The organism is Methylobacterium sp. Leaf91, from assembly GCF_001422815.1.
Classification (GTDB): domain Bacteria; phylum Pseudomonadota; class Alphaproteobacteria; order Rhizobiales; family Beijerinckiaceae; genus Methylobacterium.
This window is the reverse complement of record NZ_LMMP01000034.1, coordinates 1-114,993: the sequence shown is the minus strand read 5'-3', so window position 1 is coordinate 114,993 and position 114,993 is coordinate 1. Positions and strand designations below refer to the sequence as shown.

Here is a 114,993-nt window from a genome sequence, read left to right as displayed (position 1 = left end):
GGTGCCGAGGATCGGCACGCCGGCCGCTTCGAGCGCGCGGGCGAGCTTCAGCGGGGTCTGGCCGCCGAACTGGACGATGACGCCGTGCAGCGTGCCGGCCTGCCGCTCGGTCTCGATGATCTCGAGCACGTCCTCCTGCGTCAGCGGCTCGAAATAGAGCCGGTCGGAGGTGTCGTAGTCGGTGGAGACCGTCTCCGGGTTGCAGTTGACCATGATGGTCTCATAGCCGGCCTCGGTGAGCGCGAAGCAGGCGTGACAACAGCAATAGTCGAACTCGATGCCCTGGCCGATACGGTTGGGCCCGCCGCCGAGGATGATGACCTTCTTGGCGTCGGTGGGCTGCGCCTCGTCGACCACGGCGCCGGCGAAGGGCGCCACGTAGGTGGAATACATGTAGGCGGTGGGCGCCTTGAACTCGGCCGCGCAGGTGTCGATGCGCTTGAAGACCGGGCGGACGCCCAGCGCCCGGCGGGCGGCTCGGACGCTGTCCTCGTCGGTCTTGGCGAGCACCGCGAGGCGGGCATCCGAGAAGCCCGCCGCCTTGAGCTGGCGCAGCGCGCCGGGCGTGGTGGGGATGCCGTGGGCCTTGACCCGGTTCTCCAAGTCGATGATCGCCTGGAGTTGCTCCAGGAACCACGGATCGATCTTGCACGAGGCGTGGACCTCCTCGTGGCTGACGCCGAGGCGGAGCGCCTGACCCACCTTGAGGAGACGGTCCGGGGTCGGCGTGCCCAGGGCCGCCTTGATGGCGTTGTGGTCGTCGCCCTTGCCGAGCCCCTCGATCTCGATCTCGTCGAGGCCGGTGAGGCCGGTCTCCAGGGAGCGCAGCGCCTTCTGCAGCGATTCGGCAAAGCAGCGGCCGATGGCCATGGCCTCGCCCACCGACTTCATCGCCGTGGTCAGCGTCGGCTCGGCGCCGGGGAACTTCTCGAAGGCGAAGCGCGGGATCTTGGTGACGACGTAGTCGATGGTCGGCTCGAACGAGGCCGGGGTCGCGCCGCCGGTGATGTCGTTGGCGATCTCGTCGAGGGTGTATCCCACCGCGAGCTTGGCCGCGACCTTGGCGATGGGGAAGCCCGTCGCCTTGGAGGCGAGCGCGGACGAGCGCGACACGCGCGGGTTCATCTCGATGACGATCATCCGGCCGGTGGCCGGGTCGATGGCGAACTGCACGTTCGAGCCGCCGGTCTCCACGCCGATCTCGCGCAGCACCGCGAGCGACGCGTCGCGCATCACCTGATACTCTTTGTCCGTGAGCGTCAGGGCCGGGGCCACGGTGATGGAATCGCCGGTATGGACGCCCATCGGATCGATGTTCTCGATGGAGCAGACGATGATGCAGTTGTCGTTCTTATCGCGAACGACCTCCATCTCGTATTCCTTCCAGCCGAGGACGCTCTCCTCGATCAGGACCTCGTTGGTCGGCGAAGCGTCGATGCCGCGCTCGACGATGTCCAGGAATTCTTCCCGGTTGTAGGCGATGCCGCCGCCGGTGCCGCCCATGGTGAAGGAGGGGCGGATGATGGCCGGCAGGCCGACTTCGGCCAGCGCGATCAGCGCCTGTCCGATGGCATGCTCGCCGTAGCGCTTGCGCCGGTCGGACTCGCCTGCGTGCCACTTCTTCTCGAATGCGGCGAGGGCGGCCGGGCGAGTGGCCTCGTCGGTGGAGGTCTCGATCCGGGCGATCTCGGCGAGGTACTTTTCGCGATCCACCTTCTTGGCGGCGGATGCGTTGGCGACGGCCGATTTCGGCGTTTCCAGGCCGATCTTGGTCATCGCGTCGCGAAACAACTGCCGATCCTCGGCCTTGTCGATGGCCTCGGCCGTTGCGCCGATCATCTGGACGTCGAATTTTTCGAGTATGCCCAGCTTCTTGAGCGAGAGGGCGCAGTTCAAGGCCGTCTGGCCGCCCATGGTCGGCAGCAGGGCGAAGCCGCCGGGAAGGACGTGACGCTCCTTCTCGATGATCTTGGCAACGATCTCCGGCGTGATTGGCTCGACATAGGTCGCATCCGCCATGTCCGGGTCGGTCATGATGGTCGCCGGGTTCGAATTGACCAGCACGATCCGGTAACCCTCCTCGCGGAGGGCCTTGCAGGCCTGCGTCCCGGAATAGTCGAACTCGCAGGCCTGCCCGATCACGATCGGACCGGCACCGATGATGAGGATCGTGGAGAGGTCGGTGCGTTTCGGCATCGGGCGCCTTGGCTTGCGGACGCGCGCATCCGTCAAGCGCGGCGCCACAATCTGGAGCGGGCCGGATATGGACGCGAGCGGCGTGAATGATCGTTAGGGGTCGCGTCTACACGCGGCGGGAGGGTTTTGGAAGAGCGTTGAGAGGCTTGGCGACGATTGTGCCCGCCTCGGATGACCGCTCGTTCGCCGCCAAGAATAATCAAACTATAATAAATATAAATCTAAGAAGATGCAAAATATTGCGCCCTAGACGGAGCTGTGTAATTGAGACGATCGGCGCGTTGTCGATCTCGAACAAGACTAATTCGAGGATAAGAATGATAAAGCTAGGAACGCTCATGGGCACGCTGGCCCTGTGCATCGCCTCCGGCCCAGCCGCTTTCGCCGCCGAGATCGCCGTGAAGACCCTCAACAGCGGGCCGGGTGGTCTAATGGTCTTCGACCCTGCCTTCGTGAAGTTGGCGCCGGGCGACAGCATCAAGTTCGTCCCCCAGGACAAGGGGCACAATGCCGAACTGATCAAGGGCATGGCGCCCGAGGGAGCGGAAACCTTCAAGACCGTCCTGGGCAAAGAAGAGGTCGTCAAGTTCGACAAGCCCGGGGTCTACGGCATCAAGTGCTCGCCGCATTACCTCATGGGCATGATCGCCGTGGTGGTGGTCGGCGACAAGCCGGAGAACCTCGAAGCGGCGAAGGCGGTGACGCACAACAAGCTCGCCGCCAAGCGGTTCGTGCCCCTGCTCGCCCAGGTTCAGTGACGTAAGAAGAGGAGGCGGCGCCAAGCCGCCTCCGACTACCCGCGCGGTACGATCAGAGGCCGATATAGAGGGCGGCCACCGCGCGATCGATGGAAAGATAGAACACGCCGAAGGCCACGGCGGCGGCGGCGGCGAATTCCAGGGCGACGTTGGGCAGGGTCTGCGAGCGGCGCAGGATCTCGCGGCCGAAGAACAGGCTGAGCCAGGCAATCGTGAGGACGACGGGCAGGACGAACAGGAAGGACCAGGTGCTCTCGATGGTCTGGGTGCCGCCGGCCGGGTCGATGAGCGCGCGGATGTTGCGGACCCAGGGGGCGTAGCAGGCCGAATACAGGGCGGTCATCCAGGCGAGAGCGACGGCCACGCCGAGATGGAACGTGAAGACCCGATGCAGGCGCGAGAAATCATCGCGCGCGTCGTCGAACGTCATGTGGAAAACCCCGTGCTCAAGGCAGTAGGACGATCGTCGCGGCGGTGTCACCGTGCCGATCGTCGTTGGCTTCGGGGAGTGCCGGTCAAAGCCGGGTTTTTTGTGACAACGAGGGAACCATTTCGCGAATGCCCCGGCGGCGATCCGCCGGAACTCAATGGATGGGTGCGAAAGCGCCTGACGCGGCGAACGAAACGGCCCTACGCGGCGCCCGTGGGAGCCGTCTCGGCCTTGCCACTGCGCATCAGCGCCACGAACCGCTCGAACAGGTAGTGGCTGTCGCGTGGGCCCGGCGAGGCTTCCGGGTGGTGCTGAACCGAGAAGGCCGGGCGGTCGGTGAGGGTGAGTCCGCAATTCGAGCCGTCGAACAGCGAGATATGCGTCTCCACCGCCGTCTCGGGCAGGCTGGCCGGATCGACGGCGAAGCCGTGGTTCATGGAGACGATCTCGACCTTCCCCGTGGTCTTGTCCTTCACCGGGTGGTTGGCCCCGTGATGGCCCTGAGCCATCTTCACGGTGCGTCCGCCGAGCGCGAGGCCCATGAGCTGGTGTCCCAGGCAGATGCCGAAGGTCGGCACCTTCTCGTCCAGAAGCTCGCGGATCACCGGGACCGCGTATTCGCCGGTGGCGGCCGGATCGCCTGGACCGTTCGAGAGGAAGACACCGTCGGGCTTCATCGCCATGATCGCGGCGGCGGAGGTGGTGGCAGGCACGACGGTGACGTCGCAGCCGGCCTCGGCGAGCAGGCGCAGGATGTTGCGCTTCACCCCGTAATCGATGGCGACGACCTTGAGGCCCTCGCCGATCTGGCGGCTGCCGTAGCCGCTCTTCACCGCCCAGGTCGTCTGCGACCAATCGGAAGTCTCGCGGCTCGTGACCGGCGGAACGAGGTCGAGACCCTCCATCGGGGCGAGGGCGGCGGCGCGCGCCTTCAGTGCCTCGCGGTCGAACCGCCCCTCCGGATCGTTGGCGATGACGGCGTTGGGCATGCCGTGGTCGCGGATGAGGGCTGTGAGCGCCCGCGTGTCGATCCCGGTGATGCCGACGATGCCGCGCGCCTTCAGCCAGGCGTCGAGATGGCTCGACGAGCGCCAGCTCGACGGGTTGGTGACGGCCGAGGCGATGACCGCGCCGCGGACGCCGGAGGCGGGGGCCGCGTCGAGGCTCTCCAGGTCTTCGTCGTTGGTGCCGGTATTGCCGATATGCGGAAAGGTGAAGGTGACGATCTGGCCGGCATAAGAGGGGTCGGTGAGGATTTCCTGGTAGCCGGTCATTGCGGTGTTGAAACAGACCTCGCCATCGGCGGCCCCGGTCTGACCGATGCCGAATCCTTCGAGGACGGTGCCGTCGGCCAGCACGAGGAGGGCTGTCGCGACGGGCTCGGCCCACGGTGCGGGCGTGGAGGATGATTGCGCTGGGGCGCCTTCGTCTTGCAGCATCGTCGCGATCTCGCTTATGTCCGGCCGACCCATCGACGCCGGTACGACGGCGCGTGCGGGTGACGCATTGTGCGGCGCTCATAACGAGCGGGCCGTGATGGGGTCAATGTGGCCTCGGCGTTCGACCGGCTCAACCACTTCGATTCGCAGAATCTCGCAATTCGCACACCATTCCCGTTATCGGGACTACTTTCAGGAGACAACCATGCTGCGCGCCCGCCTTACCAGCGACATGAAAGAGGCCATGAAGGCCGGCGACAAGGCCAAGCTCGCCACTGTGCGGATGATTCAAGCCGCTTTGAAGGACAAAGACATCGAGGCCCGCGGTCTCGGCAAAGAGCCAGCCACAGAGGAAGAAATTCTCGCACTACTGCAGAAAATGATCAAACAGCGGAACGAATCCGCTGGCGTCTATGATCAGGGTGGCCGCCCCGAACTCGCCGAGAATGAGCGGGCCGAGGCTGCGATCATCGCGGGTTATCTGCCCCAACAGATGGATGAGGCCGAGACGAGAGCTGCGATCGAGGCGGCTGTCGCGGAAACCGGTGCGGCTGGTCCTAAGGACATGGGCAAGGTCATTGCCGTGTTGAAAGGAAATTTCGCGGGCCGGATGGATTTCGGCAAGGCTAGCGGTCTGGTGAAGGACGTGCTGAACGCCAAATCCTGACTGATGGGGTTTCTGGGGGGAGCGCGCGTCGAAGCGTTCGGGACTCTTTAAACGCACTGGGCTAGAATGAACCTCTGCAAAGGTTCGGTGCCCCAGTGCGTTACCCGCCCCACATCCTCGAAGAGATCAGAGCGCGGCTTCCCGCCTCCGACGTGGTCGGGCGGCGGGTTAGGCTGAAGAAGGCGGGCCGCGAGTGGCGCGGCCTATCGCCCTTCAACTCGGAGAAGACGCCGTCCTTCTATGTGAACGACCAGAAGCAGTTCTACCACTGTTTTTCGAGCGGTAAGCACGGCGACGTCTTCACGTTCCTGATGGAGACCGAGGGCCTCAGCTTTCCCGAGGCGGTGGAGCGCCTGGCCGGGGAGGCGGGGGTGACCCTGCCCGCGCCCAGCGCCGACACGCGGGAGATGGAAACCAAGCGCACCGGCGCTTTCGAGGTCATGGAACTGGCGGCCGCCTATTACGAGGACCAGCTCAAGGGCCGCCTCGGTACCGGCGCCCGCGCCTATCTCGACCGGCGCGAACTCGGCCCCGAGATCCGCTCGCGTTTCCGGCTCGGCTACGCCACGTCGGAGCGCTACGGCCTGCGCGATCATCTGGCCGCGAAGGACGTGGACAAGGAGCTGATGGCCGAACTGGGCCTGCTCGTCAGCGGCGACGACATCGCCGTCCCCTTCGACAAGTTCCGCGACCGGGTGATGTTTCCCATCACCGACAGCCGGGGCCGGGTCATCGCCTTCGGGGGCCGGGCGATGCAGGCCGACGCCAAGGCGAAGTACATGAATTCGCCGGAGACCCCGCTCTTCCACAAGGGGCAGGTGCTCTACAACCTGCACGGCGCCCGCAAGGCGGCCCATGATCGCGGGACGATCATCGCGGTGGAAGGCTATGTCGACGTTATCGCCATGACCATGGCCGGACACCCGAACGCTGTCGCCGGCCTCGGCACGGCCTTAACGGAGGAACAGCTGGCGCTGCTCTGGCGCCATGCCGACGAGCCGATCCTGTGTTTCGACGGTGACGGCGCCGGCCAGCGCGCGGCGTTCAAGGCACTCGATGTGGCCCTGCCGGGATTGACGCCTGGAAAGTCGCTGCGCTTCGCGCTTCTGCCGGAGGGGCAGGACCCCGATGACCTGCTCCGCTCGGCCGGCGCTTCGGCCATCGATCGCGTTCTCGAAGGCGCCCGCCCCCTTGTCGACGTTCTATGGTCGCGCGCTACGGAATCCACGCCAGCGGATACGCCCGAACGCAAGGCTGGTCTCGCCAAAGGGCTTCGCGAGATGGTCGCTTCGATCCGCGACGAGACAGTGAGACGGTTCTATAAGGATGAGATAGAGGGGCGCCTTCGTGGCCTCTCACCCGCTAGTAGCGGTGGCCAGCGTCGGACCGGTTATGAGCCCCGGAACGGTGGTGTATCGACGTTTCAGCGCAAACCGCGACCTGGTGATCCGCCGCCATCACCGCGAATCACTACGAAGTTCAACCCGCTCTTTGCTGGATCGACTAATTCCGGCGGGACGGCAATGTTTCGCGATCGTGAGGCTATGATCGTCTCGAGCTTGCTGGCTCACCCGGAATTATTGGGGATAGAAGCCGAGGATCTGGCAGCGCTGGAACTCGACGATCCCGACGCACAGGCGCTACGGTCCCTGCTGCTGGACCAGGCCGCGGACGCCGATCAGCCGGATGTGGAGGTGCTGGAAACTCGTTTGCGCAGGGCTGGGCTCGGCGAGGCAGCGATACGGCTCGCCTCCCATGTCCGGCCTGGTGACCGCTGGACGCTCGATCCACATGCAGACCGGATGCGGCTGGAAGACGCATTGCGTCAGGCCGTGATCTTGCACCGGAAGTCTGGCGCGCTAAATAGCGAGCTTCGCTCTGCCGAGCGCGCACTGGTCGAGGATGAATCCGAGGCCAACTTCGCTTGGCTTTGCGACGTCAAGGAACGTATGGCCGTAGTCGCAGGGGCAGAGGCAGACGCCGACGTGCCAGAATCAGACGATACGGCGGCCGCGTAACCACGACGAAACAGGATTTAGGGTGCCGCTTGCGGCGCATGGTTAACAATCGGTCAAGCGTCGTGCTTGTACACCGAAATATGAGATATCGACGCGGTCGCCTCGTGCGCGCCGCACATCACAGAATGGTGGCGTGGACGACGCGGAGTGAGCCGAACGCTCCCGCTCAACGCGACCAGGGCAACAATAGGCGGAACATGGCGACGAAGGCAACGGAACGGGACGATGCGGATGCTGCTCCTGAGCAACAGACCGACGGACCGCTCCTCGATCTGACCGATGCCTCGGTAAAGCGGATGGTGAAGCTCGCTAAGAAGCGCGGCTACATCACCTATGAGGAGATCAACGAGGTGCTGCCTGAGGGGCAGTCCGATCCGGATCAACTCGAGGACGTGCTGTCACAGCTGTCCGAGATGGGCATCAACGTCGTCGAGGCCGAAGAGACCGAGGATGCTGGGGGCGACAAGCCCGCCAACGGTGAAGCGTCCGACGACGATGACGCCGCCGAAGGCACGGAAGTCGCCGAGATCGCCCCGACTAAGCCGCTCGCCGTTCGCGAGACGACGGCGAAGGAACCAACTGATCGTACCGACGATCCGGTTCGCATGTACCTGCGCGAGATGGGCTCGGTGGAGCTACTCTCCCGTGAGGGCGAAATCGCCATTGCGAAGCGCATCGAGGCCGGCCGCGAGGCGATGATCGCGGGCCTCTGCGAGAGTCCGCTTACCTTCCAGGCCATCATCATCTGGCGCGATGAGCTCGTCGACGGACGCGTGCTGCTGCGCGACATCATCGACCTAGAGGCGACCTATGCCGGGCCGGACGCGAAGAACGCTCCTCAGCTCACCGAGGGCGAGGATGCGGACGAGGCCGAGGCCGAGGCGCCGATCCCCTCTGAGGGCGGCGACGACGAAGACGACATGGAGAACAACGTTTCGCTCGCGGCGATGGAAGCTGAGATCAAGCCGCGCGTTCTCGAGACGTTCGACAACATCGCCAACAACTATAAGAAGCTGCGCAAGCTCCAGAACGAGCATGCCGATCTCAAGGCGGGTGGCGGAACGCAGACCTCCGCTCAGAGTCAAAAGCAGTCCGACCTCAAGGATACCGTCGTCGCCGACGTGAAGTCGCTGTCACTCAACTCGAACCGCATCGAAGCGCTGGTCGAGCAGCTTTACGACATCAACAAGCGCCTCATCAGCCATGAGGGTCGCCTCATGCGCTATGCCGAGAGCCATGGCGTCGCCCGCGACGAGTTTCTGCGCCACTACCAGGGCTGGGAGCTCGATCCGAATTGGATGGAGCGTGTCGGCAAGCTCGGCGGCAAGGGCTGGAAGAACCTTGTCGAGAAGGGCGCCAAGCAGGTTGCCGATCTGCGTGAGCAGATCCTGACGCTCGCGTCGGAGACCGGCTTGGAGATCGGCGAATACCGCAAGATCGTCAACATGGTTCAGAAGGGCGAGCGCGAAGCCCGTCAGGCCAAGAAGGAGATGATCGAGGCCAACCTCCGTCTCGTGATTTCCATCGCCAAGAAATACACCAACCGCGGCCTGCAGTTCCTGGACCTGATCCAGGAGGGCAATATCGGCCTGATGAAGGCCGTCGATAAGTTCGAGTATCGCCGCGGCTACAAGTTCTCGACCTATGCCACGTGGTGGATCAGGCAGGCGATCACTCGCTCGATCGCCGATCAGGCGCGCACCATCCGCATTCCGGTGCACATGATCGAGACGATCAACAAGATTGTCCGGACCTCGCGCCAGATGCTGCACGAGATCGGCCGCGAACCGACTCCCGAGGAGCTGGCCGAGAAGCTTGCCATGCCTTTGGAGAAAGTCCGGAAAGTCCTGAAGATCGCCAAGGAGCCGATCTCCCTCGAAACGCCTATCGGCGACGAGGAGGATTCGCATCTCGGCGATTTCATCGAGGACAAGAACGTCGTTCTGCCGATCGATGCGGCGATCCAGTCGAACCTGCGCGAGACCACCACTCGCGTGCTGGCCTCGCTGACGCCGCGCGAGGAGCGTGTGCTGCGCATGCGCTTCGGCATCGGTATGAATACCGACCACACCCTCGAAGAGGTCGGTCAGCAATTCTCTGTCACGCGTGAGCGTATCCGTCAGATCGAAGCCAAGGCGCTGCGGAAGCTGAAGCACCCGAGCCGCTCCAGGAAGTTGCGAAGCTTCTTGGACAACTGAGGTCGGATCGTTCCGCGTTTCAGGCGACGATCATCTTTCAGAATCTAGAATGGCGCATCCCTCGGTGCGCCATTCTCGTTCAGGGCCTATGACCCGTAAATAAGGGACGCGACGGCTCGTCGGCCTTGGCCACCTACGCGTCAATAGCTTGCCGCACGCGATGGGTCGAAGCCGCGCTTGCGCGAATAGATACTTTCTGCATCCGGCATGATGGCTCCTGCCATAGGATTTACGGGATTGGTGGCCCTGGGCTTTTGCCGAGATGCGTCCGTTCCACAGCCATTGCACAAGGACGCGATAGCCCGTTCACCGCGCCGGGCGATCCGTTCATTGAAGGTTGCCTGGCGCCGGCTGCTGGTTTCGTTCGATTCGGAGAAGCTCGATGTTGTCCGAGCATGAGCCTCGTCGCCTGCTGCAGCCTGCGCGCGGGATGGCGTGTTCGCGGCCGGAAGCGATACAGGCTCGGCCTTTGCCACCCCGGTACACGTCATGGCGATCACGAGGGCGACAACGCGATGTGCGAAAGGCATGGGCTGATCCGATGGTAGAGATAGAAAATCGGCGTCACGATCGGCCGGTGATGGCCAATTCCATATTACCGTGGCACCAATAGGACGACATTTTCGTGGGAACTCGTGACGAACTTGACGGCACCTGTTGTCGCCCCGCCCACCCCGACCCACTTTGGCATCATGCTCGATCTTAGTCCGCCCCATCCTCCGCCGACTGCCGATGCAGACGGGTCGGAGGCGAATGACGTACCGTTCGGGTCGCTGCAGGAGAGTGTCGCCCTCAGGGATTGGCTTTTGAGCGAGGGGGCTCGTCTGCCGCAGGCGGATGATCTTCTGGCCGGGATGTCTGAGCGGTTGATCGCTCTCGGTGTCCCTGTCGATCGCGCATCGACCGCCATCGACACGTTGCACTCCGAGTATTCAGGCGTGGGTCGTTTTTGGACGCGCGAGACTGGCTCGACGGTCCGCTTGTTCCCGCACGGCGATGCATCCGACCGTGCCTATCGAGATAGTCCGTTCTTCACCGTCCACGAGACCGGTGAATGGCTCATCGTCGACCTGAATGACACGAAGGATCTACGGTACTCGATCATTCCCGAACTCAAGGCCGAAGGTTACACTCACTATATCGTTGCGCCGTTGTTCTTTACCAATGGCACGCGTAACGGCATCACCTTCGCAACTCGCGCGGTCGGCGGCTTTCGAGACGAAGACATCGCGATCCTCCGTTTCGTCATGCCCACGCTGGCGGCAGTGATGGAGATGCGGATCGTCAACAAGACGCTGGATCAGGTTCTACGAATTTATGTCGGTGACGAGCCTCACCGAGCTATTCTCTCCGGTGATATCCGCCGGGGGCAAGTCAAGCGTATTCGATCTGCGATTTTTTTTGCAGATATGCGTGACTACACCCAGATTTCGGCAAATATGACACCAGAGGAGGCTGTGGACCTCCTCAATATCTTCTTCGATTGCCTTGTGCCGGCCGTCGAGCGCGAAGGTGGCGAAGTGTTGAAATACCTCGGCGATGGGCTGCTGGCGATCTTCCGCGAACGCGGCGACGACCTTGGCGGAGCCGCTAAAGGCGCACTCATCGCAGCGCGAACGGCCCTAGCCGCACTCGACGAGGCAAATGCCATTGGTCGGTTCGCTCAACCCGTCGTTGCGGGTATCGCTCTCCACCATGGCGAGGCGGCCTATGGAAATGTCGGATCGGGCGCCCGGCTCGACTTCACCGTCATCGGCCGCGATGTGAACCTTGCAAGCCGCCTCGCGCGCCTGAACAAGACGCTTGGAGAGCCGCTTCTCATGTCGAAACCGTTCGTCGATTTCCTCTGGGATGAGTCGGAAGCTCTCGGCGAACACGACCTCGATGGATTCGCCGAACCAATGGGCGTCTATCGGCCAGGGAGAACACCTGTGCCCGTCTGACACGGGTTCTTGTATCCCGAGGCGCCCCTGGGGATTGACCGAGGCGCGATCGTTACCCACATCATGGGCGTTCCAGGGAGATCCCCGTCAAGGGGCTGAGAAACCGATGAGCTTGGGCCATGAGCCCGGGCGGCGCGGAAATCCTTTGAACCTGAACCGGCTCATACCGGCGTAGGGATTGGACCGCGGGTTTCTCTCGAAGGGAGCTCGGCACGCTTCGGATCGGAGCTGAAGGACACCAATCTTTGCGAAGCATCGCGGAGGTTCCTTTTGGACGTCTCAGCTAATCCGACCATCGGTTCCCGTAGAGCGACGGGTATCGTCATTGATAGCAACGCTTTGCCAACCCGAAGCGATGTCGTCGTTGTGGGCGCAGGATTGATCGGTCTCTCTTGTGCGTGGCGTCTGGCTCAAGCCGGGCTAAGCGTCACGGTCATCGAGCGCGACACCGTCGGCGTCGGCGCGAGCCTCGCCGCAACGGGGATGCTGGCACCGGCTGCGGAGCATGAGCCGGGTTCGGATCCTCTACTGCGTCTGGCGCTTGAAAGCTTGGCACGCTGGCCGGGCTTTCGCGACGAACTCCAGGCCGCCTCGGGTATTAGCATCGACTACCGGGAGGAGGGGACTCTCGTCGTAGCCATCGGTCGCGATGAGGTCGACCGCCTTCGATTTCGGCACGACCTGCAGATCCGGTCTGGACTTTCCGCCCGCTGGTTGCCGGGGTCGGAGGTTCGTGCTTTGGAGCCTACCCTACGCCCCTCCGTGACGGCTGGTCTGTTCTGCCCTGACGACCATCAGGTCGATCCACGTCTCGTGATGGCCGGGCTCACCCGCGCCAATCAGGCTGCCGGTGTCACAATCGTCGAGCAATGCGCAGTGGAGGCGCTCGATTGGGTAGGCGACCGGGTCTGCGGTGCTGCCACGTCTCGCGGGCATATCTCGGCGGCGACCCTGATCCTTGCAACCGGTGCCTGGAGCGGCGACGACAGCCTTCTTCCCGATGAACTTGCTTTGCCGGTGAGACCCTTGCGGGGTCAATCTCTGGCGCTGAAGACTACAACACGGACCGGCAATCTCTCGCACATGGTCTGGACCGAGCAGGTCCATATGGCCCCGAAGGCAGATGGCCATCTTATCATAGGCGCTACGGTCGAGGATTGCGGCTTCGTCCCCGGCGTCACCGCCGGTGGTCTTTATGCGTTGTTGGAGGGAGCGCGTCGGGTTCTACCCGGCATTGAGGAGATGGAGGTCGAGGCGGTCTGGAGTGGTTTTCGGCCAACCTCCGACGACGATGCGCCGATCATCGATACTCTGGCTCCTGGCCTCGTGGTCGCCACCGGGCATCACCGCAACGGATATCTTCTCGCTCCAGCCACGGCCGATTGCGTGGCCGAGCTCGTTACCACCGGCGCGTTGCCCGATATCGCAAGCAGTTTCGGTCTCGCTCGATTCCACCGATCTGTGCAGCGCGAGAGGAGGGCCTTCGCATGAAGATCAGCATCAACGGACAGCCTCGCGAGATCGAGGCCGGAGATGTGTCGGCGCTCTTCCGGCTCGAGGCGGAGCAGACCGGAATTGAGAGCCCGCAGGGCATTGCCATCGCGGTGAACGGCACGGTCGTTCGCCGGCGGGATTGGGAGACGACCGCCATCACGGAAGGCGACAAGGTCGAGATCGTGCGTGCCATGCAGGGCGGATAGCCGGAGGACAATCATCATGAACGGACGTACGATCGAAACTGCTGCGGACGATGCATTGGTCATCGCCGGCGTGGCCTTGAGCTCCCGCCTTTTAATCGGCACTGCTGGTTATCCAACGCAGAGCATCATGGTCGATGCGGTCGAAGCATCCGGTGCAGAGGTCGTCACCGCCTCGATTCGCCGCGTCTCGCTGCAAGGCCATGGTTCGGATACTGTGCGGCGCCTGAAGGGCTATCGTTTCCTGCCCAATACTGCTGGCTGCGAGACTGCTCGCGATGCGATCATGACCGCCGATCTCGCCCGTGAAGCCCTCGATACGAACTGGATAAAGGTCGAAGTCATCGGTGACCGGGAAACGCTTTACCCGGACGTGTCCGAATTGCTGGCCGCTTGTCGCCATCTCGTCGATGATGGGTTCGTCGTCCTGCCCTATTGCAATGACGACCCCGTCGTATGTCAGCGGCTTGCTGATATCGGCTGCGCGGCGGTGATGCCGATGGGCTCCCTGATCGGGTCTGGTATGGGGGTCGCCAACCCCGCTAATCTCGAGTTGATCTGTCGGCGGGCCAGTGTGCCGGTCATTGTCGATGCCGGAATCGGCACCGCTTCCGATGCTGTGGTCGCCATGGAGCTCGGCGCGGCGGGCTGTCTTCTCAATACCGCTGTGGCCAAAGCGGACGATCCGGTTCGCATGGCTCGCGCCATGCGTCATGCCGTCGAGGCCGGTCGCCTCGCCCATCTTGCTGGGCGAATCCCTAAGCGAGGCCGCGCAGATCCGTCGAGCCCGCAACTCGGTCTCGTGGGCTCGTGACGCCGAAACCATCCGGTCTACTCGTCGTAACGGACCGGACGGGGAGTGACATCCCGTTGGTTGAAAGGGTCGAGGCGGCCCTCACCGGCGGTGTCCGCTGGATCTGGTTCAGGGACCGCGATCTCGACGCGGCCTCTCGCCAATCCCTTGCCGAAGACCTGATCATTCCGGTGCGTAGGATGGGTGCCGCTTTCATTGTGGGGGGAGACGTGGCGCTCGCCTGTGCGATCGGAGCAGACGGTGTCCATCTCAGTGGTGGCGCTAAGCGAGAGGATATCCTTTCGGCAAAGCAACAACTTCCATCCGTATGCCTGGTTGGCATCTCGGCCCATTCTCCAGCCGAGATCGACAGGGCCGCTGAACTGGGCGTGGACTACGCGACCCTTAGCCCAATTTTCGCGACGCAAAGCAAGCCGGGATACGGGCCCGCACTCGGGCCGGCTGCGCTCCAATCTGCTCGTAGGCGTGAGATACCAGTCCTTGCCCTAGGGGGAATCAGCCCGCTGAATACCCGCGCCTGCCGCAATGCCGGCTTTGCCGGAATTGCGATCATGGGCGGGGTCATGAGGGCCAAGGATCCGGAGGGGGCGGTACGTGCCTATCGCGAAGCCTGGGAGGCTCCGGGCTAGCGCGGGGCAGGCCCGTAGGGAGGACGTGGGATAGCCCGGTGCGCCGCGCGCAGAGCGGCCGACCACCGCTCCCGTAAATCGTGGAAATATGACTCTCCTGCCTCGATCCGATGGCTCACCTCAAGGTCGAGGGCATCGCGTCGGCACACGGCGATATCGATCGGCAAACCCACACCCAGATTCGAACGCATCGTCGAATCCATGGAAACGAGGCCCACCTTCAGGGCGTCATAGAGGTCCGTCTCGAACTTCACGGCCCGATCGAGGATGGGCTTGCCGTATTTATGCTCACCAATCTGAAGGAACGGTGCGTCGGTGCTGCACTCGATGAAGTTTCCGGCCGAGTAGATGAGAAACAGGCGCATCGGCTCATTGCCGATCTGACCGCCGAACAGCAGCGAGATGGAGAATCGCAGGTTCGCTGCCTCGAACCCGGCCTTCTCGATGGCACGCACACGGCGGATCGCCTTGCCGATGAGCTGGGCCGCCTGAAACATCGTCGTGGTTTCGGTGATCTTCAGTGTAGGTTCGCCGTCATCGCCAGAGACGCCCTCGGCCAACATGCTGAGAACCGACTGCGTCACAGATAGATTGCCTGCCGAGGCCAGCATCATCACCCGTTCGCCCGGCACGTTGAAATGATGCAGCTTGCGATAGGTCGAGATGTCGTCGAGTCCCGCATTCGTGCGGGTATCGGCAACCATCACGAGTCCTTCCTCGACGAGGAGCCCGACGCAATAGGTCATGATACCGATACCCCCGATGGCCCGAGAATCTCGAGCCATGCCTCACGATGCGACAGATTAAACCTGGACGGCGGCTTGGACCTGTTCGACGCGAAGCTTTACTTCGAGCGTTTCAGTCCCGCCACCCATCCGGCTGCCTCTGATCGGGGCCGCACCCAAATAATCCAGCCCGATGGCGACACGGATATGCGCCTCGGTCGTAGCGATACCATTTGCAGGGTCGAAACCTACCCATCCAAGGCCGGGCACCAGGGCTTCCGCCCAAGCATGCCCCGCTCCCTGGTCCTCCCCGCCTTCGGCGTGGAAGAAATAGCCCGAGACGTAGCGGGCGGGAATCTCGAGATGTCGCGCGGCCGCGATGAAAATATGGGCGAGATCCTGGCAGACGCCCTTTCCGGCGGCGAAGGATTGCGCAGCGGTGGTGCTGGCGCTGGCCGGACCCGGCTCGAAAGCGACCGTGTCGAAGACAGCGGCAAGGAGACGGTGGAGGCAGGGGAGCACTGAGGAATCCCCTTCGTCGACCACGCTTTTAGCAAAAGCCTGAAGCTCGGTATTGGCCACCGCTAAATCGGAATCGCGCAGGTAGAAAACGTCTGGAAGGCGTTCCACCGTGCCGCGGACGATCCCATGCATCTCGTTGGTGTCGACTTCGCCGGTCACCCGGATGGTCAGGGCATCCGCAGGCTCGTCCGCCGTGAACCAGTGCGTGACATTACCGAAGCCGTCCTCGCGCTCGCTGACCCGCCCATCCACAGACGGCTCGATCCGCCAGCGGCGGACGTATTGCCCGTCATGGTCACGCGGACGAAGACGCAGGAGTTGGATCAGGCCGCGAGCGGGCTGCTCGTAAGTGTAGTTGGTCTCATGGAAAACGCGGATGCGCATGGACGTCTCTTGCAGAGCTCAGGATTCGACGGAACCCTACACCAGATATTGTTCGATGACGGCCGCGCCGAGGCGATTGTTCTCGACGATGAAGGCAGTGACAAACTCGTGTAGCCCCGACCGGAAGACCCGGTCGATATTCTCGCTTTCAAGGCGTGCGAGAGTGTTGCTCGCCAACCGCTGACTAGCCCCACGCCTGCCATAGGCGTCGGCGATAAGATCGAGATGCTCCACCAGCATGCCGTAGCAATTGGTGAGGGAGCGCGGCATCTGCCGGTTGAGGATGAGCAGGTCGGCCACCAGGAGCGGTTTGACGCTTTCACGGTACACCCAATGATAAGCGTTAAAAGCCGAAACCTCACGAAGGATCGTAGTCCATTGGAAATAATCAAGGCTTCCACCGACTTTCTCAGTGGCCGGCAGAAGAATACGGTATTTCACATCAAGGATACGGGCGGTATTATCCGCCCGCTCAATGGCGGTGCCGAGTCTTGTGAACCAATAGGCGTCGTTCCGTAGCATCGTACGATAGGCTGAGCCGTCGAACGCGAGGGACACACCTTTCACCCATTCGAGGAAACGGCTGAACTCATCGCGAGTGAGGTCACGACCTTCGTAGTTGCGCAGTTCGAGCCAGGCACCGTTGATCGCGTCCCACATTTCCGTGGTCAGTGCAGTACGCACGGACCTCGCGTTTTCTCGCGCCGTCTCGATGCAGGAGCGGATCGAAGAAGGGTTGTGCGGTGAGAAAGCCAGGAAGTTGCACACGGTCGCTTCGTTGACGCTGTCATAAAGCGTCTTGAACACTTCCGGGTCTCCCGCCGAAGCCAGTGCCGACGCCCATTCGTTGGTCTCGCCACCGCCGTAGCTCGACGGCAGGGCCGCGAGCCGGTGAGCCGCATCGAGGATGCGAGCCACGAATTCGGCCCGCTCGGCGTAGCGCGAGAGCCAGTAAAGATTGTCGGCGGTCCGGGACAGCATGGGCTTCCGTTAAGGCGATAGACGAGAAAACGATCCACCTCTCGCGCGAGGTGAGTTCGAACGTGATGTCAGGCGTCGAGTACCCAAGTGTCTTTGGTGCCACCGCCCTGGCTCGAATTGACGACGAGCGACCCTTCCTTGAGGGCAACACGTGTCAGACCGCCGGGAACGATCCTGATTTCGTCGGAGCCGCATAACACGAACGGTCGCAGATCGACGTGGCGCGGTGCGACGCCGGATGCAACGAATGTTGGGCACGTTGAGAGAGCAAGGGTCGGCTGGGCGATGAACCCATCCGGTGAGTGGCGGAGCTTGCGCCCGAAATCTTCGATTTCCCGCTTCGTGGCATGCGGACCGACCAGCATGCCGTAGCCCCCCGACCCGTTGACTTCCTTCACGACGAGATCGGCCAGATTATCCATCACGTAGGAGAAGGCCTCCTTTTCGCGGCACCGGTATGTCGGCACGTTGTGAAGGATGGGCTCCTCGCCGGTGAAGAATTTTACGATCTCCGGCATGTAGCTGTAGACCGCCTTGTCGTCCGCGATACCGGTGCCGACCGCGTTGGCAAGGGTTACCGTCCCGCGCTCATAGGCATTCATGAGGCCGGGCACGCCGAGAACCGAATCGGGGCGAAACACCAGGGGGTCGAGGAAATCGTCGTCCAGGCGGCGGTAGATGACATCGACTCGGCGCGGGCCTTCCGTGGTGCGCATGTAGACGACGTCGTCCTTGGTGAAGAGGTCAGATGCCTCCACCAGATCGACGCCAAGCTTGTCGGCCAGGAAAGAGTGTTCGTAGAAAGCCGAATTGTAGCGACCGGGGGTGAGCAATACGACGGAGGGATCTCTGGTCGCCGTCTGCGGGGCCAGGCTGCGTAGGGTCGCGAGCAGGGAATCCGGATAATTCTCCACCGGCGCCACGCGATGGCGCGAAAACAATTCGGGGAAGAGCCGCAGCATCACTTCCCGGTTCTCCAGCATGTAGGAGACGCCGGACGGCGTGCGGGCATTGTCCTCGAGCACGAAGAAGTCGTTCTCGCCGGTACGGACGATATCGATACCGGCGATGTGCACATAGAGATCGTGCGGGACTTTGAAGGCCCGCATCTCCATCCGGTAGTGCGGATTGCGATAGACCAGATCAGCCGGAATGATCCCGGCTTTGATGCATTCCTGCGCGCCATAGATGTCGCTGAGGAAGGCATTGATCGCGGTGACGCGCTGTTTCAGCCCGCGCTCCAGGAAGCTCCATTCCGGCTTGGTGATAACCCGTGGGATGATGTCGAAAGGGATCAGTCGCTCAGTGGATTCGTTTGCACCGTAAACGGCGAAAGTGATGCCGATCCGCCGAAACAACATTTCGGCTTGACTACGACGCGTATTGAAATGCTCGGGCGGAGTCGTGTCGAGCCAGGATTTCAGACTGTCATAGGCTTCTCGTACCGCGGAATCGCCCATTGCGGCGCCGGGTATCCCATTCATCTCGTCGAACGCAGCGAGCGCCATTCGCGCCTCCCCTTTTATCTCGGCATCGTCGCAAGAGGCGCGCCACCGGGTCGATGTGCACGTCACATCAGGCCGACGTTGTCTCCCGATCGCCGTCCGCCAAACGATCCGCCTAATCCTAACGTCAGAGTAGCACGTTCAGATCAGCTTCAACCCTTTCAGACTCGCGTGTCCATCGCGTCCGAGAATGACATGGTCGTGGACGATAATTCCCAGTGGATCGAGGATTCCAACGATCTCCCGCGTCATCTTGATATCCGCCGCCGACGGTGTCGGATCACCGGATGGGTGATTGTGGGCAAGGATGATGGCGGTGGCCGAGAGTTCGAGGGCGCGGCGGGCGACTTCACGTGGATAGACCGGAGTATGGTCGACGGTGCCCCGACCTTGAACTTCGTCGGCGATGAGGTGGTTGCGTTTGTCCAGGAACAGCACGCGGAACTGCTCGCGCGGCGAAAAGGCCATGGTCGCGCGGCAATACTCGAGGAGTGCAGCCCAGGAGGACAGCAAGGGGCGCGCGGCGATGGCACCCCGAGCGAGGCGATGGCCGGCCGCCTCGATCAGCTTGATATCGGCGATCACGCCCTGGCTGACGCCGTCCACCTCCGCGAGGCGGTTCGGCTCTGCGCTCACGACTTCCGCGAAACTGCCGAACCGTCGAATCAAAGCCTTTGCCAGGGGCTTTACGTCCCGCCGCGGGATCGCTCGAAAGAGAACGAGTTCGAGCAGCTCATAGTCGGGCAGAGCATCGGCGCCGGCTTGGGCGAATCGGGCCCTCAACCGGTCGCGATGTCCGAGATAATGCGGTTCCAGCGATCCTGTGGTCTCGCTCGCCGATGCGACGGGGAGGCGCGTCATCGTGTTGCCTCCGGATCGATCGCTTTCAGGCAGATGGATTGATTGGCTGATGCAGGCCTTTGGGTGAGAAGGTGAACACTTCGACCCCGGTTTCCGTCACGGCTACGGTGTGCTCGAACTGAGCCGAGAGCGATCGATCTCGGGTTACGGCTGTCCAGCCGTCCGAGAGAACCTTCACCGCCGGCCTACCGAGATTGATCATCGGTTCGACCGTGAAGAATTGTCCGGGCTGGAAGGCCACGTCGTAGCTCGGCTCGACATAATGCAGGATGGTCGGGGCATCGTGATAGGTGCGACCCAGACCGTGCCCGCAGAAATCTCGCACCACCGAGCAACGCTCCGCTTCGGCATAGGCCTGGATCGCGCGGCCGATATCCGTAGTCGAGCCTCCCGGTTTGATCGCCGCAATGCCACGCATGAGGCATTCGTGGGTGATCTCGCACAGGCGTGCCGCCTTACGCGGCACCTCGCCGACATAGGCCATGCGGCTGCTATCCCCGTGCCATCCGTCGACGATCAAACAGATGTCGAGATTGACGATATCGCCCTCGCGCAAGGGCTTGTCGTTGGGGATCCCATGACAGACGACGTGGTTGATCGATGTGCAGATCGATTTCGGGTAGCCTCGATAGAGTAGCGAGGCCGGGTAAGCGCCGTTATCCATCGCGAATTCGTAGGCCAGGCGGTCGAGCGCCTCCGTGGTCACACCCGGCGCCGTGGCTTCCATCAGCACGTCGAGGGCTTCTGCCGTCAGGCGACCGGCCTTGCGCATGCCCTCGAACCCTTCGGGACCGTGAATCGGCGGCCGAGGCGCGCGGCGTCCGCCTTCGACAACGGCCTGTTCGTTCTGGGTCATGACAAGTGTGGCTTCGTAAAAGCAGCGATGAGAACCATCTATCTACGGCGGCATGCGCTGGAGGCCAACCCTCGACTGTAGGCGGTTTTGCCGGCAGCGACGGCTTTTCCGGTTTCGTGTTCGGTGAAGGCAATCCGCCGCCGGCTTTTTGCTGGGCCTGGGGAATCGTCGGCGCTAGGCTTCACGCCGCCGAGGGGCTAGAGAATGCCTGCGATGGACCAATGTTGCCCGGTCGGGGGTCACCTCGGCGGGCCGGAGGCAGGATCGGGCGATGGCTGACAAGGCGGTGCCGCATTTCCACAACGACCTCGGGGTCGCCCTCATCGAAGTGGGCTCGAAGGAGTTCATGTGCATCGGCGCCAAGCCGCCCTTCGATCATCCGCACGTGTTCCTCGATATGGGTAGCGATGACGAGATCATCTGCCAGTACTGCTCGACGCTTTACCGCTACCGCGCGACCCTCAAAGCTGGGACTGCCGATCCGGCCGCCGCCGTCTGGGATGACCACGGGGCGAAGGCGGCCTGATCGCGTAGCGTTTCGTAGCGACGAGACCCGCAGGTGTCCGACGATTCTCATGGCGTTCGAATCCCTTCAGTCAGGACTGGCCTTTCTGTAGCTATCGTCGGCGCGGGCATTGGAGGCCTGACTGCCGCTCTCGCTCTCGATGCCGCCGGGCATGAAGTGACGCTCGTCGAGCGGAGGACGGGGTTCAGTGAGGTCGGGGCCGGCCTGCAGCTCTCTCCGAATGCGAGCCGCGTTCTCATTGGGTTGGGCCTCGGTGCGGCCCTTCGCAGGGCGGCGAGCGAACCGCCAAGGGTCGTGGTGCGTGCCCTCGGGACGGGCCGCGAGATCGGCGGTGTCGAACTCGGTGCCGATCTGCGCAGTCGCCATGGCGCCCCCTATTATGTCATCCACCGGGCCGATCTGCAGACGCTCCTTCTCGATGCCGTCCGTAGCCGGCCGGGAATCCGGTTGCTTATGGGGCGGGATGTGCGAGGGCTGGCCGAGTCGGCCTCCTCCGTCGAACTGACACTGGAAAGCGGGCAGGGTTCGAAAACCGACACGCTGGCGGTCGATCTCGTGGTTGGCGCCGACGGTGTGCGATCCACGCTGCGGGGCCATTTCGACGGAAAGCCCTTGCGGTCCTGCGGAGAGGCTGCCTGGCGGGCGACGATACCGATCGATTCCGCCCCGCCGGAACTACAGGGCGACGAGACCGGTCTTTGGCTCGGGCGTCGACGGCACGTCGTGCATTACCCGATCCAGGGTGGACGGAGCATCAACATCGTGGCGGTCGTGCCCGAGCGCATCGGCAGCGAGGGTTGGGGGCAGCTCGGCGAGTCTGCGGTCCTGCGAGCGCAGTTTCCGGACGCGACCCCTGTTCTTGCCGAGCTTCTGACTGCACCTGATTCCTGGCTGGTCTGGTCGCTCGTCGACCGGCCGACTGCGCGACCGATGGCGCGGGGGCGGGTGGCCCTGCTAGGCGATGCGGCCCATCCCGTCCTACCGTTCCTGGCTCAGGGCGCAGCGCTCGCCATTGAGGACGCAGCCGTCCTCGCCGTGACGCTGCGAGCCGATGACGTAGCGGGATCGATGGTGGCTTACGCGAAACGACGCGTGCCTCGCACCAAGCGCGTGCAAGCGGCGGCACGCGGCAACGGCCGGACCTATCATGCCGGGGCGCTCCTCGGTTTTGCCCGCAATACCGTGATGCGCCGGCTCGGTCCCACCGGAATGGGCCGCCGCTACGACTGGCTCTACGGCTGGGCGCCTTGATCTCGGAGCCTCGCCTCGTTACCGCTGATCTCGCAATGCGGACGTGGCGAAACCGGTAGACGCACGAGACTTAAAATCTTGCGGCTGAAAGGCTGTGCGGGTTCGAGTCCCGCCGTCCGCACCATCACCCGCTTCGAACCGCGATGGCCTGAAACGTGCTGAGCCGATCCGGTCATTGATCGTACCGCGCGGCGACCGATCTATCGCCTGCGAGGCGAGCCCTCTACGTTCCTGACAGCAGGTGGCTTCGCATCAGCGAGGGAAGGATCTGCCATGACCGAGCTTCACCCGGAAGTCGCAGCCGTCACCGAGCGCGTGGTGACGCGCTCCAAGGCGAGCCGGCGCGCCTATCTCGACCTGATCGCCCGCGAACGCGACGGCGGCGTGCACCGGCCGATGCTCAATTGCGGCAACCTCGCCCATGGCTTCGCGGCCTCCGGCGAGGACAAGCCGGCGATCAAGGCCGGCCGGGGCATGAATATCGGCATCGTCACCGCCTATAACGACATGCTCTCTGCGCATCAGCCCTATGGCCGCTACCCTGAGCAGATGAAGTTGTTCGCCCGCGAGGTCGGGGCAACGGCGCAAGTTGCAGGCGGGGTCCCCGCCATGTGCGACGGCGTCACCCAGGGGCAGCGCGGCATGGAATTGTCGCTGTTCTCACGCGACACCATCGCGCTTTCCACGGCGGTCGGCCTCAGTCACGGCATGTTTGACGGGGCAGCCCTGCTCGGCATCTGCGACAAGATCGTGCCGGGCCTGCTAATCGGCGCCCTGCGCTTCGGGCACCTGCCGCAGATCCTGATCCCGGCCGGGCCGATGCCCTCGGGCCTTGCCAACAAGGAGAAGCAGCGCATCCGCCAGCTCTATGCCGAAGGCAAGGTCGGCCGCGACGAGCTGCTGGAATCGGAATCCGCCTCCTATCATGGGGCGGGAACCTGCACCTTTTACGGCACCGCCAATTCCAACCAGATGATGATGGACGTGATGGGCCTGCATATGCCCGGCGCCTCTTTCATCAATCCCGGCACGAAGCTGCGCCAGGCGGTGACCCGCGCGGCCGTCCACCGGCTCACGGAGATCGGTGCTTCCGGCAACGATTACCGGCCCCTCGGGCGCTGCGTCGACGAGAAAGCCATCGTCAACGCGATCATCGGCCTGTTGGCCACCGGCGGCTCCACCAACCACGCTATCCACCTGCCGGCAATCGCCAGGGCCGCCGGGATCATCGTCGACTGGGAGGATTTCGACCGGCTCTCGGCCGTCGTTCCGCAGGTGGCAAAGGTCTATCCCAACGGCTCCGGGGACGTGAACCACTTCCACGCCGCTGGAGGCATGTCCTACGTCATCGCCAGCCTCATCGACGCGGGCCTGCTTCACGACGACATCCTCACCGTGGCCGGCAGGCGCCTGCGCGACCATGCCCGCGACCCGAAGCTGATCGAGGACGAGCTAGTGTTCGAGGACGCGCCGGCGGCTTCGCATGACGAGAGCATCCTGCGCGGCCCCGCCAACGCCTTCCAGCCGGATGGCGGGATGCGGCTGGTGAAGGGCAATCTCGGCCGTGCCACTTTCAAGACCAGCGCCGTCGACCCTTCGCGCTGGACGGTGGAGGCTCCGGCTCGGGTGTTCGACGATCAGGACGACGTCATGGCCGCCTTCAAGGCGGGTGAACTGGAGCGGGACGTCGTGGTGGTAGTGCGGTTCCAGGGACCGAAAGCCAACGGAATGCCCGAACTCCACAAGCTGACGCCGCAACTCGGTGTCCTTCAGGATCGTGGTTTTCGCGTCGCCCTCGTGACCGACGGGCGCATGTCCGGTGCGTCTGGCAAGGTGCCGGCCGCGATCCATCTGAGCCCGGAGGCCCTCGGAGGCGGCCCACTGGGAAAGCTTCGCGACGGTGACATCGTTCGCCTGAGCGCCGAGGATGGTACGCTTCAAGCGCTCGTCGATCCGTCCGAATGGGAGACGCGGGGAGATGCGACAGCGCCTCCTCCGGCTTTCGGTACCGGGCGGGAGCTTTTTGCCTTCATGCGCCATGGGGCGGATGGCGCCGAGCAGGGCGCCTCCGCGATGCTCGGCGCCGCCGGACTCTAGCCAACGCTGTCCGGTCCGGGGAGGGCGCATTGGCTCTCCGCATGACGCTTCCACGACCGACCGAACACTCCACCCTTCGCCAAGGACGGTTCTCAATGACGACCATCGACGCGCTGATGCGCTCCGTTCCCGTGATTCCTGTCCTCGTGATCGAAGAGGCTGCCCATGCTGAGCCGATCGCCAGGGCCCTCGTCGATGGCGGCCTGACGGCGCTGGAGGTCACCCTGCGGACCCCCGCTGCCCTTGAGGTGATCCGCATCATGGCGCAGGTCGAGGGTGCTGTGGTCGGCGCGGGCACTGTACTCAACGAGCGGGATCTCGATGCGGCAATGAACGCCGGCGCGCAGTTCATCGTCAGCCCCGGTCTCACCGATCCGCTGACGAAAGCCGCGCTAGACCGCGGCATTCCCTTCCTGCCGGGGATTGCCAATGCCGCCGACATCATGCGCGGCCTCGATCACGGGCTCGACCGGTTCAAGTTCTTTCCTGCCGAGGCCGCCGGGGGCGTCAAGGCGCTGAAGGCCCTCACCGGCCCGTTCGGAAAGGTCTGTTTTTGCCCGACGGGTGGAATCACCGAAGCGACGGCACCGGACTGGTTGGCCGTCGGCCAAGTCCTCTGCGTCGGCGGCAGTTGGGTCGTGCCGGCCGGCGAGCCGCAGCCTGAAGCAATCCGTAGGGCAGCAAGGGTCGCGTCAGGCCTACGAAGGAACTGACCCGCCAAGAGGAATACTCTCGGATGCGCAGTCCCGCGGTGTGGCGGCATGGGGTCAGCTACGGCCGCCGCATCCGGGAGGCGTCATTGGACAGGATCTTCACCGCTGCGCCACGACGATTGAGGCAATCATAGCAGCGCTAGAGCGATCGATAGCTTCACTTGAATATCTCGCCGCCAAGCATGGACTGACCTCCAAGATGTCGTGAAGTGGCAAGAGCGTGTCTTATCGGAGGACGCGGCGACGGGGTCGAAGACGCCGCTCTCTTCCGTGCTTGCGACCAACGAAGCGGCGGTCATCGTCACCTTCCACCGGCACAAGCTTTTGTCGCTCGACGATTGTTTCTACGCGCTCCGGGTAGCCGTCTCGCACCTCATCCGATCATCGCTGCATCGGCGTCTGCAGCGACGCGGAATGAGTCGATAACCTGAGGTCGGCGGCTATTCATGCGGCTTCAGGACTGAGCCGATGTCAGGATTGGACCTCCAAAGCGCTTGACGCTCGTGCCGCCGCGTGTGGCCTTCCGCAGAGCCGCTGCGAGCGCAGGGCGAGGGAGAAGATCGATGGCGACGGACACGCAGACGGTCACCGAGATACCGACCGAGAACATCGCTGTCGCAACAGTGCGAACCGTCGAGATGGAGGGCGCGCGGACGCGCACGGAGCACGACCTTCTCGGTTACGGCGAAGTCCCCGCCGACGCCTATTGGGGGATCCATACCAAGCGCGCGGTCGCGAACTTCCCCATCACGGGTGTTCCGGTGGGGCACTTTCCTGAATTCGTAAGAAGCCTCGCTCTTGTGAAGCAGGCCGCTGCGCGCGCCAACCGGCGACTCGGCTACCTGGCCGCCGACAAGGCCGACGCCATCGACCGCGCCTGTATTCTCGTCGCCACTGAGCCGCGCTTTGCCGAATCCTTCGTGGTGGATGCGATTCAGGGCGGCGCTGGCACGTCGACCAACATGAATGCCAACGAGGTGATCGCCAATGTCGCCCTGGAACTGATGGGGCACCCGCTAGGGCATTATGAGGCGCTCCACCCCAATGACGACGTCAACATGGCGCAATCCACCAACGACGCCTATCCGACGGCGCTGAGACTTGCGGTCATTTTCGCCACCCAGCCGCTCATTAAGGCGCTCGACGACCTTGCCTACGCTTTCAAGGGCAAGGCCGTTGAGTTCGCTGATGTCCTCAAGATGGGCCGCACCCAACTCATGGATGCGGTACCGATGACCCTCGGCCAAGAATTCGATGGGTTCCACGCCACCATGAAAGAGGACGTGGCCCGACTGAACGAGATCGTCGGGCTGTTCCGCGAGGTCAATCTCGGTGCCACAGCCATCGGCACCGGAATCAATGCCGATCCTCGTTACGCGTCCCTGGCGGTGGAAGAGCTGTCACGGATTTCCGGGTACCCCATGGTCCTCGCATCGAACCTGATCGAGGCGACATCCGATCTTGGGGCGTTCGTTCTGTTCTCCGGCGTGCTGAAACGTGTGGCGGTGAAGCTCTCTAAAATCTGCAACGATCTGCGCCTGCTTTCCAGCGGCCCGCGCACTGGGTTCGGCGAGATACGGCTGCCGGCCGTCCAGGCCGGTTCCTCGATCATGCCGGGTAAGGTCAACCCGGTGATTCCTGAGGTGGTCAACCAGGTCGCCTTCCTGGTGATTGGCCACGACCTTACCGTGACCCTCTGCGCAGAGGGAGGCCAGCTTCAGCTCAACGCCTTCGAGCCGACGATCGGGTATTGCGTTCTCAGCTCCCTGCGCATGCTCACCGCCGCGGTCGATACCCTCACGAAACGGTGCATCGAAGGGATCGAGGCGGATCGCGAACGCTGCCGCTCCCTCGTCCATGGTTCGATCGGCCTCGTTACCGCCCTTGTGCCGGCCTTGGGGTACGAGGCTTGCTCTAGAGTCGCCCAACGTGCCTTGGCAGAGAATCGCCCCGTCGCCGAGATCGTGTTGGAGGAGGGATTGCTGACGGAGAATCAGCTCGAGCATCTGTTGGAGCTCGAGGCCATGACACGTCCTTCGCGTGTGAGACGGACCAATCAGGGGGCCTGACGGCTAACGCGTCCCGACTGCCCCGTCGTTCCGGTGCCGGCGCTGGAACGGGGCCCTGGCTCTCTTCATGACGGTTCAGTGACGGTGCAGAGCACAAAAACTAAGCAAAGGGTGCGCTGGCGTGAACAAGTAATGCCATTAGCGCAGCGCGATGCATTGCTTTTCTTCTCCGGGGCCAACCTCTGCACAGCATGCGACCTCAGCGATGACATGGTTTGCCGCCTGACAAACGTTGCAACGCCGCCACAGCGGTTCACAACCGCTGTGGCATTCACGATTCCGAGTTGCCCGGCGGGACCCGCTCGCACAGAGTGAAAACGCACTGGGGAAACCCCGGGGCACAGCCGGAACGGGGCGATGAAACGCTCCCCTGGCTAACAAATAAAGGCAAACGAACATCGGTCGACGCCGTGTTGAAGTTGCCTATCCCTCGGGTCTCGAAGCTTTTGGAGATATCAATGAAGCTCTTGAAGAGCTCACTCCTCGGTACCGCCGCAGGTTTTGCGTCGGTCGTTGGAGCGCATGCCGCCGATCTTCCTGTGAAGAAGGCCGTGCCGATCGAATACGTCCGCGTCTGCTCCGCCTACGGCGCCGGCTTCTTCTACATCCCCGGAACGGACACCTGCATCCGTCTCTCGGGCCGTGCCCGCCTCGACATCGGCTACCAGCCGACGGACAGCCGTTCCGGCTCGGGCAATGGTGACACGACCGGCTATATCGGCCTCGCCCGCATCAACGTCGATGCCCGCACCCAGACGGCCTACGGCACCCTGCGCGCCTTCACCCGTATCCAGTTCGCCTCGCGCACCGGCGGCACCGGCGGCCTCCGCTCCGGCACCCAAGAGCGCATCGGCTCCGCCTTCGCTGCAACCGGTCAGGATCAGGCTGGTCGCGCTCAGCAGTTCGTGAACACCGATAAGGCGTTCATTCAGTTCGCCGGCCTCACCGCTGGTCGCGCCTCCTCGTTCTTCGACTTCTACGCTCACGACTTCGAGTTTGCTGGCGCGACCCTGAACTCCGACGTTCAGTCGACCAACCTGCTCGCCTATTCGGCTAAGTTCGGCGAAGGCTTCTCCGCCACGGTCTCGCTCGAAGACCCGACCTTCCGTCGCAACACCGTCTACTCGCAGACCTTCGGGGCGACTGGCGTGACCGGCGCTCCGTCTCCGGTTCTCGTCGGACTCGGCGCAACGAACACGTTCCAGAACTTCGACGTGTCGCAGCGTAACCGGATGCCCGACTTCGTCGGCGTTCTGCGCTACGATGCTGCCTGGGGTTCGGCTCAGATCTCAGCTGCCGTCAAGGAAATCAACGTCCAAAATCCCGTTGGATCTACCTTCGCTGTGGCTTCGGTTCCCGGTCTTGGTGGGACTGCTGTGACCGGACATCCCTCGAGCGAGTACGGCTGGGCTGTCCAGGGTGGCGTGAAGATCAACACCCCGTTCATCGCTCCGGGCGATACGCTGTACCTGCAGGGAGCCTACGGTGAGGGTTCGACCCTCTACACGGGCTACTCGTCCTACAACGGCAGCTACACCGCGATTGCCAGCACCATCAACGGCGCTGCCTTCGATCCCTTCATGTCCGACGCCACGCTGAACCCTCTCACCGGCAAGATCGAAACCTCCACCAGCTTCACGGTGGTTGGCTCGTTCCTGCACTACTGGTCGCCTGAGTGGCGTTCGGCCGTGTTCGGCAGCTACGGCGAGCTCTCCTTCGCCCGTGGCGCTCGCGCCGCCAATGCCGCTGCTTTCCAGACGAATGGTGCCACCACTCAGTTCACTGGCACTCCCGGCACAGTCTCCTTCGACGTGAGCCCGGTTCTCCGTGACACCTACCAGATCGTCGCCGGCGCAAGCCTGATCTGGTCGCCAGTGAAGGACCTCGATATCGGTGTCGAGGGCTTCTACACCAAGGTCGGCGTTCAGAACGGCCGTGTCGTGGATCGCACCCAGTCGAGCGGCACCGTCAACGCTGCGAACATCGCCTCCGGCGCCGTTCGCACCGTGACCGCCGACGACACCTACCAGGTGCGTATGCGCGTCCAGCGCGACTTCTAAGCCTCTGCGATTTTGGGGTTGGCGCTTCGTGCGCCGACCCTGGGAGATGCAAGGAAACGGTTCAAAATGGGCCCGGCTGAAAAGCCGGGCCTTTTTCGTGACTGCCGCACATCGATAATCGGCCTCTTCCTTCTGGATCCGGTGATTTCAAACGCAGGGCATTGTCTCGCCAAAAGCGATCTAGCCCGCCCGCACGGCACGTTGATTGCTATAGTCTTCCTGAGCGGTTGACATCTCCGGTGGTCCCTTATTCACCGATTGCGATGGGCGCGACCGCTGCTACGTTGAGCCTCGAGAGCCGATCATTCGGTCGGCGGAAACCCCTTCGGGAGTTAGCCTTCACATGCATTTTGGTCATCACAGGTCCGTCGCTCTGAAGGCGACGGTCGTCCTAGCATCGGCAATGAGCTTCACGCTCGGCGCAGCCGGCGCCAATGCCCAGGAACTGACCGGCACCCTCAAAAAGATCAAAGAGACCGGTGAAATTACGATCGGCTATCGTGACGCCTCCGTTCCGTTTTCTTACCTCGACGGTGATCAGAAGCCGGTCGGATACGCCTTCGAGATCTGTAAGAAGATCGCCGAAGCGGTGAAGACCAACCTGAAGCTCTCGAAGCTCGAGGTGAGGCTCAATCCCGTCACCTCCGCCACACGCATCCCGCTGATCGCCAACGGCACCGTCGATCTCGAATGCGGTTCGACCACGAACAACGTCGATCGCCAGAAGCAGGTCTCCTTTACGAACACCCACTTCCTCACCGCGACCCGCTACGTCGCGAAGAAGTCTGCCAAACTCGACGCCATCGAGGATCTCAAGGGTAAGACCGTCGTCTCCACCTCGGGCACCACCAATATCCGTCAGATCAACGAGGCCAATACCGCGCGCAACCTCGGCCTGACGATTCTGCCGGCCAAGGATCACGCTGAAGCATTCTTGATGGTCGAGACTGGCCGCGCCGCTGCCTTCGTGATGGACGACGTGTTGCTCGCCTCGCTCGCCGCCAGCTCCAAGGAGCCCGGTACCTACGCCATCTCCAGCGAGGCCTTGTCGAAGCCCGAGCCCTACGGCATCATGCTCCGCAAGGACGACGCGCCGTTCAAGGCCGTGGTCGATGAGGCGACGGCCAAGCTCTACAAGAGCCCCGAGGGCAAGGCCCTCTACGACACTTGGTTCACCAAGCCGATCCCGCCGCGCGGCATCAACCTCAGCTTGCCCATGAGCGAGCCGATGATCAAGGCCTTCGCGTCGCCGAGCGACAGCGCCGACCCGGCCGCTTACTAAGCCGCCGCACGGGAGCAGACGACAGGCGATGAATTACAACTGGAACTGGCGGGTCTTCTTCGACCCGTCGCCGGAAGGCACCGGTACTTATGCCGACATGCTTCTCTCCGGCCTGTCTTGGACGATCGCCACGGCGCTCTGTTCCTGGATCATCGCCTTCTCCCTCGGCTCGCTCATTGGGGTGCTGCGCACCCTTCCGAGCCGGGGGGCTCAGCGGATCGGCACCATGTATGTGGAGCTTTTCCGGAACATTCCCCTGCTGGTTCAGATGTTCCTCTGGTTCTACGTCGTGCCGGAGCTCCTTCCCGGCTCCTGGGGGACTTGGCTGAAACAGCTGCCCAATGCATCGTTCTACACGGCGGTCATCTGTCTCGGCTTCTTCACCGCATCACGAGTCGCTGAGCAGGTCCGTACCGGCATCGAGACCTTGCCCCGTGGCCAGCGGATGGCTGGCACCGCCATCGGTCTCACCACTTGGCAGACCTATCGCTACGTGCTGCTGCCCAATGCCTACCGGGTGATCCTACCCCCGCTGACATCGGAGTTCTTGAACAACCTGAAGAATACGTCGGTGGCGCTCACCATCGGTCTGCTCGAACTGACCGCGCGGGCGCGCTCGATGCAGGAATTCTCTTCGCAGGTCTTCGAATCCTTTACGGCAGCCACGGTGATCTATCTCGGCATCAGCCTGATCGTGGTGACCCTGTCGAGCAAGCTCGAGACACGTATCGCTGTCCCGGGATCGCGCTGATGCCCGCACCATCCGCCTTCCCATCCTTCGCGACCGCCAGACGGGACTAGAGGACCGATGTTTACGGATTTCGACTTCGGGGTCGTCCTCTCATCCTTGCCGTACCTGTTCGGTACGGGAATGGTGTTCACGCTGACGCTCACCGCACTCGCCGCCTCGGGCGGCATCATTCTCGGCACCGTCATAGCGATGATGCGACTTTCCGGGATCGCTGCTCTGGCGATCCCGGCCAAGATCTACGTGAACTTCATGAGGTCGCTGCCGCTCGTGCTGGTGATCTTCTGGTTCTACTTCCTCGTTCCCTATATCGGACAGTGGATGACGGGTGCTTCGCGTCCGATCTCGGTCGGCGCTTTCACCTCAGCGCTCGTAACGTTCACCTTGTTCGAGGCGGCATTCTTTTCGGAGATCATGCGCGCCGGCATCCAGGCAATTCCGAAGGGACAAACATCCGCGGCCCAGGCCATCGGCCTCACCTACGGGCAGACCATGCGGACAGTGATCCTGCCTCAAGCCTTCCGCAACATGCTGCCCTTGCTGCTGACCCAGACCATCGTGCTGTTCCAGGATACGTCCCTCGTCTACGTGATCTCGCTTACCGATTTCCTCGGTGCTGCATCCAAGGTGGCTCAGCGCGATGGGCGTCTCGTGGAAATGTATCTGTTCGCGGCTGCGATCTATCTGGTGATTTGCATCACCGCCTCGACTCTCGTCCGGCGCCTTCAGCGCCGTGTCGCCATCATTCGCTAAGCTTCCGAGGATCCGCCATGTCCGCCATCGATCCCCAGGCTTCGGCAAAGCCGATGATCGCCATCGACAACATCAGCAAATGGTACGGCCCGGTTCAGGTTCTAAACGGGTGCACGACCCAGGTCACCAAGGGCGAAGTCGTCGTGGTCTGCGGTCCTTCAGGCTCCGGCAAATCCACCCTGATCAAGACCGTCAACGCCCTGGAGCCGATTCAGAAAGGGGCCATTACCGTCGATGGTATCGGTGTTCAGGCGAAGGGCACCAACCTTCCCAAGCTTCGTGCGCGCGTCGGCATGGTGTTCCAGCATTTCGAGCTGTTTCCACACCTGTCGATCATCGACAACCTCATGCTCGGCCAGTGCAAAGTCCTCGGACGGTCGAAGGACGATGCACACGATCGCGGCCTCAAGCTCCTCGGTCGTGTTGGTCTCTCGGCGCACTCGCATAAATATCCGGGCCAGCTTTCCGGTGGTCAGCAACAGCGCGTCGCCATCGCCCGCGCCTTGTCGATGAACCCCATCGTCATGCTGTTCGATGAGCCGACCTCGGCTCTCGACCCCGAGATGGTCGGAGAGGTGCTGGATGTGATGATCGAGCTCGCCCGCGAGGGTATGACGATGATGGTCGTCACCCACGAAATGGGCTTCGCTCGGAAAGTCGCCAACCGCGTCGTCTTCATGGATCGTGGGGAGATCGTCGAAGACGCTACGAAGGACGACTTCTTCGACAAGCCTCGCTCGGAGCGGGCTCAGACCTTCCTCTCAAAGATCCTGGCTCACTGACCTGCAGACGAAGGGCGAGGGCCGCATCGACTCTCGTCCCTCTAGGATTACTCAAATGATCTCGCTCACGCATAACCCGGTGTGATTGCAGCACGATGGTTTATTGCTGCTCTGATCGCCTCCAAGCGTGGTAGGCCAACGAACGACCTCACGGCGAGGAAGTAGGTTTCCTCACCGAGGGGCAGATATGCGAGACTGAAGCGTTTCGCGATGGCGCGGGTGCCCATTCCAACGTCCGCTGCACCTGAAGCGATCAAGGCCGCGACGGCCTGATGCGTGAACTCTTCCGTCTGGTAGCCTTGGATGTCCGGCCCGTTGACGCCGGCTTCCACGCATAATCTGTCAAACCATATCCGTGTGCCCGCACCCCGCTGTCTGTTTACAAAGCGGAGACCGGTCGCTGCCAAGTCCACGATGCCGGAGATGGCGAAGGGATTGCCCGCCTCCATCATGAGGCCTTGTTCCCGCCGTAGAACCGGAAGGGCGATCAGGTTCGGATCGGCCAGAACGTCAGCGAAGATCGTGCCCGGCTCTGGGACCGCCGCGCCGAAATGAAACCCCGCACCATCGACCTGACCGTTTTTCAATTGTGCGAGGGCATCCGTGCTCCCAGCAATCGAAACCGTTATGTCGCCCATGGAGTGAAGCGCATCCAGCAACACTGAATCGTGGCTCACTGCCAATGCCAGGGGTGCGGTCGCAAGGCCTGACAGAACGGCGAGGGCGATCTCCAATCGCCTCTCTTCCAGCCCGATGATTTCCTGGCTCGCTCGCGACGCACGACCGAGTGCCTCGAGAAAGACAGTGCCGAAAGATGTCAGAACGGTACCGTGGCCCTTCGTCTTGCTGATGACCGGCTGTCCTAGGATATCCTCCAAGAGGGTGAGACGGCCCCACGCGGAGCGATAGGACACGTGCAGTCGCATCGCTGCGCCTTGAAGCGAGCCTTCCGAGGCGACCGCATCCAAGAGCGCCAGCGTGGGGCCAAACGCGATGCGCCCCTTCGCCACCGAGATGATGCCATCGACAAACAACTCGACCTTCATAGGCACGTCGTTTCCTATTGAACTATACTCCCCGGCGATAGCATGAGGGGTTCGGTCGCCACAGCATCAGAGCCATGCTTCAAACCCTCCAGGAGACGCTCTCGCGGCTCGCAGCCCTTGATCCAGCCGTAATCGCCATCGCCGGTCTTTCGCTCCGCGTGAGCTTCTCGGCGGTCGGTCTTGGCACGTTGCTTGGAGTGCCGCTCGGTGCCCTTGTCGCCGTGTCTCAATTCCCGGGGCGAAGGCTCGTTGTGGGTCTGCTCAACGCAGCCATGGGCCTACCGCCGGTAGTTATCGGCCTTGTCCTGTACCTCATCCTGTCTCGTTCCGGCCCATTCGGCGGTCTCGGTTTGCTCTTCACGCCGAGTGCGATGATCGCGGCACAGACCGTCCTGGTTGTCCCACTGATCGCTGCACTCACGCGCCAAATCGTGGCGGATGCGCAAGATTACCTTGGCGAGCAACTCAGCTCTCTTGGCCTCAATGGAGCACAGCGCGCCGCGATCCTGATCTTCGATACGCGCTTCTCGCTGGTGACAGCGCTTCTTGCCGCTTTCGGCCGTGCCATATCGGAAATTGGCGCCGTCCTCGTCGTCGGTGGGAACATCGACGGGCATACCCGTACCATGACCACGGCGATCTCCCTCGAGACACAGAAGGGAGACCTTCCCCTCGCGCTGGCGCTCGGTGTCGTCCTCATCGCCGTCGTCATCGCCGTCAGTGCCGTTGCCTCGTTGCTCAGGTCCTACGCGATGCGGGCCTATGGATGAGCGCCGCACTTCCTCTTGTGATCGACGGATTGTGCTACCGAGCCGGAAATATGCCGATCCTCAACGGTGTCGATGTGGCGGTGACAGCGCCCGGCATCACGGCGATCATCGGTGCGAACGGTGCGGGAAAGACCGTGCTTTTGCGCCTCATTGATGGGCTGCTTGCGCCCACGAGCGGCACGATCAGCATCGGCGTATCTGCGCATCCTCGACCAAGTACCGCATTCGTCTTCCAGCGGCCCGGTCTCATCAGGGCGAGCGCCGCCGCGAACGTTTCGCTGGCTCTAGCGCCACTCAAGCTAAGCCGGCGCGAGCGACACGACCGTGTGCGGGCGGCACTGCATCACGTCGGACTTGCGGAGAAGGCCGGAGCACCTGCTACGCGGTTGTCGGGGGGTGAGCAGCAGCGGCTCGCCCTCGCGCGAGCTTGGGCAACAGCGCCCGATCTCCTCCTTCTCGATGAGCCCACCGCCAATCTCGATCCGGCCTCCTCTCACGCCATCGAGCATCTCGTCGTGTCGATGGCCGAAGCCGGTACGAAGGTGGTCCTCGTTTCACACAATCTCGGCCAGGTCATGCGTCTCGCCGAAGATGTCGTCGTCCTTGCCGCTGGACTCGCCGTTGAGCACGGGCCTGTCCGCAGCACTCTCTCATCCCCACACTCGCCGCAGGCGCGAGCTTACCTCGCTGGAGAAATGCCATGGACCGCCTTCGCCGCTCTACCCTGAGCCTCGGGCTCCTCATTGCCGTCCTTGGTCTGGCGACAGGCCCAGTTCTGGCCACCCCCCAGGAGACGATCACGGTGGCGTCCACCACGTCCACCGAGCAATCCGGCCTGTTCAAGGATTTGCTGCCGAAGTTCACGCTGGCCAGTGGGATTGCCGTGAAGGTCGTCGCCCTCGGCACCGGACAGGCACTCGATGCCGCCCGACGCGGTGATGCCGACGTCGCCCTCGTCCACGACACCACCGCCGAGGAGAAATTCGTCAGCGAGGGATGGAGTACGAAGCGTTATCCCGTGATGTACAACGATTTCGTCCTCGTCGGCCCGAAGGACGATCCGGCCGGCGCGGCCGGCGCCAGCGTCGTCGAGGCCCTGCGCAAGATCGCCGCCGCCAAGGCACCCTTCGTCTCTCGCGGTGATCGGTCGGGCACCCATACCGCCGAGCTGCGCTACTGGAACGAAACCGGTCTCGATCTCGGCGCGGTACGCGGCGATTGGTACAAGGATGTGGGTCAGGGAATGGGGCCGGCGCTCAATACCGCATCGGCCTCCAATGCCTATCTGCTCACCGACCGGGGCACTTGGCTGTCATTCAAGAATCGTGGTGATCTCAAGATCTTGGTCGAAGGCGATAAGCGTCTTTTCAACCAATATGGCGTGATGCTCGTGAACCCCGAGAAGCATCCACACGTGAAGGCGAAGGCGGGACAGGCCTTCATCGACTGGCTCGTTTCCACCCCGGGGCAGAACGCCATCGCTGCATACCGGATCGGGGGGGAACAACTCTTCTTCCCTAACGCGGGAGCCAGATGAGCCTTGGCTCCTATCAAATGCGCAGTACGATCGGTCGAACCGCCATTGCCCGCCCTTGACACCCCTCTCGGCCGTCGCACTTTCTCCTACTAAGTGTTTCGTCACGTATGCGACGGCTTGGCCTTGGGAGGGCCGTGACATGATGAGTTTCCGTATCGTAGCATTGTCCACCGCAGCGGGGACGGCGATGGCGTCTCTGCTGCCGGTCGTTGCCCTGGCCGAACCGACGGGCAAGCCCGCTAATATCTGCAAGGAACTCACCGCGTTCCTGCATGCGCCCGCTGGGGCGGCAGCATCCGGTCAAGCTACGAGCCAGACTAGCACAGCGGTCACGGCACCCGGCTCCGGATCGCAGAAACCTTCTGGCAGTGAGACACAGAAGGATTCGGGCCTCAGCGGGCCGACCGCCCCGAATGGTCCCGGCGCGGCCGGCCCCCAGGGAGCGACACAGAATGCCGCTGCGCCTTCGGGCGCATCGGCCCCAGCGCCCGCTGCCGCCCCCGCCGCACCACCGCCCAAGGCTGCGAGCACCGAGTTCATCGAGCAGGGCAATACCGCTGCGGCTGCCAATGACATTGCCGGTTGCCAGCGGGTCGCTCGGCAGATTCGCCGCGACGGGGTCGTCATGCCGCCCCCGCTAATGGCTCTCGCTGCCCTCGATCTCAAAATCCTCGAGACAGCGAACTGAGATCACCCCAAACAGAATTTAGGAGCTTTGCGAGATGAGAGGCCCCCTGACAGGGGCCTCTTCTCGTTCGTGATGCATCTCACAGATGGCCGTGGCCGGCGACTGTCCGAGCCGGTGCCGCGATGCGCTTCCAGATGAAGGCCGCGGCGACGACGATGACGGCGCAGATCGCAGCCGCGATCTGATGGGCGTGGGGCACCGAGGCCACGTGTTCGGCAATGTAGGGATCGGTGACGATCATTTCCCCGGCGATCCACCCGAGAAGCGCCGCGCCCGCCCAGATCACCAAGGGGAAGCGCTTCAGCAACGTCGTGATCAGCGATGCGCCCGCGACGATGAGAGGGATCGAGAGCAGAAGACCGAAGACGAATAGCGACACCTCGCCCTTCGCAACGGCTGCGATGGCGACGACGTTGTCCAGGCTCATCACCGCATCGGCGATGGCGATGGTCCGTACCGCTTTCCATAAGGTTTTGCTGTCGCCGACGGCATGTGCCTCGTCATCCTCGCCGAGCGCGAGCTTCACCGCGATCCAAAGGAGAAGCAGCCCGCCACCGATCCGAAGGAACGGTACCGCCAGAAGATGAGTGATGATGACGGCGAAGAGGATGCGAAGCCCAACTGCCGTACCGGCCCCGAGAAGGATCCCGGTGCGCCGCTGCTCCGGGGGAAGGGATCGGCAGGCCATGGCGATGACGACCGCATTGTCGCCGGAAAGGAGTAGGTCGATCCAGACGATCTGCAGCACCGAGACGAGGAAGTGCGAGTCGAGGAAATCCATCGGCGCTTTCGATCAGGTCGGAGGGGCAGGGAGTCGGAACGAGCGGCCCCCCGCTCGAAAGCGGGGAGCATGCGGTCTCGAAGGGCACCCGGCACATCGTACCGAAGCCCGTGCAATGCAAGCTTCAGTCACGCTTACGGGTATGAGGACAGGCGATTCCGCGTCAGTACAGCATCCTGTGCGGATATACCTCGATCGTATCGCCAGGCTCGATTCGGGTAATCTCGCCCGGGAGGCCAGCCAGTGCATCACTGTCGGTGAGTGACGAGAGGATACCGGCCCCATCGCGGGGGAATTTTACCGCTTCGAGCAGTCCATCGGCGGCGCGCTGCAGGCTTACCCGTATGAATTCCAGGCGGCCAGCCTTCTTGCGATAGGCAAAGGTGGAGCGGACGGGAATGCCTAATGGTGGAACGAAATCTTCTCCACCGAGCCGCGCCAGGAGCGGACGTACGACGAAGAGCAGGGTCACGTAGGCGGCGACGGGATTGCCCGGTAATCCCACGAAGGGTGTCCCCTGCACGAGGCCCATAGCCACCGGCCTGCCCGGCTTGATCCCAAGTCGCCAGAAAACGAGGCTGCCGACGGTCTCCACGGCCGGTTTCACGTGATCCTCCTCCCCGGTGGAGACACCGCCGGATGTAAGAAGGAGATCATGGGCGGACGCCGCCTCCGTGAGGCGTGCCGCGAGAAGAGTTCGGTCATCGCGCAGGATGCCGAGGTCGCTCACCTCGGCGCCGAAGCGTTTCAGCAGTGCGACCAGCATCACCCGGTTGGAATCGTGGATGGCCCCCGGCGGCAGGGCGCCCCCCGGCTCGGCCAGTTCATCGCCGGTAGAGAACACCGCCACCTTCAGGCTTTTCCGGACGGTCAGATGCGGGCGGCCTATGGCGGCGGCGAGTCCGATATCCTGCGGGCGGAGTCGACGGCCGGCCGTGATGATTGTGGTGCCTTTTGCGACATCCTCTCCGGCGAGCCGCCGGTTCGATCCGCGCTTCAGACCGGGGGGGAGGACCACCTCGGTGCCCTCGACCGTCACGTCCTCCTGCATGAAGACCGTGTCGGCGCCGTCCGGCATTCTGGCGCCAGTGAAGATGCGGACCGCGCTCGGCCCGCTTCCCATCTCCCGACCGGCTTGGCCGGCGGCGATCCGGCCTTCCACGGGCAGCCGCGTTTCGCCGTTGGGAGCAAGGTCAGTGTGGCGCAACGCGTAGCCGTCAACGGCGGAATTATCGAATGGCGGCAAGTCGATAGCGGCGATAACGTCCTCCGCCGCGATGCGTCCGTCCGCCTCGTGAAGCGGTACGGTCTCGATCCCGGCGACCACCGGAAGCCGCTCGGCGATCAGCGCCAGGGCGTCGTCCACGCTCATGAGCTGCCCACCGAAGGCGAAGCAATCGTCAGTCAGCTGCGCCATGGCCTCCGAGCCTGTTCAGGACGACCTCGATCGGCTCCGCCATGACCGCCACGAGACCGGCGATTCCACCGACATCGTCGAGGTCTATCACCGGAATCCGAGCGTCGGGGAATTCCGCATCCGTCGCAACGGCGACGATGTTCTCGTCTTGCGGGTGAAGCGGCGGACGGCCGTTGGCGTTCCGATGAATCTCGATCTTGAGATGCCCCTCGCGCTTGAATCCTTCCACCAGCACGAGGTCGCAGGGGCTGAGGCGGCGCAGCAGGTCGGCCAAGCCCGCCTCGGCGCCGTCGCGCACTTCGTGCATCTGCACCCACCGGGCCGCCGACGAGATCAGCACTTCGGATGCGCCGGCCTGCCGGTGCCGGTGGGAATCCTTGCCCGGCTGGTCCACGTCGAAGGCGTGGTGCGCGTGCTTGATCGTCGAGACCGTGAAGCCGCGGGCGATCAGTTCGGGAATGAGCTTGGCGAGAAGTGTGGTCTTGCCCGCCCCGCTCCAGCCGGCGAGGCCGATGACCCGCATGGTCCGGTCCGTCATGGCTGGGCCTCCGGCAAGGAAAATCCGAGTTCGGCGAGAAGCGCCCCCGTTTCCCGCTCGGCGAGCAGCGCGAGGAAGGTGGCGAGAGCCGGCTCCTGCGCCCGATCTTCGGCATAGGCGAAATCGTAATGCTCGCTCACCAGCGGCAGGAAGCCGAGGCCATAGGCACTCGCGACGCCCTCGATGGCGACACCCCAATCGGCTCGGCCTTGGGCGACCGCGGCGGCCACGGCGTTGTGCGAACGTGGCTGGTTCCAGTAGCCGGGAGGGCGCGCCCCGTTCAGAAGCCCGTCGATGAGGAGGCGCGTCCCCGAGCCGGTGTTGCGGCTCACCATGATGGCGTCCGGGTCGAGGAGGAGCGCCGCGACGGCACCCGCCGCGTCGCGTTCCGCGAACCGGCTGTCGCCGGGGCGGAACACCAATCCCTGCATCCGCGTCCAGCCCTCGGCGAGGCGCAAGGCTGGGGTCAGGAAGGGCGCATTGTAGCGGCCGGTTGTGGGATCGAAGAGATGCATCGAGGCGATCTCGCACTCGCCCCGCTTCAGGGCGGCAAGCCCCCCGGAGGACCCGACCCAGATAGTGCGGGCCCGGATGCCGCGCTCGGCCAGGCGTCCGACGACGGCATCGAGCCCGACGCAATGGCTGCCGACGATGGTGAGGTCGGGGGCGCGGGTGCCCGCGCCGATCCGCGAGAGGCGCACCGGCTCGCCGGCGTCCAGCCCGGCGCGCGCGGCGGGAATCGCGAAGAAGCCGTCGGCTTGCGAGAAGGCCGTCACCGAGCCGGAACCCTTGGACAGCGGAACGGCGACCGGAGCGTCCCGCCCATGGGCGAGGGAGGCCATCACGAATTCCATGCGCCCGAGTTCTGAGGGGATGCGCCGGGGCAGCACAGCTTCGACGCTCTCGTCCTCGCGCGGGGGAAGCCCGGCCAGCGAGCGGATCAGGGGCACGACGAATTCGTGGAAGGTGAATATCGCCGAGGTCGGGAAGCCGGGCAGGACGACGATGGCCTTGCCTTGAGCCTTGGCGAGGCAGAGGGGCTTGCCGGGCTTGAGCGCGACGCCGTGGACGAGGATACCCGGCTCGCCCAGGCGGGAGAGGATGCGGTGGGACACGTCACCCGCCCCCTTTGACGTACCGCCCGACAGGACGACGACGTCGCACTCCGAAAGCGCCGCGCGGATTGCGCTTTCGAGAGCGGCCTCATCGTCCGCGACGATGCCGAAGGGCAAGGGTTCGCCGCCATTCTCGGTGACCGAAGCGGAGACGATGGCGCCGTTCGAATCGTAAATGCCGGCTGCCGGCAGGGGCTGGCCCGGCGGCGACAACTCGTCGCCGGTGGAGAGCACGGCGACCCTCGGCCGGCGCACCATCTCGACCGCATCGAGGCCGCAGGCGGCCAGCATGCCGATCTCGCGCGCGGTGACGACGGTGCCCTTGCGGAGAACGGTCTCGCCGCGCGCCATGTCCGACCCGGCATAACCAACGAACTGTCCGGGCGCGGCTCCCCGGTCGAGGTCGATCGCCAGGGCTCCTTCGCCGGACGCGATCTCGGTCGCCTCCACCATCACCACCGCGTCGGCGCCGCGTGGAATCATGCCGCCCGTGGCGATGGTCGTCGCCGTGCCGGGCTCCACCGCCAATCGGGGAGCGACGCCGCAGGCGAGGATCTCGTGGTTGAGGCCGAGCCGGGCCGGTTCGGCCTCGCTCGCGCCGAGTGTGTCGGAGGAGCGGAGTGCGAACCCATCGACGAGGGCTCGGTCGAAGGGGGGCACGTCGATGGGCGAGGCAACGTCCCGCGCCAGCGCGCGGCCGAGCGTTGCGGCGAGCGGCACGCTCTCGGATGGCAGCGCCACATGCGGCACCGCCGCGCGAAACCGCGATGCGGCCTCGTCTCGGCTGACCACATGGAGGAACTGCTCCTGACGGGCCGCGCGCGACAGCCTCGCCAGGAAATCCTCGTTCGACTCCGATGCGTCGAGACGCTTCACAGGGGCATAACCTCGATCCACTCGCCCTCGGGATAGCCTTCCCGCTCCGGCGGCACCAGAACCGCGCCCCAGGCGTGGATCAACCGTCGCAGCGGCAGATCCGCTCCGCCGAGAGGCTCTACCCGCTCGTTCTTCAGGCCGATAAAGACGACGTCGCTCATTCCAATGGTCGAGGACATCTTGCGGGCGAGACGCCCCTTGGCCCTGCCGGGGAGGCTCGCTCCGGAGAGCCTCGCCAGTAGGGGACGCCCAAGGGCAAGGAATGTCGCGAGGGCAGCGTCAGGCCTGCCCGGCAGGAGCAGGACCGGGACAGACCCGATCGAGCCGAAACCGGCGCTGTCTCCCGGACGAAGCGCGATGCCATGCGCGCCGAGCCGGCCTCGCCGTGCCAGGGCCTCGGCGCTGTGGTCATTGCGGCCGAAACCGGTGCCGCCGACGACGAACACCGCGTCCGCCCCCGGGATGAGCAGCGCATCGGCGATGGACTCTCTTTCGCGCGAGCATCGGCTCGACGTCACCCGAACGCCCGCCTTCTTCGCGAAAGCCGCGATGGTGGATGCGGAATGGCCCCCGATGTCGAGGATGTGAACATGCGGTACGCGGACCGCGACTGTGTCGATCCCGCTGGCACTGAGAGCGAGAGCACCGAGCGGCGTCAGCCGTTCCCCGAATCGCGCCAGAACGTCTCCCCGAGCGATCTCCTGGCCGGTGCCGACCACGCCTGCGCCCGGTGCCGCATCCGCCACGATGTCCCCGTCGGTGTCGATCGCGTCAGGAGGCAGAATCGTATCGGTGCCAGGCGGCATCGCATCGCCCGCGTCGAGCCAGGGCGGAGGCGAGAGCGGCGTCACCGGCGCATAGGCCGAGGCACCCGTCACAGTGCTGCCGGCCACGGCCCAGCCGTCCCGCAGCGCGCGCGGATGCGTGGGTAAGTCGGCGGGGGCGACGACATCCGCCGCGAGAACGGAGCCGATCGCATCGCCCACCGGCACGGCAATGGCGCTTACCGGCTCGGCGACCAGAAGTTGCGCCAAGGCGTCGTCGAGGGGCATCAAGGCCGAAGTCGCGGACCGGATCGACATGCGCCGTGACGGATGCGGCATTGCGAGCGGGTGAGCAACCCCGCCTGCGGCGCATCAGCCGAGTGGTAGCCGGAAGGGAAGACAGGTTGCGTCGCCGCGTCTAATTCTCAACGTCCTCGATCCCGTAAGAGAGCGACGGCGTGGCGCGGATATCAGGGTTGTCGGTTCGACCTCGGTTCTCTCGACAGACGCTCCGTCGCGTCTGGCCGATCTGCGCGATGCTCCTCGTCCTCTCCGCACCGCTTCCGGGCTCAGCGCAGCTTCGCGGTCATGGTGGTCCGGTGCGGGCGCTGGCGATTGCCCCGGACGGACGCATCGCGATTTCCGGCGGGTTCGACCATTCCGGCATTCTGTGGGCGATCGACCAGGGGACCGCCCTCTCGGTCCTTCGTTTCCACGACGGTGCGGTGAATGCCGTCGCTGCCCTCGATGGCGGCCGCTTCGTCACGGCCAGCGAGGACGGGCGCATCGCCCTCTGGCAGGCCGGACGTCCCGAGCCCGTCGAGATCTTTTCCGACCATGCCGGACCCATCGCGGCCCTCGCCGTCTCGCCGGACGGGTCGAGCCTCGCCTCCGCTTCCTGGGATGGAACCGCGCATATCCGGTCCCTCGCCGGCGGGCCGGTGCGGGTGCTGCGGGGACATGCGGGCAACGTCAACGCCGTCGCCTTCCTACCCGATGGCAGATTGGTCACCGGGGGCTATGACGCCACACTTCGAGTCTGGCCCCTCGCCGAGACCGACGAGCCACCGCGCATCGTTCAACTCCCATCGCCGGTGAACAGCGTGGCCGTGGCCGGGGAGGGCGAGATCGCCGCCGCCGGTGCGGATAGCGTGGTCCGCTTCCTGTCCGCCGACGGCACCATCCGCGCGTCGGTCGACCTCGCCACCAACCCTGTCATCGGTCTCGCTTTGTCTCCAGACGGGCGGTGGGTCGCCGCTGCCACGGTGGCCGGCACCGTGGCCATGATCGACCGTGGTGCGGCCAAGGTGGCGTTCAGCCTCGTAGGGCCGGGACTGCCGGTCTGGTCGCTCGCCTTCCGGCCGGACGGAACCGAATTGCTGACCGGGGGCGGGGACAGGCTGGTCCGTCGATGGAATGCCGGGACGGGCGAGCCCATCGGCTCGCTGTCGATGCCGCGGCCGGTGGATTCGCTGGCGGCCTTCAAGGGCGATCACGGGGCCGAGGTATTTCGCGCCTGCGTCGCCTGCCATACCCTGACGCCGGAGGACGGCACGCGAGCCGGCCCTACCTTGAGCGGCGTGTTCGGTCGGCGTGTCGCCACCGCCGATGGCTATACGTTCTCGCAGGCCCTGAAGGGCCTCGACATCGTCTGGGATGCGCGGACTATCTCGAAACTGTTCGAGATCGGCCCATCCCGCTACACGCCCGGCACCAAGATGCCCGAGCAGACGATCAACAACCCGGACGACCGCGAGGCCCTGGTGCGTTTCCTCGAAAGGGCGACGAAGACGCCGTGATCAAAACGGGAGTGAGACGCATCATGAATCTTCCCGTCTCGGTCGGTTCTTGCCCGGAGCAAGACGGTGCAGCGGGCTATTTGTAAGACACTTTTTGAGTTGTTTCTCCAAGGCTTACCTCTTCCTGAGGTGCCGCGTAGCGGCCTCGAAGGAGCGCTCCAGAACCCACTGAGCGAACTGGTGGGCTCCTTCGAGGCCCGCTGACGCGGGCACCTCAGGATGAGGTCGTCTGTTGGGAAGACTATTTTGGCAGGAGCACCCGCTGGGAAATCCGGCCAAACTGTTTCTCAGGCGCCGCCGCTTCCGCTCGTTTCCCGCGCCCGGAAGTAATCCTCGGAGGTTCTCGGCTTCGACCGCTCCGGCACCGTATGCGGGTCGAAAGCCTCGTTCACGACGACCTCGACGCGGCAGGTGTCGCACATCATCAGGGTACGGATCCTGGCCTCGCCGGCACTGCCTCTGAACATCCAGTGGCGGCCCTGAAGCTTCTCGATGACCCGCTCGATGCTGCTGCGTGTGCCGAAGGGCTTGCCGCAGGAGACACAATCGAACGGCTCTTCCTCCTTGACGATACGGCGCGGCTGGCTCCAGGCGGCGAAATCCACCTGTGGCTTCAAAGAGATGACATCTTCCGGGCAGGTGGCGGCGCAGAGCCCGCATTGCACGCAGAGACTTTCCTCGAATGCCAGCAGCGGCCGGTCCTGGCTGTCACTGAGGGCATGGGTCGGGCAGGTGCCGACACAGGCGAGGCACAAGGTGCAATCCTCAGTGCGGAAGTCGAGACCGCCGAACGGCGAACCGGCTTCCAAGGGGACGACGGCGACAGGGGCCGGGGCGGCGACATGCATCTCGCGGAAGGCGAATTGCAGGACGTTGCGCTTGGGGCCGACCGGCATGAAGGCCGCGGGTACCGGCGCGGGTGTGCCGAGATTTCCGGTCGTCAGCGCGGAGCCCAGCATGTCTGGATCGTCGGTCTCGATGAGCGAGACGACGGGCGTCCCATCGGCCGAACCGTAGCCCAGCGCCCCAGCGAGGGTATCGGCAAGGTGAGCTATCCGGCGCAGGTCCGCGATGTCGTGCTTGGGACGGTTGCGGACGAGGAGGCGGATGCCCACGGCGCCGTAGGCCAGGAGCGCCGCGGCGGCCTCCGGGCCGAGTTGCGTGACCTCGTTGACGGCGACAGGAAGCACGTTGGCCGGCAGGCCGTCGCCGTAGCGGGCCAGCGCCTCGATCAAGGGCTCGCCGTGCTCAGCGTCGTGGAACAGCACCACGCCGTTCCGTCCCCCGGCCTCGTGATAGGCACGCATCAGGGTCCTCAGGCGGCGCATCAGCCCGTCGGCGGCGGGCAGGGCGTAGGCCGCCGCACCGGTGGGGCACACGGAGGCGCAAGTGCCGCAGCCGGCGCAGATATAGGGATCGATGGCGACGTGATCGCCTGCGGGCGCGATGGCGCCGGTCGGGCAGACTTCGAGGCAGCGCGTGCAGCCGGTGATGCGCGAGCGCGAATGCGCGCAGAGATCGGCCTGGAAATCGATGAAGCGCGCCTTCTCGAACTCGCCGACGAGGTGGGAGATCGTGAAGATCGCCCGCTCCACGGCGGCCGGGTCACCGGGATCCGCCCGGACATAGCCGCTGCGCAGGTCATGCGCGGGAAAGAGGGGCGTGCCCCCCGTCAGGTCGAGCACCACGTCGCAGGTGGAGGTGGCGCCGTTGCGCGACGGGCCGAAGGACAGGGATTGACGGGATGAGGGGCTCGGCACCGCGTAATCGTCGATGCGCAGGGAGAACGCCCCGAGATGCCCGCTCGCCGAAACGACACTGCCCTGAAGCACGGGAAACTCGTGCCGGCGCGGCACCGGTACATCGCGCGGGCGGCTCAGCAGAACCGTCACGTCGAGATGGTCGGCGAGCCGCCGCCCGGCCTCGATGGCGACTTCGTCGCGTCCGTAGATGAGGGCGACGCCCTGGCTCACCATCGCGACGGTGCCCGGCGCGGGCGTCGTCTCGGCCGCGGCGGCCAGCAGGGCCGCGATCTTCGGTCCGGCCGCATCGGCATCCCTCGACCAGCCCGCGTTCTCGCGGATATTGGCATAGGTCACGCGGGCTTCCGCCCCGGCCCCTGCGGCAATGTCGGTGAAGAGGGGGGCTTGCAGCGTGCACGAGACGGTGATTGGCGCGCCCTGTGCCAGCGCATCCTCGAACCGGGCGATCTCGCGCCCGCACAGTTGATCGGCGGTCTCCAGGCGGCCACCGCACGCCTTGCCGATCGCCGGCCTGTCGAGGGCGACGGTCTCATCGCAGGAGCACGCGAACACGATCCGGTCGGACAATGATTTACCCCGAACGTTTGGTCACAGCGGCGAGGGTACCAGCCCACTCGCGCTTAGGTTGGTGCATCGTATACTATAACGGCTCGAAACTAGGACCCGACATACGGGCGCAGGTAGAACCGAAACGCATGGCGCCGAGCTCCGACGACCCGGACCTGATCCTGCCGCCCGTCTTTTCTCTCGCAATCTCAGCCGGGCTGGCGAGCGCGTTCGACGAAGCCCGCGACGCGGCCGCATCCGGCGGCCGGACCGGGCGTCTCGTCTGGCGAAAGAACGCGGAACTGCTCGACTTTGCGGTGATCCTCGAGCCGGACGAGCCTCTCGCCACGGCGCGCCGCGCCGTCTTCGCCGGCATGGTGGCGCTTGCCGAGGCCATCGGTGCGCATGGTCCGCCCGAGGTCCCGGTGACGTTCGGCTGGCCCGATACGCTCCGCTTCGACGGCGCGCGCCTCGGCGGCGGGCGTCTCGGATGGCCCGCAACTTGTGGCGAGGGCGACGTGCCGGACTGGCTCGTCTTCTCCGCCACGATCATCGCCTCGAAGGCACGGGCCGGCGATCCGGGCCTGACGCCGGATTCGACCTCCCTCGAGAACGAGGGTTTCAGTTTCGAGGATGGCCACGGAATCCTCGTGGAGAGCTTCGCCCGTCATCTCATGAAGACCTTCGCCATCTGGGAGGAAGACGGTTTCGCGGGAATCGAACGACGCTATCTCCGGCGGCTCGCCGAGGGTGGCCCGGCGGCGCGGATCGATGCTGGCGGCGACCTGATCGGCGGCGACGGCGATCGCCGCGATCTCGTCGAAGCCCTGGCCGCGATGCGCTGGGGCGATCCGCAGACGGGCGAGCCTCATCTGTGAATGTGGCGATGCCCGGATTGTGGGAATGTCCGTCGAGATCGCCCGCGGTGAGGGCGTTCCCCAGAGAGAAGACATCGTTGAAAATCCGCATCGCCTGCCTTGCCGCGCTGGCCGCACTTCTATCCCTGCCGGGTGGGCTTCGGGCCGAGGAGGCTCCGAGGGGCCCGGCCATCGAGGCGAAGGGCGTGCCCGGCCCCTATGGCGAGCGGCTCACCATCGACGACAAGGGCATCACCCTGACCTTTCCCGACGATGCCGCGACATTGCGCATCGGCGGCCGGCTCCACCTCGATTTCGGTGCGGCCGGCATCCGCCAATCGGGCTTCGGCGACCCGTTCAGCGACAATATCGCCGTGCGCCGCTCGTGGATCGAGACCACCCTGAGCCTCGGCAAGGATGTCGGCCTCGGATTTCAATACGATTTCGCCGATCCGGTGACGCCGATCAACGATGCGGTCCTGGTCTATCGCGGTGTGCCGGACATGCTCTTCAGCATCGGCAACGAGAAGGAGCCGTTCGGCCTCGACCAACTCGCCTCCAACAACAACATCCTGTTCACCGAACGGGCCCTGTCCGACGCCTTCGTTCCGGCGCGGAACTTCGGCTTCGCCGTGGGGAGGCATGGCAAGGATTGGAGCGTCGTCACCGGAATCTTCGGCGGCAACGCCAATACCGGTATCGGCAGCGAGGGCTTGGCCTCGACGAGCCGGGTGACCTACGCGCCGATCAACGATGAGAAACGGACGCTCCATCTCGGCCTCGCCGGGAGCTACCGCAGCCTGCCGCGCGACGAGAGCCCCCTCTCGCTCTCGAGCCGATCCGAAGCGTTCCTCTACGCGAGAAGGTTCGTCGATACCGGCGATATTCGCGATGCGGCGAGCATCGCCCGCCTCGGTGCGGAACTGGCCTATCGCTCCGGTCCGCTGCTGGTGAGCGCGGAATACACGCGAACCGAGATCGGCCGGTTCGATGGCGGATCACCGCTGAGCTTCCAGGGGGGATACGTCCAGGCGAGCTGGGTGCTCAACGGCGACAATCGGGCCTATCGCATGGCGCCCGACTTCAATGGCACCGGCTATGCGGTCTTCGGCGGCGTCAAAGTCGCAGAAGCGCAGCGCATCACCCGTGGCGGTTTCGGCGTCTTCGAACTCGGCCTGCGGTTCTCGGCCATCGATCTCGACGATGGCGGCGTGCGCGGCGGCATCGAGCGGGACGGCACGGTGGGCCTATCCTGGTATCCCGATACCAACATCCGCATCATGGCCGATTACGTCCGGTCCCATACGTCTCCCTCCGCGCTTCAGAACGGACGAACGATCGACGCGGATACGTTCATCGGCCGGTTTCAATTGTATTGGTGAAGGGCGTCGCGCCTAGCCGGGAGCAATTTCCGCGAGCCGACACCAGATACGTGCCGTGGACGCCGGACGGGTGCCTCGAACACGAAGGTCTTCGCCACCACCTCTCGGCCGGTTCGGGTGGTGACGACGGAATGAACAGGCGAAGGCCTCGATGAGCAGTCTCAAACTTCCCCGGACGATCCGCCTCGATCCGTCCGATACCTTCGTCTTCGCGAAGGCGGCCGAACCCGGCGAATGGGCCGTCACGGGCTCGTTCCTGTTCTGGGATGCCGACGTTCCGCTTCTCGAAGGTAAGGACCGTACGGCGTTTCGCTCCGGGTTCCTCGGGGTGACCTCCCTCGGCTTCTCGACCCTGGCAGTGGTCAGCGAGGCGACGATGGCCGAGCGGGACAAAGCGGTCGAGCAGCTGGCGCATCACCTTTGCGAGCGCCTCGGCGCGCCCACCCTCGATGTGGCCCGCATCGCGGCCGACGAGGAGATCGCCTTCGCCGCCACCCTGTGTCAGCCGGCGGTGGGAAGCGTGATCGCGCTGCATCGGACCTTCGAGGACGGTGCGATCCGCGAAGCGTTCCGCACGCTGCATCAGCGTGGGCCGGGCGTCGCCGGGGCGGATAAGTTGCATGCCCATGCCAGGGCTTTCACCTTCGAGGAGACCGATGACGAGCCCGAGGAACGGGCGGACCTCATCGGCATGGCCAACGCACCTGTTTCCGGGAATGACGGACGATGACCGAGTTCTGGGTCTCCAGCGGACACCACCTCGCCGGGCGCACGGAAGGGGGTGGCCTTGCCGTCACCGACGAGTTGATCCTCGCCTATCTCGCACGGCCCGAGCTCGTGCCGCCCGACGAAGCCTGCATGGCGGAGCGGGCGCTCCACCGCGGCCTCGTGACGGCGCCGCGCCGGCCGGTCTCCCCCGGTGAGATCGCCGCGATGGCGGATGCCGATGCGCGCGAGAACTGGACCATGATGCTCGCCTTCCGCGACCGGTTGATGGCCGCGCGGTCGGTGGAGGCCGCCTATCTCGACCTCGTTCTCAGGGGGCTGAACGGCACGCCGCCGATCTTCCTTAATCAATTGGCGCATCTCATCCTGCGTAATGCCCTCGATGGCTGCGATGACCCCTACACGCTCCGCGCCGGCGAGCTCTTCTTCCGGCCGCAGCGCGTCTCTTTCGTCGATGGCGCGGCGTTGCTGGCCGATGCCGAGGTGATCGAGGCGCGGGAGACCGGGGCCGCGCAGTCGCCCCTCGTCGCCATGCTGGGCAAGGAGCCGGCGAACGAGCTCGACGTGCTCACGGACGACACGGCCTGGACCTATTGGAGCCGCTCCGACGCATTCACCATGGCGCTCAACCTCGGGAGCAACCCGAAGAGCCGCGACGGTCTAGCGCGCGCCATCGAGGCCTGGGTACGACACCTTCTGCATGTGGAGGCGAAGGTGGAGCCGATCGCCTCCATGGACGATCCTGATTGGCGCTGGTTCGTCGGGCTCGACGCTCAAGCGACCCGAATCGGCAACGCCCTCTGGAACGGCAAGACCCTGGACGAGGCGAGCCGCATGCGCATCCTGGCCCTGTTCCGCCTTACCTTCGCCGATGACCGGCGGATCGACCCGCGCGCGGCGGGCCGGCCGGTCTATCTCCTGATGGCCATGGACCCCGACAAGCGCCTTTTTCTCAAACCTCAGAACCTCGTGGCGGGATTGCCGCTCGCCGACGGCGCGGAGGCCGCATGACCGAAGAGAATCCGACCTCCGCACCGACGCCGCCCGATGACCGTTTCGACGTCGGGATCATTGTCGTCAAACGGGCCTTGAAGAGCCGTTGGACAAGCCATGCCTGGCTACCGGTCGCGGCCCTTCCGGCGATCCCGGCCGCCTCGCCCTGGACCGTGCTGTCGTCGACGCCGGAGGAGGAAACTTTCTATGCCGGCGCCTACGAGGTCTCGCTCCACCCCGCCGAGACGTCGCATTACCGCGACAACCTGATCTCGGGCCGGCCCTCGCTCTGGGTCGCCCTGCGGCAGGTTGCGGAGGGCAGCTACGAAGTCGCCAATGTGACGGCCGATCCCTATGAGGGCGAATCCATGGCCGAGGGTATCGGCGAGGTGGTCGAGGCGGTGCCGATGCCGCTGGAGGTGCAGGTCAAGGTTCTGGCTTTCTTCGAGGCCTTCCACGTCGAACAGGTGTTCCACAAGCGTAAGCGCGACCGGGCCGATCCCGAGGCCCTGGCGCGACAGGGGACCGGTACGCGCAGACGGGGGGACGAGGGATGAGCGGCGGCGATTTCTTTTCCCGCTGGTCGAAGCGCAAGCGGGCTATCGTCCGCGAGAACCCGCCCACGACCGTGCCGGTTGGAAGCGAGGCGGTCGGGGGCGAGGCGGTCGAGAGCGAATCGGCGCCTCTCGCGGGAGAACTCTCCGAGGGTGAGACCCTGTCGCCCGAGGAACTCGCCAAGTTGCCCTCCCTGGACAGCCTAACGGCACAGACCGACCTGACCCAGTTCCTTCGGGCTGGCGTTCCGATGGTGATGCGCAAGGCGGCTTTGCGCCGGATGTGGTCCCTCGATACCAACATCCGCGACTATGTCAGCGAGGCGCGGGAATACGCCTATGACTGGAATGTGGTGGGCGGTGTGCCGGGAAACGGCCCGCTTCTGCCCACAGACGACATCAAGGCCATGCTGCGGGACATCTTCGACGGGACGCCCGACGAAAAAATTGAGCCTGAGCAGGAAAGCGAAGAGGCCACGCTGATTGAAGCGGAGGAGCTGGCGGAGGAATCCGAACCGGTGAAAACCGAAGAGACGGATCGGGGCAGTGAAGAACCGGGTCTCACTGTCGTGCAGGTTGACGAACCAAGCTTGGCCTTGTCGCCGCCACGTTCTGCCCCCGCGGACACGGCTATGCCGAGACCGCGACGACATGGCAGCGCTATCCCACTTTGAGCAATTAAAAACTACGTTGCGCACGTCCCATTCCGCGGTATTGTGGACGAAGTGAATTCACTTCGCCCGCGATCGGGTCGCGGTTTGAGGATGGTATGCGTTCGGTTGAGTTGTTGCGCGAAGACGAAGCGAAACTCGCTTCCGGCGCGCCCGGCATGACGCAGCCGGTCGTGGACGACGTCGATTTTCTGCGCGCTCATCTCTACGATCTCCTCGCGGCCCTGACAGGCCGAGTCCCGTCCGATGATATCCTGTCGCTTCTTGCCGGCTCGGGTGGCGATGAGACTCCCCTGGGCAAGGCGAGCTCCGCCCTCGCTGGCGAAGCGGCCGGTGCGGATCTGGCCAAGGTCGGGCGCGAGTATTTCGATCTCTTCGTCGGCGTCGGACGCGGCGAAGTCGTGCCGCACGCTTCCTACTACCTGACCGGCTTTCTCAACGAGCGCCCGCTGGCGCGCATCCGCCAGGATCTGGCCCGGCTCGGCATCGAAGCCTCGGGCGGCATGAGCGAGCCGGAAGACCATGTGGCGATGCTGCTCGAGACCATGGCGGGTCTCGTCTCGGGCCGTTTCGAGACGGGAGCCGGCGAGGACCGCGTCTTCTTCGAGCGGCATCTAAAGCCCTGGGCCGGGCGTTTGTTCGACGATGTGGCGGCCAATACCCGTTCGTCTTTCTACCGTGCCGTGGGCGACCTCGGCCGGACGTTCATCGACATCGAGACCCGGGCTTACGCGCTCGACGCGTGAGGCGGGAATCATTGAAACATCGGTCGCATTCAGGAGTGACGAGCATGCGGGACGATCGAAAGGACGAGATGGGACGGCGCCATTTCTTCCGCGCCCTCGGCGGCGGATCGGTGGCGGCCGCTGCCGCGATCACAGCCCAGCCGATGATTGCGACGCCGGCGCAGGCTTACGACCCCGGCGCGGATGAGACGAAGGCCCGCTACCGCGAGTCCGACCACGTCAAGGCGTTCTACCGCACCAACGGCTACGAGACCCTGAAGAAGAATTGAGGGCGCCATGCTGATCAAGCGCAAGACAGGCGGCCCGGGCCGCACCTTCCATCAGGCCGTCACCATCGGCGAGACGCCGAAGGCCCTCGACCGTCGCGCCTTCCTGCGCAATTCCGGCCTCGTCGCCGGAGGGCTCGCGGCCGCCGGCTCGATCCAGCTTGGCTCGGTCCGCAAGGCCCAGGCGGCGGGCGCCTCCGCGATCGGCCCCGAGGTGACGATCAAGAAGAACATCTGTACCCATTGCTCGGTGGGTTGCACGGTAACGGCGGAGGTCGTGAACGGCGTCTGGGTCGGCCAGGAGCCGTCCTTCAGCAGCCCGATCAACCGGGGTACCCATTGCGCCAAGGGCGCGGCGATCCGCGAGCTCGTCTCCAGCGACCGCCGCCTGAAATATCCGATGAAGATGGTCGACGGGCAGTGGACCCGCATCTCCTGGGATCAGGCCATCGATGAGATCGGCGACAAGATCACCGGCCTGCGGGACAAATACGGCCCGGATTCCGTCTACTGGCTCGGCTCGGCCAAATTCACCAACGAAGCCGCCTACGTCCTGCGCAAGTTCGGCGCCTTCTGGGGCACCAACTCGGTCGATCATCAGGCGCGGATCTGCCATTCGACCACGGTGGCCGGCGTTGCCAATACCTGGGGCTACGGCGCGCAGACCAATTCCTACAACGACATCCGCAACGCCAAGACGATGATCATTCTCGGCGGCAACCCCGCCGAAGCGCATCCGGTCTCCCTTCAGCACCTGCTGTCCGGCAAGGAGATCAACCGCGCGAACATGATCGTCATCGATCCGCGCTTCACCCGCACGGCCGCCCACGCCACGGAATATGTCCGCATCCGTTCCGGCACCGACATCCCGGTGGTCTGGGGCATCCTCTGGCACGTGTTCCAGAATGGCTGGGAGGACAAGGAGTTCATCAGCCAGCGCGTCTACGCCATGGACGACGTCCGTAAGGAAGTCGCCAAGTGGAATCCCGAGGAGGTCGAGCGTGTTTCCGGCGTGCCGGGCGAGCAGCTGCGCCGCGTGGCCGAGAAGTTCGCCAAGGAGAAGCCCGCCACCCTAATCTGGTGCATGGGCGCGACCCAGCACACGGTGGGCACCGCCAACGTCCGTGCGCTCTGCATCCTGTGTCTCGCCACGGGCAATGTCGGCAAGCCGGGCACGGGCGCGAACATCTTCCGCGGCCACACCAACGTACAGGGGGCCACCGATTTGGGCCTCGATGTGACGTCGCTGCCGCTCTATTACGGTCTCGTCGAAGGGGCCTGGAAGCACTGGGCGCGCGTCTGGGACGTGGAATACGACTGGCTCCAGTCGCGATTCGACGAGGTGCCGGCCAAGGGCGGCCGGAAGGCCCGTACGCGCAAGGAGAGCATGGAATTACCCGGCATCACCTCCACGAGGTGGTTCGACGGCGTGAACCTGCCCGAAGAACAGGTGGACCAGCGCACCGGCATCAAGGCGATGATGGTGTTCGGCCATGGCGGCAACACCGTCACCCGCCTGCCGGAAGCGGTGAAGGGCCTGACCAAGCTCGACCTCCTCGTGGTGGCGGATCCGCATCCCACCACCTTCGCCGCCCTCGATGCGCGGCGCGACAACACCTACCTCCTGCCGATCTGCACCTCGCTGGAGATGGATGGCAGCCGCACGGCCTCGAACCGCTCGCTCCAATGGGGCGAGCAGATCGTGAAGCCCGCCTTCGAATCGAAGAACGATTACGAGGTCATCTACCGTCTGGCGGCGAAGCTCGGCTTCGCCGACAAGATGTTCAAGAACATCAAAGTCGTGGACGCGGTGCCGGACGCGGAGGATATCCTGCGGGAGATCAACCGCGGCGGCTGGTCGACGGGCTATTGCGGCCAGAGCCCGGAACGCCTGAAGGCGCATATGCGCAACCAGGCGAAGTTCGATCTGGTGACGCTGCGGGCGCCCAAGGACGATCCTGAAGTGGGCGGCGACTATTACGGCCTGCCCTGGCCGTGCTGGGGCAAGCCGGAGCTCCGTCATCCGGGAACGCATATCCTCTACAACACCAATCTCCACATCAAGGACGGTGGCGGAACGTTCCGGGCCCGCTTCGGCACCGAGCGTAACGGCGTGACCCTGCTGGCGGAGGATTCCTTCGCCAAGGGCTCCGAGCTCACCGACGGCTACCCCGAATTCACCATGGCGGTGTTCAAGAAGCTCGGCTGGGACAAGGACCTGACCGCCGAGGAGATGGCGACCATCACCAAGATCGGTGGGGCCAACATCGATACGGTGAGCTGGGCGACCGACCTCTCGGGCGGCATCCAGCGCGTCTGCCTCGACCACGGCGTCACGCCCTACGGCAACGGCAAGGCCCGGGCGAATGCCTGGAACCTACCCGACCCCGTGCCGGTGCACCGCGAGCCCATCTATACGCCGCGTCCCGATCTCGTAGCCCAGTACCCGACCCGCCCCGACGAACGTCAGCTGCGCATGCCGAATATCGGCTTCTCGGTGCAGAAGGCGGCGGTGGATCGCGGCATCGCCAAGGACTTCCCGATCATCCTCACCTCCGGCCGTCTCGTGGAATACGAGGGCGGCGGCGAGGAGACGCGCTCGAACCCTTGGCTCGCCGAGTTGCAGCAGGACATGTTCGTCGAGATCAACACCGGGGATGCCACCGATCGCGGCATCAAGGACGGTCAGTTCGTCTGGGTCTCCGGCCCCGAGAACAACGCCAAGGCCAAGGTCAAGGCGCTGGTGACGGACCGGGTCGGCAAGGGCGTCGCCTTCATGCCGTTCCACTTCTCCGGCTGGTACCAGGGCGACGACATGCGGAAATTCTATCCGCATGGCACCGACCCCGTGGTGCTGGGCGAGAGCTCCAACAACACGACGACCTATGGCTTCGATCCTGTGACGGGCATGCAGGAGACGAAGTGCACCCTGTGTCAGATCCGGGCCGTTTGAGGGATAATCGCCATGGCTCGCATGAAATTCCTCTGCGACGCGGACCGCTGCATCGAGTGCAACGCCTGCGTCACCGCCTGCAAGAACGAGCACGAGGTGCCGTGGGGCATCAACCGCCGGCGTGTCGTCACGCTCAATGACGGCAAGCCCGGCGAGCGCTCGGTCTCCATGGCCTGCATGCACTGCACCGACGCGCCCTGCGCGGCGGTGTGCCCGGTGAATTGCTTCTACACCACGGCCGACGCGGTGGTGCTGCATTCGAAGGACATCTGCATCGGCTGCGGATACTGCTTCTACGCCTGTCCGTTCGGCGCGCCGCAATATCCGAAGGTCGGCAACTTCGGTTCGCGCGGTAAGATGGACAAGTGCACCTACTGCGCCGGCGGTCCCGAATCCGATCTCTCCACCATCGAGTACGAGAAATACGGTTCGAACCGTCTCGCCGAGGGCAAGCTGCCGCTCTGCGCCGAGATGTGCTCGACCAAGGCGTTGCTGGCGGGTGACGGTGAGATGATCGCCCAGATCTACAAGCAGCGCGTGATCAAGCGCGGCTACGGCTCCGGCGCCTGGGGCTGGAAGACCGCCTATCGCGAAACCGTCGCCATCTAGGCGACGGACTGGACTGCCGGGGTCGAGACTTCAGGAAGGAAACGCCGATGCGGCGGACACTGACGACTTTCAGGACGCTGGTCGCAGCGGCCATCCTCATGGCGGCTTTCGGCGCCTCGTCGGGCTCCTTCGCGCAGCAGACGCGCGACGGACTGAACCCGACCGGGCAGAACCCGACGGCTGAATCCGTCAACGAGGATTTCCTGTTCAAGCAGGACCCGAAGATCACCGGCCGCATCAGCATCCCCGACGGCAAGGCGGCGCACCTGATCCAGCCCGCCGGCCGCGACTACCGTGATTTCCGGGAACGGTGGCTGCCCTGGCTCAGCGCGCTCGCCGTCCTCGGCGCCGTCGCGCTTCTCGGCCTGTTCTACTTCTTCCGGGGCCGTATCCTGATGGAGCCCGGTCCTGATACGGGCCGCAAGATCCTGCGCTTCAATGGGTTCGAGCGGTTCGCGCACTGGATGACGTCGAGCTGCTTCATCATCCTGGCCCTGTCCGGCCTGAACTACATCTTCGGCAAGCGCCTGCTGATGCCGCTCATCGGTGCGGATGCGTTCGGCGTGGTGGCGCAATATGCGAAGTTCAGCCACATTTACCTCGCGTGGCCGTTCATGATCGGCGTCGCGCTGATGCTGGTGCTCTGGCTGAAGGACAACATCCCGAACAAGATCGACATTGCCTGGATCAAGGCCTTCGGCGGCTTCATCGGCAACAAGCATCCCAGCGCTGGCCGTTTCAACGCAGGCCAAAAGATGGTGTTCTGGATGGTGATCGGCTTCGGCACGGCCATGAGCGTCACCGGCCTGATGATGATCTTTCCCTTCGCCCTCACCGACATCACCGGAATGCAGCTGATGCAGGTGATCCACGCCCTCATCGGCATCGCCTTCATCGCCGGCATCCTCGCCCATATCTACATCGGTACCCTCGGCATGGAGGGCGCCTACGACGCCATGGGCAGCGGCAAAGTCGATCTTGGCTGGGCAAAGGTCCACCACGACCTCTGGGTTGAGGAAGAGCAGGCCAAGAACGCCAGCGGCCCGCAACTCGGGCGCCATCAGGTGCCTGCCGAGTAACCTAACGGACTAATACAGGCGCTCGGCGACCGGAGCCGGCATGTCGAGGATCGGACAACGTCCATGAAAGCTTTCATCATCGCCCTCGTCGTTGCCGTCGCCCTCGGCACGCTGGCCGCTATGCTTCTCAACCAGCAGCAGCGCTTCGCCTACCAGGCTTTCACGACCTCCGGCACGCGGGTTTCCGACCCGGCGGGGCACAGCAATCTCGTCGGGCCGCATTGGAACGGCGTCACGCCCGATCCGGAGAAGCCCTCTAGATCCTGAATTCCGGATTCTAGAGGAATGCGCACAACGTGGGTTCAGGGACACGAAAGCAGCCACCGCTCGCCGGATGCGCGGTACCGTATTCAGTGGACATCGGGCCGCGAAAGCGACTTTCCGGTCCTTAAACCGCCGATCCGTTCAACGAATTTCCTTCGTCCCAACCATAGCCGAGCGTCTCGAACCGCATGGATCGGGCATCGACCATGAGCAGCCGTCCCACCAGCGGCTCGCCGAAATCCGCTACCGCGCGGATCACTTCCATCGCCATCAGAGATCCCATTACCCCGGCCAGAGCACCGAGCACACCGGCCTCGGCGCAGGCGGGCACGCTGCCAGGGGGAGGCGGGTTCGGGAACAGGCAGCGATAGGTCGGATTCGGGCGGCCGTCCGGTCCGGTCTCATGGGCCCGGATCGTCGTCAGTGTGCCGTCGAATTGCCCGAGAGCGGCCGTGACGAGCGGACGCTTGGCGTGGAAACAGGCATCGGAGACGGCATAGCGGGTCGCAAAATTGTCCGACCCATCGGCGACGATATCGTATCGGCCGATCAACGCGACGGCATTGTCGACGTCGATCCGCATGAGATGCGGTTCGATCCGCACATGCGGGTTGAGACGTGCCACGGCATCGGCGGCGCTGTCGATCTTCGGACGGCCGATATCGGGCGTGCCGTGGATCACCTGCCGCTGCAGATTCGAGAGCGAGACCGTGTCGTCGTCGACGATGCCGATCGTACCGATGCCGGCCGCTGCCAGATACTGGATCAGTGGAGCGCCAAGCCCGCCGGCGCCGATGACGAGCACCCGCGCCGCCTGCAAACGCGCTTGTCCCGGTCCTCCGACCTCACGCAGGACGAGGTGGCGGGCGTAGCGTTCGACTTCGTCGCTGGAGAAGGCCATCCCGGTGAAATAGCCCTTGCGGCGAAGCGCCGAAAGGGCATCGGGACGGTATTTGCGTCCCGATGCCGTGCCGCTTATGCGCGACGGTAGAATGTCCCATCTCGACGAGACGATGCCCGTGTCCTCTCCCGTTATCGCCGATCACTCGCCGCTGGCCCTCGCCCAGGCCCTCATCCGCTGTCCGTCAGTGACGCCGGAGGAGGGCGGTGCCCTGCAATGGCTCGGTGGCGTCCTGGAGGAGGCAGGTTTCACCGTCGATCGCCCGCGCTTCTCGGAGCCGGGAACGCCCGATATCGACAATCTCTACGCGCGGATCGGGACAGGCAGTCCCTATCTCCTTTTCGCGGGCCATACCGACGTCGTCCCGCCAGGCTCCGTCGAAGCGTGGCGGCACGGGCCGTTCGACGGCGCGGTAGCGGACGGCATGCTCTACGGCCGCGGCGCGGTCGACATGAAGGGCGGCATCGCCTGCATGCTCTCTGCAGCGCTCGCTTTCGTCGCCGGGCGGGGAGGGGCGTTCAACGGCTCCATCGGGTTCCTCATCACCGGCGACGAGGAGGGGCCAGCCATCAACGGCACGGTGAAGCTCCTGGAATGGGCGAAGGGGCGGGGCGAGCGATTCGACCATTGCCTTCTGGGTGAGCCCACCAACCCGGAGCGCCTCGGCGAGATGATCAAGATCGGTCGGCGCGGGTCTCTCACCGGCAAGCTCGTCGTCCATGGCCGCCAGGGCCACGTGGCCTACCCCCACAAGGCCGAGAACCCCATCCCCGGCCTGCTGCGCCTCGCCTCTGCCCTTCTCGCCGAGCCCCTCGACGGCGGCACCGCGCATTTCGATGCGTCGAACCTCGAATTCACCACCATCGATGTCGGCAATCCGGCCACCAACGTCATCCCGGCCGATGCCCGCGCGACGTTCAACATTCGCTTCAACGAGGGTTGGACGGCGGAAACCCTGGGTGCCGAGATCCAACGGCGGCTGGAGGCGGCCGCCGGCAACACCGTCCGGTTCACCCTGGACCTTCAGCCCTCGAACTCCCCGGCCTTCCTCACCGCGCCGGACGCGTTCACGGACCTCGTGGTCGAGGCGATCGAGACCGAGACCGGGCTGCGCCCGGTCCTGTCCACCACCGGGGGCACGTCGGATGCCCGTTTCATCAAGGATGCCTGTCCGGTCATCGAGTTCGGCCTCGTGGGTGAGACCATGCACCAGACCGACGAATGCGTGGCTATCGCCGATCTGGATCGGCTGACCGCGATCTATGGGCGGGTGCTGTCGGCTTACTTCGCTAGTTAGTGAATCTACCGATATCTATCCGGGAAACGTCTATTATTTTCGCCGATAGTATTGCCAACCATAATATATATTTGGCGAAGTCTATGAATATGAGGGTCGTTGAGGCGTAATTTAATATTTGCAACGCATGTTTCGTGTGAGATAATTGTCTTGGCTACGCTGTCGTCCGAGGGGTTTGCAAGAATATGATTAGCAAGCAAAACTCTTCCAACTTGTTCAATCAAACCTTCCTCTCGAACATCTTGGTCAAATATTACGCGTTCGAGATCGAATATGGTTCTAATACCCAGCCCCCAGAGTCTTACGAGGGAGGATGGTCCCGTCGAGCAGCATAGCTGTGCCTGAGCGACCCAATCCATAATCTGATAGACGCCGTAGGGCGTCTCGACGAAAAGCATCAATGGATTGGCTGCTGCTAAGTTTTGAACTGATTTAATGTGGTAATCTGCCAGTCGATCTCTAATTTCTGTATCAATTCCGTCGATTATTTCTACAGGAGTAGTGGTATACATTTCATAAAAGCTTTTATTTTCTTTCTTATAGCCTCGAAATTTACTTTTTGTAATCAATGAGCGAATGGCTACCTCTGGGAAATATCCAATTGCGAATGCTGCAGCGAGACCTAGGTAGGGGAACGGATTGAGATTGATATTTTCAGCAGATCCCAGATTAATTGAAGATAACGGCTTGAATAAAGCCTCATTAGACAACAGGGCAACGGTCGTGCCCACAATGAGATTATTCGCCGCTCCGACAAAAGAGGCCGGGCTAAGATCAAAATTGTTGATCGCCCTAAAAAAACTTCTGATTAAAAATACGTATCCGCCTGCAAAGGCAGCTATAAAGACTAATATCCACTTAGAAGCTCTCTGATCTTGAGTCAGTTGAATTGCGTCACATTGAGCATTTATCAGGCACGTTAATATGTTCGCCTGCGATATAGTGTGAATAAGCTGACCGGAGATTAATAATGACGCGGAAAACAATACTAATATCAATGGTATTGCGCTAACGATCCAAGCAAAGATGCTATAATCTTTGCTTGATGAATCTCAAAAATTATCTTGTTGTTCGTTTCTGTGGGGCTTTCTTTCAATAAAATACTTATATTTTACAAATTCAAATGAAGGAATAAACATATCCCCTACGCGCTGACTATCAAATACAGATGATAGATCATTTATTATTCCTTGTCTTTGCCCTTTCACCGACTCGCGAATGATGAAGAATATCAATGGCGGTAGTATGCTGACCAAAAGGGAGATTGTTAAAACAGCTAGAGAAAATTCCATTTTTAAAACCCCACGTCACAAAAAATTCGTGCTTGAAGAAAGCGCGAATTCTCCGAACTTGCAATCTTGAGTTATGGAGTTCCAGGGCTGATTATTTTTTAAACGTCCATCAGTTGCAATTCATCTGGGGATAATCCACCCCCACGAAGGTCAGTCCCTTGGCGGGCGCCATCGGGCCGCAGCGGGCGCGGTCGCGGCTCGCCAGGATGTCGGCGACCTCGGCGATGCCGAATCGTCCGCAGCCGGCCATCATCAGCGTTCCGACCATGGCGCGGACCTGATGGTGCAGGAACGAGCGTGCCGAGGTCGAGATCACGATCTCCTCGAACAGGCCCATCGTCACCGTGGCCACGTCGAGCTGTTCGAGGGTACGGATCGGGCTGTTCGCCTGACACTCGGCGGCGCGAAAGGCGGTGAAGTCGTGCCGACCGAGGAGACCTTGCGCGGCTCTGTGCATCACCTCGGCATCGAGCGGCCATGGCACGTGCCAGACATGGTCGCGTGTCAGGGCAGGCGGGCTGCGCCGGTTGAAGATGCGGTAGCGGTAATGCCGTCGAATGGCGGAGTGGCGTGCATCGAAACCGGGCCCGACCCGCTCGGCGCTGACGATGGCGACCGGTAGCGGGCGGAGATGGGCGTTCAGGGCGTCGCGCACCGTATCCGTGCGCCAGTCCTTGATGAGGTCCAGATGGGCCACCTGATGGATGGCGTGGACGCCGGCATCCGTCCGACCGGCGCAGGTCAGGCGCAGGTCCTCCCCTGTGAAGCGTTTGACGGCGTCCTCGATGGCGCCCTGGACGGTGATGTCTTCGGCCTGCCGCTGCCATCCGCAGAACGGAGCGCCGTCATACTCGATCACGAGTTTGTAGCGGGGCATCAGCGACGGCCCCCGGTCTCTGAGTTCACGGGAAGCGCGTTCCCGGCGCGAGATGCGCACCGCGCACGAATTCCGCACCCGTGACGATGCCGCCCTTGCCGGCCCGGCGCAACTCTGTGAGCTGCACGGCGCCCTCGCCGCAGGCGATGGTTCCGGCCGCATCGAGCAGAGTGCCGGGCGTTCCCTGTCCCTCCTTTGGCAGGGCGCGCAGCACCTTCACCCGTTCCGGCCCCTTGCCGAGATCGGCCTCGAAGAAGGCTCCGGGGAAGGGCGACAGCCCGTTGATATGGTTCGCCACCTCACCCGCCGGCTTGGACCAGTCGATGCGCGCCTCGTCATTGGTGATCTTGTGCGCGTAGACGAGACCCTCCTCGGATTGGGGCGTGAGGGGGAGGGGCTCGTGTTCAAGCTGGCCGAGGGCCCGGCTCATGAGCGCCGCGCCAACGGGCATCAACGTATCGTGAAGGTCTCCCGCACTCATGCCGGGGGTGATGGCGACCCGTTCATCCAGGGCCACGGGGCCAGTATCGAGGCCCGCCTCCATGCGCATGATGCCGACACCGCTCTCCGTATCCCCTGCCATGACCGCGCGTTGGATCGGTGCCGCCCCGCGCCAACGGGGCAGCAGGGAGGCGTGGAGGTTCAGGCACCCGTGGCGCGGCACGTCGAGGATCGCCTGCGGCAGCAGCATCCCGTAGGCGACCACCACGGCGACATCGCATCCGTGCGATCGGAACAGCGTGACCGCATCCGGCGTCTTCAGCGTCGTGGGGGTATGAACCGGCAGGCCGAGCCTGTCCGCCAGCGCATGGACGGGGGACGGACGCAACGCCATGCCGCGCCCGGACCGCGCCGGGGCGCGGGTATAGACCGCGGCGATGTCGTGACCGTCTTCCGCCAGGCGCGCCAGGGTCGCCACGGCGAAATCGGGCGTCCCCATGAAGACGAGCTTCATCGCGCGCTCTCTGTTGAAGGATGGGATCAGACGTCCTCGCCGCGCTTGGCCGCCTTGACGAATTTCTTAATGACGCGGTCGCGCTTCAGCTTCGACAGGTGATCGATGAAGAGTACGCCGTCGAGGTGATCGATCTCGTGCTGGATGCAGGTGGAAAGAAGCCCGTCCGCCTCGATCTCGCGGGTTTCACCGGAAAGGTCGCGAAAGCGTACGCGCACCCGGTCGGGCCGCTCGACCTCGCCGTAATATTCGGGGATCGACAGGCAGCCCTCGTCATAGACGCGCTTCTCCTCCGAAGCCCAGACGATCTCGGGGTCGATGAAGACCTGCGGCTGCCGCGCGTTCTCGTCCTTCGACGTGTCGATCGTGACTACACGCTTGGTCACGCCGACCTGGATGGCGGCGAGGCCGACGCCCGGGGCATCGTACATCGTCTCCAGCATGTCAGCGGCTAGGGTGCGGATCTCGTAGTCGATGGTACCGACGGGGGTCGACACCTGACGCAGGCGGGCGTCTGGCAGGATGACGAGGGGGCGGATTGTCATGGCGCGGCCGGATCTGTCGATGAAAAGGGCCCGGCTCCCTGTCTCCCGGGTCCGCCGTGCCGGACCCGCAGATAAGGTTTGGCGGATGGCCGGTCAAATCGGCCGGGGTAACGATGCGGCTCAGAACGCCGTCCGGCTTCGGATGGCCGCCGAGAGTGTCCCCTCGTCGAGATAATCGAGCTCTCCCCCCACCGGCACGCCATGGGCGAGGCGGGTCACTTTCAGCCCGTGATGCGCCAGGGATTCGGTGACGTAATGCGCGGTGGTCTGACCATCGACCGTGGCGTTCAGAGCCAGGATGATCTCCCGGACATCGCCATTGCCGGCCCGGTCCACGAGGCTCGCGAGGTTGAGATGTTCCGGCCGGACACCATCGAGGGCGGAGAGCACGCCACCGAGGACGTGATAGCGCGCCGTCACCGCGCCCGACCGCTCCAAGGCCCAGAGGTCGGAGACATCCTCGACCACCACCAGGATGGAGGGATCGCGCGACGCGTCCCGGCAGATGGTGCATGGGTCGCTTGTATCGACGTTGCCACATTCCTGGCACACGACGATGCGCTCGGAGGCCACCTGCATCGCCTCCGCCAGCGGAGCGAGCAGAGCTTCACGTTTTTTGATGAGATGCAGCGCCGCGCGCCGGGCCGAGCGCGGGCCGAGCCCCGGCATTCGCGCGAGGAGCTGGATCAGACGTTCGATTTCGGGGCCGGCAACGGCTTGGGCCATACGTGTTCCGTCAGACGGCCGCGGCCGTGTTCGATAAATGGGGTCGGATCTCGTCGTCTTGTAGTCGGGAATCGCCGCCGCCGCATGCGTTCCGACGCCGCTCCGGATACCCCTTTGTTTCTCTGACAGATCCGTTCGTTCGTCTTTTAAACCGTTGCCGTCTCAATTGACCGGTGGCTGCCGGAGAATAAGCAGGTCTATTCGATCGAGTGGTGAACCTGTGCGCGGCGGACCTGAACGACCGCGTGGACGCTCCATCGGACCGTCCGGAAGACGAATGGGAGATTCCGGCCAAGCCAGACCTCAAAGCGATCAGGTGTTCGAGGAGTAGCGGACGTGACACATTTCGGCGATTTCAACGCCAGCCATGGACCCGAAAAAATCGGTCTGCGCAATCTGAAGGCGGTTCATTGGAACCTGGAACCCCCACGGCTCTACGAGGAATCCCTGAGCCGTGGTGAATCGCAGCTCGCCCATGGCGGCGCCCTCGTGGCGACCACGGGCAGCCATACCGGTCGTTCGCCGAAGGACAAGTTCATCGTCCGTGACGCCAACACCGAGAACGAAATCTGGTGGGAGAACAACGGCGCGATCACGCCCGAGCAATTCGAGACGCTGTACCAGGATTTCCTCAGCCATGCCGAAGGGCGCGAACTCTTCGTCCAGGACCTCTATGGCGGCGCCGATCCGGCCCACCGTGTCCAGGCGCGGGTCTTCACCGAACTCGCCTGGCACTCGCTCTTCATCCGCAACCTGCTGATCCGGCCCGAGCGTTCGGCTCTTGAGGATTACGTCCCCGGTCTGACGATCATCGATCTTCCGAGCTTCCAAGCCGAACCGCACCGTCACGGCTGCCGCTCGAAGACCGTCATCGCCATCGACTTCACCCGGAAGATCGTCCTCATCGGCGGCAGTGCTTATGCCGGCGAGATGAAGAAGTCGGTCTTCACCTATCTGAACTACGTTCTACCCGGCGCGGGCGTGATGCCGATGCATTGCTCGGCCAATGCGGCACTGGATGCCGAGGGCGAGTCCGCCCTGTTCTTCGGCCTCTCGGGCACCGGCAAGACCACGCTCTCCAACGATTCCTCGCGGCAGCTCCTCGGCGACGACGAGCATGGCTGGAGCAAGGACGGCATCTTCAATTTCGAGGGTGGCTGCTACGCCAAGACCATCCGTCTCTCCCGCAACGCCGAGCCCGAGATCTACGCCACGACCGAGCGTTTCGGCACGGTGATGGAGAATGTGGTGATCGACCCGCTCTCGCGTCGCCCCGATTTCGACGATGCGTCGCTCACCGAGAATACCCGCTGCGCCTACCCGCTCGACTTCATCGCCAATGCCAGCGCCACGGGCAGGGCCGCTCACCCAAAGAACATCGTGATGCTCACCTGCGACGCGTTCGGGGTGATGCCACCCATCGCCAAGCTCTCGGGCGCGGAGGCGATGTACCACTTCCTCTCCGGCTACACCGCCAAGGTGGCCGGAACGGAACGCGGCCTGACGGCGCCCGAGGCGACGTTCTCGACCTGTTTCGGCGCACCCTTCATGCCCCGGCACCCGAGCGTCTACGGCAACCTGCTGCGTGATCTCATCGCTCATCACGATGTGGATTGCTGGTTGGTTAATACCGGCTGGACCGGCGGAGGTGTCGGTACCGGACGGCGCATGCCGATTCGCGTCACGCGTCGCCTGCTCGGTGCCGCCCTGGACGGGTCGCTGTCGAAGACCGAGTTCCGTCGCGATCCGTATTTCGGCTTCGCGGTTCCGGCTTTCGTTCAGGGGGTCGAGCCGCACATTCTTCAGCCCGTGAAGACCTGGGGCAACAAGACGGCTTTCGCCGAGACGGCGACGCGCCTCGTGTCGATGTTCCGGGAGAACTTCAAGCGCTTCGAGGCCCATGTGGACGCCGACGTGCGCGCCGCCGAGCCGGTTCAGGTCATCGCGGCCTGAGACAGATCATCATCCGATCCCGGCTCGTGCCGGGATCGGCCCCTACGACGAAGAACCGGCTGAAGACCTAGAACAGGTTCAGCCCCGGCGGGATCGGCAATCCCTTGGTCAGTTCGCCCATGCGTTCGGCCGCCACCTGCTCGGCTTTCCCGCGTGCGTCATTGACCGCGGCCACGATCAGATCTTCCAGGATCTCACGTTCGTCGGGGTTCATCAGCCCAGGATCGAGGGTGACGCCCTTTACGAGGCCCTTGGCGGTCATCGTCACGGCGACCGCGCCTCCGCCGGACGCGCCGCTGACCTCGACGGTATCGAGCTCGCGCTGCAGGGTCGCCATCTTCTCCTGCATGGCCTGGGCCTGCTTCATGATTCCCATGAGGTCGCGCATGGCTGAGCTTTCAAAACGAAGTGAGACGATTACAGGACGGCATCTGGGGTCGGCAGCGGCGAAGCGCTATGCCTCATCGTCCGGATCTCCGGTGCTTTCGGGGTCGACCGGCGTGAGGTCCGTGCTGGCAGCCGCTTCCACCGGGGGGGCCTTGTCCCGCACGTCGATGATCTGGGCGCCGGGGAAGCGCGCGAGCACTTCCTTCACCAGAGGGTGCGCTGCCGCGTTCTCATGGCGCGATTCCAGCGCGGCGCGTGCCTTGTAGGCAAGGGTGGGCTCTCCCTCCTCCTTCGACAGCGCCACGATCCAGCGTCGGCCGGTCCAGGCATCCAGCGAACGGGCAAGATCGTTGGGCAGGCTCTGCCGGCCCCCCTCCGCCAGGCGGAACTCGATCCGCCCTTCTTCGAACCGAACGAGATGCGCTTCCCGTTCCAGCGCCATCTTGAGACCGATGTCGCGGCGCTCGTCGGCGAGGGCGACGATATCCTCGAAACAGGTCAGGCGCGGACCAGCCTCGCGGGGCGCTGCTTCCGGGGCGGGGGCAGGGACGAGATTCACACGCGCGCCGCCGCTCGCTGCGAGGGTCAGCGCGGGACGCGGCGGGGGCAAGTCGATCGATGGCGAGGCCATCGATTGTGCGGCCAATGACTGCGAAGCCCCCGGCGGCGGGCCCGATGTGGCCGAGTGTGCTGCTCCGGCATGCGCAGACGACACTCCGCTCGGCGTGGATGCACTCGGCAGTGTAGCTCCCGTCGATGTCATCGGGGTTGCGGCGAACGCATCCGATTTCAACTGTCGTAGGGCCTCGTCCGGCGTCGGCAGATCGGCGGCATAGGCCAGGCGAACGAGAGCCATTTCAGCGGCGGCGAGCGGTCTCGCGGCGGTCTGGACCTCGGGAATCGCCTTCAGCAGGATCTGCCATGCGCGGGACAGGGCGCGGATGGACAGTTTGGCCGCGAACTCACCTCCGCGACCGCGCTCGTCGGCGCTCAAGGTCGGGTCGGCCGCCGCCGCATCGGGGACGAGCTTCAGCCGGGTGACCAGATGTGTGAAGCTCGCCAAGTCCGACAGGACGACGGCGGGATCCGCGCCCGCTTCGTACTGGCTGCGGATTTCGGCGAAAGAAGTCGGTACGTCGCCGCGCATCACCGCCTCGAACAGGTCGACGATCCGCCCCCTGTCTGCGAGGCCGAGCATATCGCGCACGCTCGCCCCCGTGACGAGGCCGGCGCCATGGGCGATGGCCTGGTCGAGGAGCGAGAGCGCGTCACGCACCGAACCTTCGGCTGCGCGGGTGATCGCCGCCAGGGCTTCCGGCTCGGCCTCGACGGATTCGGCCGCGCAGATCTTGGCCAGATGGGAGACCATGGTGTCGGCCTCGACCCGACGAAGGTCGAAACGCTGGCAGCGCGACAGGATCGTCACCGGCACCTTGCGGATCTCGGTGGTGGCGAAGACGAATTTGGCGTGGGGCGGCGGCTCTTCCAGTGTCTTCAGAAAGGCGTTGAACGCCTTCTCCGAGAGCATGTGTACTTCGTCGACGATGTAGACCTTGTAGCGGGCGGAGACCGGCGAATAGCGGATGCCGTCGATGATGCCGCGTACGTCGTCGATGCCGGTATGCGAGGCGGCATCCATCTCCAGCACGTCCATGTGCCGTGATTCCATGATCGCCTGACAATGGCGGCCGAGCTCCGGCATGGCGATGGTGGGACCGGTATCGGGATGCCCGTCGCGCAGGTAGTTCAGGCCACGGGCTAGGATGCGGGCGGTCGTCGTCTTTCCGACGCCGCGCACACCGGTCAGCATCCAGGCTTGTGGAATGCGATTGGCCGCGAACGCGTTGGCCAATGTGCGGACCATCGCGCCCTGGCCGATCAGATCGTCGAAATTCTGGGGGCGGTATTTGCGCGCCAGCACCCGGTAGGGCGTGGTCGCCGGTACGGGCTCGGGCAGACCCGGAAGGCCGGGAAAATCGCTCGGAGTGCCGGAGGTCGCGTCCATGCCGCCTTGCGTGGTTCGAGCGGCCCCGGGTCGGGGGATGCCGCCACGCGGACCTCAAAAGAAACGAAGGTGGGAGGCTGGACGAAGACCCGCTCGGTCTCGTTAGGGCTGCTTCCTTCCGGACCTGACCCGGTTGGCGAGTGAAACGTCCCTCGCCAACCTCCCGAGCGCTATATGGCCGGCGCCTTGCTGGAACGCAAGCGCCAGGACGGACGAAGCGCTTATTCGGCTTCGCGCGTGGTGATCGCGTAGGTCTTGAGGTCGAGTTCGAGATCGAACTGCTTGCCATTCGCATCGATGGCATCGTCCACGTCGATCTCGTGCTCCTCGACTTCGATCTTGCCCCACTTGGTGAAGCCTTCCTTCTTCAAGGTGGCTTCGATCTTGGTACGTTCCTCGGGGGTCGGCGCACGGTCGGCGAAGGCGGTGCCAGTGAGGGCGAAACCGAGGGCGATGGCAGCGAGGCTCGCAGTCTTGATCGACATGGTGGAACTCCTTGGTCGGGAAAGTGACACTTTCGAACGGCGAATCGGGAATGGAGTTCCATGACACGTCAGCAAGGGCGCACGCGCTGGTTGTCATGAGCCATGGCGCATCCTAACCTTGGCTATAAGCTCAGGGGTCTGGATCCATGGTCACCCGCGTCGCCACAGTCGCCTTCGAGGGGATCGAGGCGCGCGCCGTCGACGTCCAGGTCCAGATCGCCCCGGGGGCGGTGATGTTCATGGTGGTGGGGCTGGCGGACAAGGCCGTGGCGGAATCGCGCGAGCGCGTGCGCTCCGCGCTGATCGCATCGGGACTGGCGCTTCCGGCAAAGCGCATCACCGTCAACCTCGCTCCGGCGGACCTGCCGAAGGAAGGCTCGCATTACGACCTTCCCATCGCCCTCGCGGTGATGGCCGCCATCGGCGCGATCCCACCCGATGCGCTCGCCGGGTACTGCGTTCTTGGTGAGCTCGCTCTCGACGGCACGATCACGGCGGTGAACGGCGTCCTGCCCGCCGCGATGGCGGCGAATGCGCGAGGACTTGGCCTGATCTGCCCAGCGGCGACGGGACCCGAGGCAGCCTGGGCCGGCGGCGATATGGACGTGCTGGCCCCGCGTTCGCTGATTCAACTGGCCAATCATTTCAAGGGAAGCCAGGTGATGGCCCGGCCCGAACCGGCCGTGGCCACGAGCACGGGACGCCTGCCCGACCTTCGCGACATCAAGGGCCAGGAAGGCGCCAAGCGAGCCCTCGAAATTGCCGCCGCCGGAGGGCACAACTTGCTGATGAACGGCCCACCGGGCGCGGGCAAATCCATGCTCGCCGCGCGGCTTCCTTCGATTCTGCCGCCGCTAGGTCCGCGCGAGCTCCTCGAAGTCTCGATGATCCAGTCTGTGGCCGGCGAGCTGAAAGGCGGTGCACTCTCGAACCGGCGCCCCTTCCGCCAGCCCCACCATTCGGCCTCGATGGCGGCCTTGGTGGGCGGCGGAATGAATGCCCGCCCTGGCGAGGCCTCCCTGGCGCATGGCGGCGTATTGTTTCTAGACGAGCTTCCCGAATTCACACCCCAGGTGCTCGATTCCCTACGCCAGCCGATGGAGACCGGAGAGGTCATGATCGCGCGCGCCAATCACCGGGTGACCTATCCGGCGCGGTTCCAGCTGATCGCCGCGATGAATCCGTGTCGCTGCGGTCAGGCCCTCGAGCCGGGCTATGCCTGTCGACGTGGACCCAACGAGCGTTGTGTCGCGCAATATGGCGCCCGTATCTCCGGGCCGCTCCTCGACCGGATCGACCTGCGAATCGAGGTTGGGGCAGTCACGGCGGCCGATCTGATCCTACCGCCTCCCGCCGAAGGCTCGGCCGAAACGGCGGCGCGGGTCGTAGTCGCTCGGGCACTGCAGACCGAGCGCTTCACCGCGCAGGGGCTCACCGGCGTCGTCACCAACGCCACATGTCCGGCTCCGATGATCGAAGAGATGGCCGCGCCGGATGCCGACGGTACGGCGTTGATCCGCGACGCGGCGGAAACCATGCGCCTTTCGGCTCGCGGCTTTCACCGCGTCCTGCGCGTGGCGCGCACCCTGGCGGACCTCGACGGGGAGGAGCGGGTGCGCCGCATCCATCTCGCCGAGGCCCTGTCCTATCGCGGCCGGGCCGAGCGGCCTGTGGCCGCCTGAGGCCGACCGTCTCTCGTTTTAACGCCCGTAGATGTCCTCGACGCGGATGATGTCGTCCTCGCCGGTATAGGATCCGACCTGGACCTCGATGAGTTCGAGGGGGATCTTGCCCGGGTTGGTGAGGCGATGCATCGATCCGATGGGCAGGTAGACCGCCTCGTTCTCGTGAACCAGCACGACACGGTCATCCACGGTGACCTCGGCCGTGCCGCGCACCACGACCCAATGCTCGGCACGGTGGAAGTGCTTCTGCAGTGAGAGCCGCCCGCCCGGCGTCACCATGATGCGCTTCACCTGGAAACGCTCGCCGATATCGATGCGCTGATACCAGCCCCAGGGGCGGAACATCCGGCGATGGGCATCCGCCTCCGGATGGGCTTTCTCGCGCAGCTGCGTGACCAGCTCCTTGACGAGCCCGGCCTTGGCCTTCGAGGTGACGAGTACGGCATCCGGGGTCGAGACGACGACGATGTCGTCGACGCCGACCACCGCAGTGAGGTGCTCGCCCTCGCTATGGATCAGGCTGCCCCGGGTCTCGACGAGTTCCACGCGGCCGCGCACAGCATTGCCGAACGCATCACGAGGCAGGACGTCCCAGACCGCATCCCAGGTGCCGACATCGGACCAGGGGAAGGAGACCGGCAGGACTCCGGCGCGATCGGTCCGCTCCATCACCGCGTAATCGATGGAGGTCTTCGGCGCGCTGGCGAAGGCGGTGGAATCCAGGCGCAGGAAATCGAGATCGCTCGTCGCCTTGTCGAGGGCCGTGCGTGTCGCGGCCAGGATCTCCGGGACATAGGTCTCGAGTTCGGCCAGCATGACGTCGGCCCGGAACAGGAAGTACCCGCTGTTCCACAGGGCCCCGTCGGCGATCAGGCTTTCCGCGCCATGACGATTGGGCTTCTCCACGAAGCGCCCGACATCATAGGCACCCTCTACGCCGTCGATGGGCGCGCCCTTGCGGATATAGCCATAGGCGGTGGATGGAGCGGTCGGCTCGATTCCGAGGGTCATGATGCGGCCCGCCTGCGCACCAACCGCGGCGGCGCGTGCAGCCTCGACGAAGGCCGCGGTGTCACCGATGACATGGTCGGCCGCCAGGATCATCACCACGGCCTCCGGGTCGCGGCGGGCGGCATGGAGGGCGGCTACCGCAACGGCCGCGGCGGAATCGCGACGCTCCGGCTCGAGCACGATGTCGGCTTGGACCTCGGCCTGCAGAAGTTGTTCCGCCACGATGAAGCGGGCTTCACTGCTGGTGATGATCGTCGGCCGCGAGAAGGCGGTTCCGTCGGTGACCCGACGGGCCGTGTCCTGGAAGGTCGAACTGTCCGCGTTCACGAGCAGAGTGAACTGCTTCGGCATGCTCTCGCGGGAAGCAGGCCAGAGGCGCGTACCGGAGCCTCCGCAGAGGATGACCGGATGGATGAGAGGGAAAAATCCTGAGGCCATCGGCGTCAACTCACAATTTCAGTTCAGTACGTTGCCGCGAAATACAATTTTGATGCGCCGCAACCAACCCGGCGTGGGATGAAAAATGCGGCAAAAACGATAAATGCCTTAGGCAAGCGCTTGAGGCCAGCGTCGAAGCCGATCTCTTGCACTACGGTCGTGTAACATGAACGCCCTATTCGGCGGCCTGACGCGTGCTGTAACCGAGCCTTCCGTTGAGTTCTTCGATCAATTTCACCGCAGCGTCAGCAATGACCGTGCCGGGTGGGAAAATCGCAGATGCGCCAGCGGCATGGAGGGCGGGATAATCGCCCGGGGGGATGACCCCGCCAATCACGATCATCACGTCGCCCCGGCCTTGTTCTGTGAGGGCTGCCTTCAATTCAGGCACCAGCGTCAGGTGGCCGGCGGCAAGAGACGACACACCGACGATGTGGACGTCGTTCTCCACAGCCTGACGTGCGGCTTCGGCGGGAGTGGCGAAGAGGGGTCCGATATCCACGTCGAAGCCGAGATCGGCAAAGGCCGAGGCGATCACCTTCTGACCTCGGTCATGCCCGTCCTGGCCCATTTTCGCGACGAGAATACGCGGGCGCCGCCCGTCATTCTCCTCGAAGGTCTCCACGAGCTGACGAACGGTCTCGACCACCGGCGACATGCCACCCACCTCTCGCTTGTAGACGCCCGATATCGAGCGGATCTCCGCCCGATGCCGGCCCCAGGCCTTTTCCAGCGCGTCGGAAATCTCTCCGACCGTCGCCTTCGCGCGGGCAGCCTCGACACCGAGCGCCAGGAGATTGCCCTCGCCTTTAGCGGCTGCGGTCAGTGCCGCAAGGGCCGCATCGACGTCGGCCTGGTTGCGCTCAGCACGCAGCCTCTTGAGCTTGTCGATCTGGAGCATGCGGACATTGCCGTTGTCGACGCGCATCAGCTCGATGGCGCGGTCATCCTCGGGCTTGAATTTGTTGACGCCGACGATGGTCTGGCGGCCGGAATCGATCCGCGCCTGGGCGCGGGCCGCAGCCTCCTCGATCCGCAGTTTGGGGATGCCGGCCTCGATGGCCTTGGCCATCCCGCCCAATTCCTCGACTTCGCGGAGATGCTCCCAGGCGCGGGCGACGATGTCCTGGGTCAGCTTCTCGACATAGTAGGAGCCGCCCCACGGATCGACGATCCGCGTCGTGCCGCTCTCCTGCTGCAGGAAGAGCTGGGTGTTGCGGGCGATGCGCGCCGAGAAGTCGGTGGGCAGCGCTAGCGCCTCATCGAGGGCGTTGGTGTGGAGCGACTGGGTGCCGCCCTGCGTTGCGGCCATCGCCTCGATGCAGGTGCGGGTGACGTTGTTGAACACGTCCTGGGCGGTCAGCGACCAGCCGCTCGTCTGGCTGTGAGTGCGCAGGGGCAGGGACTTGTCGGTCTTCGGCTCGAACTCCTTCACGAGCTTGGCCCAGATCAGGCGCGCGGCCCGCATCTTGGCGATTTCCATGAAGAAGTTGGTGGAAATGGCCCAGAAGAACGACAGGCGGGGTGCGAACTTGTCGATGGTCAGCCCGGCCGCGAGACCGGCCTTGATGTACTCGACGCCGTCGGCGAGCGTGTAGGCGAGTTCGAGGTCGTTCGTCGCACCGGCTTCCTGCATGTGGTAGCCGGAGATCGAGATCGAGTTGAATTTCGGCATGTGAGCCGACGTGTAGGCGAAGATGTCGCCGATGATCCGCATCGAACCCGCCGGCGGGTAGATGTAGGTGTTGCGGACCATGAACTCCTTGAGGATGTCGTTCTGGATCGTGCCGGCGAGCTTCTCCGGCGGCACGCCCTGTTCCTCGGCCGCCACGATGTAGAGCGCCAGGATCGGCAGCACCGCGCCGTTCATCGTCATCGAAACGGTCATCTCGTCCAGCGGGATGCCCGAGAACAACGTCCGCATGTCGTAGATCGAATCGATCGCCACGCCGGCCATGCCGACATCGCCCGAGACGCGCGGATGATCGGAATCGTAGCCCCGGTGGGTGGCGAGATCGAAGGCCACCGACAGGCCCTTCTGTCCGGCCGCGAGGTTGCGCCGATAAAAGGCGTTCGAATCCTCAGCCGTGGAGAAGCCGGCATATTGCCGGATCGTCCAGGGCTGCGTCACGTACATCGTCGGGTAGGGGCCGCGCAGATAAGGCGCGACACCGGGATAAGTGTGCAGAAACTCGATCCCCTCGCGATCCTCCGGTCCATAGACGCCCTTCACCGGGATGCCTTCCGGCGTCATCCAGGGCTCGCCTGCCGGCGGCACGGGCGCCGTGAAGGCATCTGCCGCGTAGGGGACGTTCGCGAAATCAGGGATACGGGACGTCATGTGATCGAACTCGTGCGGCGGCGTATGGCGAAGCATTATAGTGAAGCACCGGCTTCGGGCTATCCCTCTCAAATTCATTTTGAGGATGAACCGCGATCCCAACTCCGCGGAGGGGGCTTCCGGCTCAGCCTCAGACTGCGGCATCGTTCAGTTCTCGGCGCCTCCTGATCGGCTTTTGAGCCACTCGATGCGTTCGTCGATCAGTTCGCGCAGCCTGTCGCGTCGCTTCGAGGCCTCCCAGCACTTGTCCGGGCAGTTGGGGGCTTCACCCTCCATGATTCCGACGATCGCCAGGACGACGAGAGCCAGGGCAAGCAGGATTCCAAATACGGTCGGCCAAGCGAGGCTGAGCCCGACGAGGAGGGCGAGACCGCCCTTCAGCACGAGCGAGCCGGCAAGCTTCAGCTTGATCAGCGCCGCGAAGCTGGCGCCGCTACCAAGTACGCCTCGAAACACGCGCATGGCGATGGCGCGAAACCGACGCCGGGCCAAGAGCTTCTGCAAGCGGGCCAGATCGCGTCGCACACGCTCCGATTCCCAATCAGCGTCTTGCTCGGTCGTCCGCATCGGCAAGCGATTGCCCTCCCGCGCTATCGATAAGGTCGAGCTTCACCCTCGGCTACGCTAAGGCGGGCTGCGCCACTGCCGGAACCGCTAACGTGACAGACATCCCGACCCAAAGCGCCGTCCGCACCTGGCCGCCCATCGCCCGGTTCGCCGGCATCGAGGCACGTCTCGGTGCATGGGCCCTGGGGCGGGGACCTTTCGCGGCGGGACTCTACGAATTCCTGAGGTTCGGCATCAAGCAGGGGTGGGCGTGCCTGTTCGGCGGTTTACTCTGCGCCCTGCTCATCGCGAGCTACCTGCTCTATCCGCCGCATGCGGCGATCAGTCGGTACGATTTTCTCACGCTGTCGGCGGTGGCGATACAGATAGCGCTTCTCGCCCTGCGCATGGAGACCTGGGAGGAGGCGAAAGTGATTGCGCTCTTCCATGTGGTCGGGACGGTGATGGAGATCTTCAAGACTGCCGTCGGGTCATGGATCTATCCGGAGGCCAGTCTGCTCCGCATTGCGGGTGTGCCGCTCTTCACCGGCTTCATGTATGCGAGCATCGGCTCCTACATCGCCCGGGTGTGGCGCCTGTTCGACTTCCGCTTCACCCATCATCCCGGCACCGGCGTGACGCTCCTGCTGGCCGCGGCGATCTACGTGAACTTCTTCACCCATCACTACGCGACGGACATCCGCCTCGGGTTGTTCGCGGCAACGGCCGTGTTGTTCGGCCGAACCTGGGTGCATTTCAAAGTCTGGCGGGTGCACCGGAGAATGCCGCTTCTCCTGGGCTTCCTGCTCGTCGCACTGTTCATCTGGTTTGCCGAAAATATCGGCACGGGGACGCGGGTCTGGCTCTATCCGAACCAGACATCGACCTGGGCGATGGTTTCCTGGCAGAAACTGGGTGCCTGGTATTTGCTGATGATCATTTCCTACGTGCTGGTCACCCTCGTGAACAAACCGGAGATTTATCGACACGGCGGGATTGAGCGGAGAAATTCGAGATAATAGCGATCGGCCTTCTTCAAGGTTTGGCAAGATCGAACGGGCTATGCCCGTTCGAGCCATGAGGAACCCCGTTCATGAGTGATTCCATCGCCGGCCTTGCACAGTCGATCGTGTCGAACCAGACGGCTGCGACGCGAGAGTCGATGCAGACGACTTTCATACGCAAGCAAGGCGAGAGCGACCGGGCCATTTCCCAGATGTTGCAGCAATCCGCCGATCAGCAGAAGGCCGTTCTTCCCGAAGGCCAAGGTGCGGTCGTGGACCGGCAGGTCTGAGCCTCGGTCACCATCGGCGACAAGGCCCGATGATTGCCCGCATCGAGGCAGGCTATGCCGTAGGACGGGTCGGGTTGCCCGCAAAGGATGACGCATGCATCGGACAGGCGGGTCCGACTAGCTACATCATCGTTACGCCCGCTGCGCGGCGCGGTCGGTTCCGCGCCGGCGGCTGGATCTAAAAGAGCTCGTCAGTCGGCTGACAGAAGCCGTAGCGGATCAATTGAGATAGGTGCGGATCCAGTTCGGCGAGAGAATTTCGCCTTCTTCCGTGATGATCCATGGCTGCTTTGCCGGGTCGGTCAGGGCGCCTGCGGCGGCCTCGATCGCCTCGCGAAGGGTGCCGTAGCGCGCAGGCTGGGCCAGCGGCGCCGGGACGGGAGTAGTCCGCCAGATCGTCAGATCGGCAGGACGTTCGAGGGCTTCGGTTTCCATAACAATGTTTCCTTGAACCTGAGAGGGTCATTCCCCGCGGGTCTGTGCGACTGAACCAGCACTTGGCGCAGCCAGCGCGGGATGTGTTTCCGTGAGAATGGAAGCATCTCTAGGGCAGCTTTGCGATCAATTTAGGCATTGCCATGATGAGTATGGCAGACCCAATCTTTTATCCCCTGACTTAAGCATCATGTTTTGGACACAAAGCTTGAAGCCGCTGCTCTGGGACGCCCTCTTTTTATGATGAAGAGTTGAGAGTGGCAGTGCTTGTCGTACTTGTAGCTTGAACGTTGGGGCGGAACCGTGTGCCTGCGCACCCGGATCGTGCCGCCCGTCAAAACAGTTGAACGGAGATGCGTGACCGACCAGTTAATGCGACAGACGCAGTCCAGAATTTTTCCAAAGCTGTGAAAGGGATGTGACATGTCGGACCGCTTTGGCCGCATCGCGATCACGGCGGCCCTGGTGCTCATGGCCCTCTATGTCGGGCAGCCCTATGTGGCGGCCCTCCTGTTCTCGGCCGAAACCCCGCGGGCGATCACGGCGCGGGGGGATCTGGCTCAAGCGGAAGTGTCCACCGCGACGTTGTTCGAGCGTGCGAGCCCGTCGGTCGTGCATGTCTTCGCCCAGGCCGCCGCCCAGGGGCGCTCTTTGATGAGCCCCGATGCCGAGGAGGGCGAGGGCGGCACCGGCGCGCAGACGGGTACGGGCTTCGTCTGGGATGGCGCTGGGCATGTGGTCACCAACAATCACGTGGTCGCAGCGGCTGCACAGCGGGGCGGGTCGGTGTCCGTTCGCCTTTCCTCGGGTGAAGTCCGTTCGGCGACGATCGTCGGCACTGCGCCGAGCTACGATCTCGCCGTACTTCGCCTCGGCGGCACCGGTGCCGTTCCGCCGCCCCTGGCCATCGGTACCTCGGCGGATCTGAAGGTCGGGCAATCGGCCTTCGCCATCGGGAATCCTTTCGGTCTCGATCATACCCTGACGACGGGTGTCATCAGCGCGCTTCGCCGCCGCCTCCCGACGGGGGAGGGGAGGGAGCTGTCCGGCGTCATCCAGACCGACGCCGCGATCAATCCCGGCAATTCGGGCGGGCCACTCCTCGATTCCGCCGGACGCCTCGTGGGCGTCAACACGGCGATCTACTCTCCCTCCGGTGCCAGCGCTGGCATCGGCTTCGCGATTCCCGTGGATGTCGTGAACCGGGTCGTCCCCGAACTCATCCGCAACGGACGCACCCGCAATCCGGGGATCGGCATCATTGCCGGGCAGGAGGCCACCGCCGCGCGCCTCGGGATCGATGGTGTCGTGGTCCTGCGGGTTCTGCGCGGATCGCCGGCCGCCGAAGCCGGCTTGCGTGGCGTCGACGTTCAGACCGGCACGATAGGCGACATCATCGTCGGAGCCGCCGGCCAGCCCGTGCACCGCCTGGCCGACCTCACCGCGGCAATGGAAGCGGCGGGAATCGGCAAGTCCATCGAGCTCGCTGTGGAGCGGGACGGGCGCATCCGCAAGGTGACGGTCACCACGGCGGATGTCGCAGAGACGCGGCAATAAGGCTTTCCCGGTTCGGGCTGTCACATTGGCCGTTTCCGGTGCAGTAGGGACGGAACCGCGCCGCACGAGAACACGCAAGACACGCAATGACGACGAAGGCCAGCCTGTCCCGATCCCTCGTCTGCGTCGCGCTGGCGCTCGGCACGATGCCGGCCGAAGCGAGCGACAGGGCGCGGCGCTTATGCCCCGGCGTCGCTCCCGAGGGAGTTCGCCCGCCGTCTCGTGAGCGTTGCCCGGACCGTATTACTGAGGAGACCGGCTCGCGGAGTGGTTCGCACCGGATTGGCGAGGTCCAGATCCGGATCGCCGGACGGGTCTCGCTCGATCACGACATCCGCCGATGACGATCCTCGCCGCCCTCGCGGCCCTGTTCGTCCTGTGGTGGTACGCGAAGAACGCGAAGCCCCAACTCGTTCGGCGCTTGCGGCGCCTGATCACGCCGCGTGTCGTGAGACGCAGCGGAGGCTATGTCTTGCTCGCCCTGGCAGCTGTGGCGGCAATTCGCGGACGGGTCGAACTCGCGATCCTGTTCGGGGGCATTGCGTTCTGGTTTCTCGACGGTGTCGATGCCCTCGTCGTCCGGCTGCGCGGACTGGCCGGGCGTGTTGCCGTCGCACGGCCCACGATCGTGCTGTTCGAGGTGATGCCGGACGGACGGACCGCTGACGGGATCGTTCAGATCGGTCCCTATGCTGGGCGTCGCCTGTCACAGCTTCCGGATGCGGCGCTGATGCAGATCTTCGCCGTCTGCCGCAAGGTGGATCGCATCGCCGCCCGCCGGCTACAGACGTATCTCGACGGCAGGACTGCCGCCGGGCGTGTAGACGCTGAGAGAGATGCCAACGCGCGGTCGCGCCGTCCGCCGGATCCAGGGTCGATGACGCAGGAGGAGGCTCACCAGATCCTGGGGCTTCAGAGCGGGGCGACCTTGCAGCAGATCCGCACGGCTCATCGGACGCTGATGAAACGGTGGCATCCCGACCAGGGCGGAACGGTCGAGGGGGCTTCGCGTATCAACGCGGCCCGAGACAGGCTTGTGAGCCGACATCGCTGATACTCCACGCGCGTTGCCAGAAAAATGCTCGATCAGACCCGACCGGCGAACAGCCGTCGGGGTTCGACGAAGACGCGAAGGGCGTCGTCGCCGTTGTCAGGACGGCTTCGGCCTCCTGAAGAGGGAAGCCGTCGCGTTGGTGGAGTTCAGCTTCGCGTGGCGAAGCAGTTGAAGCCGTTGCGCTTCAGGGTCGAGCAGGCATCCTGGGCGGCTTCCTGTTCGCTGAAGCCGGAGAACCGGGCTCGGTAAAGGGTGGCGCCGCCGTGATCGACCCGCACGGTGTAAGGTGACGCCTTGGAGAGCGCGCTGCCGGCCCGGCTGCGAGCCTCGGAAAGCATCGATTTGGCCTTGTCTTCGTCGTCCATGGCGCCGAGCTGGATCACCCAGGCGGTGGGCGTGACGCGGCTCGTGGATGCTGCCTTCGGTGCGGGGTCGGACCGGGCGCCGTCGACCGATGCGAGGCGGGCGTCGGACTTGCCGCTGGGCGAGGGTTTGGCTCCCGGGAACGCGGCGGGTGCGCTGCTCGGGGCATAGGCCTGAGCCGAGGCCGGGAGGGCGCCGCTCCGCCACTTGGCGCCGGCGCTTCCGGGCGTGGTTGTCTGGCGCGGGCTGATGTCGAGGGGCTGGGTCGAAGCGGTGGTCTCGACCTCCACGTCCTCGTCATCGGCCGAGGCGACCTGCGTGCGGGTCCGCGACGTGGCGTCCGCGACCACGGCGGGACGGCCCCGCTCGGCGACTTCCGTCACGGCCGGCGTCTGCCGGTTGCCGGCATAGGCCCGGGGCAGGTTCGCCCGGACGAGATCGGCCATGATCCGGTCGCGGCTGGCGCCCGACTTTCCGCCGAGCACGATCGCAACGATCTGGCGGTCGTCGGACTTGGCGGCGGTCATCAGGTTGAAGCCCGAATCGCGGGTGTAGCCGGTCTTGATGCCATCGACGCCCTCGACATTGCCGAGTAGGCGGTTGTGGTTGCCGATGACCCGGCCGCGGAAGGCGAAGGAGCGGGTCTGGAAATATTTGTAGTAGCGCGGAAACCGGTCCTGGATCGCGCGGGCGAGGATGGTCAGATCGCGCGCCGTGGTGATCTGGTCCGCATCGGGCAGGCCCGAGGCATTGGCGTAGTTGGTCCTGGTCATGCCCAGGGCCTGCGCCTTGCGGGTCATCATCTCGGCGAATTTCGGCTCGGAGCCGGCGATGTTCTCGCCGATGGCGCAAGCCACGTCGTTGGCGGATTTCGTGACGATGGCCTTGATCGCGTCCTCGACCTCGATCGTCGAGCCAGGCCGGAGCCCGAGCTTGGACGGGGATTGTGAGGCTGCGAAGGCGGAGATGGTCAGCGGCGAATCGAGATTGAAGCGGCCGCGCTCGAGCTGCTCGAACAGCATGTAGAGCGTCATCACCTTGGTGATCGATGCGGGATGCCGGAGGGAATCCTCGTTGACCGCATGCAGGGTGCGGCCGGTCTTCACGTCGATCACCATGGCGGCGTAGGGTGGGTTGTAGCCCCCGCCGCCGCCCCGGTGATGGTGCCCGCGACGCGCGTCGGCGGGCGAGGCGATGGCCGTGAGAACGGCTGCGGCCGCAATGAGGGCCGGCAGTCCATGGGTCGTCCGGGAGCGACTCGGAACGCTACGCATCGCGACGGGGTGTCCTCGACAACCGATCGTGAGATCGGCTTGCACTGCATCATCACTGCAAAGCCGGCGAACGTGCCGCCGTGACCTCGCAACATCTGTCAATCAGGCTAGGTCGACGCGGTTACGGCCCGGTTAATGCCTGGCGATTGATTTGACCGTTTTTGCTGCGATGCAACATGATCTTGACGTTCCATGTTGCATCGCACATAGAGACGGCATTGGTCGCTTCCGCGGGTCGGGGAACCGGCCTTGTCGACATCCGGCCCTAGAGGAATGCCCGAAAGGGTATCTCGCATCCCATGACCAGTCAGCTTTTCGACAAGATCCCCGCTTTCGACAAATCCGGCATCGACTCGGTGATGAAGAACGTCTCGCTGGTGGCGCGGACGAACCAGACCGTCGGAACCGAGATGGCGGATTACACCAAGCAGTCGTTCGAGCATGGCACCGCCACCATGAAGAAGCTGGCCGAGGCAAAGACCCCTCAGAGCGCCATGGAAATCCAGGCCGAGTTCATGAAGGCGTCCTACGAGCGCATGGTCGCTCAAGCGAAGCTGGTCGGCGGCCTGTATGCCGAGCTCGCCAAGGAAATCGGCAAGCCGCTCGAGGGCCTGACGAAGATCAAGCTTCCCGCCACCAACTGAGCTCCCCCGGCGCCAGCGCCCGAGAGACCGAAAAAGCTATTCCGAAGGGCGATCGAGCGACGGCTCGGTCGCCCCTTTTTGTGCGCCACGGCACCTTCCGGCGCCGGGCCCGGGCGATGTCCGCCCGGCGGTAGGCATCCGTGGCGTCGAGTGACCGGACAAGTGCGCGCAGGCGACTGGCGAAGTCGGGAAACGGCCTATAGATTGGACGAGAAGCAGGTGCGCCGCGCCAGCGTGCAGTCGGGAAACCGGTCGGTTCTTACATATCCGCGTCCGGACTCCGCTGCCACAAATGGGGTCGATGCTATTCCGATGTTCGACGACCCGATGCGTTGTCTGGTCTCTTCCGTCATGGATCACGGCAGTTTCGCCGCGACCATCGGACGTGATGGCGCGAATTCTGCCGGTCCCACGGTGCCGCGCGCGGCTGATCCCCTCGGACCGGGTGGCACCGACGACGGTCGCTCGGGGACGGCGATCATCACGCGCACCAAGCCCAAGACCAAACGGCCGAGCCTGTACCGTGTCCTCCTGCTCAACGACGATTACACGCCGATGGAATTCGTCGTGCACGTGGTCGAGAAGTTCTTCAATAAATCACAGGCCGATGCCTACCAGATCATGATGCACGTGCATCAGAACGGCGTCGGCGAGTGCGGGATCTTTACGTACGAAGTGGCGGAGACCAAGGTGACGCAGGTCATGGACTTCGCGCGTAAACACCAACATCCTCTCCAGTGCGTCATGGAAAAAAAATAGGCACCCCACACGAGGACCCGCTTTTGCCCAGCTTCTCTCGCAGCCTAGAACAAGCTCTCCACCGCGCCCTGGCGCTCGCCGGCGAGCGCCGGCACGAATACGCGACGCTGGAGCACCTGCTCCTCGCCCTGGTGGACGACCAGGATGCCGCAGCCGTCATGCGCGCCTGTAACGTCGAGGTCGACACGCTGAAACGCAGCCTGGTCGAGTATGTGGATACCGAACTCGCCAACCTGATCGGGGATGGTCGGCAGGATGCCAAGCCGACGGCGGGCTTCCAGCGGGTCATCCAGCGGGCGGTCATCCATGTGCAATCATCCGGCCGGGAAGAGGTGACAGGGGCCAACGTGCTCGTGGCGATCTTCGCCGAGCGCGAAAGCCATGCCGCCTATTTCCTGCAGGAGCAGGACATGACCCGCTACGACGCGGTCAATTACATCAGCCACGGCATCGCCAAGCGCCCGGGCGCTTCGGAGGCGAAGCCGGTTCGCGGTGCGGAAGAGGAGCCCTCGTCCGAGCGCCCGAGCGGCGACGAGGCCGAGAACCGCACGAAGAAGAAGGGGGACGCGCTGGATGCCTATTGCGTCAACCTTAACAAGAAGGCCCGTGATGGTCGGATCGATCCGCTGATCGGACGTGAGAGCGAGGTCCAGCGTACCATCCAGATCCTTTGCCGCCGGCAGAAGAACAATCCTCTGCTCGTGGGCGACCCGGGCGTGGGCAAGACTGCCATCGCCGAGGGATTGGCGCGCAAGATCATCAACAAGGAAGTCCCGGAAGTTCTCATCGATGCGACGGTGTTCTCCCTCGACATGGGGACGCTGCTCGCCGGCACGCGCTATCGCGGCGACTTCGAGGAGCGCCTCAAGCAGGTGATGAAGGAAATCGAGGCGCATCCGAACGCGGTGCTGTTCATCGATGAAATCCATACGGTCATCGGCGCCGGTGCGACGTCCGGCGGCGCGATGGACGCGTCGAACCTCCTCAAGCCGGCTCTCGCCAACGGCTCGCTTCGGTGCATCGGCTCGACCACCTACAAGGAGTACCGCCAGTACTTCGAGAAGGACCGCGCCCTGGTGCGCCGGTTCCAGAAGATCGACGTGAACGAGCCATCGATCCCGGACGCTATCGAGATCGTGAAGGGGCTCAAGCCCTATTTCGAGGAGTTCCACAAACTCAAGTACACGACCGAGGCCGTGAAGGCGGCCGTGGAACTCTCGGCGCGCTACATCAACGACCGTAAGCTGCCGGACAAGGCGATCGACGTGATCGACGAGACCGGCGCCTCGCAGATGCTGGTGCCGGAAGCCCGCCGCAAGCGGACCATCGGCGTCAAGGAGATTGAGGCGACCATCGCCACGATGGCCCGCATCCCGGCAAAGACCGTCTCCAAGGACGACGCCGTGGTTCTAAAGAACCTCACCGAGAACCTGAAGCGGGTCGTCTACGGCCAGTCGAATGCCATCGAGGCGCTGACTTCGGCGATCAAGCTGGCCCGTGCCGGTCTGCGTGACCCTGACAAGCCGATCGGTTCCTACCTGTTTGCCGGCCCGACCGGCGTCGGTAAGACGGAGGCGGCCAAGCAACTGGCGTCATCGCTCGGCATCGAGATGATCCGCTTCGACATGTCGGAATATATGGAGCGTCATACGGTGAGCCGCCTGATCGGCGCACCGCCCGGCTATGTCGGCTTCGACCAGGGCGGGCTGCTCACGGACGGGATCGACCAGCATCCGCATTGCGTGCTGCTGCTGGACGAAATCGAGAAGGCTCATCCCGACCTGTTCAACATCCTGTTGCAGGTGATGGATCACGGCAAGCTCACCGATCACAACGGCAAGCAGGTCGATTTCCGCAACGTCATCATCATCATGACGACGAATGCGGGTGCGTCTGACATGGCGAAGTCCGCCTATGGCTTCACTCAGACCAAGCGCACGGGAGACGACGTGGAGGCGATCAACAAGCTCTTCGCGCCCGAATTCCGGAACCGCCTCGACTCGATCATCTCCTTCGGACATCTGCCGAAGGACGTGGTGGCCAAAGTCGTCGACAAGTTCGTGCTTCAGCTCGAGGCCCAGCTCGCCGATCGCAACGTCACGATCGAGCTGTCCGACGAAGCACGCGAGTGGCTGACCGAGAATGGCTACGACGAGGCGATGGGCGCGCGGCCAATGGCACGCCTGATCCAGACCACGATCAAGACTCCACTCGCCGACGAGGTGCTTTTCGGACGTCTCAAGGATGGCGGCGCGGTCAGGGTGGTGTTGAAGAAAGCCGAGGACGGCGAGGCGCTGGCGCAGAAAGATGCACTGGCCTTCGAGTTCCCGGCCGGCCCGGTGACGCCCAAGCCGGAAAAGGACGTCACCGACGCCGGTGGCAGCAAGCGCAAGCGTAGCCGGGCGAAGGCTGCTCCGCGGAAGAAGGACGAGGCGAAGAAGGACGACAAGGGCGGTTCCGGCGGTTCGGGCGGTGTCCGCACCGTTCCTAAGGTTCCTCTCGTTCGAGCCTGATCGCACGAGGCATCGGTCAAAAGGGGCGCGTCTTCCTCAACGGAAGATGCGCCCCTTCTGCGTTATGCCATGCACAAATGGGTCAGACCCACGGGGTTGGGTGATCGAGACTTCGTATCGTGCCACGAAAACGTCGGTCCCGTGGTCGACATGGGCATGATCGGTCGTTAGCAACCGCGTTCGAATGGGTGCATAGGCGCCCGTCCGGTCGTGAATCCTGCGAGGGGGCTCGCCGAGCGACATGACAGGTTCAGGTGTCCGGCGACGGTTCAGATCGTCGGCAGGAGCATCGAGCCTGTGATCGTCATAGCCACTCGCGACAACAGGGGAGTATCCATGAGCGATCTGCAAGAGGGCCCCCTGACGCCACTCTCCAGCCAAGGCACGCACGTCGCGGCCCGCCCGCAGAAACTGACCCGCCGAGAAGAGCGTCGACGCCGGCGCATGCGCCGTCGCCGGGGCGAGGAAATCCTGGGGTGGATCCTCGTTCCGATCATCTGCTACGGGATCTATTGGGGCATCAGTGCCGGTTTCGACGTGCTCGGCACCACTCCTGGGACCGTCTGGGACCAGCTGATGCAGGTCAAGCAGATGCTCGAGAAGAAAGCCTGATCCTCATCCGCGCGTGAGGGCATGGACCGAGAACAGGCGCTCGCCGTCGGTCCAGCTCTTGGCCACGTTCCATCCGGCTTGGCTGGCGAGGTCGCGGAAGCTGTCGACCGTGTACTTGTAGCTGTTCTCGGTATGGATCGTTTCTCCCTCCGAGAAGCTGAACCGGCGGCCCGCGAGTGATACCTGCTGGGCGCGCAGGCTGACGAGATGCATCTCGATCCGCGAAGCCTCCGGGGCGAAGTAGGCCCGGTGGGCGAAGGCTGACGGGTCGAAGTCGGCGCCGAGTTCGCGATTGATCCGATGCAGCAAGTTGATGTTGAACCGCGCCGTCACTCCCGCCGCATCGTCATAGGCCGCGTCCAGCACGGACTTGTCTTTCACGAGATCGACGCCGACGACGAGAGATGCCCCGCGACCTAGAACCCTCCCGAAATGGGCGAGGAGATGGGCCGCCTGGGGCGGCTCGAAATTTCCGATTGTCGAGCCCGGAAAGAACCCCGCCACGGCGCTATTGGAAAGCCCGTCGGGGAGAGTGAAGGGCCGGGTGAAATCCGCAGCCACCGGTTGGATCGACAGCCGAGGGAAATCGCGAGACAGAGTCTCGGCCTCGCTCCTCAGGAAGCTCTCGGAAACGTCCACCGGCACGTAGGCCGCCAGATCAGTCAGATGAACGAGAAGACGCCGAACCTTCACCGTCGAGCCGCTGCCGAATTCCACGAGGTTCGCGCGCGGGGGAAGAAGCGAGGCGATGTCCGGCCCCGATTCATCCAGAATACCGATCTCTGTTCGGGTTGGGTAATATTCCGGCTGGCGGGTGATCGCCTCGAACAAATCCGAGCCGACCTCGTCGTAGAAATACTTCGCCGGAATGAATTTCTGCGCCGCCGTGAGTCCGACCAGGACGTCATCGCGGAATTGTTCTTCCGGGCTGACGGCGGACAGGGGTGTGGCGTCCGTGAAGACGGGATTGATGGTCACGGGCAAGTCTCCGAAGGACGCCAAAGGACGCTGGGTTACGCGGGTGTGGGAAACGGTGCTCAGTCGCGATAGTTCGACAGCCGCAGTCCCGTGAATTGCCAGCGCTGGTGGGGATAGAAGAAGTTGCGATAGCCGATGCGGGCATGTCCTTCCGATGTCGCCACGGAGGAACCGCGCAGAACGAACTGGTTCGACATGAACTTGCCGTTGTATTCGCCGAGCGCACCGGAGACCGGCCTGTAGCCCGGGTAGGATAAATAGGCCGAGCGGGTCCATTGCCAGACGAGGCCGAAAGCGTCGTCGAGAAGGCCCTCCTTGGCGGCGATCTCCCATTCGAATTCGGTGGGCAGGTCGCGCCCTGCCCATCGGGCGAAGGCATCCGCCTCGAAATAGCTCACATGGGTGACAGGCAGGGCTGGGTCGATGCCTGCCTGCCCGGCAAAGGTCATGCTCGACCATTGCGCTGCATCGTTGCGCTGCCAGTAGCCAGGGGCCTCCCAGCCCTCCGCCTGCACCGCGAGCCAGCCATCCGAGAGCCAGAGTTCAGGACGCGCGTAGCCGCCATCCTCAATGAAGGCGAGCCATTGCGCATTGGTGACGAGGCCTTTGTCGATCCGGCACGGCAGGATCAGAGTCTCATGTCGCGGCGATTCGTTGTCGAACGAAAAGCCTTCGCCCTCATGCCCGATCTTCGCCACCCCACCCCGCAGTTCGGCGGCTCCGCCGCGCGATACCGGACGGGGAAATCGCCATCCGGCATCGTAGACGGGGCTCAGCGGGTTCTGCGCGAAGGCATGGAGAATGTCCGTGAGCAGCAATTCCTGGTGCTGCTGCTCATGATAGAGGCCGATTTCGAGGATCGGCAACACGGTCTCGAGGGTCGCGTCGGTGGCATCCGATAGGAGGCTTTCCACTGCCCGGTCCACATGGGCACGGTACCCGGCGACTTCGTCGGCGGTCGGGCGGGTGATAAGGCCGCGCATGATTCGCGGCTGCCGGGGGCCGGCCGCGACGTAATAGGAATTGAACAGGTAGTGCAGCCGCTCGTCATAGATGCGGTAGCCGGGGACGTGATCACGCAGGAGAAATTGCTCGAAGAACCACGTGGTATGGGCCCGATGCCATTTCGTCGGACTGGCATCCGCCATGGACTGAATCTGCTGGTCCTCCGGCGAGAGCGGCGCGGCGCGGCGCTCCGTTTCGTCGCGTACCGCGCGGAAGGCTCTGATCCAGGCTGCGCGATCCACCGGTCGCGCCGATACGTTAGGCGGCGGGAATGCTGCGCCGTCCGCCTGATGGTGCGAGGTCTCGCGAATTGCCGCTGTCGCTGCCATGTCGATCACTCCACTCGCATCCATGATGCGGAAATATGGCTCCGCTGCCATTCGGCAACGGCCCTTCGTCTGCGCCCATCGCCGCGGCGCACAAGCGCTGAAAATGCCGGGCCTTTTTCATGCCGCAGTGACACGGCCTTAACCCTGTCGCCCGACACTCTGCCATCCACGCACTGTGTCCAGGCAAGGCTCGTATGCGGATCGATCTGATGGCGGGAGCGATGACAGCGGCTCTGGTTGCCGAAATCCGGCCGACCCCGACGATCCTCGTCTTCGATTCGGGGCTCGGGGGGCTGACGGTTCTCGAACAGGTGCGGCGGGCCCGTCCCGACGCGCGTTACGTCTATGCGGCGGACGATGCGGCTTTTCCCTATGGCCGCCTCTCCGAGACCATCCTCGTCGCCCGCGTCGCGACGGTGATGGAACGACTGATCGCGCGCCACGCGCCCGACCTCATCGTCATCGCCTGCAACACCGCATCGACCCTCGTGCTTCCCGCTCTCCGGGCAGGTTTCTCCACCCCCTTCGTGGGCGTCGTGCCACCGATCAAGCCAGCGGCGGAAGCGACGCGTTCACGCAGGATCACTCTTCTGGCGACGCCGGGGACGGTTGCGCGGCCCTACACCCACGACCTGATCGAGACCTATGCGGGCGATTGCGTGGTCACGCTCGTCGGATCGCCGAATCTAGCGGCCTATGCCGAGGCCGAACTTGCGGGGCATCCTGTCGACGATGCGCTGCTCGCCACCGAAATCGCACCCTGCTTCGTCGAGGGAGAGGATGGTCGGCGCACGGATGTGGTCTGCCTCGCCTGTACCCATTATCCGCTGCTGCTCGCGCGGTTCCAGCGCCTTGCCCCATGGGAAGTGAGCTGGATCGACCCGGCGCCGGCCATCGCCCGCCGGGTGACACAGCTTCTCGGTCCATCCCGTCGTAAGCCCCTGGACGACATCCCCCCGGGACTCACGGCCTTCACCAGCGGTGCGGGCGTCACGGCTTCCCTGCGTCGCTCGCTCGACGCAAGAGGTGTCGGCGATGTCGCCGTGGAGATGATGCCGCTCGCCTTGCAATAGATGTGTTGCCGCCTCGGCATTGACCCTTGGGCATCTCTCGCTTATGCAGCGCAGAGTTACGGGGCTCCGAGAGGGGCCCCGCAGCTTTTTCAAGCGCACCCGTGAGCGGCAATGTCCGCTCTGTCGTTCCGCTTCGGCCCCGGGCCGCTTCGGAAAGAGGAGGGCGCGTTCCTCGACCAATCTCACTCGCTGAGAGGAACCGCGATGTCAAAACGTATTCAGGCGAAGCACAAGCTCGATCGCCGTATGGGCCAGAACATCTGGGGCCGCCCGAAGAGCCCCGTCAATCGCCGCGAATACGGCCCCGGCCAGCATGGCCAGCGCCGCAAGGGCAAGATGTCCGACTTCGGCACGCAACTGCGCGCCAAGCAGAAGCTCAAGGGCTACTACGCCAACATCACCGAGAAGCAGTTCCGCCGTTACTACGCCGAGGCGATCCGCCTGCGCGGCGATTCGAGCGAGAACCTGATCGGTCTGCTGGAGCGTCGCCTCGACGCGGTCGTGTACCGCGCCAAGTTCGTACCGACCCCGTTCGCTGCCCGTCAGTTCGTGAACCACGGCCACGTCAAGGTGAATGGCCGTCGCGTGAACATCGCCAGCTTCCTCGTGAAGCCGGGCGACGTGATCGAGGTGAAGGATTCCTCGAAGCAGCTCGAGATCGTCGTCGTGGCTTCGCAGCTCGCCGAGCGTGACGTGCCGGACTACATCGAGGTGGATCACTCCAAGATGACGGCTCGCGTCACCCGCGTGCCGAGCCTCACCGAGGTTCCCTACCCGGTCCAGATGGAACCGAACCTCGTGATCGAGTTCTATTCGCGCTGATCCCACCGGATCATCTCCGAGACGAGAAAGGCCGCCCGAGAGGGCGGCCTTTTTGTTTGCCTGATCGGATCGATCGAAAATCGATCATTCCTCGCTTCTCCTGCGACCCACGACGCGAAGAGGGGCACAAAAAAGGCGGGGCAGCCTGTCGGCCACCCCACCTTCATTCATTCCTCTACCCATGAGATCTTGACCCTCCGTGACGTTCGCTTCGAAAGCGAGGTCGAATACGGCGGACGGCCTGAACGAAAGTATCAGCCGCGCTGGCCGATGGGCACGTATTCGCGCTTGTCCGGTCCGATATAGAGCTGGCGCGGACGGCCGATCTTCTGCGAGGGGTCCTCGATCATTTCGGCCCACTGGGCGATCCAGCCGGTGGTACGGGCCAAAGCGAAGAGCACCGTGAACATCGAGGTCGGGAATCCCATCGCCTTGAGGGTGATGCCGGAATAGAAATCGATGTTCGGGTAGAGCTTCTTCTCGATGAAGTACTCGTCCTTCAGGGCGATCTGCTCGAGCTGCACAGCGACTTCGAGAAGCGGATCGTCCTTGATGCCGAGCTGGCTTAGCACCTCATGCGTGGTCTTCTGCATGATGCGGGCGCGCGGATCGTAGTTCTTGTAGACGCGGTGACCGAAGCCCATCAGCCGGAACGGGTCGTTCTTGTCCTTGGCCTTGGCGACGTATTTCGCGACGTTGTCGGGCGTTCCGATCTCTTCCAGCATCTTGAGCGCTGCTTCGTTGGCGCCGCCATGCGCGGGGCCCCACAGGCAAGCGATGCCGGCGGCGATACAGGCGAAGGGGTTGGCGCCCGAGGAACCGGCCAGACGAACGGTGGAAGTCGAGGCGTTCTGCTCGTGATCGGCGTGGAGGATGAAGATCCGGTCCAGCGCGCGCGCATAAATCGGGTTGACGACGAACTCTTCGCACGGCACCGCGAAGCACATCCGCAGGAAGTTCGAGGTATAATCGAGGTCGTTCTTCGGATAGACGAACGGCTGACCGATGGAATACTTGTAGGCCATCGCTGCGAGCGTCGGCATCTTGGCGATCATGCGCAAGCTGGCGATCATCCGCTGCTTGTCGTCCGAGATGTCGGTCGAGTCGTGATAGAAGGCCGAGAGCGCGCCAACGCAGGCCACCATAATCGCCATCGGGTGGGCGTCGCGGCGGAACCCCTGGAAGAAGCGGTTCATCTGGTCATGCACCATGGTGTGGCGCGTGACCCGGTAGTCGAAATCCGCCTTCTGGGCGGGCGTCGGCAATTCGCCGAACAGCATCAGATAGCACGTCTCGAGGAAGTCGCCCTGTTCGGCGATCTGCTCGATCGGGTAGCCGCGATAGAGGAGCACCCCGGCATCGCCGTCGATATAGGTGATCTTCGATTCGCAGGACGCGGTGGAGGTAAAGCCCGGATCGAAGGTGAACATGCCGGTCTTGGCGTGAAGCTTGCCGATGTCGATGACGTCAGGTCCGATCGTACCGGTCTTGATCGGAAGCTCGACTTGGTTGTCGCCCACGGAGATCGTGCTGGAGGCGCTCATGGAGACGTGGACCCTTTCTTGGCAGAAGGCAGACCTTGGCAGAGGGGAGCGCCGGTCCGCATGGCGACACCCACCACTTCGGCCCGGAGCGCACGGGCAGACCTATGCTGCAAGTGCTCACACATCTATCGGGTTAGCGGATCGGCCCACCGCCTTCAACCGATCCCCCTCTCCACGCTATCCCTCAAGCGAAAACCGGGCCGATCTGTCACCGGTTCGATGCATGCGATCAGGCGGACGCCACCTGATCGGCCAAGCGACCCAGACATTCATCCCGTCCGAGTACGGCCATGACGTCGAAAACCGGGGGTGAGGTCGCGCGCCCGGTCAGCGCGGCCCGCAGGGGCTGCGCGATCAGGCCGAGTTTGAGCGCGTTTTCCTCCGCGAACCGGCGCACGGCGCCTTCCGTGGAGGCCGCGTTCCATTCCGGAAGGTCGCCGAGAGCCGGCAGGATCGCGGCGAGGCGCTGGCGGGCCTCTTCGCTCAGCAGTGTCTTCGCTTTGTCATCGAGATTGAGCGGCCGGGAGGCGGTGAGGTAATAGGCGCTGTCGAGAAGCTCGACCAGAGTCTTGGCGCGTTCCTTCAGGCCGGGCATCGCCGCCCGCAGCTTGTCACGAAGCTCGGGGGATAGGGTCGTGGGCAATCCGCGGTCGGCGGCGAGGGCCGGCAGGATCGTCTCGATCGCATCGATCAGTACGGCATCCTCCGCGCCGCGGATGTAGAGCCCATTGAGGTTCTCGAGCTTGGCGAAGTCGAAACGGGCAGCGGAGCGTCCGATCGACTTAAGATCGAAGGCAGCGATCATCTCCTCCGTCGAGAACACCTCCTGGTCGCCATGGCTCCAGCCGAGGCGGACGAGGTAGTTGCGCAAGGCGGCGGGCAGGTAGCCGAGGTCGCGATAAGCATCGACCCCGAGCGCGCCGTGCCGCTTCGAGAGCTTGGCGCCGTCAGCACCGTGGATGAGCGGGATATGGGCCATGATGGGTGCGGACCAACCGAGCGCATCATAGATCTGGCCCTGCCGTGCGGCGTTCGTGAGGTGGTCGTCGCCACGGATCACATGGGTGACGCCCATGTCGTGATCGTCGACGACGACCGCGAGCATGTAGGTCGGATTGCCGTCGGAACGGAGGAGGACGAGGTCGTCGAGATCCTTGTTGGCCCAGGTTACGCGGCCCTGAACCTGATCCTCCACCACCGTCTCGCCCTCTGATGGGGCGCGCAGGCGGATGACCGGCTTCACTCCCGCAGGTGCCTCCGAAGGATCGCGGTCGCGCCAACGCCCGTCATAGCGCATGGGACGTCCCTCGGCCCGCGCGGCTTCGCGCATGGCGGTGAGTTCGTCCGGCGTCGCGTAGCAATGATAGGCGTTGCCCGAAGCGAGCAGGCTTTCCGCTACATCGCGGTGCCGCGCGGCGCGGGCGAACTGGTAGACGACGTCCCCATCCCAATCGAGCCCGAGCCAGCGGAGCCCGTCGAGAATCGCATCGATGGCGCCCTGGGTCGAGCGCTCCCGATCGGTATCCTCGATGCGCAGCAGCATCCTGCCGCCGAAATGACGGGCATAGAGCCAATTGAAGAGCGCCGTGCGCGCTCCCCCGATATGCAGGTACCCCGTAGGGGAGGGGGCAAAGCGCGTAACGACGGGTGACGACATCGGGCGGTCAAACTTGTGCGTGAAGTGAGAGGGCGGATCGACCGGCCCGGATCGGCGCATGTAGCATGCGTTTTCGATGACGTTAAGAAAGCGTGGCGCCGAGTCGCGAAACGGGGACGATTTCGCGCGGGCGGCATCTCTCGCGCTTCGTGAGCCGTGAGGAGAGACGCAGCCGGAGATGGCGCAGGCCAGTGCGCGAGCCACGGGTGCGACGGGTGCCGCCTTGGCCTCGTCACGCTCACCCGCGATCCTGATCGGCGCGATTAGACGCTGGATCGTCGACGGGCTGGTTCAGGAATCCGAACAGAGGCGCCTGTTTCCCTGGCTTGCCGTCACGTTCGGTTTTGGCATCCTCGTCTGTTTCACCGCCACGGATGGTCAGCCGGCGCTGGCAGCACCCCTCCTCGTCGCGTCCGCACTCTCTGCCCTCGCACTTCGCCTCGGTTCGCGGCCCGTGGCCTTGGCATTGGTTCTCGGACTTGCCGTAGCCTTCCTAGGTTTCGCGGCCGCCACCCTGAGGATGCAGGTCGTAGCGGCACCCGTCCTGGCCCGGACGACGATTGCCCCGCTCACCGGATTGGTCGAAGCCCTCGACGAACGGGAAGTCGGCGCCCGCCTGATCGTCCTCGTGGAGAGTTTCGGCAACCTCCCGCCGGATCGCCGGCCCAGGCGGGTCCGCGTTTCCTACAAGAAGGCCCTTGCGCTGAAGCCCGGCGATTTCATTTCGGCGACGGCACGGCTCCTGCCGCCGCCCGACGCGGCCCGCCCCGGCGGATATGATTTCGCTCGGGATGCCTATTTTCGCGGGATCGGCGCCGTCGGTTCCCTGGTAGGCAAGATCGACGTCAAGCCTCCGCCCAGGCCTTTGCCCCGCTCCGTAGCGCTGGCAGCCGCCGTAGACGACGCCCGCAACGCGCTGACCCGGCGCATCACCGACGCCAATGGCGGGCAGGCCGGCGCGGTGGCCGCCGCCCTGGTAACGGGCAAGCGCGGCCTCATCAATGCCGAGACCAACGAGGTTCTGCGTGCGGCGGGAATCTACCACGTCGTCTCGATTTCCGGCCTCCACATGGTGCTCGCAGCCGGCGTCGTGTTCTGGCTCGTCCGCGCGCTGCTCGCTCTCATTCCGGGGCTCGCCCTGGTTTGGCCGATCAAGAAGATCGCCGCCGGCTTCGCCATGGTGGGTGTCACGGCCTATTGCGTCTTCTCGGGCTGGGATATCGCTGCCGAACGCTCGCTCATCATGACGTTGGTGATGCTCGGCGCGATCCTGGTGGATCGCCCAGCGTTGAGCATGCGGAACCTCGCGCTCGCTGCCCTCATCGCCCTCGCGCGAGAGCCGGACGGGATTCTCGGCCCGAGCTTTCAGATGTCCTTCGGCGCGGTAGCCGGCCTCATCGCTTGCGCCGGTGCGCTCAATCGCTGGATGCCGCCACGCGAAGGTGCGGGCCTCTTGGCCCGAACCTGGCGGTTTCTGGCTGTCGCGGTCCTTGGCACGCTGGCGACGACATTGATCGCCCAGATCGCCACGGCGCCCTTCGCAACCTATCATTTCCAGACCGTCCAGCCCTTCGGCATCGTCGGCAATGCCCTGACCTTGCCCCTCGTCTCCCTGGCGGTGATGCCGGCGGCGGTCCTCGGGATCCTCGCCTATCCCTTCGCACTGGACCAGCCGGTCTGGTGGGCGATGGGGCTCGCCGTACGCGGGATGCTCACGATCTCCGGCTGGATCAGCGGGTTCGGACACGCCACCCTCGTCGTCCCGGCCTATGGCAGCACGGCACTCTGCCTGCTTGCTCTCGCCCTGCTCCTGCTGACACTTCCCGTCTCGAGCTTACGCTGGATCGGCCTTGCTCCGGCCGCTCTCGGTGTCGTGCTCGCCACCATGCCGCCGCGTTACGACGTCTACATCGACCGAGAGGGTGGCGGTGCAGCCTTCCGCGACGGGGACGGCCGATTGAGCATTCTCGGCAGCCCGCCGGCCTTCGTCCTCGAACAATGGCTCAAGGCGGATGGCGATTCGCGGAAGGCCGCCGCCGTCGCAGCCTCGCCGAGAAGCCGATGCGATACCGTCGGATGCGTCGTCGAGTTAGGGCCGGGTCGGATCGTCGCCCTGGTCAAGGACAAGCGGGCCTTCGCGGAGGATTGCGAACGGGCGAGTGTGATCATCGCCCGCCGGGACGCTCCCAAAGACTGCCGGGCCGGCTTCGTCATCGATCGCGCATACCTGGCCCTACGCGGCGCCACCGCCATCCGTTTCGGCCCCGAAGGACCGCAGGTCACGTCCGCCCACCAACCTCATTCTCGTCCGCCATGGCGGCGGGCGGTCGCTGTCGCCACGCCGTCCCCTTCGCCTCCGAAGGAATCAGGACCGAGTGCGAAACCCATAGAACCCGAGGCCGATGACGGCGATCCGTCATCCGAAACGCAGTCGGACGGGCTTCAGTAACGACGGACCAGGCTGACGAGCCGCCCCTGGATCTGAACACGATCCGGACCCAGAACCCTCGTCTCGTAGGCTGGGTTTGCCGCCTCCAGAGCGATGGAGGAACCGCGGCGACGCAGGCGCTTCAATGTGGCCTCTTCATCGTCGATGAGGGCAACGATGATGTCGCCCGTATTCGCAGTGTCCTGCTTCTTGATCACGACAAGATCACCGTCGAGGATACCCGCTTCGATCATCGAATCGCCACGGACCTCCAGCGCGTAATGTTCGCCGCCGGCCAGGAAGTCCGGTGATAGCGTCACGGAATGACTCTGATTCTGTATGGCGGAGATCGGCGTGCCGGCCGCGATCCGTCCCATGACCGGGATCGTGATCGACCTTCCGCTCTCGTCCTGGGCCTGGGTCGTTGGCTGGCGCAGGGACGGCATCGCCTTGGATCGACCGCCTTCGACGACACTCGGCGTAAAGCGGCGAACTTCACCGGCGGGAGCGGGCTTCGGCGCCGGTGCACCGGTCAGGCTCTCAGGCATCCGGATCACTTCGATCGCCCTGGCGCGATTCGGCAAACGACGCAGAAATCCGCGCTCTTCGAGGGCCGTGATCAACCGGTGGATCCCAGACTTCGATTTGAGATCGAGGGCGTCCTTCATCTCGTCGAAGGAGGGCGGGACGCCACTCTCCTGCATCCGTTGTTGGATGAATTGGAGAAGATCCAGCTGCTTACGCGTCAACATACAGATCACTCTTCCACTGAAGCCAATGGCCGCGACTAACGCCGCTGAAACAAAACACGAACACGGTAGACGTTCCGCAAGTGTTCTGCAAGGGTTCCGTTAACCCGGTGGTAGAGTTTGTTCCTGAGGCGCAATGTTCCGTTCAAGCGGCCTTGCCGCTGGCCGGCTTGGCGTCCGCCGGTATCACCCGCCGGGCCCTTCAAGCATCCGAAGGGGCTTCGTGCCGCGGGGGCTTCCCCCGCCCCTTTATGGCGAGCCTTCGCGGTGTCCGGCGGAACCGCGCGCCCAGTCCCCGCCGATGACTTTGTCGGTCACCGACGGCCGGGGAGCCATGCGACGTGGCGGGTACTCTGGCGGCAGCGTCGATCAGTCGAGATAGTCACCATATTTCTCGACATGGCTGGCGAGGCCGAGGCCGTGCTCGCGCACGAGGCGTTCCGCCAAATCTGCATCGCGCGCTTCCAATGCCTTGATGATCGCCACGTGCTCCTTGATCGAGTTGGCCGCGCGTTCCCCCTGACGCAGCGCGGTGTTGCGAATACCGCGGACATGCATCAGCAGGTTGCTGGTGATGTCTTTGATCACGTCGCACTGGCCGAGCGAAATGATCTTCTGGTGGAAGCGAATGTTGGCTTCCGAATACTCGTCGAGATGATCCGACGGGCGTCCTTCATAGAATTCTGGAAAGTGCTCACGCAGGCAGTGAAGTTGTTCGTCGGTGGCACGCTCGCAGGCGAGGCGCGCAGCCATGCTCTCCAAGGCAGACCAAGCCTGGATCATGCTGACAATTTCTTTCTTCGACTTCTTGATGACGAAGACACCGCGACGGGCCTCGAACCGCACGAAGCCTTCCTGCTCCAATACCGTCAGCGCTTCGCGCACAGGGGTGCGGCTCACGCCAAGGTTCAAGGACAGCTTTCGCTCATCCAGGCGAACCTCTTCACGCTGATTATAAATGTTCATGTTCGTGATTGCTTCTTTGAGCGCGTCATAAGCCAATGCACGCAAGCTTGAAGTCGCAACGATAGGCTTTACTTGAAATGTGTCGGTTTTAACCATTTTTCATGCCACCTAGAATAATTTAAACTCGCACACGCGGGCGAGCACACTTGGTGTGAAGCATGCCAAACTCGCGTTTGAAATACAAGGAATGCCTCGGCCCGCTCAAAGCTCTTAACATAAGCTGAGTGGCGCTTTCCTCGCTACGGTTCGAAGAGCAGACTTCCGATTACCATGTAGGAAGGAGTTGTATTCTTCCTGTGTCGACCGGCCATGCGAAGCCTCGCGTTCCAGTGATCCGATGCTGATCGGCACAATCGTGCAATTCCGTTTGACAGTTGGTATTTGGTATGCCACCAATTGCCTACCGGGTCGGAGGGCTTACAGCAGTTTTTGACTGCTAGATCGGGTCAAAGCGTCTTCTCTGTTCGAGGCAGGCGCGGGATCGCCAGCCGGCGAACGCCGCTCGACTGGCGGGAGGCATTATAAAACATGGTGATTTGGTTGTGTCCACCATCGACCCCGCCAAGTCACCGCAAAGATTAAGCTGCGCGGAATACCCAAAGAGATCATAAATTTTTGGATTCCCGTTGAAGAAAATCCACGCCCCGTCGAGGGAGAATGAAACGTCCCGCTGGCCGACTTCACTGCAACGCCAACTCCAAAGTCACTGCCAGGACGACGATCTAACGTCGAGGAATCCCGCGGTCTCCGAAGCCGCATCACAATCGGGTTTGCGCTGTACGAGAGAACCAAATCCCGCGGCGGAAAAGTTCACGTCATCGGTTCGCCGACTTTGCGGACCGCCAATCAAAATAAAACGTCAAAGAACCAGGGAGAGAACACGATGTCAGCTTTGGCCCAGAGAATCGATGTCGACGTTTCGGCCGAGCCGGAACTCACCGATGGCTTCCACCTCGTCATCGACGCGCTGAAGCTCAATGACATCAACACGATCTACGGCGTGCCCGGCATTCCGATCACCGATCTCGGTCGCCTCGCCCAGGCCGCAGGAATGCGGGTCATCTCCTTTCGCCATGAGCAGCATGCCGGCAACGCCGCCGCCATCGCGGGCTTCCTGACGAAGAAGCCCGGCATCTGCCTCACGGTTTCCGCGCCTGGCTTCCTCAACGGCCTCACGGCCTTGGCCAACGCCACGACTAACTGCTTCCCGATGATCCTTATCTCCGGCTCGTCGGAGCGCGAGATCGTCGATCTCCAACAGGGCGATTACGAGGAGATGGACCAGCTCGCCATCGCCAAGCCCCTGTGCAAGGCCGCCTTCCGCGTTCTTCACGCCGCCGACATCGGCATTGCCGTCGCACGGGCCATCCGGGCCGCCGTTTCGGGCCGCCCCGGCGGCGTCTATCTCGATCTACCTGCCAAGCTTTTCTCTCAGGTGATGGAGGCCGATGCCGGCACCAAATCGCTGGTCAAGGTAATTGATGCCGCTCCGGCCCAACTGCCGGCCCCCTCCGCGATCAAGCGCGCACTCGATGTCCTGAAGAGCGCCAAACGCCCCCTCATCGTGCTCGGCAAGGGCGCGGCCTATGCGCAGGCCGACGACGAGGTTCGGGCTCTCGTGGAAACAAGCGGCATCCCCTACGTGCCCATGAGCATGGCCAAGGGCCTCCTGCCCGACACCCATCCGCAATCGGCGGGTGCTGCCCGTTCGCTCGTCCTCAAGGAGGCCGATGTCGTACTGCTGGTGGGCGCGCGCCTCAACTGGCTGCTCTCCCACGGCAAGGGCAAGACCTGGGGCGCCCCCGGCTCGAAGAAGTTCATCCAGATCGACATCGAGCCGAAAGAGATGGACTCCAATGTCGAGATCGTGGCGCCCGTCGTCGGCGATATCGGCTCCTGTGTCACCGCGCTTCTCGACGGGATGAAGGGCGATTGGCAGGCCCCGCCGGCATCCTGGACCGATGCCATCTCTGCCAAGAAGGAAGAGAACCTCGCCAAGATGGCGTCGAAGCTCCGCAAGAATTCGACGCCGATGGATTTCCACGGCGCACTCGGCGCGCTGAAGACCATCATCGCCGAACGTCCGGACGCCATCCTCGTCAACGAGGGGGCCAACACCCTCGATCTCGCCCGTGGCATCATCGACATGTATCAGCCGCGCAAGCGCCTCGATGTCGGCACCTGGGGCATCATGGGCATCGGCATGGGCTTCGCCATCGCCGCCGCTGTCGAGACCGGTAAGCCCGTCCTCGCGGTGGAGGGCGACAGCGCCTTCGGCTTCTCCGGCATGGAGGTGGAGACGATCTGCCGCTACAACCTGCCGGTCTGCATCGTCGTGTTCAACAACAACGGCATCTACCGCGGCACCGATACGGATCCGACCGGCCGCGATCCAGGAACGACCGTTTTCGTCCGGGATTCCCGTTACGACAAGATGATGGAAGCCTTCGGCGGTGTTGGCGTCAACGCGACGACGCCGGATGAACTCTCCCAGGCCGTAAACGCCGCGATGGACTCGGGCCGCCCGACCCTCATCAACGCGGTGATCGACCCGGAGGCCGGCACCGAAAGCGGCAATATCGGCAGCCTCAACCCGCAGAGCGCAGTCAAAAAGAAGAAGTAGGCCGTCGGTCCGTCCGGCCGCTCCAGCGTCAGCGACGCCGGGGCGGCCGGCGCCCATATCCGCCGAACGCCCTTCAACGCGGAAGAGTCCTATGAATGCCCTCGAAGGCGTGAAGATCCTCGACTTCACTCATGTCCAGTCCGGCCCGACCTGTACCCAGCTCCTGGCTTGGTTCGGCGCGGACGTGATCAAGGTCGAGCGTCCGGGCGTCGGCGATGCCACACGCCAACAGCTCCAAGACATTCCCGATGTGGACAGCCTCTATTTCACGATGCTGAACCACAATAAGCGTTCCATCACGCTCGACACCAAGAACCCCAAGGGGATCGAGGTGATGTGGCGGTTGGTGAAGGAGTGTGACGTTCTCGTGGAGAATTTCGCTCCCGGCGCGCTTGCCCGGATGGGACTGACCTGGGAGGCGATTCATGAAGCTAACCCGCGCATGATCCTCGCTTCGGTGAAGGGCTTCGGGCCGGGCGCCTATGAGAATTGCAAAGTCTACGAGAACGTCGCCCAATGCGTAGGAGGTGCGGCCTCCACCACTGGGTTCCGTACCGATATCCCGATGGTGTCAGGCGCTCAGATCGGTGATTCCGGTACCGGCCTCCATCTCGCCCTTGGCATCGTCACCGCGCTCTACCAACGGACGCATTCCGGCGTCGGCCAGAAGGTCGATTGCGCCATGCAGGACGGCGTCCTGAACCTATGCCGGGTGAAGTTGCGCGATCAGCAGCGGCTGGAGCGCGGACCTCTCAAGGAATACAGCCAGTACGGGGAGGGGATCGGTTTCGGCGATTCGGTGCCGCGTGCCGGTAACGATTCCGGCGGTGGCCAGCCGGGCCGCATCCTGAAGTGCAAGGGCTGGGAGACCGATCCCAACGCCTACATCTACTTCATCGCGCAAGGCGCGGTCTGGGAGCCGATCTGCGATGTCATCGGCGAGCCGACATGGAAGACGCATCCCGATTACGCGACGCCGAAAGCGCGGCTGCCGCATCTGAATGAGATTTTCACCCGGGTCGAAGCCTGGACGATGTCGAAGACCAAGTTCGAGGCGATGGAAACGCTCAACGCGCTTCACGTCCCCTGCGGTCCAATCCTTTCGATGAAGGAGATCGCCGAGGACGAATCGCTGAGGAAATCCGGCACGGTGGTCGAAGTCGACCATCCGGAGCGCGGCAAGTACTTGACCGTGGGAAACCCGATCCGGCTTTCGGCGAGCCAGGTCGAGGTCAAGCGCTCGCCCCTGTTGGGCGAGCATACGGACGAGATCCTGCGAGATGTCCTCGGTTATTCCGAGAGCGACCGCCTCAAGATCTCGGAATCAGGGGCGATCGGCGCCATCCAGAGGATTGCAGCCGAATGATCTGTCCCTGAACGAAGCGCGGGCCGCCTGTCTCAACATCTCGGCTTGCGCGCATGACGTGAAGCTCCTCCTGACTCAGCGCGGTGTCGGCCGGATAGGCTCGATGCCGCGCTCTTTCAGGCGAAGACGATCCCTTAGGCGATACCGGTGAAGCGACCTGCCGAGCCTGGAACGTAATCGCGGTTTTCGACGCGGCTCTTGTCTGCGCGCGCCGAGAGGAGGTCGGCGGCCTTCACTACGAGAAGGACCTGAAGCGCGATCATGACGATCACGGCGGCGAAGAGAGTGGCGAACATGGCGGGCTCCCGGAGGACGTTGCATCACCCTGATGCCATGCTGCACCGCAAACTGATATACCACATTCCTTCGACCACACATGTCGCTAGCGCATATCGGAGCATGTCAGGGCCTCGGGCAGACGCTGAGTTCATTCCGCCAACCCGTCCAGGTGGACCTGGCCCAGCAGACTTTATATTCACCGCATTGCTTGGGCCTTGGCCGCATCTATCGCACGCGTTGCATACGCGTTCAGGACCATAAGAGCCTAGAATGCGTCACCCCAGCGTCCCAATGTCTGAGCCTCTTCCCGACGAAGGATCTCGCCGGGTTCGGGCATGGGAGGTGAAACTCCCGATACGCCTATCGCTCCGAGAGTCGCCTTCAATTCCGCGTTCTCGACCGCCCGCTCCGCGATATCCGCGGCGAGATGGGTCAGGCGCCCCTGGTGAAGCTTGGCGTAGACGTGTCCCGTCCCGAAATCCGCAAAGCAGATCGTGGTCATCCGGCGGATACAGTCGCGCAGGAAGCTCATGTTGTCCGAAGGCGCCATCGAACCGGCAGCAGCATAGACCTCCTGCGCGGACCGCGCGGAGATATCGATCTTGCGGTACCGATCGATGTCGAAGAGAAATTTCAGGTCGAGGATATTCATCGTGCCGTTGATGCCGAAGGCAACGGTTCGGGGACGTTCACCTTCCGGTACGCTATTGTCCAGAAATTCGAAATGGACCCGCTTGTCCGACCTGAGTGCCCAGGTGAAAAAGAGCCGTGGCATGCCGGTATAGGCTTCGACGTTGTGTGCGAGTAGATCCTCGACAGCTTTGTAACGGCCGAATTGTTCGCCGCGTTTCCACGCCCGCTCGACGGTTGCCTCCGGCGGCGTGATCATGAACTGCATGTAGACGCAATGGCCGAAGCGGGTCAGGAGTTGGCTGCCATCCTCCGCTCCGGGATCGACGGTGAAACTGTCGAACCGGAACCGGTCGATCAGAAGATGTGAGATGCGCCCCTCCGCAGCCTTCACCGCCATGTGACGGTCGAGCTTGCGATCGATGATCTCGACCTCGTGTCCTGTCAGCGTACCGGCATAGCGGCGGGCCGCACCGAGGCTGTCGTAATCGAGCAGGAACTTGCGCCAGACGTCGGGGGTGATGACGGCAAAATCCGACTCGTCGAGGCCGACTTGCCCGGCGAGCGCACGCTGATAAGGCCGGATCGTGCTTTTGCCGGAAGCTGATGCACCTTTGACGTTCATCACCACCGGCTGCGTCTGGGCTCTCAATGAGCGGTAGCCTTCCCGTGCGACGACCTCGCGGAACCATTGTTCAATGAGCTGGCCGATCCGGCTGCTACCGTACTGGTTTGAGACCAGGATGCAGACGAGACGGTGGAGAAGCGCGGTGTCGCGGATCAGGAAGCCGCGACGCCGGATGATGCTTGTCACCACCTGTCGCAGGGCGACACAAACCGCCATTTCGAGGGAGTCCGATGGCGTGGCGCAACGCGCGTACCACGCGTCGAGATGGTGGAGGGCCCATTGCTCTGGCGTACCGTGCTCCCTTTGCCGCCTGGCCGGTTCGGGAGAGCCAAGGATCAGCTGCCAGAGGGAGGGTTGTCCGCGGGCCGGTTCTCCGACAACCTTCGGGGTGAACATCTCGGACAGTTCGCGTTGGAGCACGAGCGCGGCGTCGCTCCGGATCTGAACGAGCAGGTCAGCAATCTCATTCGCGTGAGACGCAATCCCGGTGTCCAGGATTGTGCTGACGATGGCCCGAAAGTTGACGCCGAGATCGCCATAAGTGCGCCCGACCGGCACCGACAGATCGGCCATGACGCGGATAAGCACTTCGTGCACCACGAGACGCTGAGCACGGAAGAGTACGAGCTGCGTCAGTGGCAGACCACTGACGTCACTCATCTCGCGGGCATCGTCGAGGCTGGTTTCTACGTTGTCCGGCCTGAAGAGCGTCTCGAGGGACAGAAACGCCCTGGGCAACGTCGATTCCAACCCCGGATTCCAGGGGCCGAACTCCGGGCGCGGAGGCAAATCAGCTTGGCCGGTAGCCGGGGGCACCATGATGGACATGGCCGGCCCCTCCAAAAGTCAGTGAATTCCAGGGCGGCCATGCATCGCGGCGGCGACCTCGAACGCCTCAGGCGACCGCTTCCTCATCGATGGCCTCGAGCCGTAACTGATAGCGGTCACCCCAGAGTGCCTCGGCCTTCTCGTACCATTCCGCGTTGAAGTAGAGCTTGGCGCAGAACTCGCTCTGCCAAATGCAGACAGCGATCACCCTTGAATCGATGACTTTGACATGGCGGCTGATCAGCCCGCGCGTAATCCCGGCCGAGGGACACATGTCCATGCTGGTCATCCCGTTGGGGGATTCGCCGCTGAAGATGACCGGGCATTCAAGAATGGCCAAGTAACGCATTGCTGCTAACCCTGTTGGCCACGAGATGCGAGCGGCCGGCGTTTCACCGACGATCGCTGCCCCGTAGCGTCTCCTTGCCTCGATCCCCGGCTTGAATCGAACCTTTCGAGAAGGCCGAAACACTAGGGTATCGTGTCGAAATTTTGAATGCAAAAACGATGGAGGTCAATGATCAGAAGCGGGATATCTTATCTTGCATCTGCGGTGAGAGTGCGTCGCAGCGCAACAACGAAGGATCGAGATCGATTGCGCATCATTTAATCTCTCGGCAACCTCTGGACGACCTGACGTTACATTCGATTGTAACACCCCGAATGCCTGGTCGAGTATCACGAGTGAGCCGAGGTACTCCTATCAGAAATGGCATCGACGCAGCTCCAAATGCTCTGGATCGACGTCAGGACGAAACCATCGGTCACGGCGATATGGTCGGTCTGATATGCACAGAACAGCTTAAGCCGGTCGGCATTTGACGTGCTGACGTCGACAGACGCGAAATCTTCCTTCGCCCACATCCAGACAAGGTTGTCGAGCACTTCGAGGCCACGCGATGCCATGGCACGGAAGATCTCGCGCTCGGTAATGATGCCGACGATGGCACCGTCCGTGAGAGGGGCGCCGTCGATGACGACGAGAGCGTCGACGCCCGGATTCTGCAACATGTTCAATGCATCGCGAACCGAGCGATCCATTCGGATATAGTTTAGGCGACTTGCCACAGTGCCCGTCTGCTGCCTCGCCGGCATGACGTCGCCCCTTCCGGATCGCTTCCTGAGTTCAGACTCTGGTATGCAAAATACCGGTTGTCAATGAATGAAAGAGCACTATGGTGCCGGACCAGGGCGAGGCGGGTAGGCTATGTACGTCCTCGTCGGCTTGGCTCGGTCACTGCGTGGCCGGTGTGGCATTGCCTGTTCCCGAAGGCACGCGCAAAGCCATCGCGTACAGATTTCAGATTTCTCAGCAAAAATCCGGTGGTTGAGGGTTGTACCCCTCATTTCAACCGCAGCTTCGCGCCTATGCAACAATATGCACTCATGGGCATGGCAGGCCCGTATTTGCGTCCGCGAGATATTGTTTTCGCATAGCTCAGACAGATTCTTCATCGCCTGAACGAGATCTTGAGTTTAATCCCCGTTTGCTGCATTGCGGCGACGATTTTTCTGCAACTCGGTCTTGACGGGCTCATACGTACGAGAGAGGCTGGTATTCCACATACCAGAATGCTGACGACGCCAAAGGGTCGGCATTCGCCAAGACTGGAAGCCGGGCAACCGGCTCCTACGCCTCGAGTGAAGCAAAATAGAACAACGCGGAGGACGACAATGACGAGGGCGGAAACAACGAGTGGGCGAGTATCCGATGGATACCGCTGGGGTCAGCTGGTGATCGGCGTGATCTGCATGGTGATGATCGCCAACCTGCAATACGGCTGGACGTTCTTCGTCCCCGACATCCAGAAGAAGTTCGGCTTCGACCGGGCGGCGATCCAGTGGGCCTTCACCCTGTTCGTGCTGTTCGAGACCTGGCTGGTCCCGATCGAGGGCTGGTTCGTGGACAAGTACGGCCCGCGCGTGGTCGTGCTGTTCGGCGGCGCGCTCTGCGGCATCGGCTGGGTCATCAACTCCTACGCCGCCTCGCTCAACATGTTCTATCTCGGCCAGGTCGTGGCCGGCATCGGCGCCGGCGCCGTCTACGGCACCTGNCATCGGCTGGGTCATCAACTCCTACGCCGCCTCGCTCAACATGTTCTATCTCGGCCAGGTCGTGGCCGGCATCGGCGCCGGCGCCGTCTACGGCACCTGCGTCGGCTCGGCCCTGAAGTGGTTCCCCGACAAGCGCGGGCTCGCCGCCGGCATCATCGCCGCCGGCTTCGGCGCCGGCTCGGCGCTGACCGTCGCCCCGATCCAGTGGATGATCGCCGATCACGGCTTCCAGGCCGCCTTCTTCAACTTCGGCATCGGCCAGGGCCTCGTCGTCTGCGCGCTCGCCTTCTTCTTCACCTCGCCCAAGAAGGGCCAGGTGCCGGAGGTCGTGGCCAACGCCAACATCATCCAGACCCGGCGCAACTACACCCCCGGYGAAGTCGCCCGCCAGCCGATCTTCTGGCTCATGTACTTCATGTTCGTCATCGTCGGCGCCGGCGGCCTGATGATCACCGCCAACCTCAAGCCCATCGCCTCCGATATCGGCGTCGACAAGGTGCCGGTCACCATCATGGGCATCACCATGGTGGCCATCACCTTCGCGGCCACCATCGACCGCGTGCTCAACGGCCTGACCCGCCCGTTCTTCGGATGGGTCTCCGACAAGATCGGCCGCGAGAACACCATGTTCATCGCCTTCGCCATGGAAGGCTTCGGCATCTACATGCTCTACCTCTGGGGCCACGACCCGCTGTGGTTCGTGCTGCTCTCCGGCTTCGTGTTCTTCGCCTGGGGCGAGATCTACTCCCTCTTCCCCTCCACCTGCACCGACACGTTCGGCACCAAGTTCGCCGCCACCAATGCCGGCCTGCTCTACACCGCCAAGGGCACCGCCGCCCTCCTGGTCCCGGTCGCCAACTACCTCCAGCAGGCCACCAACAGCTGGGACGGCGTCTTCCTCGTCGCCGCAGGCGCCAACATCCTCGCATCCCTCCTCGCCATCGCCGTGCTGAAGCCCTGGCGTGCCCGCATCGTTGCCCGGAGCATCTGAACCATGGCCCGCTGGATCGGATATCGCCACGACGGACGCGCCGGCTTCGGCCGCCTCGACGGAGAGCAAGTCACTGTCCACGAGGGCGACCTGTTCGACGCGCCCCGGGCCACGGGAGAGATCCTGCCCCTCGCCGAGGTGGTCCTCGACCTGCCCTGCCGGCCGAGCAAGGTCATCGCCCTGTGGAACAACTTCTCCGCCATGGCCGAGAAGCAGGGTCTGACCCCTCCGGTCGCTCCGCTGTTTCTCTTGAAGCCGGCCAACACCTATCGCCCGAGCGGCGCCGAGATCGCGGTGCCGGATTGCGCCGGTCGTATCCTGTTCGAGGGCGAGCTCGGCATCGTCATCGGCAAGGTCGCGGGCCGGAGCGCGCGCGACCTCACACCGGACGAGGCGGCCGACCACATCTTCGGTTACACCTGCGTGAACGACGTGACCGCGCTGGAGATCCTGAAGGCCGATCCGAGCTTCGCCCAATGGACGCGCTCCAAGGGACTGGACGGGTTCGGTCCCTTCGGCCCGGCCATCGCCACCGATCTCGACCCCGCGGCGCTTTCGGTGAAGGTGCGGGTGAACGGGCGCGAGCGCCAGACCTATCCCCTCTCCGACATGATCTTCCGCCCGCACGAGATCGTCGCCATGATCTCACGGGGCATGACGCTGGAGCCCGGCGACGTCATCGCCTGCGGCACCTCCAACGGTTCCGGCCCGATCCCAAAAGGCGCCACGGTCGAGGTGGAGATCGAGGGGATCGGAATCCTGTCGAACCGCTTCTCCTGAGCCGCACAGACTAGACCGACACGACATCCGGACAATGAGGATACCAGCATGAGCATCGCGATCGTCGGCGCAGGCGCCATCGGCGGATTTCTGGGGGTTCGCCTCGCGAATATCGGCGAGGACGTCACCTTCATCGCACGCGGGGCCAATCTCGATGCCATCCGCTCCAACGGCATGCGCCTGATCGAGGAGAACGGCTCCGAGATCCACGTGAAGAATCTCAAGGCCACCAAGTCCATGGAGGAGGCCGGCGTCCACGACGTGGTACTCCTCACCGTGAAGGCGCATCAGGTCGGGCCGATCGCGGCCGATCTGCACCACCTCATCGGCCCCGATACCATCGTCGTGACCATGCAGAACGGCATCCCGTGGTGGTATTTTTCGGGTGGCCATGGCGGCGAACTCGCCGGGACGCATTTGGAAACCGCCGATCCGGGCCGGCTCATCGCCGAGTATCTCGACCCGAAGCATGTGATCGGCTCGGTGGTCTATCCGGCGGCCGTCCTCACCGAGCCCGGCGTGGTCCAGGTGATCGAGGGCCACCGTTTCGGTCTCGGCGAACTCGACGGCTCCATGAGCCCGCGGGTCCAGGCCCTGGCTCAGCTCCTCATCAAGGCCGGCTTCCGCGCGCCCGTCACCAGCGACATCCGCGCGGAGATCTGGCTCAAGCTCTGGGGCAATCTCAGCTTCAACCCGATCTCGGCGCTCTCGCACGCGACCCTGGTGGATATCTGCCAGTTCCCGGAGACGCGGGCGCTCGCCGCCGACATGATGCGCGAGGCGGAGACCATCGCGAACAAGCTCGGCATCACCTTCAAGCTCGGGATCGAGCGGCGCATCGCCGGGGCCGAGAAGGTCGGCGCGCACAAGACCTCGATGCTGCAGGACGTGGAGGCCGGGCGGCCGATCGAACTCGAAGCCCTTGTCGGCTCGATCATCGAACTCGGTCGTCTCACCGACACCCCGACCCCGCATATCGGCACCGTCTATGCCCTGATGCGGCTGCTGTCCCAGAGCCTCGAACGGGCGCAGGGGCGCCTGTCCATCGCGACGGCCTGACCACCGTTTCCCCGGCGGTCGCCCGCGACCGCCGATCCGCGTGAACATGTGCCGCTCCCCATGCGGCGGACCGCCTTCTCCTCCCCGAAGGCAACTGACGATGAGGACACAGCTACCATGGCCGAGACCGCAACCACCCTGCACGCCCTGATCCAGGCGGGCGCCGACGAGGCCACCGCCCTGTCGAGCCCCGGCGGCGTTCCCCTGACCTTCGGGGCCCTGCGGGCGCTCACGGAGAGCACCGTCGCTTCTCTCAACGCGCAGGGAATCGGCCGTGGCGATCGGGTCGCCATCGTGCTCGACAACGGCCCGGAAATGGCCGCCGCCTTCATCGCCATCGCGGCGGGCACCACCTCGGCGCCGCTGAACCCCGCCTACAAGGCCGACGAGTTCGAGTTCTACCTGACCGATCTCAACGCGAAGCTGCTGGTGGCGGCGGAAGGCTCGCAGAGCCCGGCCGTCGCGGTGGCCGAGAAGCTCGGCGTGCCGGTGGTGCGTCTCACTCCGACGCCGGAACAGGGCGCGGGCAGCTTCACCCTCGCCTTCCCCGCCGGAACCGTGACGCCGGCCGCCAATTCCGGCCCGGCCCATCCCGACGATATCGGCCTCGTGCTCCACACGTCTGGCACCACGTCGCGCCCGAAGATCGTCCCGCTAAAACAGTCGAACGTCTGCGCCTCGGCCCGCAACATCCGCACCACCCTCGCCTTCACGGCCGAGGATCGCGGGCTCAACATCATGCCGCTGTTCCACATCCACGGCCTGATCGCCGGCATCCTGGCGCCGCTCTCGGCCGGAGGTCAGGTGTGCTGCACCCCGGGCTTCAACGCCCTGAAGTTCTTCGGCTGGATGAGTGAGGTCCGCCCGACCTGGTACACGGCGGTGCCGACGATGCACCAGGCGATCCTCGGTCGCGCGGCTCGCAACAAGGAAATCATCGCGGCCAACCCGCTGCGCTTCATCCGCTCCTCCTCCTCCTCGATGCCGCCGCAGGTGATGAAGGAGATCGAGGACGTGTTCGGCGCGCCGCTGCTCGAAGCCTACGGCATGACCGAGGCCGCCCACCAGATGGCCTCGAACCCGCTGCCGCCCCGGCCGCATTATGCCGGCTCGGTGGGCATCGCCGCCGGCCCCGAGATCGCCATCGTCGACGAGGATGGCGAGCCGCTGCCCGCCGGCGAGACCGGCGAGATCGTGATCCGCGGCGACAACGTGATGGCGGGCTACGAGAACAACGAGAAGGCCAATGCCGACGCCTTCACCAAGCAGGGCTGGTTCCGCACCGGCGACCAGGGCACGCTTTCGCCGGAGGGATATCTCTCGATCACCGGACGCCTGAAGGAGATCATCAATCGCGGCGGCGAGAAGATCTCCCCGCGCGAGGTGGACGAGATCCTGATGGACCACCCGGCCGTGTCGCAATGCATCACCTTCGCGATGCCGCACGACAAGCTCGGCGAGGACGTGGTCGCCGCCATCGTCCTGCGCGAGGGCCATGACGTCTTGTCGGAGAAGGAGCTGCGCGGCTTCGCCTCGGAGCGCCTCGCCCCGTTCAAGGTGCCGGCCAAGATTATCTTCCTCGAGGAGATCCCCAAGGGCGCCACCGGCAAGCTTCAGCGCATCGGCCTCGCCCAGAAGCTCGGACTGGTGTGAAGACGGGAGCCTTCCGGCCCGTACTCGGGAAAGACCTCCTCGGAAAACCGTCCGGGGAGCACCTGCCTTCAGACGACTTGCCTCCGATGCCCCGTCACGATCGCTCGTGACGGGGCTATGGTGGGTAAACGTCGTTCGCGTTCCCTATGATGGTAGGACCATCCTGAGGGAGAAATGCGCGCCCTTCACATCGGGCGCCACGGTGAGCGGACCGCCGAGTTGGCGGCCGAGATTGTTGATGATGCGCATGCCGAGGCTCGCGCTCCGGGCCTGGGTCGGGTCGAACCCATCCGGCAGACCGGCGCCATCGTCGGCGACGCCGATGACGAGGCCGCCCTCCTCATGCGGACGGGCGGTGACTCGGATTTCGCCCTCGCCGTCGGGATAGGCGTATTTGATCGCGTTGGTGACGAGCTCGTTGACGAAGAGCCCGAGCGGAATCGCGAGATCGGCCGGAATGTCGAGACGGACCGCCTCGCAGCGGATGACGTTGCGCCGGGCGCTCTCCTGGAGCTTGCCGCAGAGCGCTTCCAGGAAGCCCGAGACATCGATGGCGCCGAGGGTCGGCTGGCGCCATAGCTGATCGTGAACCGCGGCCACGGCCTCGACTCGGGTGCGCGCATCGACCAGGGCTTCCTTCACCTTCTCGTCGTCCGAGCCGCGAGCCTGCAGGGCCAGGAACCCGGCGACCACCGCGAGGCTGTTCTTGACCCGGTGGCTCATCTCGCGGGACAGGAGGTCCTGCCGTTCCAGGGCGGCCTTCAGTCGCGCCTCGCCGCGCTGACGCTCGATGGCGCCGCCGAGAAGATTGGCGAAGCCCTGCATGAAGGCGATGTCCGCCTCCTCGAACTTGCCCTCGCGGGTGTCGTCCACTTCGAGCACCCCATAATGCCCGTCGCGGTTGGCGATGAGCACGTTGATGGCCCGCTTGATGCCGTGATCGGCCATGATCTGCGGCGTGCGAAACCGGGTCTCCACCTGAAGGTGATTGGAGATGACCGGCTGGCCGGTCTTCAAGGCGTAACCCGCCGGGGATGCCAGATCGGCCCCTATGATGGCCTTGCCGACGACATCGTCCTTCCAGCCCACACCGGCGCAGATCAGCAGGCAATCCTGCTCTCTGGAATATTCCAGAGCCTTGCAGAACTCGGCCTTCATGCCTTCCGCGCAGAGCTCGACGGCGCGATGCAGCAAGGGCAACAGCTCGGTGGCACGCAGGGCCTCGACGCCGAAATCCGAGAGCAGGGCCTGCTGACGCAGACGCAAGGCCAGGGCGGGTGAGACATCGGTCATGGAAGATGGTCCTGCGACCGGCTGGATAGATGAGAAGAACGCCATCTGGTCTGTGCGGTGCCGTGAGGCAGGATGCAAGGGCGGCGGGGGTAACTCACGTGAGGGTGGCGTGGGGAGGACCGGATTGGCGGCAACGCTTCAGCAGCGGCCAGCGCAGGCGGAGGATATCGGAGGAGCAAAGCAGATTATATAATAAGTACTTATAAACAAACCTGTTTGAGCTTGAGCGCATGACTTGAGATTATTGCCTGAACAAGAAAGTTTCGCTAACTGCCCCGAAAAACCGGCGTCGAAAGCACGGTGTTCAGCCGGTACAACCGATGGGAGGATGCGAGATGTTCGACGAGAAAGTTGCCCGTGCCGTCCTCGTGGCGATGGCACTCCTGGTCTCCGCCCCGGCGCAGGCTTTGTCGATGAACGACCCGCTGACGGAATGGACCAAAGGCGCGGCCATGGACCGGATGCAGATCGCCTCACGTCTCGGCAAGTCGTTCAACAGCATCAGCGAAAGCTTCACCGCCGGGTACTTCCTGAAATGCATCGATGATGTCGCCGCCTACGGCAACGCCAAGGCGGCGAAGATCGAGGATGCTATGCGCGAATGCGTGGCGGCGCGGATGCCGCGTAGCCCCGACGCCGAATAGTCAGATCTCGATCTCGGTGCCCACTTCCACGAGTTGGCGGGTGGGGATGCAGAATTGCGCGCCGGTGGCCTCGGCGTTGCGCAGGAGGAAGGCGAAGATGGTCTCACGCCATGTCGCCATGCCGCGCTGGTCGCTCTTCGGGATGATGGTCTCGTGGCCGATGAAGATCGTCAGGTCGTCGAGGAACTCCTTCGGCAGGGTCCCGCATTCGACGGCGCATCGCAGCCCGTCGGGAATCGAGGCGTCCTCCATGAAGCCGTAATGCAGGACGAGGCGGAAGATATCCGGGGTGATCTCGGTCACCTCGGCGCGCTCGGTCCGCGGCACGCTCGGCGCCTCCTCGTAGAGCGCAGTGACGAGCAGGATGCGCTTGTGCAGGGCATGGCTACGCTCGACGAAGCGCGACAGGTGGAGTGGAATCCCGCTCGTGGCCGAGGACAGGAAGGCCGCGTTGCCCGGCAGGGTGATCGGCGGCTTGCGGCGCAGCTGCTCGATGAACTCCGCCTCGGGCTGCCGCAACGTCGCGCGGGCCTCCTCCACCAGGATGTTTCCCTTGCGCCAGGTCAGCATCAGGAAGGCGACGAAGCCGGCCAGCACCAGGGGAAACCAGCCACCCTCGAACAGCTTCACGCTATTGGCACCGAGGAAGACGAGGTCGATGGCGAGGAAGAAGCCGTTGACCGCGAAGACCGCGACGGGGTTGTAGCCCCATTTCAACGCCACCAGGGCGGCGAGCAGGGTGGTGATCGCCATGAGCGACGACACGGCGATGCCGTAGGCGCCGGCCAGCTTGTCGGAGGAGCCGAAGGTGAGGACGGCCGTGAGGGTCGCGGCCGCCATCAGCCAATTGATCACCGGGACGTAGATCTGCCCACGCTCCTCGCGTGCCGTGTGGATCACCCGCATGGGCGGCAGGAATCCGAGCTGGATCGATTGCTGGGTGAGCGAGAACACGCCCGAGACGATGGCCTGCGAGGCGATGACGGTGGCCAGCGTCGCCAGCGCGATCAGCGGATAATAGGCCCAGTCCGGGCTCAGGCGGTAGAACGGGTTCTCGATCGCGTCGGGCTCCACCAGCAGAAGCCCGCCCTGGCCGAAATAATGGATGACGAGGGCCGGCAGGACGAGACCGAACCAGGCGATGCGGATGGGTCTGGCGCCGAAATGGCCGAGATCGGCATACATCGCCTCGCCGCCGGTGACGGCGAGAAAGGCCGCGCCCAGCATGGCGAAGCTGACATGCCAGCCCGCATGGACGAGGAAATCCACCGCGCGCCAGGGGTTGAGAGCACCGAGGATCTGAGGCGCGTGCCAGATGCCGCCGAGGCCCAGCAAGGCGAGGACGATGAACCACACCACCATCACCGGGCCGAAGATGCGGCCGATGAAGGCGACGCCCTTGCTCTGGACCAGGAACAGCCCGACCAGGATCGCGATCGTGATCGGCAGGACGAGATGATCGAGCCCGGGGGCCGCCACTTTGAGGCCTTCCACGGCGCTCAGCACCGAGATTGCCGGGGTGATCGCGCCGTCTCCGTAAAGCAGGGCCGCGCCGATGAGGCCGACGACGAGGAGCGCGGCCTGCCGCGTGCCCGGCTTTGCATGGCGGGCGCCGAGCAGCGCCAGCATGGCGACGATGCCGCCCTCCCCCCGGTTGTCGGCCCGCAGGATCAGCACCGCGTATTTCAGCGAGACGATGAGGATCAGCGCCCAGAAGATGAGCGATACCGCGCCGACGACCGCGATGGCGGCCGGTGGGCCGCCTCCGCTCGCCGCCCGCACGGCCTCCTTGAACGCGTAGAGGGGGCTCGTTCCGATATCGCCGTAGACGATGCCGAGCGCTCCGAGGAGGAGGGGCAGACTGGCACGGGGCGCGACGCGCGCGTCCGTCGGCGCTCCATGAGCCGTTTCCTGGTGGGCCAATGGAGTACTCCTTGCACGGACAAGCCGAAGACGCTGGCATCCGCCGGATCGAACCCGAGTGTATCGAACCTAAGAGTAACGGACGGGCCGTCCATGGTGTATGGCCCCGGATCGCACAAGTGACGACATCGTGCGCGGTCCCTGGGCGAATCCCCGGTGGGACGAGACAGACTCGCCATTTCCGGAACGCTGATACTGTCGTCAGGCGGTAAGGTTTAACGAGCCGGCCTGTACCAGCCGCGCCAGAGCCTCCGGGCACTCGCCGTCGCGGGCGATGCAGACGACCGGAACCGGCACATGGCGGGCGATGGCGTCGGCGACCGTCTCCGGCGACGTAGGAGCGCCGAGGCTTTCGCAGACGACGACGGCGAGCAGCCGCTGGCCGTGACAGCGCAGGGTCTCCGCCGCCGTCAGCGCATGGCTGATCGCGCCGAGATAGCTGCCGGAGACGAGGATCGTCGGCAGGGCCAGGGCTTCGAGCCAGTCGAGGCCCGTCGCCTCCGACGTCACCGGGCTCATGAGGCCGCCGACGCCTTCGATGACGATGATCGTCTCCGTGGCGGCTCCCTGGAGCCGGGCCTCGCACCAGCTCACGAGCTCGGAAAGGCTCAGGCTCCTCCCTTCGCGGGCGGCGGCGAGATCGGGGCTGAGCGGCGCGGCAAAACGCCAGGGCGAGCAGGCCTCCACCGTCTCGGCCGTCAGCGGCATCCCCTGTGCGTCCAGCAGGATCGCCGTGTCGCTCTCACGAAATGCCGGATCGCCGAAGGGCGGGACACCGCTCGCCAGAGGCTTCAGGGTCGAAACGGCGCAGTCCTGCGCGCGCAGGGCACGCGTCAGGGACGCGGTGACGTAGGTCTTGCCGATCTCGGTGCCGGCGCCGGCGACGAAGACGGCGCGCACGTCACTTCTCGACGAAAGCCTTCTCGATGACGTAGTGGCCGGCCTCACCATGGTTGCCTTCCACGTAACCGCCGCTGGTCAGCATCTCGCGGGTGTCGCGGATCATGTCCGGCGAGCCGCACAGCATGAACCGGTCGTTCTCCACCGACATCGGCGGCAGGCCGATATCCTCGAACAGCTTGCCGGAGGTCATCAGG

102 protein-coding genes, 1 tRNA gene, 1 other RNA gene, 2 pseudogenes and 1 riboswitch (1 of these 107 only partly in view) are annotated in these 114,993 nt (G+C 64.1%); of the genes and pseudogenes, 60 read left to right on the top strand and 46 right to left on the bottom strand.

The genetic code is table 11. From position 1 onward, the window contains the following. Positions 1-2,196, bottom strand: the 5' portion of a protein-coding gene (gene carB / locus ASF32_RS17450) for a carbamoyl-phosphate synthase large subunit (RefSeq protein ID WP_056431125.1). 1,290 nt of this gene lie to the left of the window's left edge; the window shows 2,196 of its 3,486 coding nt (coding positions 1-2,196); the start codon lies at positions 2,194-2,196; its stop codon lies off the left edge, out of view. A 338-nt stretch (positions 2,197-2,534) separates the two neighbouring features. Between carB and ASF32_RS17445 the strand changes: the two genes are divergently transcribed. Beyond that, positions 2,535-2,954 carry a pseudoazurin gene (locus tag ASF32_RS17445; protein WP_156467869.1) on the top strand — a complete coding sequence of 140 codons (420 nt, stop codon included), beginning with the start codon at positions 2,535-2,537 and terminating at the stop codon, positions 2,952-2,954. A gap of 52 nt (positions 2,955-3,006) precedes the next feature. Here ASF32_RS17445 and ASF32_RS17440 read toward each other — a convergent pair whose 3' ends face one another. Together ASF32_RS17440 and carA are read right to left on the bottom strand one after the other, a co-directional pair. Next, a complete protein-coding gene (locus tag ASF32_RS17440) occupies positions 3,007-3,384 on the bottom strand; it encodes a hypothetical protein (RefSeq protein ID WP_056431120.1) in 378 nt (125 codons plus the stop codon). A gap of 200 nt (positions 3,385-3,584) precedes the next feature. Next, entirely contained in the window at positions 3,585-4,823 is a 1,239-nt protein-coding gene (gene carA / locus ASF32_RS17435; RefSeq protein WP_056431116.1) for a glutamine-hydrolyzing carbamoyl-phosphate synthase small subunit, read from the bottom strand. A 205-nt stretch (positions 4,824-5,028) separates the two neighbouring features. Between carA and ASF32_RS17430 the strand changes: the two genes are divergently transcribed. The 3 genes from ASF32_RS17430 to rpoD all read left to right on the top strand — a co-directional run bounded on the left by ASF32_RS17430 (position 5,029) and on the right by rpoD (position 9,706). Then, entirely contained in the window at positions 5,029-5,490 is a 462-nt protein-coding gene (locus tag ASF32_RS17430; protein WP_056431113.1) for a GatB/YqeY domain-containing protein, read from the top strand. Between the two features lie 95 nt (positions 5,491-5,585). After that, positions 5,586-7,508 carry a DNA primase gene (gene dnaG, locus ASF32_RS17425; RefSeq protein WP_082469951.1) on the top strand — a complete coding sequence of 641 codons (1,923 nt, stop codon included), beginning with the start codon at positions 5,586-5,588 and terminating at the stop codon, positions 7,506-7,508. A 197-nt stretch (positions 7,509-7,705) separates the two neighbouring features. After that, positions 7,706-9,706: an RNA polymerase sigma factor RpoD gene (rpoD, locus tag ASF32_RS17420; RefSeq protein WP_056431109.1), complete on the top strand. Its 2,001-nt coding sequence runs from the start codon at positions 7,706-7,708 to the stop codon at positions 9,704-9,706. Between the two features lie 140 nt (positions 9,707-9,846). Here the strand turns inward: rpoD and ASF32_RS24780 are convergent, their stop codons facing one another. Further along, a complete protein-coding gene (locus tag ASF32_RS24780; protein ID WP_082469953.1) occupies positions 9,847-10,236 on the bottom strand; it encodes a hypothetical protein in 390 nt (129 codons plus the stop codon). A gap of 162 nt (positions 10,237-10,398) precedes the next feature. Here ASF32_RS24780 and ASF32_RS17415 point away from each other — a divergent pair, with 162 nt between their 5' ends. From ASF32_RS17415 to ASF32_RS17395, 5 genes are all read left to right on the top strand, one after another. Further along, a complete protein-coding gene (locus ASF32_RS17415) occupies positions 10,399-11,649 on the top strand; it encodes an adenylate/guanylate cyclase domain-containing protein (RefSeq protein ID WP_056431106.1) in 1,251 nt (416 codons plus the stop codon). Positions 11,650-11,714: 65 nt separating this feature from the next. Continuing rightward, positions 11,715-11,845: riboswitch (TPP riboswitch) on the top strand. A 98-nt stretch (positions 11,846-11,943) separates the two neighbouring features. Next, positions 11,944-13,140, top strand: coding sequence for a glycine oxidase ThiO (gene thiO, locus ASF32_RS17410; protein ID WP_244477906.1), 1,197 nt, complete (start codon positions 11,944-11,946; stop codon positions 13,138-13,140). After that, positions 13,137-13,349 carry a sulfur carrier protein ThiS gene (gene thiS / locus ASF32_RS17405; RefSeq protein ID WP_056431100.1) on the top strand — a complete coding sequence of 71 codons (213 nt, stop codon included), beginning with the start codon at positions 13,137-13,139 and terminating at the stop codon, positions 13,347-13,349. Before thiO ends, thiS begins: the two co-directional genes overlap by 4 nt. 16 nt (positions 13,350-13,365) lie before the next feature. Beyond that, positions 13,366-14,160 (top strand): thiazole synthase, encoded by a 795-nt coding sequence (locus ASF32_RS17400; protein ID WP_056431099.1) that lies wholly within the window; start codon positions 13,366-13,368, stop codon positions 14,158-14,160. Beyond that, the gene (locus tag ASF32_RS17395; RefSeq protein WP_056431098.1) at positions 14,157-14,789 is read left to right on the top strand and encodes a thiamine phosphate synthase; all 633 of its coding nucleotides are present in this window, start codon (positions 14,157-14,159) and stop codon (positions 14,787-14,789) included. Before ASF32_RS17400 ends, ASF32_RS17395 begins: the two co-directional genes overlap by 4 nt. Here ASF32_RS17395 and ASF32_RS17390 read toward each other — a convergent pair. The 6 genes from ASF32_RS17390 to map form a co-directional block, all read right to left on the bottom strand. Continuing rightward, positions 14,786-15,535 (bottom strand): hypothetical protein, encoded by a 750-nt coding sequence (locus ASF32_RS17390; RefSeq protein ID WP_056431094.1) that lies wholly within the window; start codon positions 15,533-15,535, stop codon positions 14,786-14,788. The two genes, ASF32_RS17395 and ASF32_RS17390, sit on opposite strands and share 4 nt — an antisense overlap. Positions 15,536-15,592: 57 nt before the next feature. Next, complete coding sequence (locus tag ASF32_RS17385; protein WP_056431091.1) at positions 15,593-16,420, bottom strand: transglutaminase family protein; 828 nt, start codon at positions 16,418-16,420, stop codon at positions 15,593-15,595. A 36-nt stretch (positions 16,421-16,456) separates the two neighbouring features. Next, a complete protein-coding gene (locus ASF32_RS17380) occupies positions 16,457-17,401 on the bottom strand; it encodes an alpha-E domain-containing protein (protein ID WP_056431088.1) in 945 nt (314 codons plus the stop codon). A gap of 68 nt (positions 17,402-17,469) precedes the next feature. Continuing rightward, positions 17,470-18,909 carry a circularly permuted type 2 ATP-grasp protein gene (locus ASF32_RS17375; protein ID WP_056431086.1) on the bottom strand — a complete coding sequence of 480 codons (1,440 nt, stop codon included), beginning with the start codon at positions 18,907-18,909 and terminating at the stop codon, positions 17,470-17,472. A 138-nt stretch (positions 18,910-19,047) separates the two neighbouring features. Beyond that, positions 19,048-19,767 carry a DNA repair protein RadC gene (radC, locus tag ASF32_RS17370; RefSeq protein ID WP_056431084.1) on the bottom strand — a complete coding sequence of 240 codons (720 nt, stop codon included), beginning with the start codon at positions 19,765-19,767 and terminating at the stop codon, positions 19,048-19,050. A gap of 25 nt (positions 19,768-19,792) precedes the next feature. Continuing rightward, positions 19,793-20,623, bottom strand: a complete 831-nt coding sequence (gene map / locus ASF32_RS17365) for a type I methionyl aminopeptidase (protein ID WP_056431081.1) — start codon at positions 20,621-20,623, stop codon at positions 19,793-19,795. A 271-nt stretch (positions 20,624-20,894) separates the two neighbouring features. On the opposite strand from map, the gene ASF32_RS17360 reads away from it, so the two are divergent. From ASF32_RS17360 to ASF32_RS17310, 11 genes are all read left to right on the top strand, one after another. Beyond that, the gene (locus tag ASF32_RS17360; RefSeq protein WP_056431078.1) at positions 20,895-21,149 is read left to right on the top strand and encodes a zinc-finger domain-containing protein; all 255 of its coding nucleotides are present in this window, start codon (positions 20,895-20,897) and stop codon (positions 21,147-21,149) included. A 33-nt stretch (positions 21,150-21,182) separates the two neighbouring features. Further along, entirely contained in the window at positions 21,183-22,400 is a 1,218-nt protein-coding gene (locus ASF32_RS17355; RefSeq protein ID WP_244483677.1) for an FAD-dependent oxidoreductase, read from the top strand. A gap of 37 nt (positions 22,401-22,437) precedes the next feature. Then, positions 22,438-22,524: transfer RNA gene (locus ASF32_RS17350), tRNA-Leu, on the top strand. A 149-nt stretch (positions 22,525-22,673) separates the two neighbouring features. Continuing rightward, on the top strand, positions 22,674-24,497 hold the full coding sequence (edd, locus tag ASF32_RS17345) for a phosphogluconate dehydratase (RefSeq protein ID WP_056431075.1): 1,824 nt from the start codon (positions 22,674-22,676) through the stop codon (positions 24,495-24,497). 95 nt (positions 24,498-24,592) lie between these two features. Further along, the gene (eda, locus tag ASF32_RS17340) at positions 24,593-25,210 is read left to right on the top strand and encodes a bifunctional 4-hydroxy-2-oxoglutarate aldolase/2-dehydro-3-deoxy-phosphogluconate aldolase (protein ID WP_056431071.1); all 618 of its coding nucleotides are present in this window, start codon (positions 24,593-24,595) and stop codon (positions 25,208-25,210) included. 563 nt (positions 25,211-25,773) lie between these two features. Continuing rightward, a complete protein-coding gene (locus ASF32_RS17335; RefSeq protein WP_082469955.1) occupies positions 25,774-27,279 on the top strand; it encodes an aspartate ammonia-lyase in 1,506 nt (501 codons plus the stop codon). 458 nt (positions 27,280-27,737) lie between these two features. After that, on the top strand, positions 27,738-29,339 hold the full coding sequence (locus tag ASF32_RS17330) for a porin (protein WP_056431069.1): 1,602 nt from the start codon (positions 27,738-27,740) through the stop codon (positions 29,337-29,339). A 403-nt stretch (positions 29,340-29,742) separates the two neighbouring features. After that, positions 29,743-30,621 (top strand): amino acid ABC transporter substrate-binding protein, encoded by an 879-nt coding sequence (locus tag ASF32_RS17325; protein ID WP_056431067.1) that lies wholly within the window; start codon positions 29,743-29,745, stop codon positions 30,619-30,621. A 28-nt stretch (positions 30,622-30,649) separates the two neighbouring features. Then, entirely contained in the window at positions 30,650-31,372 is a 723-nt protein-coding gene (locus tag ASF32_RS17320; protein ID WP_056431064.1) for an amino acid ABC transporter permease, read from the top strand. A 57-nt stretch (positions 31,373-31,429) separates the two neighbouring features. Further along, on the top strand, positions 31,430-32,122 hold the full coding sequence (locus tag ASF32_RS17315; protein ID WP_056431063.1) for an ABC transporter permease subunit: 693 nt from the start codon (positions 31,430-31,432) through the stop codon (positions 32,120-32,122). A gap of 53 nt (positions 32,123-32,175) precedes the next feature. Further along, positions 32,176-32,904: an amino acid ABC transporter ATP-binding protein gene (locus tag ASF32_RS17310; protein ID WP_196805484.1), complete on the top strand. Its 729-nt coding sequence runs from the start codon at positions 32,176-32,178 to the stop codon at positions 32,902-32,904. Positions 32,905-32,969: 65 nt separating this feature from the next. On the opposite strand, the gene ASF32_RS17305 is transcribed toward ASF32_RS17310, so the two are convergent. Then, positions 32,970-33,950 (bottom strand): substrate-binding domain-containing protein, encoded by a 981-nt coding sequence (locus ASF32_RS17305; protein WP_056431061.1) that lies wholly within the window; start codon positions 33,948-33,950, stop codon positions 32,970-32,972. 74 nt (positions 33,951-34,024) lie between these two features. On the opposite strand from ASF32_RS17305, the gene ASF32_RS17300 reads away from it, so the two are divergent. From ASF32_RS17300 to ASF32_RS17285, 4 genes are all read left to right on the top strand, one after another. Next, on the top strand, positions 34,025-34,720 hold the full coding sequence (locus ASF32_RS17300; RefSeq protein ID WP_056431059.1) for an ABC transporter permease: 696 nt from the start codon (positions 34,025-34,027) through the stop codon (positions 34,718-34,720). Then, on the top strand, positions 34,717-35,448 hold the full coding sequence (locus ASF32_RS17295; protein ID WP_056431055.1) for an ATP-binding cassette domain-containing protein: 732 nt from the start codon (positions 34,717-34,719) through the stop codon (positions 35,446-35,448). The genes ASF32_RS17300 and ASF32_RS17295 overlap by 4 nt, the downstream gene beginning before the upstream one ends. Continuing rightward, positions 35,421-36,257: a substrate-binding domain-containing protein gene (locus tag ASF32_RS17290; protein ID WP_056431052.1), complete on the top strand. Its 837-nt coding sequence runs from the start codon at positions 35,421-35,423 to the stop codon at positions 36,255-36,257. Before ASF32_RS17295 ends, ASF32_RS17290 begins: the two co-directional genes overlap by 28 nt. Positions 36,258-36,396: 139 nt before the next feature. Continuing rightward, positions 36,397-36,945 (top strand): hypothetical protein, encoded by a 549-nt coding sequence (locus ASF32_RS17285; RefSeq protein WP_244477887.1) that lies wholly within the window; start codon positions 36,397-36,399, stop codon positions 36,943-36,945. Between the two features lie 79 nt (positions 36,946-37,024). Here ASF32_RS17285 and ASF32_RS17280 read toward each other — a convergent pair whose 3' ends face one another. From ASF32_RS17280 to ASF32_RS17260, 5 genes are all read right to left on the bottom strand, one after another. Next, positions 37,025-37,726, bottom strand: a complete 702-nt coding sequence (locus ASF32_RS17280; RefSeq protein ID WP_056431049.1) for a TerC family protein — start codon at positions 37,724-37,726, stop codon at positions 37,025-37,027. A gap of 163 nt (positions 37,727-37,889) precedes the next feature. Further along, positions 37,890-39,143: a gephyrin-like molybdotransferase Glp gene (gene glp, locus ASF32_RS17275; protein WP_056431046.1), complete on the bottom strand. Its 1,254-nt coding sequence runs from the start codon at positions 39,141-39,143 to the stop codon at positions 37,890-37,892. Beyond that, complete coding sequence (gene mobB, locus ASF32_RS17270; protein ID WP_056431575.1) at positions 39,127-39,681, bottom strand: molybdopterin-guanine dinucleotide biosynthesis protein B; 555 nt, start codon at positions 39,679-39,681, stop codon at positions 39,127-39,129. The genes glp and mobB overlap by 17 nt, the downstream gene beginning before the upstream one ends. After that, a complete protein-coding gene (locus tag ASF32_RS17265) occupies positions 39,678-41,672 on the bottom strand; it encodes a molybdopterin biosynthesis protein (protein WP_056431043.1) in 1,995 nt (664 codons plus the stop codon). Before ASF32_RS17265 ends, mobB begins: the two co-directional genes overlap by 4 nt. Continuing rightward, positions 41,669-42,754, bottom strand: a complete 1,086-nt coding sequence (locus tag ASF32_RS17260) for a molybdopterin-binding protein (RefSeq protein WP_056431572.1) — start codon at positions 42,752-42,754, stop codon at positions 41,669-41,671. Before ASF32_RS17260 ends, ASF32_RS17265 begins: the two co-directional genes overlap by 4 nt. 218 nt (positions 42,755-42,972) lie before the next feature. Here ASF32_RS17260 and ASF32_RS17255 point away from each other — a divergent pair, with 218 nt between their 5' ends. Continuing rightward, a complete protein-coding gene (locus ASF32_RS17255) occupies positions 42,973-44,235 on the top strand; it encodes a c-type cytochrome (RefSeq protein WP_056431040.1) in 1,263 nt (420 codons plus the stop codon). A gap of 287 nt (positions 44,236-44,522) precedes the next feature. On the opposite strand, the gene ASF32_RS17250 is transcribed toward ASF32_RS17255, so the two are convergent. Then, the gene (locus ASF32_RS17250) at positions 44,523-46,565 is read right to left on the bottom strand and encodes a 4Fe-4S dicluster domain-containing protein (RefSeq protein ID WP_056431036.1); all 2,043 of its coding nucleotides are present in this window, start codon (positions 46,563-46,565) and stop codon (positions 44,523-44,525) included. Between the two features lie 128 nt (positions 46,566-46,693). Between ASF32_RS17250 and ASF32_RS17245 the strand changes: the two genes are divergently transcribed. The 12 genes from ASF32_RS17245 (at position 46,694) to ASF32_RS17190 (ending at position 57,647) form a co-directional block, all read left to right on the top strand. After that, positions 46,694-47,422 (top strand): biotin/lipoate--protein ligase family protein, encoded by a 729-nt coding sequence (locus ASF32_RS17245; protein WP_056431033.1) that lies wholly within the window; start codon positions 46,694-46,696, stop codon positions 47,420-47,422. A gap of 77 nt (positions 47,423-47,499) precedes the next feature. Continuing rightward, the gene (locus ASF32_RS17240) at positions 47,500-48,783 is read left to right on the top strand and encodes a porin (protein WP_082469958.1); all 1,284 of its coding nucleotides are present in this window, start codon (positions 47,500-47,502) and stop codon (positions 48,781-48,783) included. A gap of 151 nt (positions 48,784-48,934) precedes the next feature. Continuing rightward, positions 48,935-49,513: a DUF6505 family protein gene (locus ASF32_RS17235; RefSeq protein ID WP_056431027.1), complete on the top strand. Its 579-nt coding sequence runs from the start codon at positions 48,935-48,937 to the stop codon at positions 49,511-49,513. Beyond that, entirely contained in the window at positions 49,510-50,520 is a 1,011-nt protein-coding gene (locus ASF32_RS17230) for a DUF6352 family protein (protein WP_056431024.1), read from the top strand. Before ASF32_RS17235 ends, ASF32_RS17230 begins: the two co-directional genes overlap by 4 nt. Then, entirely contained in the window at positions 50,517-51,059 is a 543-nt protein-coding gene (locus ASF32_RS17225; protein ID WP_056431021.1) for a DUF3305 domain-containing protein, read from the top strand. The genes ASF32_RS17230 and ASF32_RS17225 overlap by 4 nt, the downstream gene beginning before the upstream one ends. Beyond that, on the top strand, positions 51,056-51,730 hold the full coding sequence (locus ASF32_RS17220; protein WP_056431018.1) for a DUF3306 domain-containing protein: 675 nt from the start codon (positions 51,056-51,058) through the stop codon (positions 51,728-51,730). The genes ASF32_RS17225 and ASF32_RS17220 overlap by 4 nt, the downstream gene beginning before the upstream one ends. A gap of 113 nt (positions 51,731-51,843) precedes the next feature. After that, positions 51,844-52,473 carry a molecular chaperone TorD family protein gene (locus ASF32_RS17215; protein WP_244477888.1) on the top strand — a complete coding sequence of 210 codons (630 nt, stop codon included), beginning with the start codon at positions 51,844-51,846 and terminating at the stop codon, positions 52,471-52,473. 44 nt (positions 52,474-52,517) lie between these two features. Then, the gene (locus tag ASF32_RS17210; protein WP_056431015.1) at positions 52,518-52,742 is read left to right on the top strand and encodes a formate dehydrogenase; all 225 of its coding nucleotides are present in this window, start codon (positions 52,518-52,520) and stop codon (positions 52,740-52,742) included. 7 nt (positions 52,743-52,749) lie between these two features. Then, positions 52,750-55,692 carry a formate dehydrogenase subunit alpha gene (locus ASF32_RS17205; RefSeq protein ID WP_056431012.1) on the top strand — a complete coding sequence of 981 codons (2,943 nt, stop codon included), beginning with the start codon at positions 52,750-52,752 and terminating at the stop codon, positions 55,690-55,692. A gap of 12 nt (positions 55,693-55,704) precedes the next feature. Next, entirely contained in the window at positions 55,705-56,301 is a 597-nt protein-coding gene (gene fdh3B / locus ASF32_RS17200; RefSeq protein ID WP_056431009.1) for a formate dehydrogenase FDH3 subunit beta, read from the top strand. A gap of 47 nt (positions 56,302-56,348) precedes the next feature. Continuing rightward, positions 56,349-57,380: a formate dehydrogenase subunit gamma gene (locus ASF32_RS17195; protein ID WP_056431006.1), complete on the top strand. Its 1,032-nt coding sequence runs from the start codon at positions 56,349-56,351 to the stop codon at positions 57,378-57,380. A 63-nt stretch (positions 57,381-57,443) separates the two neighbouring features. Further along, on the top strand, positions 57,444-57,647 hold the full coding sequence (locus ASF32_RS17190; RefSeq protein WP_056431003.1) for a hypothetical protein: 204 nt from the start codon (positions 57,444-57,446) through the stop codon (positions 57,645-57,647). Between the two features lie 121 nt (positions 57,648-57,768). On the opposite strand, the gene moeB is transcribed toward ASF32_RS17190, so the two are convergent. Next, positions 57,769-58,545, bottom strand: coding sequence for a molybdopterin-synthase adenylyltransferase MoeB (gene moeB / locus ASF32_RS17185; protein WP_056430999.1), 777 nt, complete (start codon positions 58,543-58,545; stop codon positions 57,769-57,771). Positions 58,546-58,657: 112 nt separating this feature from the next. Between moeB and dapE the strand changes: the two genes are divergently transcribed. Then, positions 58,658-59,842: a succinyl-diaminopimelate desuccinylase gene (dapE, locus tag ASF32_RS17180; RefSeq protein WP_056431566.1), complete on the top strand. Its 1,185-nt coding sequence runs from the start codon at positions 58,658-58,660 to the stop codon at positions 59,840-59,842. Between the two features lie 5 nt (positions 59,843-59,847). On the opposite strand, the gene ASF32_RS25535 is transcribed toward dapE, so the two are convergent. The 5 genes from ASF32_RS25535 to recR form a co-directional block, all read right to left on the bottom strand. Beyond that, the gene (locus ASF32_RS25535) at positions 59,848-60,573 is read right to left on the bottom strand and encodes a hypothetical protein (RefSeq protein ID WP_156467868.1); all 726 of its coding nucleotides are present in this window, start codon (positions 60,571-60,573) and stop codon (positions 59,848-59,850) included. A gap of 670 nt (positions 60,574-61,243) precedes the next feature. Beyond that, positions 61,244-62,011, bottom strand: coding sequence for a tRNA pseudouridine(38-40) synthase TruA (gene truA / locus ASF32_RS17175; RefSeq protein WP_056430996.1), 768 nt, complete (start codon positions 62,009-62,011; stop codon positions 61,244-61,246). Between the two features lie 25 nt (positions 62,012-62,036). After that, positions 62,037-62,966, bottom strand: a complete 930-nt coding sequence (gene fmt, locus ASF32_RS17170) for a methionyl-tRNA formyltransferase (protein WP_056430993.1) — start codon at positions 62,964-62,966, stop codon at positions 62,037-62,039. A 26-nt stretch (positions 62,967-62,992) separates the two neighbouring features. Further along, positions 62,993-63,511: a peptide deformylase gene (locus tag ASF32_RS17165; RefSeq protein WP_056430990.1), complete on the bottom strand. Its 519-nt coding sequence runs from the start codon at positions 63,509-63,511 to the stop codon at positions 62,993-62,995. A 120-nt stretch (positions 63,512-63,631) separates the two neighbouring features. Then, positions 63,632-64,237, bottom strand: a complete 606-nt coding sequence (recR, locus tag ASF32_RS17160; protein WP_056430987.1) for a recombination mediator RecR — start codon at positions 64,235-64,237, stop codon at positions 63,632-63,634. 336 nt (positions 64,238-64,573) lie between these two features. Here recR and ASF32_RS17155 point away from each other — a divergent pair, with 336 nt between their 5' ends. Further along, positions 64,574-66,190, top strand: coding sequence for a phosphoenolpyruvate carboxykinase (locus ASF32_RS17155; protein WP_056430984.1), 1,617 nt, complete (start codon positions 64,574-64,576; stop codon positions 66,188-66,190). A gap of 67 nt (positions 66,191-66,257) precedes the next feature. On the opposite strand, the gene ASF32_RS17150 is transcribed toward ASF32_RS17155, so the two are convergent. The 4 genes from ASF32_RS17150 to ASF32_RS17140 all read right to left on the bottom strand — a co-directional run bounded on the left by ASF32_RS17150 (position 66,258) and on the right by ASF32_RS17140 (position 69,067). After that, a complete protein-coding gene (locus ASF32_RS17150) occupies positions 66,258-66,578 on the bottom strand; it encodes a YbaB/EbfC family nucleoid-associated protein (RefSeq protein ID WP_056430980.1) in 321 nt (106 codons plus the stop codon). Between the two features lie 66 nt (positions 66,579-66,644). Continuing rightward, complete coding sequence (locus ASF32_RS17145) at positions 66,645-68,582, bottom strand: DNA polymerase III subunit gamma/tau (RefSeq protein WP_056430977.1); 1,938 nt, start codon at positions 68,580-68,582, stop codon at positions 66,645-66,647. 68 nt (positions 68,583-68,650) lie between these two features. Next, positions 68,651-68,747: signal recognition particle sRNA small type (gene ffs / locus ASF32_RS24775), an RNA gene on the bottom strand. 56 nt (positions 68,748-68,803) lie between these two features. Beyond that, on the bottom strand, positions 68,804-69,067 hold the full coding sequence (locus ASF32_RS17140) for a PepSY domain-containing protein (protein ID WP_056430974.1): 264 nt from the start codon (positions 69,065-69,067) through the stop codon (positions 68,804-68,806). A 146-nt stretch (positions 69,068-69,213) separates the two neighbouring features. Here ASF32_RS17140 and ASF32_RS17135 point away from each other — a divergent pair, with 146 nt between their 5' ends. Next, a complete protein-coding gene (locus ASF32_RS17135; protein ID WP_056430969.1) occupies positions 69,214-70,749 on the top strand; it encodes a YifB family Mg chelatase-like AAA ATPase in 1,536 nt (511 codons plus the stop codon). An 18-nt stretch (positions 70,750-70,767) separates the two neighbouring features. Here the strand turns inward: ASF32_RS17135 and ASF32_RS17130 are convergent, their stop codons facing one another. The 3 genes from ASF32_RS17130 to ASF32_RS17120 all read right to left on the bottom strand — a co-directional run bounded on the left by ASF32_RS17130 (position 70,768) and on the right by ASF32_RS17120 (position 75,046). Then, entirely contained in the window at positions 70,768-72,201 is a 1,434-nt protein-coding gene (locus ASF32_RS17130) for a mannose-1-phosphate guanylyltransferase/mannose-6-phosphate isomerase (RefSeq protein ID WP_056430967.1), read from the bottom strand. A 175-nt stretch (positions 72,202-72,376) separates the two neighbouring features. Next, positions 72,377-74,542 (bottom strand): methylmalonyl-CoA mutase, encoded by a 2,166-nt coding sequence (scpA, locus tag ASF32_RS17125; RefSeq protein ID WP_056431563.1) that lies wholly within the window; start codon positions 74,540-74,542, stop codon positions 72,377-72,379. A gap of 147 nt (positions 74,543-74,689) precedes the next feature. Continuing rightward, complete coding sequence (locus ASF32_RS17120; RefSeq protein ID WP_244483676.1) at positions 74,690-75,046, bottom strand: hypothetical protein; 357 nt, start codon at positions 75,044-75,046, stop codon at positions 74,690-74,692. Between the two features lie 155 nt (positions 75,047-75,201). Between ASF32_RS17120 and ASF32_RS17115 the strand changes: the two genes are divergently transcribed. Then, the gene (locus ASF32_RS17115) at positions 75,202-76,107 is read left to right on the top strand and encodes a DUF817 domain-containing protein (RefSeq protein WP_056430961.1); all 906 of its coding nucleotides are present in this window, start codon (positions 75,202-75,204) and stop codon (positions 76,105-76,107) included. 74 nt (positions 76,108-76,181) lie between these two features. After that, positions 76,182-76,382: a hypothetical protein gene (locus ASF32_RS17110; RefSeq protein WP_056430960.1), complete on the top strand. Its 201-nt coding sequence runs from the start codon at positions 76,182-76,184 to the stop codon at positions 76,380-76,382. Between the two features lie 219 nt (positions 76,383-76,601). Here ASF32_RS17110 and ASF32_RS17105 read toward each other — a convergent pair whose 3' ends face one another. Beyond that, positions 76,602-76,817, bottom strand: coding sequence for a hypothetical protein (locus ASF32_RS17105; protein ID WP_018044781.1), 216 nt, complete (start codon positions 76,815-76,817; stop codon positions 76,602-76,604). Between the two features lie 423 nt (positions 76,818-77,240). Here ASF32_RS17105 and ASF32_RS17100 point away from each other — a divergent pair, with 423 nt between their 5' ends. From ASF32_RS17100 to ASF32_RS17090, 3 genes are all read left to right on the top strand, one after another. Beyond that, complete coding sequence (locus ASF32_RS17100) at positions 77,241-78,374, top strand: trypsin-like peptidase domain-containing protein (protein WP_056430957.1); 1,134 nt, start codon at positions 77,241-77,243, stop codon at positions 78,372-78,374. Between the two features lie 86 nt (positions 78,375-78,460). Then, the gene (locus tag ASF32_RS17095; protein ID WP_056430954.1) at positions 78,461-78,718 is read left to right on the top strand and encodes a hypothetical protein; all 258 of its coding nucleotides are present in this window, start codon (positions 78,461-78,463) and stop codon (positions 78,716-78,718) included. Beyond that, entirely contained in the window at positions 78,715-79,428 is a 714-nt protein-coding gene (locus ASF32_RS17090; RefSeq protein WP_056430951.1) for a DnaJ domain-containing protein, read from the top strand. The genes ASF32_RS17095 and ASF32_RS17090 overlap by 4 nt, the downstream gene beginning before the upstream one ends. Before the next feature lie 146 nt (positions 79,429-79,574). Here ASF32_RS17090 and ASF32_RS17085 read toward each other — a convergent pair whose 3' ends face one another. Next, positions 79,575-81,065, bottom strand: coding sequence for an SPOR domain-containing protein (locus tag ASF32_RS17085; RefSeq protein ID WP_056430948.1), 1,491 nt, complete (start codon positions 81,063-81,065; stop codon positions 79,575-79,577). A gap of 299 nt (positions 81,066-81,364) precedes the next feature. On the opposite strand from ASF32_RS17085, the gene ASF32_RS17080 reads away from it, so the two are divergent. The 4 genes from ASF32_RS17080 (at position 81,365) to ASF32_RS17065 (ending at position 85,593) form a co-directional block, all read left to right on the top strand. Next, the gene (locus ASF32_RS17080; protein WP_056430945.1) at positions 81,365-81,709 is read left to right on the top strand and encodes a phasin family protein; all 345 of its coding nucleotides are present in this window, start codon (positions 81,365-81,367) and stop codon (positions 81,707-81,709) included. Positions 81,710-82,021: 312 nt separating this feature from the next. Beyond that, the gene (gene clpS, locus ASF32_RS17075) at positions 82,022-82,468 is read left to right on the top strand and encodes an ATP-dependent Clp protease adapter ClpS (RefSeq protein WP_210348536.1); all 447 of its coding nucleotides are present in this window, start codon (positions 82,022-82,024) and stop codon (positions 82,466-82,468) included. A gap of 23 nt (positions 82,469-82,491) precedes the next feature. Continuing rightward, positions 82,492-84,981 carry an ATP-dependent Clp protease ATP-binding subunit ClpA gene (clpA, locus tag ASF32_RS17070; protein WP_056430942.1) on the top strand — a complete coding sequence of 830 codons (2,490 nt, stop codon included), beginning with the start codon at positions 82,492-82,494 and terminating at the stop codon, positions 84,979-84,981. Positions 84,982-85,317: 336 nt separating this feature from the next. Beyond that, positions 85,318-85,593: a hypothetical protein gene (locus ASF32_RS17065; protein WP_056430939.1), complete on the top strand. Its 276-nt coding sequence runs from the start codon at positions 85,318-85,320 to the stop codon at positions 85,591-85,593. Between the two features lie 3 nt (positions 85,594-85,596). Here ASF32_RS17065 and egtD read toward each other — a convergent pair whose 3' ends face one another. After that, positions 85,597-86,571, bottom strand: coding sequence for an L-histidine N(alpha)-methyltransferase (egtD, locus tag ASF32_RS17060; RefSeq protein WP_056430936.1), 975 nt, complete (start codon positions 86,569-86,571; stop codon positions 85,597-85,599). A gap of 59 nt (positions 86,572-86,630) precedes the next feature. Then, complete coding sequence (gene egtB / locus ASF32_RS17055; protein WP_056431557.1) at positions 86,631-87,905, bottom strand: ergothioneine biosynthesis protein EgtB; 1,275 nt, start codon at positions 87,903-87,905, stop codon at positions 86,631-86,633. Positions 87,906-88,099: 194 nt separating this feature from the next. On the opposite strand from egtB, the gene murI reads away from it, so the two are divergent. Both murI and rpsD read left to right on the top strand, forming a co-directional pair. After that, on the top strand, positions 88,100-88,978 hold the full coding sequence (gene murI, locus ASF32_RS17050; protein WP_056430933.1) for a glutamate racemase: 879 nt from the start codon (positions 88,100-88,102) through the stop codon (positions 88,976-88,978). 204 nt (positions 88,979-89,182) lie between these two features. Next, complete coding sequence (gene rpsD / locus ASF32_RS17045) at positions 89,183-89,800, top strand: 30S ribosomal protein S4 (RefSeq protein ID WP_056430930.1); 618 nt, start codon at positions 89,183-89,185, stop codon at positions 89,798-89,800. A 254-nt stretch (positions 89,801-90,054) separates the two neighbouring features. Here rpsD and gltA read toward each other — a convergent pair whose 3' ends face one another. Beyond that, positions 90,055-91,344: a citrate synthase gene (gene gltA / locus ASF32_RS17040; RefSeq protein ID WP_056430927.1), complete on the bottom strand. Its 1,290-nt coding sequence runs from the start codon at positions 91,342-91,344 to the stop codon at positions 90,055-90,057. A 229-nt stretch (positions 91,345-91,573) separates the two neighbouring features. Then, positions 91,574-93,001, bottom strand: a complete 1,428-nt coding sequence (gltX, locus tag ASF32_RS17035) for a glutamate--tRNA ligase (protein ID WP_056431554.1) — start codon at positions 92,999-93,001, stop codon at positions 91,574-91,576. A gap of 178 nt (positions 93,002-93,179) precedes the next feature. On the opposite strand from gltX, the gene ASF32_RS17030 reads away from it, so the two are divergent. Further along, positions 93,180-95,450, top strand: coding sequence for a ComEC/Rec2 family competence protein (locus ASF32_RS17030; protein WP_056430925.1), 2,271 nt, complete (start codon positions 93,180-93,182; stop codon positions 95,448-95,450). Here ASF32_RS17030 and lexA read toward each other — a convergent pair. Together lexA and ASF32_RS17020 are read right to left on the bottom strand one after the other, a co-directional pair. After that, on the bottom strand, positions 95,444-96,181 hold the full coding sequence (gene lexA / locus ASF32_RS17025; protein WP_056430922.1) for a transcriptional repressor LexA: 738 nt from the start codon (positions 96,179-96,181) through the stop codon (positions 95,444-95,446). The two genes, ASF32_RS17030 and lexA, sit on opposite strands and share 7 nt — an antisense overlap. A 366-nt stretch (positions 96,182-96,547) precedes the next feature. Then, a complete protein-coding gene (locus ASF32_RS17020; RefSeq protein ID WP_056430919.1) occupies positions 96,548-97,240 on the bottom strand; it encodes a GntR family transcriptional regulator in 693 nt (230 codons plus the stop codon). A 787-nt stretch (positions 97,241-98,027) separates the two neighbouring features. Here ASF32_RS17020 and oxc point away from each other — a divergent pair. Next, positions 98,028-99,767: an oxalyl-CoA decarboxylase gene (gene oxc, locus ASF32_RS17015; RefSeq protein ID WP_056430915.1), complete on the top strand. Its 1,740-nt coding sequence runs from the start codon at positions 98,028-98,030 to the stop codon at positions 99,765-99,767. A 91-nt stretch (positions 99,768-99,858) separates the two neighbouring features. Beyond that, entirely contained in the window at positions 99,859-101,133 is a 1,275-nt protein-coding gene (frc, locus tag ASF32_RS17010) for a formyl-CoA transferase (RefSeq protein WP_056430911.1), read from the top strand. 134 nt (positions 101,134-101,267) lie between these two features. Here frc and ASF32_RS26005 read toward each other — a convergent pair whose 3' ends face one another. From ASF32_RS26005 to ASF32_RS16995, 4 genes are all read right to left on the bottom strand, one after another. Further along, complete coding sequence (locus tag ASF32_RS26005) at positions 101,268-101,429, bottom strand: hypothetical protein (RefSeq protein ID WP_200919169.1); 162 nt, start codon at positions 101,427-101,429, stop codon at positions 101,268-101,270. A gap of 248 nt (positions 101,430-101,677) precedes the next feature. After that, entirely contained in the window at positions 101,678-103,489 is a 1,812-nt protein-coding gene (locus ASF32_RS17005) for a zeta toxin family protein (RefSeq protein ID WP_244477907.1), read from the bottom strand. A gap of 76 nt (positions 103,490-103,565) precedes the next feature. Beyond that, positions 103,566-103,847, bottom strand: coding sequence for a hypothetical protein (locus ASF32_RS17000; protein WP_056430905.1), 282 nt, complete (start codon positions 103,845-103,847; stop codon positions 103,566-103,568). Positions 103,848-104,176: 329 nt separating this feature from the next. Then, on the bottom strand, positions 104,177-104,539 hold the full coding sequence (locus ASF32_RS16995) for a CBS domain-containing protein (RefSeq protein WP_082469960.1): 363 nt from the start codon (positions 104,537-104,539) through the stop codon (positions 104,177-104,179). A 633-nt stretch (positions 104,540-105,172) separates the two neighbouring features. On the opposite strand from ASF32_RS16995, the pseudogene ASF32_RS26655 reads away from it, so the two are divergent. The 5 genes and pseudogenes from ASF32_RS26655 to ASF32_RS16975 form a co-directional block, all read left to right on the top strand. Beyond that, positions 105,173-105,552, top strand: a pseudogene (locus tag ASF32_RS26655) (MFS transporter); the annotation flags it as partial. Between the two features lies 1 nt (position 105,553). Beyond that, positions 105,554-106,544, top strand: a 991-nt coding sequence (oxlT, locus tag ASF32_RS16990) for an oxalate/formate MFS antiporter (protein ID WP_244483675.1), incomplete at its 5' end; no start/stop codon positions are given. Between the two features lie 3 nt (positions 106,545-106,547). Further along, the gene (locus tag ASF32_RS16985; protein ID WP_056430898.1) at positions 106,548-107,324 is read left to right on the top strand and encodes a fumarylacetoacetate hydrolase family protein; all 777 of its coding nucleotides are present in this window, start codon (positions 106,548-106,550) and stop codon (positions 107,322-107,324) included. Between the two features lie 48 nt (positions 107,325-107,372). Further along, positions 107,373-108,383, top strand: a complete 1,011-nt coding sequence (locus ASF32_RS16980; RefSeq protein ID WP_056430895.1) for a 2-dehydropantoate 2-reductase — start codon at positions 107,373-107,375, stop codon at positions 108,381-108,383. 117 nt (positions 108,384-108,500) lie between these two features. Further along, positions 108,501-110,036 carry an acyl--CoA ligase gene (locus ASF32_RS16975; protein WP_056430892.1) on the top strand — a complete coding sequence of 512 codons (1,536 nt, stop codon included), beginning with the start codon at positions 108,501-108,503 and terminating at the stop codon, positions 110,034-110,036. A 144-nt stretch (positions 110,037-110,180) separates the two neighbouring features. Here ASF32_RS16975 and ASF32_RS16970 read toward each other — a convergent pair whose 3' ends face one another. Continuing rightward, positions 110,181-111,329, bottom strand: coding sequence for a histidine kinase dimerization/phosphoacceptor domain -containing protein (locus ASF32_RS16970; protein ID WP_056430889.1), 1,149 nt, complete (start codon positions 111,327-111,329; stop codon positions 110,181-110,183). A gap of 335 nt (positions 111,330-111,664) precedes the next feature. Between ASF32_RS16970 and ASF32_RS16965 the strand changes: the two genes are divergently transcribed. After that, positions 111,665-111,973: a hypothetical protein gene (locus ASF32_RS16965; RefSeq protein ID WP_056430886.1), complete on the top strand. Its 309-nt coding sequence runs from the start codon at positions 111,665-111,667 to the stop codon at positions 111,971-111,973. On the opposite strand, the gene ASF32_RS16960 is transcribed toward ASF32_RS16965, so the two are convergent. From ASF32_RS16960 to ASF32_RS16950, 3 genes and pseudogenes are all read right to left on the bottom strand, one after another. Then, positions 111,974-113,833, bottom strand: a complete 1,860-nt coding sequence (locus ASF32_RS16960; RefSeq protein ID WP_156467876.1) for a KUP/HAK/KT family potassium transporter — start codon at positions 113,831-113,833, stop codon at positions 111,974-111,976. Between the two features lie 264 nt (positions 113,834-114,097). Further along, complete coding sequence (gene bioD, locus ASF32_RS16955) at positions 114,098-114,847, bottom strand: dethiobiotin synthase (protein WP_082490464.1); 750 nt, start codon at positions 114,845-114,847, stop codon at positions 114,098-114,100. Then, positions 114,798-114,993 (bottom strand): annotated as a pseudogene (locus tag ASF32_RS16950) (ferredoxin--NADP reductase); the annotation flags it as partial. The gene bioD and the pseudogene ASF32_RS16950, both read right to left, overlap by 50 nt.

Bases quoted from the DNA above. Each gene is read 5' to 3' on its own strand.
- gltX (WP_056431554.1), bottom strand. From the start codon at position 93,001: ATGTCGTCACCCGTCGTTACGCGCTTTGCCCCCTCCCCTACGGGGTAC.
- ASF32_RS17300 (WP_056431059.1), top strand. From the start codon at position 34,025: ATGCTTCAAACCCTCCAGGAGACGCTCTCGCGGCTCGCAGCCCTTGAT.
- ASF32_RS17305 (WP_056431061.1), bottom strand. From the start codon at position 33,950: ATGAAGGTCGAGTTGTTTGTCGATGGCATCATCTCGGTGGCGAAGGGG.
- dapE (WP_056431566.1), top strand. From the start codon at position 58,658: ATGCCCGTGTCCTCTCCCGTTATCGCCGATCACTCGCCGCTGGCCCTC.
- ASF32_RS17145 (WP_056430977.1), bottom strand. From the start codon at position 68,582: ATGGACGCGACCTCCGGCACTCCGAGCGATTTTCCCGGCCTTCCGGGT.
- ASF32_RS17400 (WP_056431099.1), top strand. From the start codon at position 13,366: ATGAACGGACGTACGATCGAAACTGCTGCGGACGATGCATTGGTCATC.
- ASF32_RS17335 (WP_082469955.1), top strand. From the start codon at position 25,774: ATGGCGACGGACACGCAGACGGTCACCGAGATACCGACCGAGAACATC.
- carA (WP_056431116.1), bottom strand. From the start codon at position 4,823: ATGCTGCAAGACGAAGGCGCCCCAGCGCAATCATCCTCCACGCCCGCA.
- ASF32_RS17100 (WP_056430957.1), top strand. From the start codon at position 77,241: ATGTCGGACCGCTTTGGCCGCATCGCGATCACGGCGGCCCTGGTGCTC.
- ASF32_RS17445 (WP_156467869.1), top strand. From the start codon at position 2,535: ATGGGCACGCTGGCCCTGTGCATCGCCTCCGGCCCAGCCGCTTTCGCC.
- ASF32_RS17235 (WP_056431027.1), top strand. From the start codon at position 48,935: ATGAGCAGTCTCAAACTTCCCCGGACGATCCGCCTCGATCCGTCCGAT.
- ASF32_RS17360 (WP_056431078.1), top strand. From the start codon at position 20,895: ATGGCTGACAAGGCGGTGCCGCATTTCCACAACGACCTCGGGGTCGCC.
- ASF32_RS17080 (WP_056430945.1), top strand. From the start codon at position 81,365: ATGACCAGTCAGCTTTTCGACAAGATCCCCGCTTTCGACAAATCCGGC.
- thiS (WP_056431100.1), top strand. From the start codon at position 13,137: ATGAAGATCAGCATCAACGGACAGCCTCGCGAGATCGAGGCCGGAGAT.
- oxc (WP_056430915.1), top strand. From the start codon at position 98,028: ATGTCAGCTTTGGCCCAGAGAATCGATGTCGACGTTTCGGCCGAGCCG.
- ASF32_RS17390 (WP_056431094.1), bottom strand. From the start codon at position 15,535: ATGACCTATTGCGTCGGGCTCCTCGTCGAGGAAGGACTCGTGATGGTT.
- ASF32_RS17430 (WP_056431113.1), top strand. From the start codon at position 5,029: ATGCTGCGCGCCCGCCTTACCAGCGACATGAAAGAGGCCATGAAGGCC.
- ASF32_RS17315 (WP_056431063.1), top strand. From the start codon at position 31,430: ATGTTTACGGATTTCGACTTCGGGGTCGTCCTCTCATCCTTGCCGTAC.
- ASF32_RS24780 (WP_082469953.1), bottom strand. From the start codon at position 10,236: ATGCCTTTCGCACATCGCGTTGTCGCCCTCGTGATCGCCATGACGTGT.
- truA (WP_056430996.1), bottom strand. From the start codon at position 62,011: ATGCCCCGCTACAAACTCGTGATCGAGTATGACGGCGCTCCGTTCTGC.
- ASF32_RS17065 (WP_056430939.1), top strand. From the start codon at position 85,318: ATGAGCGATCTGCAAGAGGGCCCCCTGACGCCACTCTCCAGCCAAGGC.
- fdh3B (WP_056431009.1), top strand. From the start codon at position 55,705: ATGGCTCGCATGAAATTCCTCTGCGACGCGGACCGCTGCATCGAGTGC.
- ASF32_RS17230 (WP_056431024.1), top strand. From the start codon at position 49,510: ATGACCGAGTTCTGGGTCTCCAGCGGACACCACCTCGCCGGGCGCACG.
- moeB (WP_056430999.1), bottom strand. From the start codon at position 58,545: ATGGCCTTCTCCAGCGACGAAGTCGAACGCTACGCCCGCCACCTCGTC.
- ASF32_RS17320 (WP_056431064.1), top strand. From the start codon at position 30,650: ATGAATTACAACTGGAACTGGCGGGTCTTCTTCGACCCGTCGCCGGAA.
- ASF32_RS26005 (WP_200919169.1), bottom strand. From the start codon at position 101,429: ATGTTCGCCACTCTCTTCGCCGCCGTGATCGTCATGATCGCGCTTCAG.
- eda (WP_056431071.1), top strand. From the start codon at position 24,593: ATGACGACCATCGACGCGCTGATGCGCTCCGTTCCCGTGATTCCTGTC.
- ASF32_RS17130 (WP_056430967.1), bottom strand. From the start codon at position 72,201: ATGGCCTCAGGATTTTTCCCTCTCATCCATCCGGTCATCCTCTGCGGA.
- ASF32_RS17225 (WP_056431021.1), top strand. From the start codon at position 50,517: ATGACCGAAGAGAATCCGACCTCCGCACCGACGCCGCCCGATGACCGT.
- radC (WP_056431084.1), bottom strand. From the start codon at position 19,767: ATGACGCGCCTCCCCGTCGCATCGGCGAGCGAGACCACAGGATCGCTG.
- ASF32_RS16980 (WP_056430895.1), top strand. From the start codon at position 107,373: ATGAGCATCGCGATCGTCGGCGCAGGCGCCATCGGCGGATTTCTGGGG.
- ASF32_RS17150 (WP_056430980.1), bottom strand. From the start codon at position 66,578: ATGCGCGACCTCATGGGAATCATGAAGCAGGCCCAGGCCATGCAGGAG.
- ASF32_RS17030 (WP_056430925.1), top strand. From the start codon at position 93,180: ATGGCGCAGGCCAGTGCGCGAGCCACGGGTGCGACGGGTGCCGCCTTG.
- ASF32_RS17245 (WP_056431033.1), top strand. From the start codon at position 46,694: ATGGCGCCGAGCTCCGACGACCCGGACCTGATCCTGCCGCCCGTCTTT.
- ASF32_RS17095 (WP_056430954.1), top strand. From the start codon at position 78,461: ATGACGACGAAGGCCAGCCTGTCCCGATCCCTCGTCTGCGTCGCGCTG.
- ASF32_RS17310 (WP_196805484.1), top strand. From the start codon at position 32,176: ATGATCGCCATCGACAACATCAGCAAATGGTACGGCCCGGTTCAGGTT.
- ASF32_RS17220 (WP_056431018.1), top strand. From the start codon at position 51,056: ATGAGCGGCGGCGATTTCTTTTCCCGCTGGTCGAAGCGCAAGCGGGCT.
- ASF32_RS17135 (WP_056430969.1), top strand. From the start codon at position 69,214: ATGGTCACCCGCGTCGCCACAGTCGCCTTCGAGGGGATCGAGGCGCGC.
- map (WP_056431081.1), bottom strand. From the start codon at position 20,623: ATGACCCAGAACGAACAGGCCGTTGTCGAAGGCGGACGCCGCGCGCCT.
- edd (WP_056431075.1), top strand. From the start codon at position 22,674: ATGACCGAGCTTCACCCGGAAGTCGCAGCCGTCACCGAGCGCGTGGTG.
- ASF32_RS17375 (WP_056431086.1), bottom strand. From the start codon at position 18,909: ATGGCGCTCGCTGCGTTCGACGAGATGAATGGGATACCCGGCGCCGCA.
- mobB (WP_056431575.1), bottom strand. From the start codon at position 39,681: ATGACGGACCGGACCATGCGGGTCATCGGCCTCGCCGGCTGGAGCGGG.
- murI (WP_056430933.1), top strand. From the start codon at position 88,100: ATGCGGATCGATCTGATGGCGGGAGCGATGACAGCGGCTCTGGTTGCC.
- ASF32_RS17140 (WP_056430974.1), bottom strand. From the start codon at position 69,067: ATGTCGATCAAGACTGCGAGCCTCGCTGCCATCGCCCTCGGTTTCGCC.
- ASF32_RS17415 (WP_056431106.1), top strand. From the start codon at position 10,399: ATGCTCGATCTTAGTCCGCCCCATCCTCCGCCGACTGCCGATGCAGAC.
- ASF32_RS17255 (WP_056431040.1), top strand. From the start codon at position 42,973: ATGCTCCTCGTCCTCTCCGCACCGCTTCCGGGCTCAGCGCAGCTTCGC.
- glp (WP_056431046.1), bottom strand. From the start codon at position 39,143: ATGGCGCAGCTGACTGACGATTGCTTCGCCTTCGGTGGGCAGCTCATG.
- ASF32_RS17280 (WP_056431049.1), bottom strand. From the start codon at position 37,726: ATGGATTTCCTCGACTCGCACTTCCTCGTCTCGGTGCTGCAGATCGTC.
- ASF32_RS17020 (WP_056430919.1), bottom strand. From the start codon at position 97,240: ATGGTTAAAACCGACACATTTCAAGTAAAGCCTATCGTTGCGACTTCA.
- ASF32_RS17000 (WP_056430905.1), bottom strand. From the start codon at position 103,847: ATGCGTTACTTGGCCATTCTTGAATGCCCGGTCATCTTCAGCGGCGAA.
- rpoD (WP_056431109.1), top strand. From the start codon at position 7,706: ATGGCGACGAAGGCAACGGAACGGGACGATGCGGATGCTGCTCCTGAG.
- ASF32_RS17210 (WP_056431015.1), top strand. From the start codon at position 52,518: ATGCGGGACGATCGAAAGGACGAGATGGGACGGCGCCATTTCTTCCGC.
- ASF32_RS17165 (WP_056430990.1), bottom strand. From the start codon at position 63,511: ATGACAATCCGCCCCCTCGTCATCCTGCCAGACGCCCGCCTGCGTCAG.
- ASF32_RS16975 (WP_056430892.1), top strand. From the start codon at position 108,501: ATGGCCGAGACCGCAACCACCCTGCACGCCCTGATCCAGGCGGGCGCC.
- scpA (WP_056431563.1), bottom strand. From the start codon at position 74,542: ATGACGTCCCGTATCCCTGATTTCGCGAACGTCCCCTACGCGGCAGAT.
- ASF32_RS17205 (WP_056431012.1), top strand. From the start codon at position 52,750: ATGCTGATCAAGCGCAAGACAGGCGGCCCGGGCCGCACCTTCCATCAG.
- recR (WP_056430987.1), bottom strand. From the start codon at position 64,237: ATGGCCCAAGCCGTTGCCGGCCCCGAAATCGAACGTCTGATCCAGCTC.
- ASF32_RS16970 (WP_056430889.1), bottom strand. From the start codon at position 111,329: ATGACCGATGTCTCACCCGCCCTGGCCTTGCGTCTGCGTCAGCAGGCC.
- ASF32_RS16985 (WP_056430898.1), top strand. From the start codon at position 106,548: ATGGCCCGCTGGATCGGATATCGCCACGACGGACGCGCCGGCTTCGGC.
- ASF32_RS17105 (WP_018044781.1), bottom strand. From the start codon at position 76,817: ATGGAAACCGAAGCCCTCGAACGTCCTGCCGATCTGACGATCTGGCGG.
- ASF32_RS17295 (WP_056431055.1), top strand. From the start codon at position 34,717: ATGAGCGCCGCACTTCCTCTTGTGATCGACGGATTGTGCTACCGAGCC.
- fmt (WP_056430993.1), bottom strand. From the start codon at position 62,966: ATGAAGCTCGTCTTCATGGGGACGCCCGATTTCGCCGTGGCGACCCTG.
- clpS (WP_210348536.1), top strand. From the start codon at position 82,022: ATGTTCGACGACCCGATGCGTTGTCTGGTCTCTTCCGTCATGGATCAC.
- lexA (WP_056430922.1), bottom strand. From the start codon at position 96,181: ATGTTGACGCGTAAGCAGCTGGATCTTCTCCAATTCATCCAACAACGG.
- rpsD (WP_056430930.1), top strand. From the start codon at position 89,183: ATGTCAAAACGTATTCAGGCGAAGCACAAGCTCGATCGCCGTATGGGC.
- ASF32_RS17385 (WP_056431091.1), bottom strand. From the start codon at position 16,420: ATGCGCATCCGCGTTTTCCATGAGACCAACTACACTTACGAGCAGCCC.
- ASF32_RS17440 (WP_056431120.1), bottom strand. From the start codon at position 3,384: ATGACGTTCGACGACGCGCGCGATGATTTCTCGCGCCTGCATCGGGTC.
- ASF32_RS17285 (WP_244477887.1), top strand. From the start codon at position 36,397: ATGATGAGTTTCCGTATCGTAGCATTGTCCACCGCAGCGGGGACGGCG.
- frc (WP_056430911.1), top strand. From the start codon at position 99,859: ATGAATGCCCTCGAAGGCGTGAAGATCCTCGACTTCACTCATGTCCAG.
- ASF32_RS17260 (WP_056431572.1), bottom strand. From the start codon at position 42,754: ATGTCGATCCGGTCCGCGACTTCGGCCTTGATGCCCCTCGACGACGCC.
- ASF32_RS17195 (WP_056431006.1), top strand. From the start codon at position 56,349: ATGCGGCGGACACTGACGACTTTCAGGACGCTGGTCGCAGCGGCCATC.
- ASF32_RS17085 (WP_056430948.1), bottom strand. From the start codon at position 81,065: ATGCGTAGCGTTCCGAGTCGCTCCCGGACGACCCATGGACTGCCGGCC.
- ASF32_RS17290 (WP_056431052.1), top strand. From the start codon at position 35,421: ATGGACCGCCTTCGCCGCTCTACCCTGAGCCTCGGGCTCCTCATTGCC.
- ASF32_RS16965 (WP_056430886.1), top strand. From the start codon at position 111,665: ATGTTCGACGAGAAAGTTGCCCGTGCCGTCCTCGTGGCGATGGCACTC.
- ASF32_RS17110 (WP_056430960.1), top strand. From the start codon at position 76,182: ATGAGTGATTCCATCGCCGGCCTTGCACAGTCGATCGTGTCGAACCAG.
- ASF32_RS17005 (WP_244477907.1), bottom strand. From the start codon at position 103,489: ATGGTGCCCCCGGCTACCGGCCAAGCTGATTTGCCTCCGCGCCCGGAG.
- ASF32_RS17380 (WP_056431088.1), bottom strand. From the start codon at position 17,401: ATGCTGTCCCGGACCGCCGACAATCTTTACTGGCTCTCGCGCTACGCC.
- bioD (WP_082490464.1), bottom strand. From the start codon at position 114,847: ATGGTGAGGCCGGCCACTACGTCATCGAGAAGGCTTTCGTCGAGAAGT.
- ASF32_RS17330 (WP_056431069.1), top strand. From the start codon at position 27,738: ATGAAGCTCTTGAAGAGCTCACTCCTCGGTACCGCCGCAGGTTTTGCG.
- egtB (WP_056431557.1), bottom strand. From the start codon at position 87,905: ATGGCAGCGACAGCGGCAATTCGCGAGACCTCGCACCATCAGGCGGAC.
- ASF32_RS17325 (WP_056431067.1), top strand. From the start codon at position 29,743: ATGAGCTTCACGCTCGGCGCAGCCGGCGCCAATGCCCAGGAACTGACC.
- ASF32_RS17090 (WP_056430951.1), top strand. From the start codon at position 78,715: ATGACGATCCTCGCCGCCCTCGCGGCCCTGTTCGTCCTGTGGTGGTAC.
- ASF32_RS17190 (WP_056431003.1), top strand. From the start codon at position 57,444: ATGAAAGCTTTCATCATCGCCCTCGTCGTTGCCGTCGCCCTCGGCACG.
- ASF32_RS16995 (WP_082469960.1), bottom strand. From the start codon at position 104,539: ATGGATCGCTCGGTTCGCGATGCATTGAACATGTTGCAGAATCCGGGC.
- gltA (WP_056430927.1), bottom strand. From the start codon at position 91,344: ATGAGCGCCTCCAGCACGATCTCCGTGGGCGACAACCAAGTCGAGCTT.